At 35.7% G+C, this 115,343-nt stretch carries 107 protein-coding genes and 2 tRNA genes (1 of these 109 running past the window's edge); 71 read left to right on the forward strand and 38 right to left on the reverse strand.

The window, feature by feature from the left end; all coding sequences use genetic code 11:
• Positions 1-120: 120 nt before the first annotated feature.
• The 23 genes from ACY2RS_RS10890 to ACY2RS_RS11000 all read left to right on the forward strand — a co-directional run bounded on the left by ACY2RS_RS10890 (position 121) and on the right by ACY2RS_RS11000 (position 23,737).
• Positions 121-537, forward strand: a complete 417-nt coding sequence (locus ACY2RS_RS10890; RefSeq protein WP_490098685.1) for a VOC family protein — start codon at positions 121-123, stop codon at positions 535-537.
• Between the two features lie 70 nt (positions 538-607).
• The gene (locus ACY2RS_RS10895; RefSeq protein ID WP_490098686.1) at positions 608-1,117 is read left to right on the forward strand and encodes a GNAT family N-acetyltransferase; all 510 of its coding nucleotides are present in this window, start codon (positions 608-610) and stop codon (positions 1,115-1,117) included.
• Between the two features lie 285 nt (positions 1,118-1,402).
• Positions 1,403-2,089 (forward strand): DUF6624 domain-containing protein, encoded by a 687-nt coding sequence (locus ACY2RS_RS10900; RefSeq protein ID WP_490098687.1) that lies wholly within the window; start codon positions 1,403-1,405, stop codon positions 2,087-2,089.
• A 179-nt stretch (positions 2,090-2,268) separates the two neighbouring features.
• Positions 2,269-3,366 carry a ligand-binding sensor domain-containing protein gene (locus ACY2RS_RS10905; protein ID WP_490098688.1) on the forward strand — a complete coding sequence of 366 codons (1,098 nt, stop codon included), beginning with the start codon at positions 2,269-2,271 and terminating at the stop codon, positions 3,364-3,366.
• Between the two features lie 191 nt (positions 3,367-3,557).
• Entirely contained in the window at positions 3,558-4,571 is a 1,014-nt protein-coding gene (locus ACY2RS_RS10910) for a helix-turn-helix domain-containing protein (RefSeq protein ID WP_490098689.1), read from the forward strand.
• Between the two features lie 95 nt (positions 4,572-4,666).
• Entirely contained in the window at positions 4,667-6,352 is a 1,686-nt protein-coding gene (locus ACY2RS_RS10915) for a S41 family peptidase (RefSeq protein WP_490098690.1), read from the forward strand.
• A 175-nt stretch (positions 6,353-6,527) separates the two neighbouring features.
• Positions 6,528-8,009 (forward strand): alpha-L-fucosidase, encoded by a 1,482-nt coding sequence (locus ACY2RS_RS10920; RefSeq protein ID WP_490098691.1) that lies wholly within the window; start codon positions 6,528-6,530, stop codon positions 8,007-8,009.
• Between the two features lie 4 nt (positions 8,010-8,013).
• Positions 8,014-10,692, forward strand: a complete 2,679-nt coding sequence (locus ACY2RS_RS10925) for a glycoside hydrolase family 3 C-terminal domain-containing protein (protein WP_490098692.1) — start codon at positions 8,014-8,016, stop codon at positions 10,690-10,692.
• Between the two features lie 217 nt (positions 10,693-10,909).
• On the forward strand, positions 10,910-11,947 hold the full coding sequence (locus ACY2RS_RS10930) for a helix-turn-helix domain-containing protein (protein WP_490098693.1): 1,038 nt from the start codon (positions 10,910-10,912) through the stop codon (positions 11,945-11,947).
• 87 nt (positions 11,948-12,034) lie between these two features.
• A complete protein-coding gene (locus ACY2RS_RS10935; RefSeq protein WP_490098694.1) occupies positions 12,035-12,457 on the forward strand; it encodes a nuclear transport factor 2 family protein in 423 nt (140 codons plus the stop codon).
• Positions 12,458-12,486: 29 nt separating this feature from the next.
• On the forward strand, positions 12,487-14,001 hold the full coding sequence (locus ACY2RS_RS10940; RefSeq protein ID WP_490098695.1) for a serine hydrolase: 1,515 nt from the start codon (positions 12,487-12,489) through the stop codon (positions 13,999-14,001).
• A 2-nt stretch (positions 14,002-14,003) separates the two neighbouring features.
• Positions 14,004-15,392, forward strand: coding sequence for a serine hydrolase domain-containing protein (locus tag ACY2RS_RS10945; protein WP_490098696.1), 1,389 nt, complete (start codon positions 14,004-14,006; stop codon positions 15,390-15,392).
• A gap of 200 nt (positions 15,393-15,592) precedes the next feature.
• The gene (locus ACY2RS_RS10950; protein WP_490098697.1) at positions 15,593-16,564 is read left to right on the forward strand and encodes an MBL fold metallo-hydrolase; all 972 of its coding nucleotides are present in this window, start codon (positions 15,593-15,595) and stop codon (positions 16,562-16,564) included.
• Positions 16,565-16,656: 92 nt separating this feature from the next.
• Complete coding sequence (locus ACY2RS_RS10955) at positions 16,657-17,175, forward strand: Crp/Fnr family transcriptional regulator (RefSeq protein ID WP_490098698.1); 519 nt, start codon at positions 16,657-16,659, stop codon at positions 17,173-17,175.
• An 85-nt stretch (positions 17,176-17,260) separates the two neighbouring features.
• Positions 17,261-17,668: a DoxX family protein gene (locus ACY2RS_RS10960; RefSeq protein WP_490098699.1), complete on the forward strand. Its 408-nt coding sequence runs from the start codon at positions 17,261-17,263 to the stop codon at positions 17,666-17,668.
• Between the two features lie 12 nt (positions 17,669-17,680).
• Entirely contained in the window at positions 17,681-18,283 is a 603-nt protein-coding gene (locus tag ACY2RS_RS10965; protein WP_490098700.1) for a protein-methionine-sulfoxide reductase heme-binding subunit MsrQ, read from the forward strand.
• Between the two features lies 1 nt (position 18,284).
• Positions 18,285-18,722, forward strand: coding sequence for a thioredoxin family protein (locus ACY2RS_RS10970; RefSeq protein ID WP_490098701.1), 438 nt, complete (start codon positions 18,285-18,287; stop codon positions 18,720-18,722).
• A gap of 1 nt (position 18,723) precedes the next feature.
• Positions 18,724-19,704, forward strand: coding sequence for an FAD:protein FMN transferase (locus tag ACY2RS_RS10975; protein WP_490098702.1), 981 nt, complete (start codon positions 18,724-18,726; stop codon positions 19,702-19,704).
• Positions 19,701-19,913 (forward strand): DUF4266 domain-containing protein, encoded by a 213-nt coding sequence (locus ACY2RS_RS10980; RefSeq protein ID WP_490098703.1) that lies wholly within the window; start codon positions 19,701-19,703, stop codon positions 19,911-19,913. The genes ACY2RS_RS10975 and ACY2RS_RS10980 overlap by 4 nt, the downstream gene beginning before the upstream one ends.
• An 11-nt stretch (positions 19,914-19,924) precedes the next feature.
• Positions 19,925-21,232 (forward strand): DUF3570 domain-containing protein, encoded by a 1,308-nt coding sequence (locus ACY2RS_RS10985; protein ID WP_490098704.1) that lies wholly within the window; start codon positions 19,925-19,927, stop codon positions 21,230-21,232.
• A gap of 14 nt (positions 21,233-21,246) precedes the next feature.
• On the forward strand, positions 21,247-22,218 hold the full coding sequence (locus ACY2RS_RS10990; RefSeq protein WP_490098705.1) for a VOC family protein: 972 nt from the start codon (positions 21,247-21,249) through the stop codon (positions 22,216-22,218).
• Positions 22,219-22,358: 140 nt separating this feature from the next.
• Entirely contained in the window at positions 22,359-22,754 is a 396-nt protein-coding gene (locus tag ACY2RS_RS10995; RefSeq protein WP_490098706.1) for a toxin-antitoxin system YwqK family antitoxin, read from the forward strand.
• 188 nt (positions 22,755-22,942) lie between these two features.
• On the forward strand, positions 22,943-23,737 hold the full coding sequence (locus tag ACY2RS_RS11000) for a cation efflux transmembrane domain-containing protein (RefSeq protein ID WP_490098707.1): 795 nt from the start codon (positions 22,943-22,945) through the stop codon (positions 23,735-23,737).
• A 77-nt stretch (positions 23,738-23,814) separates the two neighbouring features.
• On the opposite strand, the gene ACY2RS_RS11005 is transcribed toward ACY2RS_RS11000, so the two are convergent.
• From ACY2RS_RS11005 to ACY2RS_RS11015, 3 genes are read right to left on the reverse strand one after another with little or no spacing between them, the layout of a single operon-like run.
• Complete coding sequence (locus ACY2RS_RS11005; protein WP_490098708.1) at positions 23,815-24,570, reverse strand: acyl-CoA desaturase; 756 nt, start codon at positions 24,568-24,570, stop codon at positions 23,815-23,817.
• A 57-nt stretch (positions 24,571-24,627) separates the two neighbouring features.
• The gene (locus ACY2RS_RS11010; RefSeq protein WP_490098709.1) at positions 24,628-25,200 is read right to left on the reverse strand and encodes a Crp/Fnr family transcriptional regulator; all 573 of its coding nucleotides are present in this window, start codon (positions 25,198-25,200) and stop codon (positions 24,628-24,630) included.
• A 12-nt stretch (positions 25,201-25,212) separates the two neighbouring features.
• On the reverse strand, positions 25,213-26,052 hold the full coding sequence (locus ACY2RS_RS11015) for a 1,4-dihydroxy-2-naphthoyl-CoA synthase (protein ID WP_490098801.1): 840 nt from the start codon (positions 26,050-26,052) through the stop codon (positions 25,213-25,215).
• A gap of 143 nt (positions 26,053-26,195) precedes the next feature.
• Here ACY2RS_RS11015 and ACY2RS_RS11020 point away from each other — a divergent pair, with 143 nt between their 5' ends.
• Complete coding sequence (locus ACY2RS_RS11020; RefSeq protein WP_490098710.1) at positions 26,196-27,317, forward strand: C1 family peptidase; 1,122 nt, start codon at positions 26,196-26,198, stop codon at positions 27,315-27,317.
• Positions 27,318-27,376: 59 nt separating this feature from the next.
• Positions 27,377-27,883, forward strand: coding sequence for a hypothetical protein (locus ACY2RS_RS11025; protein ID WP_490098711.1), 507 nt, complete (start codon positions 27,377-27,379; stop codon positions 27,881-27,883).
• Positions 27,884-27,887: 4 nt separating this feature from the next.
• Here ACY2RS_RS11025 and ACY2RS_RS11030 read toward each other — a convergent pair whose 3' ends face one another.
• Positions 27,888-28,730 (reverse strand): CvfB family protein, encoded by an 843-nt coding sequence (locus ACY2RS_RS11030; RefSeq protein ID WP_490098712.1) that lies wholly within the window; start codon positions 28,728-28,730, stop codon positions 27,888-27,890.
• A gap of 84 nt (positions 28,731-28,814) precedes the next feature.
• On the opposite strand from ACY2RS_RS11030, the gene ACY2RS_RS11035 reads away from it, so the two are divergent.
• Positions 28,815-29,225 carry a hypothetical protein gene (locus ACY2RS_RS11035; RefSeq protein ID WP_490098713.1) on the forward strand — a complete coding sequence of 137 codons (411 nt, stop codon included), beginning with the start codon at positions 28,815-28,817 and terminating at the stop codon, positions 29,223-29,225.
• A 1-nt stretch (position 29,226) separates the two neighbouring features.
• Here the strand turns inward: ACY2RS_RS11035 and menD are convergent, their stop codons facing one another.
• Genes menD through ACY2RS_RS11050 form a run of 3 tightly spaced genes read right to left on the reverse strand, consistent with a single transcriptional unit; the run spans position 29,227 to position 32,419 of the window.
• Complete coding sequence (gene menD / locus ACY2RS_RS11040; RefSeq protein WP_490098714.1) at positions 29,227-30,894, reverse strand: 2-succinyl-5-enolpyruvyl-6-hydroxy-3-cyclohexene-1-carboxylic-acid synthase; 1,668 nt, start codon at positions 30,892-30,894, stop codon at positions 29,227-29,229.
• Between the two features lie 28 nt (positions 30,895-30,922).
• Positions 30,923-31,996, reverse strand: coding sequence for an isochorismate synthase (locus ACY2RS_RS11045; protein WP_490098715.1), 1,074 nt, complete (start codon positions 31,994-31,996; stop codon positions 30,923-30,925).
• A 3-nt stretch (positions 31,997-31,999) separates the two neighbouring features.
• Positions 32,000-32,419 (reverse strand): PaaI family thioesterase, encoded by a 420-nt coding sequence (locus tag ACY2RS_RS11050; protein WP_490098716.1) that lies wholly within the window; start codon positions 32,417-32,419, stop codon positions 32,000-32,002.
• A 47-nt stretch (positions 32,420-32,466) separates the two neighbouring features.
• Between ACY2RS_RS11050 and ACY2RS_RS11055 the strand changes: the two genes are divergently transcribed.
• Positions 32,467-33,102 carry an alpha/beta hydrolase gene (locus ACY2RS_RS11055; protein ID WP_490098717.1) on the forward strand — a complete coding sequence of 212 codons (636 nt, stop codon included), beginning with the start codon at positions 32,467-32,469 and terminating at the stop codon, positions 33,100-33,102.
• Between the two features lie 95 nt (positions 33,103-33,197).
• The gene (locus ACY2RS_RS11060; protein ID WP_490098718.1) at positions 33,198-33,905 is read left to right on the forward strand and encodes a leucine-rich repeat domain-containing protein; all 708 of its coding nucleotides are present in this window, start codon (positions 33,198-33,200) and stop codon (positions 33,903-33,905) included.
• Between the two features lie 80 nt (positions 33,906-33,985).
• Here ACY2RS_RS11060 and ACY2RS_RS11065 read toward each other — a convergent pair whose 3' ends face one another.
• The 4 genes from ACY2RS_RS11065 to ACY2RS_RS11080 all read right to left on the reverse strand — a co-directional run bounded on the left by ACY2RS_RS11065 (position 33,986) and on the right by ACY2RS_RS11080 (position 38,935).
• A complete protein-coding gene (locus ACY2RS_RS11065) occupies positions 33,986-34,612 on the reverse strand; it encodes a M35 family metallo-endopeptidase (protein ID WP_490098719.1) in 627 nt (208 codons plus the stop codon).
• A 477-nt stretch (positions 34,613-35,089) separates the two neighbouring features.
• Entirely contained in the window at positions 35,090-36,994 is a 1,905-nt protein-coding gene (gene dnaK / locus ACY2RS_RS11070; RefSeq protein WP_490098720.1) for a molecular chaperone DnaK, read from the reverse strand.
• 304 nt (positions 36,995-37,298) lie between these two features.
• The gene (locus ACY2RS_RS11075; protein ID WP_490098721.1) at positions 37,299-38,570 is read right to left on the reverse strand and encodes a Y-family DNA polymerase; all 1,272 of its coding nucleotides are present in this window, start codon (positions 38,568-38,570) and stop codon (positions 37,299-37,301) included.
• Positions 38,567-38,935, reverse strand: a complete 369-nt coding sequence (locus tag ACY2RS_RS11080) for a S24 family peptidase (protein WP_490098722.1) — start codon at positions 38,933-38,935, stop codon at positions 38,567-38,569. Before ACY2RS_RS11080 ends, ACY2RS_RS11075 begins: the two co-directional genes overlap by 4 nt.
• Positions 38,936-39,049: 114 nt before the next feature.
• Between ACY2RS_RS11080 and ACY2RS_RS11085 the strand changes: the two genes are divergently transcribed.
• The 8 genes from ACY2RS_RS11085 (at position 39,050) to ACY2RS_RS11120 (ending at position 47,070) form a co-directional block, all read left to right on the forward strand.
• A complete protein-coding gene (locus ACY2RS_RS11085; RefSeq protein WP_490098723.1) occupies positions 39,050-40,474 on the forward strand; it encodes an L-serine ammonia-lyase in 1,425 nt (474 codons plus the stop codon).
• A 10-nt stretch (positions 40,475-40,484) separates the two neighbouring features.
• Positions 40,485-41,393 carry a geranylgeranylglycerol-phosphate geranylgeranyltransferase gene (locus tag ACY2RS_RS11090; protein ID WP_490098724.1) on the forward strand — a complete coding sequence of 303 codons (909 nt, stop codon included), beginning with the start codon at positions 40,485-40,487 and terminating at the stop codon, positions 41,391-41,393.
• A 70-nt stretch (positions 41,394-41,463) separates the two neighbouring features.
• Positions 41,464-43,086 carry an ABC transporter substrate-binding protein gene (locus ACY2RS_RS11095; RefSeq protein WP_490098725.1) on the forward strand — a complete coding sequence of 541 codons (1,623 nt, stop codon included), beginning with the start codon at positions 41,464-41,466 and terminating at the stop codon, positions 43,084-43,086.
• Positions 43,086-43,535 (forward strand): tRNA (cytidine(34)-2'-O)-methyltransferase, encoded by a 450-nt coding sequence (locus tag ACY2RS_RS11100; protein WP_490098726.1) that lies wholly within the window; start codon positions 43,086-43,088, stop codon positions 43,533-43,535. The genes ACY2RS_RS11095 and ACY2RS_RS11100 overlap by 1 nt, the downstream gene beginning before the upstream one ends.
• Positions 43,536-43,599: 64 nt before the next feature.
• Positions 43,600-45,177, forward strand: a complete 1,578-nt coding sequence (locus tag ACY2RS_RS11105; RefSeq protein WP_490098727.1) for a T9SS type A sorting domain-containing protein — start codon at positions 43,600-43,602, stop codon at positions 45,175-45,177.
• A complete protein-coding gene (locus ACY2RS_RS11110; RefSeq protein ID WP_490098728.1) occupies positions 45,177-45,758 on the forward strand; it encodes a MiaE family protein in 582 nt (193 codons plus the stop codon). The genes ACY2RS_RS11105 and ACY2RS_RS11110 overlap by 1 nt, the downstream gene beginning before the upstream one ends.
• A 65-nt stretch (positions 45,759-45,823) precedes the next feature.
• Positions 45,824-46,297 (forward strand): hypothetical protein, encoded by a 474-nt coding sequence (locus ACY2RS_RS11115; RefSeq protein ID WP_490098729.1) that lies wholly within the window; start codon positions 45,824-45,826, stop codon positions 46,295-46,297.
• A gap of 41 nt (positions 46,298-46,338) precedes the next feature.
• Positions 46,339-47,070 (forward strand): SIMPL domain-containing protein, encoded by a 732-nt coding sequence (locus tag ACY2RS_RS11120; protein WP_490098730.1) that lies wholly within the window; start codon positions 46,339-46,341, stop codon positions 47,068-47,070.
• On the opposite strand, the gene ACY2RS_RS11125 is transcribed toward ACY2RS_RS11120, so the two are convergent.
• Positions 47,067-47,207 (reverse strand): hypothetical protein, encoded by a 141-nt coding sequence (locus ACY2RS_RS11125; protein ID WP_490098731.1) that lies wholly within the window; start codon positions 47,205-47,207, stop codon positions 47,067-47,069. The two genes, ACY2RS_RS11120 and ACY2RS_RS11125, sit on opposite strands and share 4 nt — an antisense overlap.
• A 74-nt stretch (positions 47,208-47,281) precedes the next feature.
• On the opposite strand from ACY2RS_RS11125, the gene arsC reads away from it, so the two are divergent.
• On the forward strand, positions 47,282-47,626 hold the full coding sequence (gene arsC / locus ACY2RS_RS11130; RefSeq protein ID WP_490098732.1) for an arsenate reductase (glutaredoxin): 345 nt from the start codon (positions 47,282-47,284) through the stop codon (positions 47,624-47,626).
• A 46-nt stretch (positions 47,627-47,672) separates the two neighbouring features.
• On the opposite strand, the gene ACY2RS_RS11135 is transcribed toward arsC, so the two are convergent.
• Positions 47,673-47,840 (reverse strand): hypothetical protein, encoded by a 168-nt coding sequence (locus ACY2RS_RS11135; protein ID WP_490098733.1) that lies wholly within the window; start codon positions 47,838-47,840, stop codon positions 47,673-47,675.
• Positions 47,841-48,011: 171 nt separating this feature from the next.
• On the opposite strand from ACY2RS_RS11135, the gene fumC reads away from it, so the two are divergent.
• Positions 48,012-49,406 (forward strand): class II fumarate hydratase, encoded by a 1,395-nt coding sequence (gene fumC / locus ACY2RS_RS11140; protein ID WP_490098734.1) that lies wholly within the window; start codon positions 48,012-48,014, stop codon positions 49,404-49,406.
• A gap of 144 nt (positions 49,407-49,550) precedes the next feature.
• A complete protein-coding gene (locus ACY2RS_RS11145; RefSeq protein ID WP_490098735.1) occupies positions 49,551-50,726 on the forward strand; it encodes a 7TM-DISM domain-containing protein in 1,176 nt (391 codons plus the stop codon).
• A gap of 53 nt (positions 50,727-50,779) precedes the next feature.
• Here the strand turns inward: ACY2RS_RS11145 and ACY2RS_RS11150 are convergent, their stop codons facing one another.
• Positions 50,780-53,947, reverse strand: a complete 3,168-nt coding sequence (locus tag ACY2RS_RS11150; RefSeq protein ID WP_490098736.1) for a cytochrome c biogenesis protein — start codon at positions 53,945-53,947, stop codon at positions 50,780-50,782.
• A 100-nt stretch (positions 53,948-54,047) separates the two neighbouring features.
• Here ACY2RS_RS11150 and ACY2RS_RS11155 point away from each other — a divergent pair, with 100 nt between their 5' ends.
• The 3 genes from ACY2RS_RS11155 to ACY2RS_RS11165 all read left to right on the forward strand — a co-directional run bounded on the left by ACY2RS_RS11155 (position 54,048) and on the right by ACY2RS_RS11165 (position 56,159).
• Positions 54,048-54,845 carry a Rossmann-like and DUF2520 domain-containing protein gene (locus ACY2RS_RS11155; protein WP_490098737.1) on the forward strand — a complete coding sequence of 266 codons (798 nt, stop codon included), beginning with the start codon at positions 54,048-54,050 and terminating at the stop codon, positions 54,843-54,845.
• Entirely contained in the window at positions 54,838-55,371 is a 534-nt protein-coding gene (locus tag ACY2RS_RS11160) for a KdsC family phosphatase (protein ID WP_490098738.1), read from the forward strand. Before ACY2RS_RS11155 ends, ACY2RS_RS11160 begins: the two co-directional genes overlap by 8 nt.
• Before the next feature lie 272 nt (positions 55,372-55,643).
• A complete protein-coding gene (locus ACY2RS_RS11165; RefSeq protein WP_490098739.1) occupies positions 55,644-56,159 on the forward strand; it encodes a hypothetical protein in 516 nt (171 codons plus the stop codon).
• 250 nt (positions 56,160-56,409) lie between these two features.
• Here the strand turns inward: ACY2RS_RS11165 and ACY2RS_RS11170 are convergent, their stop codons facing one another.
• Positions 56,410-56,868, reverse strand: a complete 459-nt coding sequence (locus tag ACY2RS_RS11170; protein WP_490098740.1) for a nuclear transport factor 2 family protein — start codon at positions 56,866-56,868, stop codon at positions 56,410-56,412.
• A gap of 60 nt (positions 56,869-56,928) precedes the next feature.
• On the opposite strand from ACY2RS_RS11170, the gene panB reads away from it, so the two are divergent.
• Both panB and ACY2RS_RS11180 read left to right on the forward strand, forming a co-directional pair.
• Positions 56,929-57,747: a 3-methyl-2-oxobutanoate hydroxymethyltransferase gene (gene panB, locus ACY2RS_RS11175; RefSeq protein WP_490098741.1), complete on the forward strand. Its 819-nt coding sequence runs from the start codon at positions 56,929-56,931 to the stop codon at positions 57,745-57,747.
• Between the two features lie 35 nt (positions 57,748-57,782).
• Complete coding sequence (locus tag ACY2RS_RS11180; RefSeq protein ID WP_490098802.1) at positions 57,783-58,487, forward strand: RluA family pseudouridine synthase; 705 nt, start codon at positions 57,783-57,785, stop codon at positions 58,485-58,487.
• Positions 58,488-58,585: 98 nt separating this feature from the next.
• Here the strand turns inward: ACY2RS_RS11180 and ACY2RS_RS11185 are convergent, their stop codons facing one another.
• The 10 genes from ACY2RS_RS11185 to ACY2RS_RS11230 form a co-directional block, all read right to left on the reverse strand.
• Complete coding sequence (locus ACY2RS_RS11185; RefSeq protein WP_490098742.1) at positions 58,586-59,239, reverse strand: response regulator; 654 nt, start codon at positions 59,237-59,239, stop codon at positions 58,586-58,588.
• Positions 59,220-60,011, reverse strand: a complete 792-nt coding sequence (locus tag ACY2RS_RS11190; protein ID WP_490098743.1) for a sensor histidine kinase — start codon at positions 60,009-60,011, stop codon at positions 59,220-59,222. Before ACY2RS_RS11190 ends, ACY2RS_RS11185 begins: the two co-directional genes overlap by 20 nt.
• Positions 59,984-60,697 carry a hypothetical protein gene (locus tag ACY2RS_RS11195; RefSeq protein WP_490098744.1) on the reverse strand — a complete coding sequence of 238 codons (714 nt, stop codon included), beginning with the start codon at positions 60,695-60,697 and terminating at the stop codon, positions 59,984-59,986. Before ACY2RS_RS11195 ends, ACY2RS_RS11190 begins: the two co-directional genes overlap by 28 nt.
• Before the next feature lie 2 nt (positions 60,698-60,699).
• The gene (locus ACY2RS_RS11200) at positions 60,700-61,029 is read right to left on the reverse strand and encodes a hypothetical protein (protein ID WP_490098745.1); all 330 of its coding nucleotides are present in this window, start codon (positions 61,027-61,029) and stop codon (positions 60,700-60,702) included.
• Between the two features lie 133 nt (positions 61,030-61,162).
• Positions 61,163-62,005: a 5-oxoprolinase subunit C family protein gene (locus ACY2RS_RS11205; protein WP_490098746.1), complete on the reverse strand. Its 843-nt coding sequence runs from the start codon at positions 62,003-62,005 to the stop codon at positions 61,163-61,165.
• A complete protein-coding gene (gene pxpB / locus ACY2RS_RS11210) occupies positions 62,002-62,712 on the reverse strand; it encodes a 5-oxoprolinase subunit PxpB (RefSeq protein ID WP_490098747.1) in 711 nt (236 codons plus the stop codon). The genes ACY2RS_RS11205 and pxpB overlap by 4 nt, the downstream gene beginning before the upstream one ends.
• Positions 62,709-63,446 carry a 5-oxoprolinase subunit PxpA gene (pxpA, locus tag ACY2RS_RS11215; protein ID WP_490098748.1) on the reverse strand — a complete coding sequence of 246 codons (738 nt, stop codon included), beginning with the start codon at positions 63,444-63,446 and terminating at the stop codon, positions 62,709-62,711. The genes pxpB and pxpA overlap by 4 nt, the downstream gene beginning before the upstream one ends.
• Complete coding sequence (locus ACY2RS_RS11220) at positions 63,446-64,669, reverse strand: Nramp family divalent metal transporter (RefSeq protein WP_490098749.1); 1,224 nt, start codon at positions 64,667-64,669, stop codon at positions 63,446-63,448. The genes pxpA and ACY2RS_RS11220 overlap by 1 nt, the downstream gene beginning before the upstream one ends.
• Before the next feature lie 2 nt (positions 64,670-64,671).
• Positions 64,672-65,829, reverse strand: a complete 1,158-nt coding sequence (locus ACY2RS_RS11225; RefSeq protein ID WP_490098750.1) for a DUF2891 domain-containing protein — start codon at positions 65,827-65,829, stop codon at positions 64,672-64,674.
• 271 nt (positions 65,830-66,100) lie between these two features.
• Positions 66,101-68,929: a M16 family metallopeptidase gene (locus ACY2RS_RS11230; protein WP_490098803.1), complete on the reverse strand. Its 2,829-nt coding sequence runs from the start codon at positions 68,927-68,929 to the stop codon at positions 66,101-66,103.
• A gap of 231 nt (positions 68,930-69,160) precedes the next feature.
• Between ACY2RS_RS11230 and ACY2RS_RS11235 the strand changes: the two genes are divergently transcribed.
• The gene (locus ACY2RS_RS11235) at positions 69,161-69,973 is read left to right on the forward strand and encodes a class I SAM-dependent methyltransferase (RefSeq protein WP_490098751.1); all 813 of its coding nucleotides are present in this window, start codon (positions 69,161-69,163) and stop codon (positions 69,971-69,973) included.
• Positions 69,974-70,044: 71 nt separating this feature from the next.
• Here the strand turns inward: ACY2RS_RS11235 and tssO are convergent, their stop codons facing one another.
• Genes tssO through ACY2RS_RS11260 form a run of 5 tightly spaced genes read right to left on the reverse strand, consistent with a single transcriptional unit; the run spans position 70,045 to position 75,058 of the window.
• Positions 70,045-70,539: a type VI secretion system TssO gene (tssO, locus tag ACY2RS_RS11240; RefSeq protein ID WP_490098752.1), complete on the reverse strand. Its 495-nt coding sequence runs from the start codon at positions 70,537-70,539 to the stop codon at positions 70,045-70,047.
• Positions 70,540-70,587: 48 nt separating this feature from the next.
• Positions 70,588-71,742, reverse strand: a complete 1,155-nt coding sequence (locus ACY2RS_RS11245; RefSeq protein ID WP_490098753.1) for a hypothetical protein — start codon at positions 71,740-71,742, stop codon at positions 70,588-70,590.
• 15 nt (positions 71,743-71,757) lie between these two features.
• Positions 71,758-72,765 (reverse strand): PKD domain-containing protein, encoded by a 1,008-nt coding sequence (locus ACY2RS_RS11250; protein WP_490098754.1) that lies wholly within the window; start codon positions 72,763-72,765, stop codon positions 71,758-71,760.
• Between the two features lie 20 nt (positions 72,766-72,785).
• Positions 72,786-74,621 (reverse strand): type VI secretion system baseplate subunit TssF, encoded by a 1,836-nt coding sequence (locus tag ACY2RS_RS11255; RefSeq protein ID WP_490098755.1) that lies wholly within the window; start codon positions 74,619-74,621, stop codon positions 72,786-72,788.
• Between the two features lie 2 nt (positions 74,622-74,623).
• The gene (locus ACY2RS_RS11260; RefSeq protein ID WP_490098756.1) at positions 74,624-75,058 is read right to left on the reverse strand and encodes a GPW/gp25 family protein; all 435 of its coding nucleotides are present in this window, start codon (positions 75,056-75,058) and stop codon (positions 74,624-74,626) included.
• Positions 75,059-75,295: 237 nt separating this feature from the next.
• Between ACY2RS_RS11260 and ACY2RS_RS11265 the strand changes: the two genes are divergently transcribed.
• From ACY2RS_RS11265 to ACY2RS_RS11310, 10 genes are all read left to right on the forward strand, one after another.
• The gene (locus tag ACY2RS_RS11265) at positions 75,296-76,327 is read left to right on the forward strand and encodes an NlpC/P60 family protein (protein WP_490098757.1); all 1,032 of its coding nucleotides are present in this window, start codon (positions 75,296-75,298) and stop codon (positions 76,325-76,327) included.
• Between the two features lie 6 nt (positions 76,328-76,333).
• The gene (locus tag ACY2RS_RS11270) at positions 76,334-77,251 is read left to right on the forward strand and encodes a hypothetical protein (RefSeq protein WP_490098758.1); all 918 of its coding nucleotides are present in this window, start codon (positions 76,334-76,336) and stop codon (positions 77,249-77,251) included.
• A 6-nt stretch (positions 77,252-77,257) separates the two neighbouring features.
• Entirely contained in the window at positions 77,258-78,136 is an 879-nt protein-coding gene (locus ACY2RS_RS11275; RefSeq protein WP_490098759.1) for a TssN family type VI secretion system protein, read from the forward strand.
• A gap of 438 nt (positions 78,137-78,574) precedes the next feature.
• Positions 78,575-78,961, forward strand: a complete 387-nt coding sequence (gene tssD, locus ACY2RS_RS11280) for a type VI secretion system tube protein TssD (protein WP_435679630.1) — start codon at positions 78,575-78,577, stop codon at positions 78,959-78,961.
• Between the two features lie 96 nt (positions 78,962-79,057).
• Complete coding sequence (tssD, locus tag ACY2RS_RS11285) at positions 79,058-79,459, forward strand: type VI secretion system tube protein TssD (protein WP_490098760.1); 402 nt, start codon at positions 79,058-79,060, stop codon at positions 79,457-79,459.
• Between the two features lie 10 nt (positions 79,460-79,469).
• Entirely contained in the window at positions 79,470-81,230 is a 1,761-nt protein-coding gene (locus tag ACY2RS_RS11290; RefSeq protein WP_490098761.1) for a type VI secretion system Vgr family protein, read from the forward strand.
• An 8-nt stretch (positions 81,231-81,238) separates the two neighbouring features.
• Positions 81,239-82,600 (forward strand): hypothetical protein, encoded by a 1,362-nt coding sequence (locus ACY2RS_RS11295; RefSeq protein ID WP_490098762.1) that lies wholly within the window; start codon positions 81,239-81,241, stop codon positions 82,598-82,600.
• Between the two features lie 3 nt (positions 82,601-82,603).
• A complete protein-coding gene (locus tag ACY2RS_RS11300) occupies positions 82,604-86,815 on the forward strand; it encodes a DUF6531 domain-containing protein (protein ID WP_490098763.1) in 4,212 nt (1,403 codons plus the stop codon).
• Between the two features lie 7 nt (positions 86,816-86,822).
• Positions 86,823-87,797, forward strand: a complete 975-nt coding sequence (locus ACY2RS_RS11305) for a hypothetical protein (RefSeq protein WP_490098764.1) — start codon at positions 86,823-86,825, stop codon at positions 87,795-87,797.
• 102 nt (positions 87,798-87,899) lie between these two features.
• Positions 87,900-88,220 carry a hypothetical protein gene (locus tag ACY2RS_RS11310; protein ID WP_490098765.1) on the forward strand — a complete coding sequence of 107 codons (321 nt, stop codon included), beginning with the start codon at positions 87,900-87,902 and terminating at the stop codon, positions 88,218-88,220.
• Positions 88,221-88,279: 59 nt separating this feature from the next.
• Here the strand turns inward: ACY2RS_RS11310 and ACY2RS_RS11315 are convergent, their stop codons facing one another.
• From ACY2RS_RS11315 to ACY2RS_RS11325, 3 genes are read right to left on the reverse strand one after another with little or no spacing between them, the layout of a single operon-like run.
• Complete coding sequence (locus ACY2RS_RS11315) at positions 88,280-89,626, reverse strand: DUF5458 family protein (RefSeq protein ID WP_490098766.1); 1,347 nt, start codon at positions 89,624-89,626, stop codon at positions 88,280-88,282.
• Between the two features lies 1 nt (position 89,627).
• Positions 89,628-90,077 (reverse strand): hypothetical protein, encoded by a 450-nt coding sequence (locus ACY2RS_RS11320; RefSeq protein WP_490098767.1) that lies wholly within the window; start codon positions 90,075-90,077, stop codon positions 89,628-89,630.
• A gap of 42 nt (positions 90,078-90,119) precedes the next feature.
• Positions 90,120-92,597 (reverse strand): ATP-dependent Clp protease ATP-binding subunit, encoded by a 2,478-nt coding sequence (locus ACY2RS_RS11325; RefSeq protein WP_490098768.1) that lies wholly within the window; start codon positions 92,595-92,597, stop codon positions 90,120-90,122.
• A 659-nt stretch (positions 92,598-93,256) separates the two neighbouring features.
• Between ACY2RS_RS11325 and ACY2RS_RS11330 the strand changes: the two genes are divergently transcribed.
• Positions 93,257-93,613, forward strand: a complete 357-nt coding sequence (locus ACY2RS_RS11330; RefSeq protein ID WP_490098769.1) for a hypothetical protein — start codon at positions 93,257-93,259, stop codon at positions 93,611-93,613.
• 82 nt (positions 93,614-93,695) lie between these two features.
• Here the strand turns inward: ACY2RS_RS11330 and katG are convergent, their stop codons facing one another.
• Positions 93,696-95,885 (reverse strand): catalase/peroxidase HPI, encoded by a 2,190-nt coding sequence (gene katG, locus ACY2RS_RS11335; RefSeq protein ID WP_490098770.1) that lies wholly within the window; start codon positions 95,883-95,885, stop codon positions 93,696-93,698.
• Positions 95,886-96,086: 201 nt separating this feature from the next.
• On the opposite strand from katG, the gene ACY2RS_RS11340 reads away from it, so the two are divergent.
• The gene (locus ACY2RS_RS11340) at positions 96,087-96,632 is read left to right on the forward strand and encodes a hypothetical protein (protein WP_490098771.1); all 546 of its coding nucleotides are present in this window, start codon (positions 96,087-96,089) and stop codon (positions 96,630-96,632) included.
• On the opposite strand, the gene ACY2RS_RS11345 is transcribed toward ACY2RS_RS11340, so the two are convergent.
• Entirely contained in the window at positions 96,622-96,972 is a 351-nt protein-coding gene (locus tag ACY2RS_RS11345) for a hypothetical protein (protein ID WP_490098772.1), read from the reverse strand. The genes ACY2RS_RS11340 and ACY2RS_RS11345 overlap by 11 nt on opposite strands.
• Before the next feature lie 268 nt (positions 96,973-97,240).
• On the opposite strand from ACY2RS_RS11345, the gene ACY2RS_RS11350 reads away from it, so the two are divergent.
• Both ACY2RS_RS11350 and ACY2RS_RS11355 read left to right on the forward strand, forming a co-directional pair.
• Positions 97,241-97,831 carry a Maf family nucleotide pyrophosphatase gene (locus tag ACY2RS_RS11350; RefSeq protein ID WP_490098773.1) on the forward strand — a complete coding sequence of 197 codons (591 nt, stop codon included), beginning with the start codon at positions 97,241-97,243 and terminating at the stop codon, positions 97,829-97,831.
• 28 nt (positions 97,832-97,859) lie between these two features.
• On the forward strand, positions 97,860-98,777 hold the full coding sequence (locus ACY2RS_RS11355; RefSeq protein ID WP_490098774.1) for a septum formation inhibitor Maf: 918 nt from the start codon (positions 97,860-97,862) through the stop codon (positions 98,775-98,777).
• Between the two features lie 37 nt (positions 98,778-98,814).
• On the opposite strand, the gene ACY2RS_RS11360 is transcribed toward ACY2RS_RS11355, so the two are convergent.
• The gene (locus tag ACY2RS_RS11360; RefSeq protein ID WP_490098775.1) at positions 98,815-99,396 is read right to left on the reverse strand and encodes a fasciclin domain-containing protein; all 582 of its coding nucleotides are present in this window, start codon (positions 99,394-99,396) and stop codon (positions 98,815-98,817) included.
• Positions 99,397-99,537: 141 nt separating this feature from the next.
• Here ACY2RS_RS11360 and ACY2RS_RS11365 point away from each other — a divergent pair, with 141 nt between their 5' ends.
• The 4 genes from ACY2RS_RS11365 to ACY2RS_RS11380 are packed head-to-tail and all read left to right on the forward strand — an operon-like array spanning position 99,538 to position 103,566.
• Entirely contained in the window at positions 99,538-100,254 is a 717-nt protein-coding gene (locus ACY2RS_RS11365) for a hypothetical protein (protein WP_490098776.1), read from the forward strand.
• 4 nt (positions 100,255-100,258) lie between these two features.
• Complete coding sequence (locus ACY2RS_RS11370; protein ID WP_490098777.1) at positions 100,259-100,507, forward strand: hypothetical protein; 249 nt, start codon at positions 100,259-100,261, stop codon at positions 100,505-100,507.
• Between the two features lie 12 nt (positions 100,508-100,519).
• Complete coding sequence (locus ACY2RS_RS11375; protein WP_490098778.1) at positions 100,520-100,975, forward strand: GNAT family N-acetyltransferase; 456 nt, start codon at positions 100,520-100,522, stop codon at positions 100,973-100,975.
• Positions 100,976-101,034: 59 nt separating this feature from the next.
• Positions 101,035-103,566: a T9SS type A sorting domain-containing protein gene (locus ACY2RS_RS11380; protein WP_490098779.1), complete on the forward strand. Its 2,532-nt coding sequence runs from the start codon at positions 101,035-101,037 to the stop codon at positions 103,564-103,566.
• Positions 103,567-103,671: 105 nt separating this feature from the next.
• On the opposite strand, the gene ACY2RS_RS11385 is transcribed toward ACY2RS_RS11380, so the two are convergent.
• Positions 103,672-108,252 carry a M36 family metallopeptidase gene (locus ACY2RS_RS11385; protein WP_490098780.1) on the reverse strand — a complete coding sequence of 1,527 codons (4,581 nt, stop codon included), beginning with the start codon at positions 108,250-108,252 and terminating at the stop codon, positions 103,672-103,674.
• A 267-nt stretch (positions 108,253-108,519) separates the two neighbouring features.
• Here ACY2RS_RS11385 and ACY2RS_RS11390 point away from each other — a divergent pair, with 267 nt between their 5' ends.
• The gene (locus ACY2RS_RS11390) at positions 108,520-109,938 is read left to right on the forward strand and encodes an exonuclease domain-containing protein (protein ID WP_490098781.1); all 1,419 of its coding nucleotides are present in this window, start codon (positions 108,520-108,522) and stop codon (positions 109,936-109,938) included.
• A 9-nt stretch (positions 109,939-109,947) separates the two neighbouring features.
• On the opposite strand, the gene ACY2RS_RS11395 is transcribed toward ACY2RS_RS11390, so the two are convergent.
• Positions 109,948-110,022, reverse strand: a tRNA-Pro gene (locus ACY2RS_RS11395).
• A 159-nt stretch (positions 110,023-110,181) separates the two neighbouring features.
• Here ACY2RS_RS11395 and ACY2RS_RS11400 point away from each other — a divergent pair.
• The 7 genes from ACY2RS_RS11400 to scpA form a co-directional block, all read left to right on the forward strand.
• A tRNA-Pro gene (locus ACY2RS_RS11400) sits at positions 110,182-110,256 on the forward strand.
• A 267-nt stretch (positions 110,257-110,523) separates the two neighbouring features.
• Positions 110,524-111,648, forward strand: a complete 1,125-nt coding sequence (locus ACY2RS_RS11405) for a PQQ-dependent sugar dehydrogenase (protein WP_490098782.1) — start codon at positions 110,524-110,526, stop codon at positions 111,646-111,648.
• A 1-nt stretch (position 111,649) separates the two neighbouring features.
• Positions 111,650-112,099, forward strand: a complete 450-nt coding sequence (locus ACY2RS_RS11410; protein WP_490098783.1) for a c-type cytochrome — start codon at positions 111,650-111,652, stop codon at positions 112,097-112,099.
• Positions 112,100-112,157: 58 nt separating this feature from the next.
• Positions 112,158-112,763: a uridine kinase gene (gene udk / locus ACY2RS_RS11415; protein WP_490098784.1), complete on the forward strand. Its 606-nt coding sequence runs from the start codon at positions 112,158-112,160 to the stop codon at positions 112,761-112,763.
• A 3-nt stretch (positions 112,764-112,766) separates the two neighbouring features.
• Positions 112,767-113,087, forward strand: coding sequence for an FtsB family cell division protein (locus ACY2RS_RS11420; protein WP_490098785.1), 321 nt, complete (start codon positions 112,767-112,769; stop codon positions 113,085-113,087).
• Positions 113,088-113,110: 23 nt separating this feature from the next.
• The gene (locus ACY2RS_RS11425; protein WP_490098786.1) at positions 113,111-114,454 is read left to right on the forward strand and encodes a methylmalonyl-CoA mutase subunit beta; all 1,344 of its coding nucleotides are present in this window, start codon (positions 113,111-113,113) and stop codon (positions 114,452-114,454) included.
• Positions 114,447-115,343 carry the 5' portion of a methylmalonyl-CoA mutase gene (scpA, locus tag ACY2RS_RS11430; RefSeq protein WP_490098787.1) on the forward strand. Its footprint extends 1,242 nt past the window's final position, so 897 of the gene's 2,139 nt are visible here — the first part of the coding sequence; the start codon lies at positions 114,447-114,449; its stop codon lies off the right edge, out of view. Before ACY2RS_RS11425 ends, scpA begins: the two co-directional genes overlap by 8 nt.

Genomic DNA, 115,343 nt, shown 5'->3' on the forward strand with positions numbered 1-115,343 from the left:
AAAACACCAAATATGGTATATAAATTAACAGCGTAAAATCAATTTTAACCTGTAGCCATATTTCAGGACAAGACATTTGCGCATTGATAAAAAATCAAATAATAATCTAAAATAAGCTCTATGGCAAGAATGAATCCCTACCTTTATTTTAATGGTAATTGTGAAGAAGCCTTCAATTTTTATGAAGGAGTTTTTGGAAAAAAGGTCTCATACATTGGACGCTATAAAGATGTTCCAAAACAAGATAGACACATTTTCCAAGAAACTGACGAAAATAAAATAATGCACGTCACTTTGGATATTAGTGAAGAAACAAGTTTGAATGGAGCGGACTATACTGAAGGATATGAAAAGTCAAAAGGGTATAGCAACTTTGGTCTTATAATTCATACAGATAGTAAAAATGAAGCTGACAAGCTATATAACGAACTTTCAAAAGGTGGACAAAAAACCTTACCTATGCACGTTACATTCTGGGAATCTTATTATGGTAATTGCATTGACAAATTTGGCATTATGTGGAAAGTTACTACGTAATTAATAGAATAAATCAATTCTCATCGGACTGTATTTAGCAGGTAAATGTATGCAATTAAAAAAACTATAAGTGAAACAAAAAATCAAAATAAGGCCTCTCGAATTATCAGAAAAAACTGAATTGGCAAAACTTGCAAATAATAAAAAGATTTGGAACAATTTGAGAGATTACATACCTTTTCCATATACGGAAAGTGATGCTGATTTTTTTATAAACTTAACGAAAAAAGAGAATCCTAAACAGACATTTGGAATAGAATACGAAGGAAAACTATCTGGTATAATAGGATTAGTAATCCAAAAGGATGTATATAAAAAATCGGCTGAAATTGGATATTGGATTGGAGAACCTTTTTGGGGAAATGGAATTGCAACAAAAGCTGTTGAATTAATTACGGAATATGGATTTGACAAACTTGACCTAAATCGGATTTATACAGGCGTATTCGAATATAATACAGCATCAATGAAAGTTCTTGAAAAAAATGGATATGAAAAGGAAGGAATATTCAAAAATGCGATTTTAAAAAATGATAAAATCTGTGACGAACATAGATTTTTCAAAATCAATAAAAAGTAAAAAAACGACGCACAACACTAAATAAGGACAAAGTAACCTCAAGAGAATACTTGGAAAAGGCAGAATTTCTTTTAAAAACTGTCGAAAACGACTGGGAGGGGAAACGTGAAATTATTGAAGAAATTAAAGCTGAAAAAATGAAAAACGGCTGGTAACAATGTATATAAAAAATAGGCGGAATAGTAGTGAAATCAAGGTTTCTGGCTCGTATCAAGCTTTGTGCTTTGTAATCGCCTACTTTTCATATACTAACCGTTACCCACAAGCTGAAAAAAACATTCTGCGATGAACAAAATAATCGGAATATTCATAATTAGTTTCACTCTATTTAGTTGCAAACAAAAGGCTACGGACGAAAATATAGCAGAAGAGAAAATAGAGTTTAATCAAGAATTAGCCGATGAACTGGGCAAAATGGTGGATACAGACCAAATTGCTGCGTCTAATGCTTTTCCAACTGAACAATATTCTCAACTGACACAAGAACAATGGGAAGTATTTAAAGACAGCGTTTATCTTCAAAATCAAAAGCGAGCCCAAGAAACTTTTGATGAATATGGGTTTGTAGGTTTTGATTTAGCTGGAGAAAATGGTTCAAGAAACTTTTGGCTGATTGTTCAACATTCTGACCATAATCCTGAATTCCAGAAAGAAGTTTTAGCGGAAATGAAGAAAGAGGTTGACAAACAAAATGCAAATTCAACAAACTACGGACTTTTAGTAGACCGAGTAAATTTGAATACTGGAAAAGCCCAAATATATGGTACACAAGTAACTTATAATTTCAACAATGCCCAGGCATATCCGAAAAAATTAGAGGATAGTATAAATGTCAATAACCGAAGAAAATCAATTGGACTTGAACCACTAGAAGAATATCTAAATGGAATGACGGAAATGCACTTTGAGATGAATAAAGAAATGTACTTGAAAAAAGGAATAACTGAACCAACACTTTACGTAACGAATTAAAGCGTAAAAGCCTTTGGGTAACAACGGCTATAGTTCATTACGGCTGAAATTCCTATCGGAATTTAGGTTGCTTCTTAACAATGGGTTTCTGTTTATTTGCTAACTTAGTGCAAACGCAACGAAACCATACACGAACACGTTGTAAGCAAGCTAAAAATCGAGAACAAACAAAAAATAGAATGGGTTTAAAAATGATAACTATTAAAGTTGTTCTAATCTTTGGAATTTTAACAACATTTTTTAAATGCAACAGTCAAAATAAATCTAAAAACTCAGATACACCTGAAAAAGTTATTGCTCTGGGTGAGACTGTTTCCAGGCTTGACCAAAAAATATTACAGATATTCCAAGACTCTAATAATAACCTTTGGTTTGGAGGCAATGACAAAGGAGCTTATAAATATGATGGTAAAAATCTAGTTCTTTATACTGATAAAGATGGACTTATTGAAAGCAATATTTGGGGAATACAAGAAGATAGATTTGGAAACATTTACTTCGACACAACAAAAGGAGTGAGCAAATTTGATGGGCAAAAATTTACAACTTTAGAGATAGTAGAAAATAGTTCTGTCAAAAATGAATGGAAATCAGAACCGAACGATTTATGGTTTAGAATGGGATGGAATAATAACGGACCTTATCGATTTGATGGGATACATTTATACCATTTACAATTTCCGAAAAATGAATTGGAGAACGAATTCAATTCTATTAACCCAAATGCTAGTTACAATCCTTATGGAGTTTATTATATCTATAAAGACTCAAAAGGTAATATTTGGTTTGGTACGTCCAATTTAGGAGTATATAAATATGATGGGGATGAGGTTAGTTGGATGTATGAAAAACATTTAACAGAAACACCTGAAGGTGGTTCTTTCGGCATTCGTTCAATTATTGAAGATAAAGATGGATATATCTGGATTTGTAATACGAAATATAAATATAAAATATTGTCAGATAACACAAAGTCTAATGAGCTCAAACCAATAAAGTATCAACGAGATTTTGGAGTAAAAAGTAAAGAATTAGAAAGTTTATATTTTATGTCCATGACTATGGACAATAACGGAGACTTGTGGATGGTAACTTACGATAATGGTGTATGGAGAAGTAATGGAACTGAACTAATTCATTATCCAATTAAAGATGGTGAAACTGATGTTTTACTGTTTTCTATATATAAAGACAACAAAGGTGTTCTATGGCTCGGAACACATAACGCTGGAGTTTATAAATATAATGGGAAATCATTTGAGAAATTTGAATTGTAAAAAGTCAGCTTACAACAAAGTAAAGCTTCAAATGCTTAGTTTATTTACTATTCTGAAAAAATAAGCATTACTCTTATTCGAGAAATTTAAAGTAATTTAGCGAACGCTTTCCAGCATCGGATTGCGTTACAAAACCGTTGGCAGTAATTTGAGTTCACTCTACTCTAAAAGAAAATGATAAATTTGAATTAATGAATTATTTATCTCAAATATTATTTTTCTTTGGAGCTATTGGAGCATTTAATAGCCTTATATTAGCACTCTATTTATCGTTAAGTAAATCTTATTCTAAGTTAGAACATAGACTTTTCGGATACTTCCTATTGATATTAAGCTTTAGAGTTTTAAAATCTTTATTTTATGCATTCTCTACTGAAGAGCCTATCTGGTTTTTGCAATCAGGACCATCTTTTTTTTTTCTAATAGGTCCGTTGTTTTTTAATTATACATTAAGTATCCTTAAACCCAAATCATTTTGGATAAAACATTGGAAATTTCATATTGCATTGTGGGTTTGTTTAGCTGTTGTTTTTATGTTTTTTATTCCTTTTAAAAACCACAACGAACTTTACAAAACGATTATACTTCCAATCATAAGTATTCAGTGGCTTGTTTATATATTAGTTTCCAGTGTTTTCATTAAAACTAACTATAAAAATTTCCCACGAATCAAATGGCTTTCAGCTCTTTCAACTGCTATACTAATTATATGGACATTCTTCACATTCGCATCCTTTGAGTACTTTATAGGAGGTTCAATATTTTTTTCGATACTTTTTTATGCATTCTTTCTGTTTATTCTTTTTAACAAGAAAATAGCTTCAAAAATTTTTGAAAAAAGAAAAAAGAAAAAAGACATAACACATTCTGATACCAATAAAGTTCATATTAAAAAATTAGATACTATTTTGACTGATAGAAAATTATTTACAAATCCAAATTTGAAAATTTCAGACGTGGCTAAAAAATTAGGTGTTTCTAATCATGAATTATCTAAATTGATTAATGATGAATTAGACAAAAATTTTAATGAATTGATTAATGAATATAGAATTGAAGAAGCGAAACAATTAATAAAAAGCAATTCTTTGTTCACAATAGAAGCAATAGGAAATCAAAGTGGATTTAATTCTAAATCAGCTTTTTACAAGGCTTTCAAAAAGGCAACAAATACTACACCTGCAAAATTTAAATCTCAACAATAAGTACTTTTTTATAAATCAGTACTTCTTACCGTAGCAACATTAACTCTTACTCTTTTAGATTTATATTAATTTGCAGCAACCATAATTAAATCAAAATGAAAATCAACAAATTTATTCTTTTATTACTAACTATCTTTGTTTTTAGTAGTTGTCAATCACAATCCCAAAAATCTATTAGATCAGCTTTAGTTGAAACTTCTTACAATAATATTGATGCTGCAATTGTATATTACAATAAGCTAAAAAAAGAAAAACCCAAAATATACAATTTTAATGACAAAAACGAACTTAATAATTTAGGCTATCAATTAATTAATGATAACAGAATTGAAGATGCCATAAAAATATTTGAACTACTAGTTACTGAATTTCCAAACTGGTTTAATTCTTATGATAGTTTAGGCGAAGCATATCTTTTAAGCGGAAACACAAAATTAGCTATAAAAAATTATAAAAAATCTCTAGAACTGAATTCTAAAAACGAGAATGCCGAAATAGCAATAATTAACATTCAATATAGAAATAGAGATACAAATAAATTTGATAAAATATACGAGAAACAACAGTATTTAGATGATCTGGATGAATTAGCAAAGTCGCTTACCGAAACCAATCCGCATCCATATAAATTTATGCCAAAACAGGATTTTTGGAGAGTGGTCGAAGAAAAGAAAAACTTAATAACAGATAAAACCACATACAGCGAATTTATCTGGCATTGTAGCGAAATTGTCGCTAACATAAATTGCGGACATAGTAGTCTTCCAATGTATTTCGGACAAGAAAGTGAGATGCTTCCAGACAGTTTACGTTTTCCGATGGAATTGTTCAATGTTGAAAACAAACTCTATGTTGTAAATCCGTTAATCAATAACGACAAAGTTAAACCAGGAGCAGAAATTAAAACCATAAATGGTAAAACCAGTGCAGAAATTATAACAGACATCAATAAGCATATTAAGTCACAAGGAAAAGTAGGAAATCCCGCTAAAAGACATTTATATAACTGGCAATCGACGGCACTTATACCTTATTCTTTTGGATTTCCAACGAGTTATGAAATAGTAATTAACGATAACAAAGAACTTATTGAGCTAGAAATGTTAGACACTTATAAATTAGAACTCAGAAGTCTAAGAACTTGTGATGAAACGCTATGTCTTGATTTTGTAGATAATACTGAACTTACAGCCATAATGACAATAAATCATTGGGATTTTTACGGTAGTAAGTTTTCTGTTTTAAGGAATTTTATTGATGATAGTTTTAAAAAGATTAACAACAAGAATAGTAAAAGTTTAATTATTGATGTTAGAGGAAATGGTGGAGGAAATTCTTGGGGTGCTTCGCATTTGCTACAATATTTAGCGAAAGAACCCTTTACTTATTTTAAAGTAGCACCAGATAATAGTCCAAAACTCAAACCCTTAAATCCATTTAAAAATAGATTTAAGGGAAATGTCTACTTCTTAACAGACGGTCGAGCAGGCTCTACCACTGGTCAGCTCCTTGCCCTATCAAAGCATAATAACATAGGTGTAACTGTTGGTGAGGAATCAAACGGAGGTATTTTTTATACTGGTGGACAACGAATATTTCGTCTAACAAATACAGGCGTTTTTTATTTAGTAGGTAGATTTACACATGTTACCAATGCTGATTCCATTTCAGATGAATCAGGCGTATTACCACATCATAATAGCGTACTTACTGTTGAAGATTATCTGAATAATCTAGATACTGCATTGGAATATACAATGGAACTAATCCAAAAAAAATAAAAACTACTGCCAACAAAGTAAACCTTCCATTGCTTAGCATTTTCCTTTTCGGAAAATACTCGCATTATTGAAATTTGATATAAATCAAGTAACTTAGCGAAAGTATTCCAGCATCGGAACATTTTACAAAACCGTTGTGATTAATGCAATCTCCTGAAATTCAAAAAAATAAAGAATGAGAAAATATATAATACTTCTCTTACTGTTTATAGCTAATTATTCTTACTCTCAAGCTATTCTAGAAGATGAACGCTACGTGCCAGAAACAGACCCTTTAGTACTTGATAAATTAGACCAATGGCAAGATATTAAATTCGGATTATTAATGCATTGGGGAGCATATAGCCAATGGAGCATTGTAGAATCTTGGTCTATTTGTCCAGAAGATTATGGCTGGTGTGAACGTAAAAAAGGAAGTAATCCAGACAATTACTATGAATACGTTAAAGAATACGAAGGACTAAAAAAAACATTCAACCCTGTAAGATTTAATCCCGAAAAATGGTCTAAAGCAGCTAAAGCCGCGGGAATGCGTTACATGATTTTTACTACCAAACACCATGATGGTTTTTCAATGTTCGATTCTAAATACACAGATTACAAAGTAACAGATCCTGAATGTGCTTTTAGTTCAAATCCAAAGGCAAATATTACCAAAGAGCTTTTTAATGCCTTTAGAGGAGAAGAAATGTGGGTGGGTACCTATTTCTCAAAACCAGACTGGAACCATAAAAGTTATTGGGATCCCTATTGGCCTGCTTTTGATAGAAATGTGAACTATGATCCTGCCTTGTATCCTGAAAAATGGGAGAATTTTGTTCAATTTACACACAATCAATTGTTAGAATTAGCAACAGATTATGGAGATATTGATATTGTGTGGCTAGATGGTGGTTGGGTAAAAAAACGCGACCAACTCAACCTTGACGAAAACTACGCTGAGAAATTCGCAGAAAATAAAGCCGCCAATGGTTTTATCAAACACAGGATGGTATCTCAAGACATTAGAATGGATGAACTTGTAGATACCTTAAGGACTAAACAACCTGGACTTATTGTTGTTGATAGAGCTGTACATGGCAAAAATCAAAACTACTTGACACCAGAAAACAGAGTGCCAGAAAAAGAACTTCCCTACCCCTGGGAATCGTGTATCATCTCTGGCGGTGGTTGGGCATACACTCATGATGCTGTATATATGTCTGGACATAAAGGAGTGCAAATGCTTGTTGATATTGTAGCCAAAGGTGGAAATCTACTCTTGAATATTGCTCCTACACCCGATGGTGAATGGCAAGACGGCGCTTATAGATTATTAAAAGATTACGAAAATTGGATGACTATAAACAGCGAAGCAATCTATAATAGCACTACCCTAGCGCCTTATAAGGAAAATAATATCTGCATGACCCAACAAAAAAATGGGAATGCCTATTTCTTTTATATGGCTGCAGAGAATGAAACAAAAATACCTGCAACCATTACTATAAATGCTCACCAACCTATAAAAGGTGGCACTGTAAAACTTTTAGGACATAACAAACCCCTTAAATGGGTTCCAAATAAGAAAGGCTTTACGGTTTCCATTCCCAAAAAACTTCGAAATAATCCGCCGAGTGAGTTTGTATGGACATTTAAAGTTTCAAAATTAAAATAAACAAATGAAGCTAGTTCCTCGTTCACTGTTTGTTGTTTTAGTATTGCTAATTAGTAGTTCTTGTGAGCAGAAAGATCAACTCGTGTATAAAAATCCAGATGCGTCTATCGACAATCGTGTTGATGACTTGCTGGAAAGAATGACGCTTGAAGAGAAGTTCTGGCAACTTTTTATGATTCCTGGTAATATTTCCGAAGGAAAAGAAAAATACAAACATGGCATTTTTGGATTTCAAGTGGCAACAAAAAGTGCTTCTGGCAATAATACAGAGCAGGCTTTAGCATATGCTGAAGGTGGAACAGCAAAACAAACTGCATTGCAGATTAACGAAATGCAGAAATACTTTTTGGAAGAAACACGCCTTGGCATTCCTATTATTCCTTTTGATGAAGCCTTACATGGTTTGATTAGAAAAGATGCAACAGTTTTTCCGCAAGCTATTGGACTAGCAGCTTCCTTCAACACAAAGCTTATGGATACCGTGGCTGCTGCTATTGCTAAGGAAGTTAGGGCAAGAGGAATTCGACAAAATTTATCACCCGTAATAAATATAGCCCGCGATGTACGCTGGGGACGCGTAGAAGAAACCTATGGTGAAGATCCATTTTTAACTTCAAAAATGGCCGTGGCTTATATCAAGGCTTTTGAAAAACGAGGCGTTATCACCACACCAAAACACTTTGTGGCTAATGTTGGTAATGGCGGACGTGATTCTTACCCTATTCATTTCAACGACCGCATTTTAGAAGAAGTCTACTACCCTGCTTTCAAAGCAAGTATTCAAGAAGGAAAAGCTATGTCTATAATGACGTCTTATAATTCTATCGACGGAACACAAGCTTCTGCCAGCACAAAACTATTAAACGAAACATTAAAAAAGGATTGGGGCTTTGATGGTTTTGTGATTTCTGATGCAGGTGCTGTTGGAGGTGCAAATGTGCTACACTTTACAGCTAAAGATTATGCCGCCTCAACAAAACAGGCTCTAGAAGGTGGTTTAGATGTGATTTTTCAAACGTCTTATGATCACTATCCATTGTTTTTTGAAGCCTTTGAGAAAGGAATGATTGATGAAAAAGCAATCAATGATTCTGTTCGTCGTGTTTTATATGCAAAATTTAAACTAGGTTTATTTGAAAACCCCTATGTAAATGTTGAGGATCTAGAAAATCACAATAGTGTTGCAAATAACAAAGCATTGGCAAAAAAAGCGGCTTTAGAATCAATAGTTCTTCTTAAAAATGAAGCAGAAACACTTCCCATTAAAGAATCTGTAAAATCGATTGCCGTGATAGGCCCAGATGCAGATGAAGCAAGATTAGGAGGTTATTCTGGTCCGGGCAATACCCCAGTGAGCATTTTAGAAGGTATAAAAAACAAAGTTGGAGCTATTGCTAAGGTAACATATGCAGAAGGTTCAAAAAGAACAACAGAAGGTTTTATTGCTATTTCAAAAGACCACTTTTTTCATCTAGCAAATGGTAAAAAGCAAGCTGGACTACAGGCGAAATATTATAACAACATCAACCTTGAAGGTGAACCAGCCTTGACGAGGATTGACGAAAATATTGATTTTAGATGGACCCTTTTTTCTCCAGATCAAAACAACATAAATTATGATTATTATTCGGCACAATGGACAGGAAAATTAATTGCTCCACAAAGTGGCCCTATAGATATTGGAATAAAAGGAGACGATGGCTATCGCTTATACATTAATAACAAATTAGTGATTGACAACTGGAAAAAACAAACGGTACAGCAAATTACCAAACCATTCACATTTCAGAAAGAAAAAACATACGATATCAAAGTAGAATTTTACGAAACAACTGGAAATGTTTGGTTTAAACTCATCTGGAATGCTGGTATCCAAAACAATTGGCAAAAAGAAATTGCAAATGCTGTAACTGTTGCAAAAAATTCGGAAGTTGCTATTGTTTGTGTAGGGATTGAAGAAGGAGAATTTAGAGATAGAGCCTATTTAACGTTGCCTGGACACCAAGAAGAACTCATTAAAGCAGTTGCACAAACCGGAACTCCTAGTATTGTAGTATTAACAGGAGGTAGTGCCATAACCATGAAAAATTGGATTGAAAATATCCCAGCGATTTTGGATGTTTGGTATGCAGGTGATGAAGGTGGAACAGCAATTGCCGATGTACTTTTTGGAGATTATAATCCTGCGGGGAGATTACCTATTACATTTCCTATAGATGTAGCTCAGGTACCATTATTTTATAACCATAAGCCTACTGGACGTGGTGATGACTACATTAATTTATCTGGAAAGCCCTTATTCCCGTTTGGTTTTGGTTTGAGTTATACCCAATTTGAATTTAGTGATATAAAACTTGACAAAAGCACAATAAACACCTCAGAAAGTACAATTGTAAGCTGCACAATTACCAATACGGGAAACTATAATGGTGATGAAGTAGTTCAACTTTATATCAAAGATGAATTGGCAAGTGTTGCCAGACCAGTAATGCAGTTAAAAGGCTTTCAACGCATTCATCTCAAAAAAGGAGAATCTAAAAACGTATTATTTGAGATTACACCAGAAATGTTATCCATGTTAAATAAAGAGCTAGAGGCAATTGTAGAACCTGGTGATTTTAGAATTATGTTAGGATCGTCTTCTAATGATATAAGGCTTCGAGAAATTTTAACAGTTAGGTGAGCAAATGAGGAAAAAATACTCCTAAGATTTTATTAAACTGAGCTATAAATAAGAATGTAAAACCTGAATTTCTTAGTGTAATTTAAGTTCTGAAATGTTATATAATTAATATTACGTTATTTTAAAGTAACTTAGCTAACAAATTTATATGTTTTTAAAAGCCTTATCCTCAATTTCAATATAACAAACATTTGACATCATAAACTTATAGCCTAGTATGAATATTGAGAGTCAACTTATTTTCTTTTTTAGCGCCCTGGGTGCTTTTAATGGTTTTATTTTAAGTTTTTACTTTGGGTTTAAAGCAACAAAAACTAAAATCGCCTCAAATTACTTTTTAGCACTATTACTATTTGTGCTAAGCATTCGTATTATAAAATCTGTTTTCTTTTATTTTGTTCCAGATTTATCTACAACATTTCTTCAAATTGGCCTTTCTGCTTGCTTATTAATTGGGCCATTCCTGTATTTATATCTTCGGTATCAAAGTAAAGAATTTGAGAAATACAAGTGGTTACTACACATCGTTCCTATTTTATTACTAATCACTGTTATAGGGATTTTATACCCATACCAAGAACATCGAGGATTATGGGTCAATTATTTTGTTAGAATCATCTATTATCAATGGCTTGCTTATATCATTTTTTCTGGATTTATAGTATGGCCTATACTTAAAAAGTTTTTTAATAATAATGAAAAATTTAGTGATAAAGATCTTTGGCTAAGCAGCATCTTTTTTGGCACCACTTTTATATGGATAGGCTATTTTGTAGGTTCATTTACATCCTATATTGTAGGTGCCCTATCATTTTCTTTTATTTTATATTTAGTTGTATTAGTGTTCATTTTCAGAAGAAAAAAAGGAACCTTATTCTTTGATGAAAAAATACGTTATAAAAACAAAGAAATTGACACCAAAGTCGCAGATGGAATATCTACCAAACTCCATCTCATTGAGGATGACAAGTTATTTAAAAATGCTAATTTAAAAATGGCAGATGTAGCAACAGCATTTAAAATTTCGCCCCATACCCTATCGCAATATTTAAATGACAATTTAGGCAAATCATTTTCCCAATTTATTAATGAATATAGAATAGAAGAAGCGAAAAAATTATTAGTTTCAAATAAGAACTACACCATAGAAGCCATTGGTTATGAAAGTGGTTTTAATTCAAAATCAACATTCTTTACTACCTTTAAAAACCTAGTTGGAATCACACCTTCAGCCTTTAGAAAGCAGGGGAATTAATTCGGTTTTATAAATCCGAACTTCTATATTATAATAAGAAACCTCTAGTAAAAACTATTTTTTGATCTTGCACAAAAACTAATAATTATGTGCAAAATAAATCTATTACTAGCAACACTGTTTTTTACCATCACAGTGTATTCACAAACTGAAAATGAGCAAATTACAACAGTACTCAATCATTATATTGAAGGTACTGCAAATGGCGAACCCGAACGTTTAAAAAAGGCTTTTCATGAAGACTTTAACCTCTATTTTGTTAAAAATAGTGAATTAGAAATCTGGTCTGGAAAGCATTACATAAGCAATATAAAATCGGGTGTAAAAAACGATAGACAAGGGAAAATAATTTCAATAGATCAAGAAGGTGACGCAGCTATGGCAAAAATTGAAATTAAAATGCCTAGTAGAGGCTTAACTTTTATCGATTATTTAATGCTGCTGAAATTGGAAAACAAATGGAAAATCATTCATAAAAGTTTCACCAAAAGAGAAAGTCAAACTAACTAAGCTACCAATCAATTATAAAACCAATTATTATGAAAACAATTGTAAACATAGTATTTTTTATAGCACTGTTATTTTGTATAAGCGCCTGTGCTCAAGAAAAACAAAACACAGAAAATAACCTTCTTGGTTTAGATTCAGAAATTGAAAATTTAATTGCAGAACACCATGCTGCTGGAGTAGCAGTTGCTGTTGTGAAAGATGGAAAAACTATATATTCTAAAGGCTATGGATATCGTGATTATGAAAACAAACTTCCTGTAAACGAACATACGGTTTTTGGTATTGGATCATGCACCAAAGCATTTACAGCAAGTGTATTAGGAACATTACAAGATGATGGTAAACTAAAATTTTCAGACAAACCCGCTACATATTTACCAAACCTTGAATTTTTTAATCAAGGAATGAATGATTCTATTCAGATCAAGAATCTGTTAACACATAGTACTGGAGTAAATAGTTGGCCATCAGAGTCGACCGCTATTTTATTTATTACACCAGACAAATACGAGTTAATTCCTAGAATAAAATATATTAAACCAACAACAGGTGTGGGTAAAAGCTGGATTTACAATAATTTAATGTACTCGGTAGCCGGAATGGTTGCAGAAAAAGCTTCTGGTAAAAGTCTGGAAGACAACTGGCAACAAAAAATATTTAATCCCTTAGGAATGACTAATAGTTATCCAAATTGGAAACAAGCTTCTACAAACAAAAATTTCTCACACGGTTATGCAGTAGATAGCATTACGCCAAGCAAAGTATTACAGGAAGACATGTCTACAAGAGGTGCTGGGGGATCTATTTATAGCTCTGTTCATGATATGTCAAAATGGATGCAATTATGGCTTGATGAAGGGGCTTTTGAAAACAAACAAGTACTTTCAAAAAAATATGTGAAATCTGCAACAGGCTTTTTAAACAAATTACCTGATAATCCAGGAGATAGCCTTAATCCAGTAGCGAGATATTACGGGTATGGTTGGGGAAACTGGATGCACAAAGGTTATAAGCGTGTTGAACATTCTGGTGGCACCTCTGGTTATGTATCAAATGTTGTTTTATATCCTGAAGAAAAATTAGGTATTGTTGTTTTATCAAATCAAACTACAACGTCATTGGCTGCTAAAATCACCAATAGAATTGTAGAACGTTTGTATCCAGAACTTAAAGAAAATGAACTAGAAACCAGATTTGGCCAAGCATTCACCATAGCGCCAATAGACACTCCTACAATACAGGATCCAAAAAATAAACCAACCTATAATTTGTCAAAATATACGGGTACTTATGAGCATCCAGGGTTTGGAGAAATTAAAATTACTTTAAAAAATGAAACGCTTTATGCAGATTTTCCACTTACAAAATTTAGATTAGAATATACAGAAAACAATAGATTTATTGATCACCACACAACACAAATACCACTCACCTATTGGAATTTCATGAATTTTGATTTTCAAGATAGTGAAGATAAATCTATAAATAGTATAGCCATCAACTTAGATCAAGATCCTGTGCTATTCACTAAACAAAACAACTAGCCATGAAAACTAAAAAAACACTTTCACTATTTCTATGTACAATGGTACTAATCCTTGTTACTTGTTTGACATGCAATACAGCTAAAGCTCAAAATATAGCAAAAGAAATTAAAACGTTTGAGAATAACCTCTTACCGCCTGTTTTAATAGCTAATGAGCCTATAAATACCTTTAACCTAATAGAACGAATGAACCATCACAATATTCCCGGGGTAAGTATAGCTGTTGTAAAAAACGGTAAACTTCATTGGTCCAAAGGGTATGGAAAACGAAATGCAGAAAGAGATGATTTGGTAAATGAGGAAACTTTATTCCAAATTGCTTCAGTTACAAAACCATTTACAGCATTAGGTATTTTAAAATTGGTAGAAAACAAATCTATCGAGCTAGATGTTCATGTAAATAATTACTTAAAAGATTGGAAAATTTCAGAAAATGAATTTACAAAAAATGAAAAGGTAACGGTAAGAAGATTATTAAACCACACTGCTGGTTTAAATGGGCATGGGTTTGACGGCTATTCTCAGGATGAAGCAATGCCAACAACCATAGAAGTTCTTAATGGTGAAGGAAATTCAAGAATTATTGCTGTAGAAAATATTCCTGGAGAAACTTGGAGGTATTCTGGAGGTGGTTATGTAATTCTGCAAAAACTTATTGAAGATGTTACTGGTGTATCGTTTGAGGACTATATGACTAAAGAGATTTTACTGCCATTAAAGATGACAAACATTACTTTTCAACAACCCTTAGATAGCTCGAAATACAAAAATGTGAGTGCTGCACATCAAAATAACGGAGATGTGGTAGCGGGAGGTTGGCACAATTACCCCGAAAAAGCTGCAGGTGGTTTGTGGTCTACTGCAGAAGATGTTGCTAAATACTGTATCGAAATTCAAAATAGTATTGCAGGAAAAAAGAATGCATTTTTAAAAAAAGAAACCATTGATTTAATGTTTGCAAAAGGAAAAAACAATTGGGGCTTAGGAATTAGAATTGATGGAGAAGGAGATACATTAAGATTTGCACATGATGGTAAAAATGAAGGTTTTTTTGCAGACTTTGTAGCTTTTACAAATTCTGGTGATGCCGTTGTGATACTCACCAATGGAAACACAGCACCTTTAGTACAAGAAATCTTAAAATCAATTTCTTATACCTACAACTGGAATACACATACACAAAGAACTATTAATACCTTTGATATTTCTTCTGAAATGTTAAAGGAATATACTGGGCAATATCTTTGGACAGATAGACCTAGCTCTAATTGGATCATTAATATTGTTTTAAGAGATGGAAAATTAAATTTTATTGCTTCTGGTTTTCCTAACAGTATTTTGACTCCTTATGAAAAGCATACATTTATTGACTTAACTTCTGAAGTATAAGTACAATTTAAAACTTCCAAAAGTAAAAAGATCAATGGATTGGTATGGCGTGGGCAATTAAATTTTGAGAAAATTAATTAAGTATTTTTGCAAACGTATTTTGATTGTTTATCTAAGCAATGATTCTTGAATTTTAATTAAGAAATTTTGACTACATTAGAGTGCACATTTCAGTATTAAAAACTATTGCTTGTGATCAAATGAAAATATACTACATACTCTTTTTTACATTTTCTATTTTTTCTTGTTCTGAAATAAAAACTTCCACTAAAATTTCCGAAGTACCAACAAAAACAAAGCATAATGGAAACACAGCTATTGTAATTCTTGGAACACTACAAGATGCTGGATCACCACAAATAGCCTGTGTTAAAGAATGTTGTGCTAGCCTTTTTGAGAATCCAGATAAAAAAAGAAAGGTGATTTCTTTAGGCCTTTTTGATGCCGAAAATCAAAAATCATATTTATTTGAAGCAACTCCAGATTTGGGTTCGCAAATGAAAAAAATGACAGATTTTAATGCAAAAAATGACAGCCAAGTAGTTGATGGTATTTTTTTAACACATGCGCATATTGGTCATTATACAGGACTTATGTTTCTAGGAAAAGAAGCCATGGATGCTAAAAAAATGCCGGTATACGTTATGCCTAAAATGAAAAATTTTCTATCTACAAATGGTCCTTGGAATCAACTAGTTGTTAGAGAAAACATAGTATTTCAGGAGTTGGAAAATGAAAAAGTTGTTCAATTAGCAACCTCACTCAAGGTAACGCCTTTTTTAGTGCCGCATCGAGATGAATATTCTGAAACCGTAGGCTACAAAATTGAAGGGCCAACTAAAAGTGCTTTATTTATTCCTGATATTGATAAATGGGAAAAATGGGACAAAGATATTATTGATGAAATCAAAGATGTTGATTATGCATTTTTGGATGCCACTTTTTATAGTGGACAAGAATTAAACAATAGAGATATAAGCCAAATACCACATCCTTTTATTATTGAAAGTTTAGATGTATTTTCAAGCCTGAGTAAAGAAGAAAAAAACAAAGTGATTTTTATTCATTTTAATCATACAAATCCTGTTGTAAACCCTTCCAGTATTGAAAGTAAGATACTGATAGATAAAGGATTTAGGATTGGAAAATATGAAGATGTATTTGAATTATAGGCTTGTTTTAAAGATGAGTGAAATTAGCAAGTTCATTCATGAATGGATTATTAGAAAAACCCTTTTTAAAAGATATAAAATCTAGTTTTTAAATGAATATTTTACCCACAAGAAAAACAATAAAAGTCCCTAAAGGAAACATCCTTCTTAGACAAGGTCAAATAACCAAACAAGGGTATTTAGTAAAAACAGGGTGTCTAAAAAGTTATACAATAGATGCAAATGGTAAGGAGCATATTTTACAATTTGCGCCTGAAAACTGGATGATTTCAGATTTGGATAGTTTCACCAATCAAGTGCCTTCCATCATTTTTATTGAAGCAATAGAAGATAGTGAAGTTACATTAATTTCTAAATCTGACATCGACGATATCTCAGAACTAGAAAAACCTGAACTTATACAAATAGCAACAAAATTTAGAAATAATTTAATTGCAACAAATAAACGCATCATAAGTTTATTAAGTGCCACAGCAGAACAACGTTATTCAGATTTCACATTGATGTACCCCACTCTAGTACAACGTTTACCCCTAAAATTGATTGCGTCCTACATAGGTGTTACACCAGAATACTTGAGCGATATTAGACGTAAAATATCAAAAAAATAAGCTACAACTCATTTCTTAAGGTATCTTATTTTTATTCTATTTACGATAGTCCAACTTTGCAGTTATAATTTTTAATTTAAAAAAAATGACTCAGCAAAAAACAAACAAAGGATTAAACATTGGACTTTGGATAGCACAAGCATTAGTTGCTTTAATGCTACTTTGGGGTGCCTATGCAAAACTAGCAACCCCTTTAGAAGAACTTTCTCAAATGATGCCTTGGGCATCCGAAAACCCATCATTACTAACATTTACAGGTATTGTTGATCTATTAGGTGGTTTAGGATTGTTAGTACCTGCATTGCTTAGAATTAAACCACAACTTACAGTTTATGCAGCCTATGGTACAGCAGCACTTATGGTAGCAGCCGCAATTTTTCACATTACAAGAGGTGAATATGAATCTGTTGGCATGAATGTGGTGCTGCTTCTTATTGCCTTATTTATTGCTTGGGGAAGAAGTAAAAAAGAGCCCATTTTACCTAAAAGATAAATATTAAGATTAATGCTTACCATCAAAACATTTTTTACATCTAAGTATATTTTATGGTTAATTTTAGCCATCCCTGGAACATTACTTACTGTAAACTATTATCGTGATCAAGTAAGCTATGATATGATTATGCATATCACAGGAGAATTTGCCGGTCGGATGTTAATTATTAGTCTTATTGCAACTCCTATTAATCTTCTTTTTCCTAAAGGAAAAATAGCAAAATGGTTAATACGAAACCGTCGCTTTTTTGGAGTGGCGGCTTTCTCTTATACCTTTTTACATAGCGTTTTTTACGTATTAGAATACCCTTTTAAAACATTAATTAATGAGTTCACAGATGTTGCCATTTTTACGGGATGGATTGCGTTTTTTATTTTCATTCCACTAGCAATAACAAGTACGAATACTGCCGTAAGAAAAATGGGGAAATCTTGGAAAAAATTACAGCGTTGGGTATATGTAGCTGCTATTCTAGCTTTTATTCATTGGGCTCTTTTAGGCCTGCAAGGAACAGAAAAAAGTGCAGCGGCAGCTATAGTTCATTTTATTCCAGTTATAGGGTTACAAATCTATCGTGTTAGGAAACAGCAAATTAAAAAAAAACATCTTTAAAATGAGAAAAGCACTTTTATTTCTAATATTCATTTTTAGTATCACAAGTATTCAAGCCCAAAATTGGATAACAGATTTTACAACTGCAAAAGAAGAAGCTGTAAAAAACAATAGACCAATTATTCTAGTTTTTCAAGGTTCAGATTGGTGTGCGCCTTGTATAAAATTAGATCGTGAAATATGGAGTACAGAAATCTTTAAAAACTACTCTAAAGAGCATTACCTATTGCTAAAAGCAGATTTTCCTAGAAAAAAGAAAAATAAACTTTCAGATAAACAAACTGAAGGCAACAAACAACTTGCAGAAACATATAATAAACAAGGCATTTTTCCATTTGTAGTCGTACTGGATTATGAAGGCAATATTTTAGGTCAAACCAGTTATAAAAAAACTACACCAGAAAATTTTATTAAAAAACTAAATAGCTTTATTAAATAAAATGAAAAATCTCATTTACATCATCATCCTTAGTATTTCTATGTCTTCTATGGCTCAAAATCCATATAAAAGCACTCTTAAACTAATGGGAAGTCGGTTTGATATTACAGTAGTTGCAAACGATTCTATTACGGCTCATAAATATATAGATACTGCTGTTGAAGAAATTACTAGAATAGAAAAGCTAATTTCATCTTGGGATACTGCATCACAAACTTCTGCTATTAATAAAAATGCAGGAATTGCACCAGTAAAAGTTGATACTGAATTATTTAAATTAATACAACGTGCTATTGGCATTTCAAAGCTAACAGATGGAGCTTTTGATATTAGTTATGCTTCTATGGACAGAATATGGAAGTTTGATGGTAGCATGAAACAGATGCCAACTAATGAAGATGTTAAAGCATCAATATTAAAAGTGGGGTATCAAAATATAATCCTTGATTCAGAAAAAAATACAGTTTTCTTAAAATTAAAAGGAATGAAAATTGGCTTTGGTGCTATTGGTAAAGGGTATGCTGCAGATAAAGCTAAAAACCTACTCATTTCAAAAGGAGTCACTTCAGGTATTATAAACGCTTCTGGAGATATGAATACTTGGGGGAAACAACCAAATGGGGAAGATTGGAAAATTGCGATAACCAACCCACTAAACAAAGACAAAGTCTTTGCAGTACTTCCTATAAACAATAGTTCAGTAGTAACGTCTGGCAACTATGAAAAGTTTGTGAAATTTAATGACAAGCGCTATTCACATATTATTGATCCAAGAACTGGCTACCCATCAAGTGGAATTATTAGTACAACTGTATTTGCTCCCCAAGCAGAATTAGCAGATGCTCTAGCAACTTCAGTATTTGTAATGGGAAAAGAGGCAGGACTAGATAGAATAAATCAACTTCCAAATATAGAATGCATTATCATTGATGAAATGGGAAATATTTCTACTTCAACAAATATTAAAATAGATAAATTATGATAAAGAAAATAATTTTACTTATTACTATTACTACTCTTTTTAGCAGTTGTGTAGTTGTAAAAGAATATGAAAAAGTAAATATCAATGACCCAGATATGGTACTTGCCGATAAAAAATGTGATAAAAATGTAACTACTATGCATTCTTATAGAGAAGCAGCTGCAGGCGCAAATGGTGGGAAAACTGGAGGAGGTTGTGGATGCAATTAAAAAATGAAAAAATGAAAAAAATTGTCTTTATTATAGTATTGTTCTCTTTCTCAAAAGCATACTCGCAACAAGATTCTATTCGTGTCTACAAAAAACGAATACTAGAAACGACCGAAATTGATTTCTTAACAAGTTATTACTCCCAGAGTGGAGATAATGCAGCTGTGAGTGGAGGTTTAGGAACAGAAGAATTAACAGATATTACAGGTACTTTTATAATCTCAATACCATTGAATGATGATGATGTATTGACAATAGATGCCGGAATTTCTGCATACACTTCAGCCTCATCAAGTAATGTTGGAGCATTTGATGATGGACCAGCAGATCCTTTCCAGGCATCATCTGGTGCATCTAGTGGTGATGTATGGTCTAGCATCTCTGGAAACTACACTCACAGTTCAGATGATCGAAATAATATCTGGTCTGCAAATCTATCAATAGCAAACGAGTATGATTACTTCTCATTTGGTTTTGGTGGTAGCTTCACAAAACTTTTCAATGAGAAAAACACAGAATTAAGTATTTCAGCAAATGTATTTCTTGATTCTTGGACTGCAATTTACCCGACAGAGTTAAGACCTTTTGGCAATGGAGGTCTTGGTCTTAATGATCCCTTATTTACACAGAACACCATCACTGGAAATAGTAACTACACACCTATTTTTAATGAATTTACAGATACTGGAAGGAGCTCTTATTCTGTAGGCCTAGGATTTTCACAAATACTTACTAAAAATATTCAAGGGTCACTATCGCTTGATATCATACAGCAAGAAGGACTGTTATCTACACCATTTCAAAGAGTTTATTTTGCAGACATAGCCGACTCTTTTATAGATAATTTTCAACTAGCAGACGCCATTGAACAATTGCCAGATACAAGATTTAAAGTAGCTTTAGGCGGCAGACTAAATTGGTATTTGAATGAAAAAGTTACCATACGTAGCTTTTACCGCTATTATTTTGATGATTGGGGAATTACATCACATACTGCAAGTCTAGAAATTCCTTTCAAAATTTCAAGCAAATTTACCATATATCCATCGTATCGATTTTACAATCAAACCGCTGCAGATTATTTTAGACCATACCAAACAGCAATATCATCTGAAATCTTTTACACCTCAGATTACGACTTATCAGAATACAGTGCAAATCAGTTTGGAATAGGAGTTTCTTACACAGATATTTTTGCAAATGCGCATCTATGGAACTATGGACTAAAAAGCATAGACCTTCGATTTTTTCAATATGACAGGAATACTACTTTTAGTTCTACTATCATAACAGCCGGTATTAAATTTGTGCATGATTAATAGATAAAATAACTATGAAACGAAAGAAATTTATACAAACAATAGTAGGTGCATCTGCACTTATAGGTATGGATTATTTTTCTAATATTGCTTTTGCATTTTCACCTATGACAAATAAACTTAAAGATCAAGAGAAATTTGCTTCGTTTGGAGCCATTCATTTAAACAATACTAGTCTTAAAAAGTCTTCAGAATTTTGGACTAAAATTGTAGGCTTAAAACTTAGAAAAAGTGATGCTTTAAAAGCTGAGTTTGGCACAGAAAAACAGACCCTAGTGGTTGTTCATGAAAGTGCCAAAACTGGATTTATGAAGGGCTATAGCGGCCTGTATCATTTTGCAATACATGCGCCAAGTCATGCTGCATTTTCAAACATGTTACAACGTTTACGAGTAAACAATTACCCCTATTCACCTGTAGATCATACCATGTCTAAATCTTTATACCTAGATGACCCTGACGGTATTAATGTAGAATTTACACTAGAAACTCCAGAGCGCTTTGTTCGTGTTGTAACAGATAGAGGTATTGGCATGGAGGATAGTGATGGAAACATAAAAAGTGCTTCAGCGCGTCTTGATGTGCAAACTATCTTAAAAGATGTAACAGATACTGAAGCAAACTTACCCATAGATAAAGACACATATATAGGGCACTTACACTTGTATGCTAATAATGTTGGACATTCAAATACATTTTATCAAAAAATTGGATTCCTACCCTTTAACAATTTACCACAATTTATGTATGCAGATTTAGGTTGCGGTGGTGCCTATAAACACAGAATTGCTTTAAATTCTTGGCATGGTATCAATAAACCTTTAGCTCCAGAAGGAACAGCTGGAATGCGCCATTTTCAAATTCAATTTAACAATGAAAAAAGATTGCATAATGCATTAAAAAATCTTGATTTTTATGAAGAAAATGAGAATGGATATTGGTGCAAAGATGCAACAGGAAATATCATCGTATTAAACAAAGTGTAACTAAATATTGCAGCTATTGCCTAGTTGAAATACTTATAAAATATCTAACTACCCTTTTAGTAAGGAAAATTTATTTTACAACCTTTGAAATTTCAACCTTCACGTGTATCTTTATTGTTGTAAGCAAATAAATCAAAACAATGAAAGACATTCCTGGAATCGATGAAAATGGGAATCCAAAAAATGGTCCCTTTACAATGTACTTTAAAAACGGGCTTGTTTCTTGCCAAGGTGAATTTAACAATGGTGAAAAATCAGGAAATTGGACCTACTTTCTTACCAATGGCCAAATGCAATCTACAGGCAAATTCAAGCAAGGAAATATTGTGGGTCAGTGGAAATGGTTTTTCAAGACTGGAGAGCTAAGAGCAACTGGAGGATTTGATGATGATGGGCAAAAGCACGGAGCTTGGAAACGTTACCATGCAAATGGCCAACTCTGGGATGAAGGTGTTTTTGAACACGGCAAAAAGAAAGGGATTTGGAACGTTTATGATGAATCTGGGAATCTTCAAAAAACACAAACCTACAAATAGTACATCTTAGATTCCTACTAATGTAAAAATTACCTAAAACCATATATTTAATACCCCAGCTTTATTCCTATTTTTTCTAAAAAATTGCAGTAGGATATTTTCTGAAATACTACACATCACCCTAATTGGTTAAAAAAAGGTACTTTAGTAAGAAATTAATAGTATCGCTAGTTTTAAAACTCTTGCAATTGAAAAAGACACTGTTTGAAATCACAAAAATGGACTGTCCTTCAGAAGAAAATCTGATACGCATGAAATTAAATGGTATTCCTAGCATTGCACATTTGGACTTTGATATTCCAAACCGACAACTGACTGTTTTTCATACTGGAAAAATGGCCCCAATTGAAAAGTCAATACACGAACTCAATTTAGGCGGAAAGCAAATAGCAAGCGAAGAGACCGATCAAACAGTATTTAAAGAAGATACAAACCAAAAAAAACTACTTTGGTCTGTACTTTTAATCAATTTCATCTTCTTTATTTTAGAAATGACGACGGGTATCATCTCTAAATCTATGGGACTTGTTGCCGATAGTCTAGACATGCTAGCCGATAGCTTTGTGTATGGAATTAGCCTATTTGCTGTTGGTGGTACCGTACTTAAGAAAAAGAAAATAGCCAAACTCGCTGGTTATTTTCAAATAATACTTGCCGTTATTGGATTTGTAGAAGTGCTTAGACGGTTTTTTGGAGGTGAGCAACTTCCAGATTTCTCGACAATGATTGTCATTTCCATTTTTGCACTTATTGCTAACGGAATCTGTCTTTATATCCTTCAAAAATCAAAGAGCAAAGATGAGGCACATATGAAAGCTAGTATGATATTCACTTCAAATGACATCATTATCAATTTGGGGGTGATCATCGCGGGAATTCTAGTACATGTATTGAGTTCTAACAAACCCGATTTACTCATAGGTACTATTGTTTTTGTCTTGGTAATTCAAGGTGCGTTTCGGATATTGAAATTGAGCACATAACCTAACGCTAATAAATAAAGTATCCATGCTCTGTTTTCCTAACGCAGTATCGAGTGCCCAAATTTCCGAAGTAAAAATTATACTTCTCTTTTCACAAGCAAGGAATTTGGCTTTAGGTGTATCACACCTATAAAATGCAAACATTGCATGATCTTATAAGTAACATCTAATTCATGCCACCGTACTCCTCCAAAATTAGCTCTAGTGCTATGTTTGTGGTGATTGTTATGGTAGCCCTCGCCCATCATTAAAAAATCAAACTTAAAAAGGTTCTTTGAAGTATCTTTAGATTTAAAATTTACATAGCCGTAAATATGTCCATACCAGTTAATAATGACACCGTGAATAGGAGCCATGAACAAAGCTACTGGAAATAAGAACCATTGCCACCATGAAGTAGTAAAGGCTACAAAAAAAGAAAAATAAGCTACACCCCAAGAGATGCGAGAAAACCAAGAGCTTGCAAAATCATCAAATGATTTCCATTGTGGGACGTTTTTGGTGAACTTGGGTTCCACAGGAATCTTTTGTTTGTTAATATCATTGTAAATGTTCTTGGTACGCCACATCATAGAAAAAACACTGGGGTCATATTTTGGAGAATGTGGATCCTTCTCGGTGTCTGCATAGGCATGATGCATTCTATGCATCACTCCATAGCCATAAGCGCTTAGATAATTTGATCCCTGAAAAAACCATGTCAAAATAAATGTAATACGTTCTGTTACTTTAGGCATCGTATAGGTTTGATGGGCTGCGTATCTATGTAAAAAAAAGGTTTGAAAAAAGAGTCCGCCGTACCAAAGCACGATGATAAAAATAAGAATTGTCATAGCGTGTAATAAGCCACAAAATTAACTCTACTAGCCTTTGCAGACAATGAACCTAAATCAAGTAATGCGTTTTCTAATTCTACTTAATGCTTGTGGAGTTACGCCGATATAGGAACTTACATATTTAAGCGGAATGATTTTAAGTAACTCGGGGCGTTCTTTAAAAAGGCGGATATATCGTTGCTCTGCGGTATCATTTAATAGCGATTGTTCTCGCTTAGATTTCAATAACAACAGGCGTTCTGCGGTAAGTCTTCCTATTAAATTTCCAAACTGAGTGTTTTTATATACATCCTGAAGATCTGAATACGAAATGCTAAACAATATAGTGTCGGAAAGGGTTTCTAACTCATACAAAGAAGGTGTTCGTGTTAAGAAAGAATCGTACGCGCTTATAAATTGATTCTGAAAACTAAAACCAAAAGTCACTTCTTTTTCTTTGTCTTCTTTGGGCAGATACTGACGCACAACACCACTAGCAATAAAAGAAATAAAATTTTCGACCACACCATTTTTTAAGAAGATTGTACGTTTTTTTATATTCCGTTCTACCAATCTCGATGAAAAATAATGCCAATCTGAGTCAGATATTTCAGAAATAGCTTCAATATGTTTTCTAATAAACTCCATATTCAGCTATGGTTATGGTAACCATTTCTTATCAAAATTTGGAGCTCGCTTCTCTAGAAAAGCATCTCTTCCTTCTTTGGCTTCCTCTGTCATATAAGCCAATCGGGTTGCTTCTCCAGCGAACACTTGTTGTCCTACCATGCCATCGTCTGTTAAATTCATTGCGAATTTTAGCATTTTTATAGACGTAGGTGATTTTCCTAAAACTTCTTGTGCCCAATCAAAAGCGGTTTGTTCTAGTTCATCGTGTGGTATTACGGCATTTACCATTCCCATTTCATAGGCTTCTTGCGCCGAATAGTTTCTACCCAAGAAAAAGATTTCACGGGCTTTTTTTTGTCCGACCATTTTGGCTAAATATGCACTTCCGTAACCGCCATCAAAACTGGTCACATCGGCATCGGTTTGTTTAAAGATGGCATGCTCCTTACTTGCAAGTGTTATATCGCAGACCACATGTAAGCTATGACCACCTCCAACAGCCCAACCTGGCACGACACAGATGACAGCTTTTGGCATAAAACGAATCATACGTTGCGCATCTAATATATTTAAGCGATGGTATCCATCCTCTCCAACATAGCCTTGGTGTCCTCTCGCCTTTTGATCGCCCCCGCTACAAAAACTCCAAATACCATCTTTACTTGATGGTCCTTCTGCCGATAACAAGACCACTCCAATACTCGTGTCTTCTTGCGCATCGTGCAGCGCATCTAACAATTCTGAAGTTGTTTTAGGCCTAAAGGCATTGCGTACATCGGGTCTATTGAAAGCAATTCTTGCAACATTATGCGATTTCTTATAGGTAATATCTGTGTATTCTTTTACGGTTTTCCAATCGGGTGTCATTATCGTGTTAGATTTAGTAGTGGAAGATGAAATCCCTTGCATTTCTTCATTAGAAACACAATTAGTATGCGGGCATTTCAATCATGATTTGTATTTTAGCCAAAGATAACAATTCATGGTATCACTAATATCATTCAATTCAAATTATGAGAACCTTACTTACATTTTTTACCCTTTGCTTTCTATTTAATTTTACAAGCGCTCAAGAGGCGTATACATTTAGTACAGAAATTGATTTAGAAACCACCCCAGTAATTAGCCAAGGACGCACTGGTACTTGCTGGAGTTTTTCTAGTACTTCTTTCTTAGAATCTGAAGTTATTCGTCTTACCGGTAAACAAGTTGACTTAAGTGAAATGTATAATGTTAGAAATACCTACCCTAAAAAGTTAGAGAACTTTGTGATGCGTCAAGGAAAATCACAATTTAGTGAAGGAGGTTTGGCACATGATGTGATGAATTCTGTTGCAAACTATGGGTTGGTTCCTAATAGTGTGTATAGTGGTTTGTTTGCTTCGGAAACATCCCACAACCACGCCGAGTTAGTTGCCGTATTAAAAGCAATGGGAGAAACATATATTTCAAACCCTGCAAAAAAATTAAGTAAAAAATGGAAACCAGCTACCGAAGCTGTACTAGATATATACCTTGGTGAGAACGTTAGCAATTTTACATACGAAGGAAAGAGTTACACCCCAGAAAGTTTCAGAAAAACATTAAAAATTGAACCTCAAGACTATGTAACAATCACTTCATTTACCCATGCTCCTTTTTATAGTTCTTTTGTTTTAAACATCCCTGATAACTGGAGCTATGGTAGTTTTTATAATGTCCCACTAGATGAAATGATGCAAGCTGTTGATTACGCCTTAGAAAAAGGATTTACGGTAGCATTAGATTGTGATGTAAGCGAGCGTACTTTTTCATCAAAAAATGGTGTAGCCGTTATTCCAGCAAACTCGGTCAACAATAAAGAGGCCCTTACGGCCATCTATCCAGAGCGTGCAATTAATCAAGAATACCGACAAGATGAGTTTGAGAATTTCACGACCACAGATGATCACTTGATGCATATCACTGGTAGATTAAAAGATCAAAACGGAAACACTTACTACAAAGTAAAAAACAGCTGGGGAAGTGATGCTTCACGAAATGCCAATGGTGGTTATGTCTATTTTAGTGAAGCCTACATGCGCTTAAAAACCATTAGCATTACCTTACACAAAGATGGAGTTCCAAGAGCTACCGCAAAAAAGCTTTCTCTTTAATGCTGGGGGGCGTTTTGTAAAAACCCTATTTTGGCTTAAATTTTGATATCTTTGTCTCGATGAAAATTCTATTATACATATGCATCTGTATTCCCTTAGTATCGTTGGGTCAAAACGATTTTGAAACGCGCTATTTTACCATAGATGCAGCTTCATTACCAGACATCCCAAGCATACCATCTATTCTAGATACAATGCCAGAAGCTCCTAAGGGTTCTTTTACACTTGGGGAAGCACCTAGTTATCGAGATACCAGAAATGCAAATACTATTAATACAGATAATTACTGGCAACCCGTAGACATTGCTTCTGCGATGGCGAGTAATACCATTCCTGTAAATAATAGTCAATTTAGCACCTCTAGGCTTCAGGAAAAACAATTTGGTTTTTCAATTTCTGGAAACGGTGGGACTACAAATTTCGAATTTAGTGATGGTGAGACAAGAGTAAGAAATGATGTGTATCAAGAACAACGTTCTCCATTCTTATTGGACCCCTCTAGACCCTACTACAGCAGAAACCCATACTGGGTTCGAAGAAATACGATTACAATTGGGGATAATTAAAATACTAGACCATTTCGTCGATTAGCTCAATACCATCTGGTTTGATGGTAATTTGTTTGTCTTTGTAGAGTGTTCCTATCGCTTTCTTGAAACTCTTTTTACTCATCCCAAGTTCATTTTTAATAATCTCTGGATCACTTTTATCATGTAATGCAATAAATCCGCCTGCAGCTTTTAGTTCATCTAAAATAAAATTTGCATTTGGTTCTATACTTCTATAACCAGGAGCTTGTAATACCACATCTATTTTATTGTCTTCACGAACACGCTTAATAAAGGCACTCATGGTGTCTCCCGTTCGAATATCTTCAAAGATATCATCTCTAAATATGAGTCCTTTGTGTTGGCCATTGATAATGACATTGGCACCTAAATCGGTAATATGTGTGACCATGATGGCCACTTCATCAAACTTTTGAAGTGTTACTGCATCGTTACTTAAATACTTGTTGGTTTTACTAGACCCCACTAATCTATTAGTTTGGGCATCTAGATACAAATACACTATATACCAATTGCCAACTTTCATGGGTCTTGCTTGTTCTTTAAAAGGAACAAACAATTGTTTCTGAAGTCCCCAATCCATAAAGGCACCAAACTCATTTACATCACTACAATGCAGGTATCCAAATTCATTAAGATGTACATGAGGTGTTAATGTGGTTGCCACTGGACGCTCATCATAATCTAGATACACAAATACTTCGAGCATGTCTCCAATACTAAACGTTTCAGGTTTATATCGATGAGGAAGTAATACTACATTCTCTTCTGTATCACCTAGATATAGCCCAGGGTCTGTCTCTCTTAAAATTTCTAATGTATTATATTCTCCAATTCGTATCATAGCACAAAGGTACACTATTCATACAGCAAAAAAATACTGAATCAAAGCAAAAAAATTAAGAAGAAATTGCTAGATTGTTGGTTTATGAAACTCCCTAAACATCATCAACTAGATCCAGCTCTAGAACTCACTCATATTGTTGAGAGAGAGGTGGCTACTGTATATTTCTACAAAAACATTGTGGTGGTAGAGGCTAACGAAGGTGTTAATGTTTCTTACAAAACTGCTTTTTCTTTGCTTCTTAAAGGACTTTCAATTTTAAAAAACAAGCCGTGGGTATATATTTCAAATAGAAAAAACGCATATTCGGTAACACCCACAGATTATAAATACTTAAAAAGAGTATCAACACTTAAGGCCATGGCTATCGTTTCTGAAACGCAAACAGGAAAAGTAAATGCAAAAATAGAGGCCACTTTTTTTGATCGGCCTTTTAAGATTTTTGATTCTATCAATGAAGCTGTACAATGGGCTTCGGAAATTTTAGAAAACTAGCTTACTTTATGTAATCAAAATACGCTAAGAGAATCTGGTCATTAAGATCTGAAGGAGTAAAAATTTCTAATAATTGTGGTTGGCTCGAGTTTCCGAAGAAAGCATCCAAATGTTTACTAACCATTTCTTTAGAACTTGCTGTATGATATGCAAATCCATGCATATCGCATAATTGTTTGGCTGTAAGAGTATGTTCTGTTTCAAAAAAAGTATTGAAATTTTCGACCTCTTTAGCTCCTGGCAGAATTCTGAAAATCCCTCCCCCACTATTATTAACGACAACTATTTTAAAATTAGGCGGTATGTAATTATTCCAAAGTGCATTGCTATCGTAAAAGAAACTTAAATCACCTGTGATGAATACCGTTGGTTTTTTTGAAGCATAGGCAGCGCCAATAGCTGTCGTGGTACTTCCATCGATACCACTTGTCCCCCTATTACAAAAAATATCATGAGTGGTATTCATTTCAAATAATTGTGCATAGCGTATCGTGGTACTATTACTCAACTGTAGTTGAATTTGATTTGGTAAAGCATCAAAAAGCTGGGCAAAAACCCAAAAATCTGAATAAGGAATTTCATTGCAATAACTCGCATGCTTTTGTATTCTATGCTTCTTTATAGCTAGCCAATGGTTTCGATACTTACTATCAACCTGTTGGACTTGGGGTAAAAAAGTGTTGAAAAACTCCTGTGGTATATATTGTATATGCTTTGTTAAGCAGAAGAAAGTATCATAGGCTTTTTTACTATCCACATGGTAATGCACCTTGGGTGGATACGTTCTTAAAAAGGCTTTTATTTTTTTAGAAACTACCATGCCACCAAACGTTATCAATACTTCTGGTTGTAGTGCTTCCAGCTCTTTTTCTTCTAATGGAGCTATAAGCTGATCAATTGCTGGAAAAAATAAAGGATGTTGTAGGTTTGATGTCGTTTCCGTAAGTACTACTAAACTTCCGTCATTTGCCAATTGTGTTATGGTAGTATCGTCTAGCGTATTCGGATCTAAAACACCTGTAAGTAGCATCTTTTTGGTAGCCGTATTCCAATGCGCTAACATTTCAGAAATACTAGATATGCTTATGCTTTCTTTTTTTATAGTAACAGGAGTACTTCTTGGAACTACTGTTGGAGTATCAATAATAGTATACAAAGGCTCAGAAAAAGGAAGGTTAATGTGCACTGGGCCTTGCTTTTGTATGGCTATAGTAAGGGCTTTGTTTATCTCAAATTCATTATGCTCTTGATGGGATTTTCCTTCATTACAATTTCCACTGTAGAGGATATGATTTGCATACACATTTTCTTGCTTGATGGTTTGTCCGTCACCAATTTCAACCAAATGTTCTGGTCTATCTGCAGACAATACCACCAATGGAATATCGCTGTAATAGGCTTCTGCTATGGCTGGATAATAATTTAACAGTGCAGATCCCGAAGTGCACACCAAAGCAACCGGTTTTTTTAATTGTTGCGCCATACCGAGCGCAAAAAAAGCGGCGCAGCGTTCGTCAACGATAGAAAAATTTGTGAAAGCAGGATTCCCTGTAAATCCAATTGTTAAGGATGCATTGCGAGATCCAGGAGAAATTACAATATGATCAACACCTTTGTCTAAACAGAGTTGTGTAACCGTTTGGGATAGGATTTTGCTTGAAAATTGCATCTATACAAAGATAGCGATACCGTTGTAATTATGATAGCATTGGCGCAAGTACTCTAAGCATTGTTGCTGTTTTATGTTGAGTTTCTAACCATTCAGCTTCAGGCACAGAATCTAAGGTAATCCCTCCTCCAACATAAATTGTTGCCTTTGTGGGAGTTATCTTCATACAACGCAAGTTTACAAACAACTGGGCCGCATCTTTTTCTTGATGAATGGGTCCCAAAAAACCTGTGTAGTATTCTCGATCGTACCCCTCTAGGTCATTGATGATTTTAAACGCTTCTTTTCTTGGTGCTCCACAAACTGCCGGAGTTGGATGTAATACAGATGCAATTTTTGGTAAGGTAGTACGTCCGTTTTTAAGAACTCCTTGAATATTCGTTTTTATGTGATACAGGGATCCTGCTCGATGTGTTTTTGGTTTTGATGTTTTGATAACAGCGGTAATGCGTTGCAAATTATTTGTGATAGCTTCGGTTACCAATTGTTGTTCAAAATACTCTTTAGCGCCCCAAATTGGTGGGACATCACCATTTACCTTTTGCGTTCCTGCCAAAGCCATAGTAGAAAATGAAGCTCCGTCACTTAAGAATAATACTTCTGGAGTAGCTCCACACCAAAGTCCGGTTTTAGGATGATACCAAACATATCTAAATGCAGAAAGATCTAAAGCAATGATTCTAGATATGAGTGTATTAAAATCAAAATTTTGTATGGCTACTTCTTTTTTTCTAGTCGCAACAACTTTGGTGACTTTTCTAGTTTGTATTTTATTTAAAATTTCAGAAACATATCCTTCATGCGCTTCTTTTTCAGAATCATCATCTGGATATAAAGGTGTTGAAATATTTGTAATTGTTGGAAACATTCCTTGTAAAGAAATCTTTTCTGAAACTGCCTCGGGTATGCATAATGAAACATTATTATACTTAAAAGGTGCAAATAAAAAAGAGGGGGTATCAAACTCAGATGTGGTATGCAACGTATCATCTGGCTGTAACAAAACGTTTAGTGTGTTCTCATCGGGTAATGCATACAAGACGAAAGGGAGTTCTTGTTGCCAGTGGGAATGGATTTTGTTAATTAGGCCTGTAAGTTTCATGGGCTATACTCGAAGTGTTAAGGTGGTTAGTTTAACAAGAGAAATTAACTCTTTGGCTTCATTTTCAATACGGATATGCCAGAGTTGGGTAGTTCTTCCTTTGTGCAAAATCTTTGCATGGGCATATACAAAACCTTCGCGAATACTTTTTACATGGTTTGCGGCTATTTCTATACCGCGTATATTGACATTCTTTTCATTCAAGAAAATAAAAGCTCCGGCACTTCCTACACTTTCTGCTAGGGCAACAGAAGCGCCTCCATGCAATACTCCATCGGGTTGATGCACGCGAGGATTTACAGGCATTTTTGCCGTGACAGTATCCTCTGTAACATCAATAAATTCGATAGCTAAGGTTTCCATCAACGTGTTCTTACACATTGCTGCACATTTTGATAAAATTTCTTCCTTAGAAAGTTCCATATGGTTCGTTTACATTTGTAAAGTTACAAAACAGCTAGTAAAAAAAAATGGAAAAACAAGTTTCTTATAAAACAACCAACACATATGTTACACAAAATCAATACACTTCTAAGACAAGAAATGTATGGTTGGTCTTTCATGGCTTAGGCTTTTTAAGCAGGTATTTCTTGCGCCATTTTGAAACTTTAGATGCCCAGGAAAATTATATTATTTGTCCGCAAGCCCCTTCTAAATTTTATCTCGGTAACAAATACAAACATGTAGGTGCTTGCTGGCTTACCAAAGAAAATACAGTATTAGAAACTCGCAATGTATTAGCGTATATCGATGAAGTTTTTACTGCTGAAAACATAGGGCCAAAAACCAACCTTATCGTTCTAGGGTATTCACAAGGGGTTTCTATAGCTACACGCTGGTTAGCCTCCAGAAAAATACAGTGTCAAAAATTAATACTACACAGTGGCGGTATTCCAGTAGAACTAACATCAGAAGATTTTGAATATTTAGCTCCAGATACGCAAGTAACATACTTGTACGGCGATAAAGACGAATATATCACAGAAGCCAAAAAAACAGCCGAAACACTAAAAAGCAGTACCCTTTTTGGAAAAAGACTTACTACCCAAGTATTTGAAGGAATTCATGAAGTACATGTGCCTTCCCTTCTAAAATTCTCAAAATAGCATTCATTATTTTATGCACTTTATCGAATAATTTTGTAGAACAGCTTTAAAATATGTTCTTTTACATAAGAATGTAAGAAATAAACTACTAAATTATGAAGAAATTACTCTTAATTTTAGCACTTATTATAAGCACTGGAGTTGTATTTGCAGATGTTTCTCAGGCAGAGAAGGATGCCCTTACAGATTTATACGTTACCACTAACGGAGAGCAGTGGATTAATACATGGGATTTAAATACTCCTGTAAACACTTGGCATGGTGTCACTGTGAAAAACAACAGTGTTGTTGCTATTCGTCTTCTTTTTAATAACCTAGATGGATTATTACCAGATTCTTTAGAGGATTTAAAAAATCTTGAAAAATTAGAATTATCTTTTAATAAGTTGAGTGGTAAAATTCCAGCAACCATAGGATCATTAAAAAACCTAAAGGTTTTTGCTATTAATGGTAATAACCTAACAGGAACAATTCCTGCAACCATTGGAAGTTTACAAAACATAAAAGAAATACATTTAAGTAGTAATAAACTGGAAGGAACGATTCCTACAAGTATTGGTAATCTTGGTACATTAGAGATTTTAAACCTATTTGACAATAACTTAGGAGGTACAATCCCTTATAAATTAGCAGATAGTAAAAACTTAAAAAAACTTGTTATTGCAGAAAATTACATTACCACTAGTGAAGCATTTGCTGGGGTACTTTTATTTGAAGGTGAAAATGAAACCTTCAAAAATCCAGATGTACTCATTCCTGCAAAAACTGTAATCGCAACAGAAACAAACGACGACGACAATTAATATCGTTTAATTTTGATATTTAAAGGCTTCTAGTTATAATCTAGAAGCCTTTTTAATTTTGAGTAATGTGTTTTTAAAAACTATGCCCTCCAAAGATCTAAACAATATTGTTCATAATTTTCTGCACTCCTTCTTGCCTTTCCAGGATCATACTTAGCTAAATCTTCTGCTCTTTCTGCGCCATATGTTTTTTTATCTCCCAAGCGTTGATCTTTAAACCAAGTATGCATTAATTCATGTATTAAGACAGCTGCAATAGCATCTCTACCCTCACCTGGTTCATTATCTTTTGCGATAAGGTTTGGAAAAACCTTAAACCTTCTAGGTTCGAAAAATGTACCATTATTTTGAGCATTATGCGTTCGTTCCTTTTGTGGTCTTAACCTTATAGAAATGCCCTTATTCATTCTATCACAAATAGAATCCATACGCCTTTCAACATCTCTAACATGGTTTTTTCGTGATACTTCGCCAAACCATTTCTTAAGTTTTCTATTACTATTAAATGTATCCTCCCATTCTTTGTTATCAAGTCGAATAATTGCACTTAATTCTCTATATGCTTTACCCATCATTCGTTCAGCTAGGTTAAGAGCATCTATTAGTAAGTCTTCAGTTTCTCCAATCGTTAAATCTAGTGCTTCTAAATCTTCGGCCAAATCTCTTCTTTTCTTTTTTAATTTAGGTGATTTTACTTTGTGTGACATAATTTGTTTTTTAAAAGGTTAATTTGACCTAATATAAGTACACACAAAGCGCTGTGAGTCAAAAACTTAGTTAACAAACGATTTATTTAGTAAACAAAAAAATCCCACAACTGAAACGGTTGTGGGATTTTTAATACTTATCGAGTGACTCGATGAAGATCCCGAAGCGTCAGGACGGGATAAGCGATTCACTCAGTATCGCTTGCAGCTATGTTGCTTGCAAAAAAAGAACTCCAGAACTTAAACAGTCATGGAGTTCTAAAATTAAAATTGTGATAGGTGTGGATCCCGAAGCAAGTTCGGGATGAATAAAACTACGATCCTTGCTGCGCATTTGCTTGCAAAAAAAGAACTCCACAACTGAAACAGTTATGGAGTTATAAATTCAATATCGATAAATCGATGAAGATCCCGAAACAAGTTCGGGATGAATAAAACTACGATCCTTGCTGCGCATTTGCTTGCAAGTATCTTGTTTTATTTCACTTCCTCAAAATCTACGTCTTCTACGTCTGCACTTTCGTCACTAGCTCCTGCATCACCTGCTGGCTCTCCAGTTGGAGCTCCTTGCTGTGCTTCTGCTTGTGCTTTGTACATTTCTTCACTAGCAACTTTCCAAGCTTCGTTAATTTTGTCTAACGCTGGCTGAATGGTTCCTAGATCTTTTGTTTCGTATGCTTTCTTTAATTCTTCTAGAGCCGCTTCGATAGGTGCCTTTTTATCATCAGATAATTTGTCACCAAATTCAGTTAGTTGCTTTTCTGTTTGAAAAATCATAGCATCTGCTTCGTTGATTTTATCTGCTGCTTCTTTAGCTGCTTTATCTGCATCTGCATTGGCTTCTGCCTCTTGCTTCATTTTCTCGATTTCCTCATCAGTTAATCCAGAAGAAGCTTCGATACGGATATCTTGTTTCTTCCCTGTGGCTTTATCTTCGGCACTTACCTTGATAATACCATTGGCATCGATATCGAAGGTTACTTCAATTTGAGGAACTCCTCTTTGTGCTGGTGGAATATCACTTAAGTGGAAACGACCAATTGTCTTGTTATCGTTTGCCATTGGGCGCTCTCCTTGCAAAACATGAATCTCTACAGAAGGTTGATTATCTGCCGCTGTTGAGAATACCTGACTCTTCTTTGTTGGAATGGTCGTATTTGCCTCAATTAGCTTTGTCATTACACTTCCCATAGTTTCAATACCAAGAGATAATGGTGTTACGTCTAATAACAATACATCTTTTACATCTCCAGTTAAAACACCACCTTGAATGGCAGCACCTACAGCTACAACCTCATCTGGATTTACTCCTTTTGAAGGTGCTTTTCCGAAGAACTTCTCTACAGCTTCTTGTACTGCAGGGATACGTGTAGAACCTCCTACTAAAATTACCTCATCAATATCGCTATTGCTTAATCCAGCAGCTTTCATTGCTGTTTGGCAAGGCTCAATGGTTCTTTTTACTAGGTCGTCGATTAATTGCTCGAACTTAGCACGAGACAATGTTTTTACCAAGTGTTTTGGTCCGCTAGCAGTAGCCGTAACATACGGTAAGTTTATTTCTGTTTGCGCAGAAGAAGACAATTCAATCTTCGCTTTCTCTGCCGCTTCTTTTAAACGTTGTAATGCCATTGGGTCTTTTCTAAGATCCATAGACTCTGCAGCTTCAAACTCGTCTGCTAACCAGTTAATGATTTTTTGATCTACATCATCACCACCTAAGTGTGTATCACCATCTGTTGCTAATACTTCAAATACACCATCTCCTAATTCAAGGATAGATACATCATGCGTACCACCACCAAAATCGAATACTACAATTTTCTGGTCTGTACTTTTCTTGTCAAGTCCGTATGCCAATGCAGCCGCTGTAGGCTCATTAATAATACGTTCTACTTTTAATCCTGCGATCTCACCCGCTTCTTTCGTAGCTTGACGCTGACTATCATTAAAGTAAGCAGGTACTGTAATTACAGCACGAGTTACATCTTGACCTAAGTAATCTTCGGCCGTTTTTTTCATTTTCTGCAATACCATTGCGCTTAATTCTTGAGGTGTGTACAAACGACCATCAATATCTACACGCGGTGTGTCATTATCTCCTTTTTTTACGGTGTATGCAGCACGTTCTGCCTCTTTAGAAGACTCACTGTACTTGTTCCCCATAAAACGTTTTATAGAAGATATGGTTTTCGTAGGGTTTGTTACTGCCTGTCTTTTGGCAGGATCTCCTACTTTAATTTCTCCACCTTCTACAAATGCAATCACAGAGGGTGTTGTTCTTTTTCCTTCGGCATTTGGGATTACCGTTGGCTCGCTACCTTCCATTACGGCTACGCACGAGTTGGTTGTCCCTAAGTCGATTCCAATTATTTTACTCATAGTGTTATAAATATGTATTTTAAAAATTCAGTTTACAATGTCTTAGGAAATTTTAAATCACCTAAGACACTTTCTTTTAGTCAATGATTGTGCCATCTAAAACAGACTGACATGCTGGCAGAAACAATACGCTAGCTATTACTATATATAGGTTTTTAAAGATCTTCAAGCCTATAAAATTTCAGAAAGTAAAAACCTAATATCTATATGATACTATTAAAAATTGAAATTTGAGAGAACTCAAAAGAGCTCATCACACCAAAGCAACTGAAATTTTAGAAGCATTAGACTAAAGGTTCACTATTTACATTTTAGTTGTTAATGTGAGTAACTCATCCCACTGTGTTGTGTAACGTTTGCTGCGTTCTTTCTTTATCAACTCCCACTCTTCTACGCGAGTGCCTATCATGGCAGATGTTACCGTAGCTTTTCCAAATTTGTTATTTAACAAGTCTACGGTTTTCATAAGCCTTTTATTATGTAAGGTATTCGATAAAAATAAATTTCCTTGTACGTATTCTTGTGGGATAATCCCAGTAAGGTTTACTCCTACTTTCTTATACCTATATCCGGGTTTATAAATGGTTTTTAATGCTTTTCTCGCCTCTGTTATCAAGGCAAAAGTATTGTTGGTAGGGATTGTTAGGGTCACCGTCTTACTATTACGGTATTGCTTATCTACATCACTAAAATAATTGGTCATCAAAAAAACATGCACATAGGTCGCACATGATTTTTGAGCTCGTAGCACCTCAGCCACCTCACTAATGTAGTAGGCACAGGCTTCCTCTATACGTTCGAGGTCTTCCAATTTCTTTCCAAACGATTTGGCCGTACCAATCGCTTTTTTGGTTTTAGGCATGGTTCTAAACTCAATGCAAGATTCCCCATGCAGCTCTTTCCATAACCGCTCTCCTACTACGGTCATTTCTTTTCGTACCCAGGATATGGGCAATTGGGTAAACTCATAGGCCGTAAATACACCAATGTTCTTAAGACGCTCTTGGTGCTTTCTACCCAATCCCCATACATCCTTGGTTTGTGCCCATTTTAAAGCCTTCATACGCTTTTCTTCTGTATCAATGACACATACATGCTCAAATGCGGGTACTTTTTTAGACATTTTATTCGCTAATTTGGCGAGTACTTTGGTGGGTGCAATACCAACGCCTACGGGCAATCCAGTTTCTTTTACAATGGTGTCCTTAATAACAACGCCATAGTCTTCTAATGACGTATGAGTAAATCCATGCACATCGATAAATGCTTCATCGATACTATACACTTCTACATGAGGTGAAAATCGCCCAAGAATATTCATGACACGTTGTGACATTTCTCCATACAAAGTGTAATTAGAAGAAAAAAAAACAACCTTGTTTTGGACAAGCTGATCCTTAATCTTAAATACAGGCTCAAACATGGGGATATGTGCCATTACTTTTGCTTCTTTATTTGCAGCAATCACACATCCATCGTTGTTACTTAATACAACTACCGGTTTCCCCCATAAATCTGGGCGAAACACCTGCTCACAAGAAGCATAAAAACTATTACAATCAATCATAGCTATCATGACACACGATGTATGATGTAGGTGATTGTTCCCCAAACCACAAAAGAATCTGTAGCCCGCTGTCTAGGAATATGCAGTACTTTAAAAGCTCCCTCTTCTACCACAAGTGCTAAGTCACCAATACCAGGAGTACGTGCTCTATCAATGAGCAACACATCACTATCTCTTATAGCGTACTGCGCCCATGCGTCGCCAGACACGCGTACATAAAAAGTAGCATCTGGATGGGTAATAAGCTCTTTGTTTAAATCTATTGAAGGCTCTAAATAATGCGTAGCAGGACTAGGAAATCCAGTTTGTTTAGAAACTTCTGCTTCATGCCGTGCCTCTTGCTTTTGTATTTTTCCTGTTTCTAAATATTCCACAACACAAAATTATGGAATAATTCCAATAAAAAGGATTAATTCCTAGTTAAGATATTAACAAAAAAGAAGGCACATAACAATAAATTATGTAGGTTTGAACTACAAAAAATTGATATGGAAAGTATTAGTGTTTTTGACATGCTTAAAATTGGGGTTGGCCCCTCAAGTTCGCATACCTTAGGACCATGGCGTGCAGCAGGACGCTGGATTACTAGTTTAAAGCAAAGCGGAAATTTTAAAAACGTGACCCATGTTGCTGTTGACCTATACGGATCATTGTCCTTAACTGGAAAAGGGCATGCCACCGACATTGCTTCCATATTGGGCTTATGCGGTTTCGACCCTGTAACATTTCCGATAGAAAACATTCAACCCACCATAGATGCCATTCTAGAAACAAAAACGCTCCCATTAAACAATGAACTTGACATTGTATTTAACAAAGAAGAGCACATCACATTTCATCGTAAATTCCTACCCTTCCACCCTAACGGAATTACCTTTACCGCTACACTTGCTAATGGCACGAATATTTCAGAAACCTACTACTCTATTGGTGGAGGATTTGTAGTGCAAGAAGAACGCAAAAGAGCACAAAAGAAAAAGGAAAATTTTTCACAATTTCCGTTTCCAACTCAAGAAGGGGTAGATATCATCGCCCATTGCAAAGCTCAAAACAAAACAATTAGTGAGATTGTATATCAAAACGAATTATCACTCCGCAACGCCAAAGAAATAGACGAAGGCATAAGAGCCATTTGGGATGTGATGCTAGATTCTATGTATGTGGGCTGCCATACGGTGGGTACCTTGCCGGGCGGACTCAATGTACGTCGTAGAGCCTTTAGTACACACAAAGATTTAATAGGCGAAAAACCCTATAAAGATGCTTACCAATGGATTGAAACCATTCGTGGGACCGAGGTGAAATTTCGACAAATTTTAAAATGGGTAAGCTGTTTCGCTTTGGCAGTAAATGAAGTGAATGCATCACTAGGACGCGTAGTTACAGCACCTACTAATGGAAGTGCTGGGGTTATTCCTGCCGTACTTATGTACTATATTGTGATAGAAAATCATGATGCCGATTTTGAAGACATCAAAAAGTTCTTACTCGTTGCAAGTGAAATAGGAAGTCTCTTTAAAAAAGGAGCAACGATTAGCGCAGCTATGGGTGGCTGTCAAGCAGAAATTGGCGTTTCTTCGGCTATGGCTGCAGGCGCCCTCACTGAACTTATGGGCGGTTCTCCAGAACAGTGTTTAATTGCCGCTGAGATTGCAATGGAACATCACTTAGGACTTACTTGCGATCCTATTGGTGGCCTTGTACAAATACCTTGTATAGAGCGTAATGCCATGGGAGCGATAAAAGGAATCAATGCTTGTGAAATGGCACTCGATGCAGATCCATCTCAAACCAAAGTACCTATAGACAAGGTAATTGCTACCATGTGGGAAACTGCCCAAGATATGGCAAATAAATACAAAGAAACAAGCGAAGGTGGTCTAGCAGTACATGTAAACATGAGCGATTGTTAATAGAGTAGCTATGCATTATTTAAAACTTATTCGACCGATCAATTTAGTGCTCATCGCGGTGCTCATGTGCGTCATCAAATATGCCTTTCTTGAGGTCATTGGGGTAGCAACGGCCCTATCTGAATTACCATTTTTGTTATTGGTGGTGGCTGTAACTAGTATTGCCGCTGGCGGAAATGTGATTAACGATATCTATGATCGATCTACAGACCGTATTAACAAACCCAATAAAGTTATTGTGGGCACTCATATTTCAGAAAAAAATGCAACAACCTTTTACATGGTACTTACCATTGTTGGCGTTATTACTGGGTTTATAGTGAGTAATGCAATAGACAAACCCAATCTTGCTGCTGTTTTTGTAATTGTTGCGGCACTTTTATATGGCTACGCTACGAGTATCAAAAACGCAATACTACTAAACAACATCTTAATTGCTGGGCTTACCGCTTTTGTGCTCATCACAACGGTATTGTTCGATGTATACCCCAATATTACCAATGGTGTTACTGGAATCACATTAAAAGCAACGCAAATTATAATGCATTATACCCTTTTTGCCTTTGGTATTAATTTGCTTCGCGAACTTGTAAAAGACATTCACGATAGCGACGGAGATAAAAATGCAGGAAGAAATACCATACCTATTGCATTAGGAAGACAACGAAGTATCTATCTAGCATTTGGGATAAGCTGCATGTTCCTGATAGCCACCATTTATTATTTGTATACCTATTTCTATACCGACAAACTCCTGATGCTGTATTTTCTAATCTGTGTCATAGGCCCATTACTCTTATTGATTACAAAATTATGGTCGGCTAGCGCTCAAAAAGACTTAAAAACGATAAGTACTTTATTGAAACTAATTATGCTCTTTGGTGTATGCTCTTTAGGTTTGTATTACAGATTATTTTAAAGCGCGGTAAAGTAGATTCGCATACCTAGAATATAATATCTTTGTGACTAGAAGACCCAAAACAAACAATATGTACATACACCTATGGCCCTCTCTTATAAAAAGCACCTTGATGGTCTTGGTAGGTATCTTAGTCTACAGTTGTACTTCTAAACAAAATCAAGATAAAGATCATCTCGTATTTCGGTATAATGAGCATAGCAACATTGCTACGCTAGATCCTGCCTTTGCAAGAAATCCGCAAACCATTTGGCCCAGCAATCAATTATTTAATGGCTTGGTGCAGTTGGATGACCAACTCAACATACAACCCGATATTGCCAAATCATGGCACATAAACGACACAACTCTTACCTACACCTTTACGCTAAGAGACGATGTCTATTTTCATAAAAATAAAGTATTTCATGAGGACAGCACGAGGACTGTGGTGGCGCAAGATTTTGTCTATAGTTTTGACAGACTCTTATCTCCAAAATTAGCATCACCAGGAAGTTGGGTATTAAAAGCAGTACAAAGCTACCGCGCCGAAAACGACACGACCTTTGTGATACAACTCAAAAAACCATTTCCAGCTTTTTTAGGGCTGTTATCTATGCGTTATTGCTCAGTGGTACCTAAAGAAGCTATAGACTTTTATGGAAATGACTTTAGAAGCAATCCGGTAGGTACGGGTCCCTTTCAATTTAAGTTTTGGGAAGAAAATGTAAAACTCATTTTTAGAAAAAATCCTTTGTATTTTGAGAAGGATGCAACAGGAACACAACTCCCCTACTTAGAGGCTGTTGCGATTACATTTTTACCCGATAAGCAAAGTGAGTTTTTACAGTTCGCGCAAGGAAACATCGATTTTATGTCTGGATTAGATAACTCGTATAAGGATGAAATTATTACCACCAAAGGATCTTTGCAACCTGCATATCAAGAAAGCGTGTCACTCTTAACCACTCCCTATTTAAACACAGAATACCTTGGCTTTTTCATGGGAGCGCCCACTCAAGAAACGGCTTCACATTTAATACGAAAAGCGATCAATTACGGGTTTGACAGAGAAAAAATGGTGACCTATTTACGAAACGGAATGGGTATCCCAGCCACACACGGATTTATCCCAAAAGGATTGGCAGGTTTTGATTTTATTGAAGGATACACCTACGATCCTGAAAAAGCCAGAAGTCTTATTGAGGCATACAAAGTCGAAACTGGTGATTCCAAACCCCAAGTTACCATCGGTACCAACAGTCAATACCTAGATGTTTGCGAATATATTCAAAGAGAGTTAGAGAAGTTAGGTGTTGCTATTAAAATAGATGTCATGCCTGCTGCTACCCTTCGGCAGATGAAAAGTAGCGGAGAACTCGATATTTTTAGAGCTAGCTGGGTGGCAGACTACCCAGATGCAGAGAATTACTTATCCCTATTTTATAGTCCAAACTTTACACCTAACGGTCCGAATTACACCCATTACAAAAATGTGGTATTTGATAGCCTATATGTGGAAGCACAGAAAATTTCAGAAATAAAAGAAAGAAAAAAACTATACACCAAAATGGACAGCATTGTTATTGCAGATGCACCCATTGTACCACTATACTATGATATGGCGGTTCGTTTTGTTTCCAAAAAAATCTCAGGACTAGGGATCAACCCTCAAAATTTCTTAGTCCTTAAACATGTAAAAAAGACAAAATAATGGGTTACAACATTGTTTTAATAGAACCCGAAATACCCAACAATACGGGGAACATTGGAAGGATTGCATTAGGTAGCGGATCTCATTTACACTTGGTAAAGCCCTTTGGTTTTGAGTTGAGCGATAGCAGATTAAAACGAGCGGGGCTCGATTATTGGCAGCATATCGAAGTAACCATTTACGAAAGTGTTACCGATTTTTTTAAGCAACATAGCGACAAAAACATGGCATTTTTATCGAGTCGAGCCACAAAGAGTTATTTAGAAATACCTTACGAAGATGATTTGTTCTTGATCTTTGGAAAAGAATCTGTCGGACTTTCTTCGGAAATATTAGACAAACACCCAGAGCAACAATACACCATTCCTTTGCACAGCAAACATATTAGGAGTCTTAATCTTGCCAATGCAGTGAGTATTGTGGTGTATGAAGGCTTACGAAATTTGTAAGAACTCTTTTAAAACTTTTTTAAACCTTTTCTATGATTTTTTGTCATAAACTAAAACATCATCTATGAAGCAGTATTTATTTTTGTTGTATTTCATTGCTGTTCTTGGAATAGCGCAAAACGAAACCATCTCTACAGGCTCAGTATTTGACGGAGAGCCTTATTTAGCTATCAATCCACAAGACAGCAATCATTTAATAATAGCTTGGATGGGGTTTACAAATGCCACCCAACGCATACAAATTAAAACCCGAAGCAGTTTTGATGGCGGTGACACTTGGCAACCTATTGTAGCTATACCTCATGTTGTAAGTGGTTATACCTCCGCAGATCCATCAATAGCCTTTGATGAAAACGGAACCATTTTTATTGCATTTATTGATTCTACAGGAACGGATTCAGATCCAATTATAGGTGGTATTCAAATTTCAAAGTCTACAGATAATGGAGCCTCTTTTTCAGCTCCAGTAGAAGTACTAAACATTGCCACACTTCCAGAACAAAAAATTGTAGACAGACCTTGGCTTGTTATAGATACTTCATCTGGACCTAATCAAGGAACAATATATGTAACAAGCATGAATATTAGAGAGGCAGCACCTCCATATAGACCTTATGTATCTGTATCTACAGATCAAGGAAATACCTTTGATTTAAAAACAATTGACACAACTGGTTGGCTTTCTGGGGATAACATTGAACAGCCAATGCCAACTCCAACTATTTCAAACAATGGTGTTTTCTATGCGGTGTACCCTTCATTTGTTGCTAGTCAAAATGTGCTGCCTCAATATGTAATTGCATCTAGTATTAATGCAGGGCAAGACTTCTCTTATAACACCGTGCTAGCATCTATTAATACAGTAGCCTCTCCAGATCCATTACCAAAAAAAGGATATTTATTACTTAATAATCCTGAAAATGAAGCGCATTTAGGCTTTGTTTTTCTTAGCAATCAAAACGATGATTTAGATGTGTTTTTTACTGAAACATTAAATGCTGGAACCTCTTGGTCTGCACCAATTAGAATTAATGACGACCCTATAGCAAATGGCAAGATGCAAGATTTAGTATGGGGAGATTTTAATAGTGAAGGAGATCTTATTATTAGCTGGCGTGATAGAAGAAATGCTCCAGAAAGTGGTTATGAAACAGACACCGAAATATGGGCAGCCTATAGAGCTAATGGAGCTACTACTTTTGAACCCAACTTCCAAATAACAGATCAATCTATACCCTATAATGACATCTTAGCAAGTGCAGGGAATGACTTTATGAATGTACAACTAGAAGCTAATATAGTACATACAACTTGGGGAGATCCTAGAACAAATCTCCTAAAAATTTGGTATCAAAAAACCAACACAGACGGATCGCCTCTTGGAGTTTCAGAAATAACCTCGGAAGTAAAACCGCCCTTTTATATCTATCCCAACCCTGCAAATGAGTTTGTTACTATTGAAAGTGACACTTGGAACGAAGTCTTTGTCTATTCTCAAGATGGAAGAAAAATATTCTCAGAAACAAACACAAGCAATAAAAATAAACTCACCATAAATACTTCAAAATATACAGCAGGTTTGTATTTTGTAGTCATAAAAAAAGACCAATCCACATACACACATCAAATTATTAAACACTAATGCTCAACCTGAAACTAGAAACAGACCCAAGATGGGTGACTATTGTAGAAAACAATCTGGAAGAAATACTTACCGATCACGCTTGGTGTGAACAAAAGGCGGCAACCAATGCCATTACCATTATTACTTTGAATAATGAGCATGTAGAACTAGTAACTGAACTTTTAAAGCTAGCCCAAGAAGAACTCGAGCATTTTGAAATGGTGCACGAAATCATCAAAGAACGTGGGTATACTTTAGGGCGAGAACGAAAAGATCATTATGTCAATCAGTTGTTTAAGTTCATGAATACTGGGGGCAGCAGACAGCAAGCCATGGTAGATCGTTTGTTGTTTTCGGCAATGATAGAAGCGCGTAGTTGTGAGCGTTTTAAATTATTGAGTGAACGCATTAATGATGAAAAGCTAGCGAAATTCTACAGAGAACTTATGATTAGCGAAGCAGGACATTATACCACCTTCTTAGGCTTTGCTAGAAAATATGGCGAAGGCATTGATGTAGAAAAGCGCTGGCAAGAACTCATCGACTTTGAAGGAGAAATCATAAAAAGTTATGGTAAAAAGGAAACCATTCACGGATAAGTTCACTGAAATTCTATAAAACTACAAGTCATTAGTTAACTCAAATTTAATAAAACGCTTTCCTTTTGAAACCTGCTAGCCTCGCCCAAATAAAACAAGAACTTAAACAACGCTCCCCCGAAGACATCGAGCAACTATGCCTGCGTTTGGCTAGATTTAAAAAAGAAAATAAGGAACTCCTCACCTATTTGCTTTTTGAAGCAGATGATGAAGAAGGATACATTACCCACATCAAAGAAACCATTGATGATGAATTTAATGCCATTACCAATACCAACTTCTACTACTTAAAAAAAAGTGTTCGAAAAATCTTACGAAACGTAAAAAAATACATTCGTTATTCTGGTAACAAAGAGACAGAAGTTGCCATCTTGTTACATTTCTGTGAACGACTCATTACATTTAAGCCTTCCATTACAAGAAACGTAACGCTACATAATTTATACGACCGTCAAATACAACTCATCGACAAAAAGATAGAAGGACTCCACGAAGATTTACAATTTGATTACAAAGAGGACTTAGAAGCACTAGGTTAACAGTTGGTATTTTAATACCTTTATACAGAAATTTTAGTTCCATGAAAAACAATCTTACAGCCATTATTTTTGGCCTTGCCATTGTCGTTGCAGCAGCATTGCTAGGTAACGCTTACATGAACAGAAACAAATCGCAGCGCACCATAGCCGTAACTGGCCTTGGTAAAAGTGATTTTACCAGTGATCTTATTGTTTGGGAAGCACGTTTTACACGCAACAACACAAATTTGCAACAAGCCTATAAAGACTTGGCTAACGATAAAAGTATTGTGACGAGCTACTTGACTTCTAAAGGAGTGGATGTTGCCAATATTGTTTTTAGTGCTGTGAATACTTCAGAAAACAACGAGCCAAATTACGGTCCTAACGGCAATTATATAGGTACCACCTTTACAGGGTACAACCTTTCTCAAAGGGTAGAAATAAAATCAACGAAAGTAGAAAACACCGAGAAAATTTCAAGAGAAATTACCGAACTACTCAACAGAGGTGTTCAACTATACTCAGAAGCGCCACGCTATTATTATACAAAAATAGAAGACTTAAAAGTAGAGATGATTTCTCGTGCTACGGAGAATGCAAGACTTCGTGCCGAAAAGATTGCAGAGAATTCTGGCTCAAAACTAGGAGAATTAGTCACCGCTAGAATGGGGATTTTTCAAATTACCGGACAAAACTCTGGAGAAGATTATTCTTGGGGTGGCGCTTATAATACCTCTTCAAAAGAGAAAACAACTTCTATTACGATGAAATTAACGTATACGGTTGATTAGTTGTAGGTGTAGGCTGTAGGCTGTAGGCTGTAGGCTGTAGGCTGTAGGCTGTAGGCTGTAGGCTGTAGGCTGTAGGCTGTAGGCAAAATTAAAAATTGAGGATGGAATATGGAGTATGGACAGGAAAATAAATGCATAATACTCTTTTTTTAGATTTCGATTTTAAAACTTATAAACTCTTAAACACATCAACTCATAAACTTCTTCAACAATGACCACCCTATACCATAACCCTAGATGCAGTAAATCTAGACAAGCCTTAAAAATCCTTGAAGATGCAAAAGAACCTGTAAACTTGGTCTTATATCTTAATGATATTCCAAGTGAAGCCGACATAAAAAAAATACTGCAACAACTTGATATTTCAGCACTTTCCTTAATACGTAAAGGAGAAGCAGTATGGAAAGAAAACTATAGAGGAAAAGAACTTACAGAAGCGCAGCTTATAAAAGCCATGCACCAACACCCCAAATTAATAGAACGTCCCATTGCCATTAAAAATGGAAAAGCGGCAATAGGAAGACCGCCAAAGGATGTGTTAAAAATATTAAACTAAAAAAGGAAGCCAAATGGCTTCCTTTTGCTATATATGCTACAAGTAATTACTTGGTTTCATTCTTTTTAGCTTCACGCTTTAGTTTCATGTTTTCAATTAATTGTCCACCAATCCAGTAAGGAATAATAGATACTAAGAAAATCATTAACCAAAATCCAATTGTTAAGATGGTTAAAAATGCAAGAAATCCTAGGTATTGATCAAAATCGAACATAATAGTGTGTTTAGTTTCTGCAAAGATAAACTGATTTTTTTATTTCTGAAAGATTAAGGCCTCCAAAAATAAAAAAAATGAACAGGTTGTCAACAGACAAAATATTAGTCGGTTTCTGTACAAACAAAAGCCCATAAACTACTATTTTTGCAATCTAAACCAAATAATGTTATGGAACATTTCAGAATAGAAAAAGACACCATGGGCGAGGTAAAAGTGCCTGCCAATGTATTATGGGGGGCTCAAACAGAGCGCTCTAGAAATAATTTTAAAATTGGAAGCCCTGCTTCTATGCCTCTAGAAATTGTATATGGTTTTGCGTATTTAAAGAAAGCTGCTGCCTATACAAATTGTGAATTAGGTGTGTTACCTGAAGCAAAAAGAGATTTGATTGCAAAGGTGTGTGACGAAATTTTAACGGGACAACACAATGATCAATTTCCTTTGGTGGTTTGGCAAACAGGTAGTGGTACGCAAAGTAACATGAATGTGAATGAAGTAATTGCTAACCGCGCGCACCAATTGGCAGGAAATACCATTGGTGAAGGAGAAAAAACGTTACAACCTAATGATGATGTAAATAAATCGCAATCCTCTAACGATACCTTTCCAACGGGAATGCATATTGCTGCTTATAAGAAACTCATCGATGTTACCATTCCTGGTGTTGAACAACTGCACAAAACCTTAGTTGCTAAAACAAAGGAGTTTGAAAATGTCGTGAAAATTGGACGAACGCACTTAATGGATGCTACACCTTTAACACTCGGACAAGAGTTTAGCGGTTACGCCTCTCAGTTAGAGCATGGATTAGCGGCGTTAAAAAATACACTTCCTCATTTATCGCAATTAGCATTAGGAGGTACTGCAGTAGGAACAGGTATTAATACACCAAAAGGATATCCAGAAAGTGTCGCAGGATATATTGCTAAGTTTACAGAACTACCTTTTATTACTGCAAAAAATAAATTTGAAGCGTTGGCAGCACATGATGCCATTGTAGAATCTCACGGAGCACTAAAACAAATAGCAGTCTCTCTAAATAAAATAGCAAACGACATTCGCATGTTGGCAAGTGGACCAAGAAGCGGTATTGGAGAAATTACCATTCCAGCTAACGAGCCAGGATCTTCTATCATGCCAGGAAAAGTGAATCCTACGCAATGTGAAGCACTTACCATGGTTTGTGCGCAAGTAATAGGAAATGATATGGCGATTGCAGTTGGAGGAATGCAAGGACACTATGAACTCAATGTATTTAAACCCATGATGGCAGCAAACATTTTACAATCTGCTCAACTTATTGGAGATGCATGTGTTTCATTTGATCTGCATTGCGCAAGTGGGATTCAAGCCAATACAGAGGTTATTAATAAACAATTAAACAACTCACTAATGCTTGTTACAGCCCTCAATACTAAAATTGGGTACTACAAAGCTGCAGAAATTGCAAATACAGCTCATAAAAATGGAACTACCTTAAAAGAAGAAGCCGTTGCTTTAGGCTATCTTACTGAAGATGAGTTTGATGCTTGGGTAAAACCTGAAGATATGGTGGGGCATTAATTGCTGAAATTTTCAATTCAAAAAGAGTTCTATACGTATATAGGACTCTTTTTTTTGTGCATTTCATCGATTAAATGCAATTTTATTAGATAAAGTGTGTTTATTTTGTATCTTGCCAGTCCCAGATTAATAAAACCTATTTATATGAGACAGCAAATGTATGCCCCTGCACTTTGTATATTTTTTCTCTTAAGCATTTTTAACTGTAGTATTCTTGCTGCTAAGGTAGAATACCCAATTAAAAAAACTTCGGTGACCTCATTAACGGCGAGCACGAATAGTTTTGCAGCTGTTAAGAATGAAACCATGCTAACTAGCAAGGATAACACAGCCCAAGAGGCAGATACAACAATAGCAGCCGCTACAAAAAACTCACTTTTTGTGAAAGGTCTTTTCTATGGCTCTTTAACAATCATGTTACTTATCAGTTTTGCATGCTTTTTATTGTTTGAAGAAAAGGTATTCGGTTTTTTTGGATTAGCGTTATCGGCGTCCTTAGCTTTATTTTTTAGTGAGGATAATATTTCTTCTTTGTTCTTCGGAAATATTATAGAAAACACCACTGCGTTACACACAACACTATCATGTATAGCCGCAGGTTTAATAGCCTTATTCTCTTCGAAATACTTAACCTTAAAAGAGTACTACCCAAAACTTAAAACATTTACCCTACCGCTTTTTGTATTTGCAGCAGGACTAACATTAGCATCTTGGTTTGTAGAAGGAGAAATGCTTGCTACAGCCGCTAACATTATTTCTTTCACGGTTATATTTTGTTATTACGGAGCTGGAGTTTCTTTATTTAGCAAAAACAATTACTCAAAATTTTATGTAATTGGTTTTTCAATTCCGTTGCTATTCTCTTTGGATTATTTTTTACTACAAGGAATGGAGATTAATTTTTTAAATACAGAATTACACCATGTTAAAGCAGCATACTTCATCAATATCTTATTAATGACGTATGCCATTGTATTTAGAATGAATGCTATTAAAGAAGAAACCGTACTTAGAAAAACAGAAATGCAAATCTTTTTAAAACGACAAGAAATGATGAATAGAGATAATATTGCCAAAATGGTTGAAGATGTATACTTAGAAAACCTAATCATGCACTACGATCTTGATGGTCTTGAAATAAAACTATTACAATACATCAGCGAAGGAAAAGAAAACAAAAAAATTGCTAGAAAACTAAATACTACAGAAGTTGATGTAGAAGAGATGACCAGAGATCTATACTACAAACTACAAATTAATGAAGCAATTCAAGAAGATGTAAATCTCCTTGATGCACAACCAGATTATATATATAATTAGTAGTATTAGAAAAAGAAAAATTGCTCCCTAGTAAAAAAAGATAGACTTAAAGTCTATCTTTTTTTTATGTAATACTTTTTATAAGAGAAAAAAGAAGCAACTGCCAACAACACAATAAAAACAACAATGTAATATACAAAAGTTGGTGTTACAGGCACATCACCACTTGCATACGAGTGCAATCCTGTAAGGTAGAAGTTTACTCCAAAATAGGTCATCATTATAGATCCGTATGCAGCAATAGAAGCCACAGTATAAATCCACTTACCTCTTAGACCTGGAACCAATCGCATATGAATTACAAATGCGTAAATCATAATACTAATAAGCGCCCATGTTTCTTTTGGATCCCATCCCCAGTAACGTCCCCAACTTTCATTGGCCCATTGTCCTCCTAAGAAGTTACCTATGGTAAGCATTACCAAACCAACCGTTAATGCCATTTCATTTATAGTAGTAAGCTCTTTGATGTTTAAATCCATGATGGCTTTGTTCTTACTGTTGGTTAACAGCATTAAAATAAGCACCGTGACCCCAAGGATCATCCCCAAGGTAAATGGGCCATAACTAGCCACAATAACAGCCACGTGGATCATCAACCAATAACTATCTAAAACTGGAACTAATGTCGAAATAGCTGGATCTAACCAACTCTGATTAGCCACCCATAAAATGATAGCAGCTACAAAAGCTGTAGATGCAACCGTAAGATCACTTTTTCTTCCAAAGGCAATTCCAAAAAACACTGTGGCCCAAGCTACATATATAATAGACTCATAGGCATCTGTCCAAGGAGCATGTCCAGAGACGTACCAACGCCCTATTAAACCAAGTGTCATAAGCGCAAACATAATCCAAATGGCAACTTTACAGATGGTAACAATCGTATTCACAACCTTCCCTTCATTAAAAATTTGAAAAATAATACCAATAAACATTAAGACACCAAACATGGCGAAATAGTGAAAAAGCCTATTAAAGATATCCACTTTATTGTACATAATTTCAGCACTTATCTTTGCATCACTTGGTAATACTGCACTACCGTGTTTTTTCTGAAACTCTTTAATGAGATTTAAAATTTCAGCAGGCTTCGAATAATCATTCGTCTTTCTAGCTTCACTCAAACTCTCAAAATATAAAGGCAAGGCCGTTTTTGCAAACATAGAATCTTGCGCTTTTATATTGCTGTCGTTCAACTCTGGGTAGGAAACCCATTTATTACCTTCGTCTCCAGGCACTGGAAAAATCTTTAAAATACTTCCACTGAGTGCTTGATTAAAAACATAGTAACTTTCGTAGGCTCTCACAAAATCCTTTTGAAACTGATTAGGCGTATTTGTACTCGTAGCAGCCTCTAGATATGGATCTAATTTAAACTTTACATCTTTATCAAACAAATCAATTAAAGCAATATGTTTGGTCCCTTTTGGTACGCCTACAATTTCACGAATACTATCGTTTCCACGCTTTAATTTAATTACAGGAGCCTGTGACCACAATCTAGGAAACTGAGTGACTGACATAAATACCTGGTTTGCATCTAATCCTTCGTAAGAATCACTTCCACTTACTTTACGTATTAGCTCACTAGCAAAGGTACTAATAGGCTTCATACGCCCATTGTCTTGTATCACTAGACGTGCAAATTCTGCCGCGTGTTCTTTAGACACCGCATTGGCCATGATAATAGAATCTACCTGATGTTTTGCACTAGCAACATGATCGTGTGTATCTTGGGCGAAACCTGTAGTGCTAAACAAAACCAAAGCAATCGTCATTAACTTTGCCTTTTTAGTCTTGATTTTTTCTAAGTATTTTTTAAGATCACCAAACCTAGAATTTCTATCAAATAAAATGGCCATCAAACCAAAATACAATAAGAAATATCCAATATAGGTAATCCAGGTCCCCCACTGATCATGGTTTACTGAAAGAATCGTCCCTTTTTCACTTGGATCAAATCCAGACTGAAAAAAACGATAGCCTCCTTTATCAAGGACATTATTCATAAAAATTTCTTCTTCTTGAAAAGTACCATCTGCATTATTAACTGTTACTTTACTTTTAAAGGATTTGTAACTCTTTTCGGTACCAGGATATTTTTCAGCTATAAAATCGTTTAACGTAATGCTAAAAGGAAGTTCAATTTCTTTACTTCCATAGGTAGCATAGACCTCTAAGCCATTTACATCCACTTTAACAGGATTTGGAGTGCTTCCCTTCCCTCCTAGTAACTCTAATGTTTTTGTTTCTCCACCAGAGCTAACATCCAATAACAAGGCATTGGTGCCCACTGGAGCATCTTTAGGAGCTTTCATGATCCCCATACGACCTTTAACCACTGGATCTGGAATTACAAAAGCCATTCCTGCCATTTGATATAAAGAACGTAACTGTAGATCTTGAACACTATCTTTTACAACCATCCCTTTTTGCTGATCTGCCATACGCATGTACTCTCCAGAAAATGCTGGCTCTATTTGGTAGTACTCTTTGGATTCATCATACAAAATATTGATAGCCCCCTTAGTTGGATTATTAATCGCGAATAAGATATTATGAATGTTGGTTACCTCTCCTACTTTCACGAAGTGATCATGGCGGTTTCCATCTCCTGCTTCTACTATTTTTAAGTAGCCCTCTCCATTTTCATCAGGAATCATTCCCTTAGTAGCTCCTTTTATAAAATCTTTGTAGGTAACAGTTACCGGAGTTCCATTGTAACTTTTAGTCATAGAAAACTGATTGCTCAATCGCTCTGACAAATCCATCTTCTTTGGAGCCAATCTAAGTCGTTGTTGTTGTCCATCTACCACATAATCACCATCTATAAATACCTTAAGATAAGCATGTTCAGATAACATTTTGTTAGAGGTATCGCCTTCTGCTATTTCCATAACACCTTCATAACCAATGTAACGAGTTACAAACGCACCCACTAAAATGAGAATAAACGAAAGGTGTAAAATAAGGGTCGTCAATTTTTCTTTTCGAAGTAACCGAAACCTAAATATGTTCCCTAAGAAGTTAATTACAAACAATCCCATGATGGCTTCAAACCACCAAGCATTGTAAATCAAGGCTCTAGAATAAGGTGTTGGAGAGGTTTCTGATGAAGCATCTACCAAAGTACCTATAGCCATGGCTACGGCAAAAACAATAAATAAAATGGCGGTTAAACGAGTAGAAAACAGAATGGAAGCTAATTTCTTTTGCATCGAAATATTTTTTTGCAAAAATACTACAAAATGGACTTTCAGTATGCCTATTAGTTCTGAAATTTGAGGGCATTAACATACTTTAAGAAGCATTCCACAAATGAACGATACGGGACATAGAAAATTCCCGTATTTTTACAGCATGGTTAAAGTAGTTATTATAGGTTTTGGGAATGTTGGGTCGCACCTATACCAAATCTGTGAAGCCACAAAAGATATAGAAGTACTGCAGGTATATGCTCGAAGTAAACCAAATACTTTAGGCGATACTATGGTAACTACAGATCTAAAAAAAATAACCCACAACGCAGCTATTTATATTGCTGCTATTCCAGATGATGAGATTTATAACATCACATCTAAACTTCCCTTTTCAAATAAATTAGTAGTCCATACCTCTGGAGCGGCTGGTATAGAAAGCATTCATAAAAAGAATAGACAAGGTGTCTTTTATCCTTTGCAAACTTTTTCAAAAAACAAAGCAGTAGATTTTAAGACGATTCCCATATGTATTGAAGCTACTCACATTGAAGATCGCACCTTACTTTTAGAAATGGGGCATAAAATTTCAGAAAAAGTACAACTCATAAGCTCTGATGAAAGAGCAAAATTGCATGTTGCAGCAGTATTTGTCAATAACTTCGTAAACGAATTGTATCATATTTCCGAAGATATTTTAAAAGAACACCAACTCGATCTTACACTATTGCAACCACTTATCAAAGAAACTGCACAAAAAGTAGCATCTTTATCGCCGGCTATGGCTCAGACTGGGCCTGCCAAAAGAGGAGATCAAAAAACAATAGACAAACATCAAGAAATACTTAATACACAACAAAAAGAAGTATACAAGGTACTTACCAATAGTATTCAACAAAGAACCATAAAAGATGAGTAAAAGCTATAAAGAATATTTACACCAAATAACCACACTTGTATTTGATGTGGACGGCGTTCTTACCGACGGAACCATCACCATTACAACCGATGGAGAAATGTACCGTACCATGCATACAAAAGATGGATTTGCGCTAAAGGAGGCCTTATTACAAGGACTTAACGTATGTATTATTTCTGGAGGCACCAATGAAGGAGTTCGCAAACGCTTGGCTGGATTAGGAATTACCGATATTCACTTAGGAGCCCATCACAAAACTGAAACACTACACACCTACTTAAAAGAAAATAATATTAGCCCAGAACAGGTGTTATATATGGGTGATGACTTACCAGATTATCAAGTCATGCAAGAAATAATGATGCCAACGTGTCCGCAAGATGCAGTCCCCGAAATTAAAGCCCTAAGCAAATATATATCTCACAAAAATGGTGGAAAAGGCTGTGTGCGAGATGTTATAGAGCAAGTATTAAAAGTACAGGGCAAATGGAACTACAAAACAAATATTAGCGCCAAATACGACTAAACCCCTAAAATCTTACACTTTTTAAAAGAAACATGACAATTCCGCAATAATACGGAACAATATTTGTTATGTTTTTATATGAATTACGACTACAAACATGTAATTCGCAAAAACCCTTTTTTAATCTTTTTAACATAATCAATTAATAATCATATATGTAGGATTTTACTCTAACGCTAATATTTTAACAATTCAACTACAACGAATCACACTTAATCGTGTTAAATTGTATTTAATCGACTGTTGGAGGTTAGCCCTAAAACCCTATGGATATGAAAAACCTACTCTTCTCTTTGCTATTTTTAGCATTAGTATTCTCCACTACTGCGCAAGAAGTTTCTATTGACGGTAGACTCAAACCACTTCTTGACGATTTCTTCGCACTCTGTGACGAATACCAAATAGACTATCACGATAAATTATTTAATCTTAAAAAAATCGCTGTGGTTGAAGATCTAAAAACTTCACCAGAAGGTTCTGTGCTTGGTATGGTGCAACGTAACGATGAAGGAGTCATAGAAAACATTGTTGTAAATTGGGTAGCAATGCTTGACGAACAAATCTTTAGAATAGTAGCGTTTCATGAGTTTGGACATTATTTCTTAGACTACCATGAGCACGTATGCGATGATTGTGGAATCATTATGGCTCGTGTAAACTCGAGCTATTTTGATATTGCTAATGACTGGGACAACCAAGTAAAGAAGTTATTCCTAGATTCGCCAGCCTATAAAAAGAACCTACAAATTCAAAACTCAATTGCTACGATGTATCGGGAACACAGGTGAGGGATTAGGCTGTAGGTTGTAGGTTGTAGGTTGTAGGCTGAAAATAAAATTAAAAAAGAGTATGGACATCGTCTTAATTAAAAAACATCTACTATTTCGATTATCATGATTCCCCCTTTGAAGGGGGCTAGGGGGATGTTTTTTTAAATAATTACAATACAAAAGAACATGGACTATGGACAGAAAAAAAATATTAAATGTTCGGATACGATTTCTCCCGAAGCTTCGGGATCGATTTCAAATAAAACTCCTACTCACACCCTTCTCGCTTCCGAGAATCTATCAGGTATCTTATTTTCCAACCATCATTGGTTGCTACTAGGGTGAAATTATTTGCGCCACAATGACTAAAATTTCCGTTGACACTAAAAGAATAAGGTGTCCACACATTCGCCAAGGTGTGGTCTACTTCTATTTTGTAATCTAGTAATTCTTCTTTCCAAACTTGCATATCAGGCCTGTCTGCAATAGCCGTTAGCAAACCATCTACTGCACCTTCATCCAGCATATAACCCCTCGTTTTCGACTTAAAAGCAGTATTTAATTGCATCTCTGGATGCATGACAGAACGCATCAATAAGGTATCTCCTTTATGGAAACCTTCAAAAAAAGTGTCCACGGTTTTCTTTGCTGTTGCAGCTGTTAACACTACTTGTGCTTTCGCTGTGTAACAAAAAACAATGACCATACTTAGTACTAGATTTCTCATTTCTGAAATGTTATAGGTTGCACACAAAATTAGTACATTTACACTTTATAAAAACACTTTATGTCAGTAGCAAAAAAAGAATACAAAAGAATCACTACCAAAACCTTGGTAGATATGAAAAATCGTGGGGAAAAAATATCTATGCTTACTGCATATGATTATACCATGGCCAAAATAGTAGATGGCGCTGGCATCGATGTTATTCTCGTTGGGGATTCTGCCTCTAATGTGATGGCGGGACACGAAACCACACTTCCCATTACTTTAGATCAAATGATTTATCATGCAGCTTCTGTCATAAGAGGTGTAGAGAGAAGCTTAGTTGTGGTAGACATCCCTTTTGGGAGCTATCAAAGTGACCCTAAAGAAGCACTACGATCTGCTATACGAATTATGAAAGAAAGTGGCGGACATGCAGTAAAAGTGGAAGGTGGAAAAGAAATAAAAGAATCAGTAAAGCGTATTTTAAACGCTGGTATTCCTGTGATGGGACACCTAGGACTCACACCACAATCTATCTATAAATTTGGAACCTACACCGTAAGAGCTAAAGAAGAAGAGGAAGCCGAAAAACTGAAACAAGACGCCCTGCTTCTTGAAAAAGCAGGTTGTTTTGCTATTGTGTTAGAAAAAGTACCTGCAAAACTTGCCGAAGAAGTAGCCAAAAGCCTTACCATTCCTATTATTGGTATTGGTGCAGGTAATGGCGTTGACGGTCAAGTACTAGTAACCCACGATATGCTAGGGATGACGCATGAATTTAACCCTCGTTTCTTAAGAAGGTATCTTGATATGTATTCAGAAATGACAAACGCCTTCAAAAACTACAGTAAAGATGTGAAGAGCGGAGACTTCCCTAATGAAGGAGAGCAATACTAGGGGTTTCTAACATTTCTGCACTAAAAAACAACATTATAAAATCGCAAGCCGTTCATAGTACTCCCGAGAATCTTCAAGTTATCTATGAGGACAACCACATTATTGTTGTAAACAAGCGATCTGGGGATATTGTACAAGGCGACAAGACTGGGGATATTCCACTTTCGGAGGTAATCAAAACTTATCTTGCGAAGAAATACAACAAACCTGGCGCAGTCTATTTAGGAGTTGTGCACAGACTCGACAGACCCACTAGCGGCATTATTGTATTTGCAAGAACATCAAAGGCACTTCCTAGGCTAAACAAATCGTTTGCCAATAAGGAAACAAAAAAAACCTATTGGGCCGTTGTAAAAAACAATCCACCAAAAGAAAAAGACACCCTAGTCCATTTCTTAAAAAGAAACCCAAAGCAAAATAAAAGCTACGCACATATCAAAGAAGTTCCGGAAAGTAAAAAAGCAATTTTGCATTATAGCATCCTTAAAAAATTGGATCGATATGTAGGTTTAGAAATTGAGTTAGAAACAGGAAGACACCATCAAATTAGGAGTCAGTTAGCGAGCATAAATTGTCCTATAAAAGGCGATCTAAAATACGGTTTTGATCGAAGTAACAAAGATGGAAGTATTCATTTACATGCACGAAAATTAACGTTTATACACCCTGTAAAAAAAGAAGAAATGACGCTTATTGCAGCACCACCACAAGATATATTATGGAAAAGTATTATTTCCTAAACACCTAAACAAAGAGTCTACTTAATACAATCTAATTATTTGAAAACAATATAGTTATGATTTGTTTTTAGGCTAGACTAAAAGTGATATTTCAAGCTTTATACTTGAAAAATCTTATGTTTCATTGCAAATAACACGAGTCCGACCCTATTTTTTAAATCGAATTTTGAGAAGACAGAATCGCGATATCCATCTACTGTTTTTGGGCTCACTCCCATCGTGTCTGCAATTTCTTTGTAGGTCATTTCACTACAGCTAAATTTCACAAATTCAAGCTCTCTATCGGTAAGTGATGTAGGTGATTTTAAATGCTTTCCTTGCACAGATTTCAACAAAACTTTTGATACATCTTGTGTGTAAAAATACCCTTCGGTAATTACCTCTTCGATAGCTTGTTCTAATAAATCGGGTTGGATATCTTTTAGCAAATATCCTTTTGCCCCAAGACGCAGCATTTTTAAGATGGTACTTTCACCATCATCCATAGATAAAGCCAACACATTTATTGCAGGATGATTAGATTGCAACCACTGCAATGTTTCTGGTCCGTTTAGAATAGGCATATTAATATCAAGCAAAACAACATCTGGATGCATTTCTTGCGTTTGTAGCTGTTCTTTGAAGTCTTCACCGTTACAAGCTATAAATTGTACCTCACAAGCACTAAAGGTATTAACAAGACTCGCTAATGAATTAGCAAACAAACTGTGATCATCTACAATAGCAATTTTCTTAGAGAGGGAGTTTTGCATCTAGTATTGGATATTTAATGTATAAAGTCGTTCCTTTATCTGGTTTTGATGTAATGGTATAGGTTGCTCCTACTAACGCCGCTCTAACACGCATGGTTTCCATACCACTATTAAACGACTCTTTACCTGCATCAAAACCTACCCCATCGTCTGTAGCCGTAAAAATCAATGTGTTATTTTCAAAAGCTAAGATAACATCAAAATTCTTAGCCCGCGCATGTTTCAAGACATTAGTAGTGAATTCTTGAAAGATTCGAAACAAAATAATCTCGTGCTCTGGGATAATGTTTAATGGCTCTCCAGTAACTGTATAGCTTGTATCTAAGAATTTTAGACGCTTAAAACGCTCCAGGTCATTTTGAATGGATTGTAGCAACCCATTTTTAGAAATAACATCATTATTAAGTGTTTTAGACAGCAAACGAACTTCCCCCACAATGTCTTTAATACTTGCCGATGTCTCTTTTAATGGGTCTACCAGAGCATCTGAAGCCTTTGCAATGACCAAATTAAGCTGCATATTAGCAACACTAAGCAACTGTCCTATGTTGTCATGTAATTCCCAAGCAACATTTTTTAAGGTCTGCTCTTGGATTTCTATACGAGTTTCTTCTAGCTCTTTTGCAAAGCGTTTTTCTGCCTCAAATTGCGCTTTTAAGAGTTTGTTTTTTCTTTTTGTAAAGGAGATAAAGAATAACACTACAAAACCTACCAATACCGCTATCACAATAATAGAGTACAGTATCAATAAGATTTCTTCTTTTTGTAGCATAGTAGAAAGCCAAATATAAAACAAGAATACATAAATATGTTAGAATACAACATGATATGCATTTGCAAGGTAATAAAAAGATCACTTCCATCACTCCTACTAAAATGCTTAGAGAATATTGATAAAGGTGTTGTACACAACCAAAACACCAAAGCACCAACAGCAAGGTAAAAAGGGAGGTATTCTTTTAAAACCAACACCAAATCTGTACTAGAAAGTTTTATAAAAAAGATAGAGATTGTAACCAATATGAGTATTGAGCCAGAAATCTCTATTTGTGGTAAATGTGCATACAAAATAGCATCTGTAAAAATATAAGCGTACAATTCTACCAAAAAATGAAGGATTGCAAAAATCAAAAAATAAATTTTATGACTTTTAAAAAATGAAGAAAAATACATAACAGTAAAAGGTACTGCAAACAAGCTATAAATATTCTGTAACCAAAAAGCTTTCCTAAACAATGTGTCTTTAATAAAAGAGAAATAGGTATAATCAGAGAAATAACCAATTATGGCATAAGATGATAAAAATTCTATGATAAAAGTAAACCACAAAAAAGCAACAAAAGCTTTGGTCTTAAAACTAACTTCAGGCACCTTTTTAATGTAAAAAGTGCCCAAAATAGCTGCCACCAATTCAATTATTGTAATTGGTAAACCAAAAACAAAATACTCTTGTAACATATTTAGTATATAAACGGAGGCCATCCAGTATTCCCTTTATTCAAAGGATCTACAGAATAATCATTTTTTGAATTAGCCGTATTGTCATCACTTGCCGATAAAAATACAGTACAATTTTCTTTAGCGACTTTGTCATAGGATGCAAAATACACACGAATACCTGGATTTGCTGCTTCAGAAGTTTCTTTTACATAGTTAATATACTCCTGTAACTGATCAATATCAAAAGTTACACAATAGGGCACATCCTTAGCAGTTCCATGAACATCTGTCCAATTCTTTTGATACGCTTGCGCTTCGCTTACTGTAATACAATCTTTAGGTCTTCCCATAGGTTTTAAAATTTTAGTTGTTAAGTTAATTTGAAATTTAGGAAAAATTCTTACAACTTTTTTAAAATTTCTCGAAAAAGGGTGTTTTTCTTTCGTTCAACAGGGTGATTTTCCCCGTGATATCATTCTAAACTCAATGCTGCAGTCTAAATGTAACGACACTCCCAGCTCTTTTCTGGCTTAGCATTGCTATAGCATACTCCGAAAACTGCAATACACGTGCATAGCCACCCGTAGTTTGCCCATCTCTCATAAGCACAGCGCAAACCCCAGAAGGCATTAATTGTACCGTTCCTGGTTGCACGGGTCCAGTAATTATTTCAGAAACAGTAACCCCTTCCAACCCTTCTAATTTGTAGGCCATCCTATTACTGTCATTAGCAACTGTAAACCTAGTGCATAAAAGTTTCTCCTGCTCGGTTCTAGATAAGCTCATAAACTCCGGACCCGGATACACGTCTAATGGATTCTCTGTAAACAAAGTACTATCTACAACTACTGTTTCTATACTAGTCACCTCAGCATTTAAACCACACTGCAATACAGCACCCTTTAACAAGCGTTCTTCTTTTGTGATATATTTACACATGCTAGCGCTTCCAAGCACCTTAGAAGTCACGAATCCCCCTGCAACAGCCAAATAGCCGCGCACACCATAGTTAGCATTTCCAAAACGCAACGTACTTCCTTTTTTAACCGCTATCGATACGTTCATGGCAATAGGAACGGTATCTAGCGCTAGACTAAAACCTGCACCAGTAATTGAAATTATAGCATCTACTTCAAAAAATAACACGGGTCCTTGCAATGTAATTTCAAGCACAGCAGCTTCGGGTTCATTACCAACCAAAGCATTAGCAGCTCTTGCACTTATAAGATCCATAGCGCCACTCACAGGCACACCACTAGCCCTATGTCCAAACCTACCAAGATCCTGTACAGAGGTGTACAAACCACTAGATTTTAATATCATCATGAGGTGCTAATTTTTAAAACGTACTCTTTTTTTTGAATCGCTTCGGAAATTTCCTGAAACGCATCCATGGAGATAGCCTCAAATTTGATCTTATCTCCCGCTTTTAAAACACTTTGCTGGTTCTGAAACAATGCAATGGGTGTCTTGCCAATGATCTGCCAACCTCCAGGAGAATCTTGAGGATAGACCCCCGTTTGTTTTCCGCCAATCCCAACAGAGCCAGCTTCTAAATGAGGTCTAGCGGTTTCTTTTCTAGGAGTTTGTAGCGCTTTCGGAAGTCCGCCCAAATAAGGAAACCCAGGTAAAAATCCAATGAAATATACGGTATAAAGAGGCTCACAGTGCTTGCTAATAATTTCAGTAGGAGCTAATTGTGTATGTAATGAAACATCTTTTATATCTAGGGCAAATGGAGCTTCATAACATACAGGAATGGTCACTAATTTACTTTGATGTTCTAACATTTCAGAAGGTACAAAAACCATTTCCCTTAACATGGTAATAAATGCTTCTGCTGTGATGGATGGTTTTAAATAAATAGCTACCGACTGATATGCAGGTACTGTTTCCAATACATGAGTTACATATTTCTTTCTTATCAATTGATCAAATTGTACTACTTCTTTGTGTATTGCTTCAGAAATGATATCCTCCCAAGAAACCAGTACCGCATGAGGTCCAAAAGATGTAAAACGAGGTGTACTCATGATTTTAAAGCCATTCCGCAGTGAGACATTTCGTTGATGATGTACGTTAAGATGGCTACAGCATTTGCATGATCTCCATGAATGCAAAATGTTTGCGCATTGAGTGTTTTCCAACCCGCTACTGTTCTTACTTTTTGATGTACTACCAATTGTTTTAATTGTTCGAAAGCCGCTTCAGCATCTTCGACAAGAGCTCCTTTTAAAGTGCGAGACATCAAAGATAGATCTAGATTATAGTTGCGATCTATAAAAGCTTCATTGTGTATCGTAAACCTATCTTTTGCAAGCTTAGCTATGACACTATTTGGCGGAGCGTATAAAGCCACCTTCAAGTTTGTTTCCTCCATAGCATCGAGTACTGTCTTGGCAACTGCCGCATCTTTTGCTGCTACATTGTATAATGCACCATGGGGTTTCACGTGGTGAATTGCTACATTTTCTGAAATACAAACGCCTTCAAAAGCTTTTAGTTGCTCTATGATACTTACCTTCAACGCAGTTGGAGAGATATCCATCACCTTCCTTCCAAAATTTTCGACATCTGGAAATGACGGATGTGCCCCAACAGCTACGCCATGTTTTTTCGCCAACCTAATAGCAGTGGTCATGGTACTAACATTTCCGAAGTGACCTCCACAAGCAATAGAACAAGTAGACAACATAGGCATAAGTAAAGCATCATTGCCTGTCCCCTCGCCTAAATCTGCGTTTATGTCAATGACAATAGGTTTCATTATAAATATCCAAAAACTTTTAAGAGTGTTCTTGTGCCAAGGATAATGGTCGTGATTAAAATAAGCGCCCCAAGCACATTTTGAGTTTTGGTATTGATGTAGGCACCTAGCACTACTTTTCTATTTACTACCCACAATAAAAATCCTGCGATGATAGGCAATAACAATCCATTAGCCACTTGCGCAAAACGTATAATCTCTATCGAACTAAAACCTATCGATGAAAAAACAACACCTAATATCAAAATCAACATCCAAACCGCTCTGAATTTGGCATCTTTTAAGCCTATGTCCCAATTAAAACATCCTTTAGCAACATACGCTGCAGCCAAGGGTGCGGTAATGGCAGATGTAATTCCAGCTGCAAAAAGTCCCAAACTCAATAAATATTTTGCGTAGCTGCCAAATAAGGGTTCTAAACCTAGGGCAAGATCTGCGGCGTTTTTAATTTCGGTTTGCTGTACTGCAGCTGCACAAATAATGATTGCCATAGATACCAATCCTCCTAAGATTATTGATATATATAAATCTTTTCTTGCGGTTTTTAAATGTGATTCACCGTTCCATTTTTCTTGAACAAGAGATGCATGTAGAAACAAGTTATAGGGCACTACCGTTGTTCCTACTAATGCTATGATAGTAAGTATACTTTCCTCTGGCATGCTAGGCACAAACATTCCTTTAAGCACTTCAAGTAGGTTTGGCGCTGTTACAACTGCAGCAACTATAAAAGAAACACTCATTAACAAAACCAAGGCAACTAATGCTTTTTCTATGATTTTATAATTTCCGAGGTACAACAAAACAAATGCAATAGCACCAATCAAGACACTCCACAGATTAATTGCACCACTACTTCTGTCTATGCTAAGTTTATAAAACAAGGTTTCAAGACCAAGGACACCACCGCTTATATTACCAGCTTCATAAGCTGCATTACCAATTAATATAGCCGAAAGCATTAAAACAATCGCCCCTGTTCTAAGTATCGGGTTCTTAATTTGTTCTTTTACTACAGCTGCCAGACCGTTACCAGAAACCAAACCTAACCTAGCTGCCATTTCTTGTAAAACAATCGTTGCCACAATAGAAAGTGCCATTGCCCACAACAAGGTAAAACTGTATTGCACTCCAGCTAGTGTACAAACGGTAACGGTTCCAGGGCCAATAAAGGCTGCTGCAACGAGAGTACCAGGACCGATATTCTTCAATGGATTTTTCAAGGCTATTGGTATTGTGTTAGTGCGTAAATAGCAAAACTTCCTAACCAATGGCCGCCTTCATAACTATCGCCTACTAAATTAGGATACGAATACGCCACGTGCTCATGTGCCACGTTTTTTAAGTGGGCGTAATTGGGATATTGATTTGCCAACCCATACAAGACCCAGGCACGGCTAAAATTGAGTCCGTCGAGGTGCACAAGTTTTCCATCGGTTCTATCACTTACCTTTCCAACCGCTAAAGAGTAGTTGTTGTTTTTAAGTTCTGGCATAAATTGCATGACCCAAGCATCAAACTCTTGTTCGGTTAAGACGCGACGCATCATATCAAGCTCTTCTAGACAAGGCGACAAGAAATCATATCCGCTTGGCTCCCAGGATATAGGACACCCAGCATCCTTTTGATAAAATGCTATTGTTTTTTCTTTGATAAGGGTCGCAAGTGCAGTATTATCTGTAGTAACGGCATAATCATAAGCAAAAGATAAACCGAATGCCGTGTTAGTATGTTCTCCTACTCTTATAGGATATACCAATTTAGGTAAGAAGGCCGTATAGTTTTCTACAATTTTATTGGTAAGCGGTGCTAAGGTTTTAACATATCGCGCTGCATCAGGATGGTCCCATGTATGCAAAGCCGCTGCCAATTTTAAAAGCCACGCCCAACCATAGGTGCGCTCATACGACTTATTGATGGGTTTATTAAAATATTCAAGCTCTATTGCCACCTTTTCTGGGGTGATGTTACGGTCTAAAATAGCCAATGCTTCTTGGGCTTTCTCCATTTCGGGAAACCGATCTAGAAGAGTTACCATTGACCAATACCCATGTACCGCACTGTGCCAATCAAAACAACCATAAAAAATAGGATGCAATGTAGCTGGTTCTTGTAAATCTCCTTTCCCTGCAATGGTTTGCCCTAATTTGTTAGGGTATTCTGTTTCTGCACAATGCAAGGGTAATTCTAGCAATGCGTTTGCTTCTTTAATAGTAAAAGAAGGCGCTTTAAACGTTGTTGTGGCTATTTTTTCTTGTGCCTCCGCTAAAGCTTCAGGCGACACGTGGTCGGAAATGTTAGTGGTCGAGGCTTCTTTTGTTGTTTTTTGATTGCAGCCTATTAACGTTGTTAATGCGAATAAAAAGAGTGGGAATCGTTTCATTGAGAATGTTTGCTTTAAAAATAGTGATAATATCTAGAATAATTTACTGCTATTTATACTCGGGCTGAACATTCCTCTAAATCTCCCTTGCGCCACCGCTATAGCTTTAGCGCACGCGGTCAAAGGGAGACTTAAAAGTGGAATTACGATTTTTTAAAAGCTGCCTTTTTCGAAATAAAAAGAATACCTCTTTCTACCCTATAAAATTTCAGAATAAAAAAAGAGCCTTGAAATAATCAAGACTCTTTTACTATTTTATAATAGAAGGAAACTACTGCTTCACCTCTTCAAGTTTCACTTCTTCTCCTTCTTTGTCTAGTAATAGTACCTCATCGAAGCCCATGTCTTTAAACTGTGTGTACTGACTCTCTGCATCACCTACAACCAAATACGCCATCTTTGATGGATCAAGATATTTGTTTGCCAATTCTTTGTGGCGTTCTAAGGTCATATTACGAACAATAGCCTCTTCTCCTTCAATATAGTTGGGATCTAAACCATAAGTACTCATTTCTTGTAACATCCCTAGTAAAGCAAACTGCGTTTCAAAACGACGCGCATTCGATTTTATCAAGGCATTTTTAGTGAAGTCTAGGTCTTCTTGTGAAATACCTTCTTTGTACTTGTTAATTTCATCTCTAAAAATTTCAACAGACTCACCTGTGGTATTAGTTCTTACACTAGAAGAAGCTCTAAAAGTTCCTGGTATTTTACTACCTCCAAAACTCGTACGTGCTCCGTAAGTGTATCCTTTTTCTTCACGTAAAATTCTGTTTACAACACCATTAAAAGCACCTCCCAAGGCGTAGTTCATTACCTCTGCTGGATAGAAATCCTTATCACTTCTAGCCATTGCAATGTTACCTATTTGAATTACAGATTGCTTTGCTCCAGGAATGTCTACAAAATATACAGAAGACTTATCTCGTGCATCTGCTATTGGGTATTCTGGAATACGCACCTCTTTTGCAGCCCAATTAGCCTCAAGACTTTTTAAACCTGCCAATGCTTTGCTTTGATCTATCTTACCTACGATGTGGAATCTTGAGATAGATGGAGAAAAGTTCTTTGCATAAAATGCTTTGATATCTTCCATGCTAATCGCTTCTATAGACTCTACAGTTCCTGATGTTGGGTATGCGAAGATATGATCTTCTCCGTACATCAGTTTATTAAAGACACGTCCCGCAACTGCATTTGGATTCGCTGCAGATCTTTTTACTTGATTTATAGTTGCCGTTTTAATACGTCCAAACTCTTCTAGATCCCAACGTGGTTGTGTAAGTACCTCTTCTACTAGAGCTAAAGTTGCTTCGTAGTTACGCACTAAAGTGTTTACCTGAATTACAATAGATTCTCTAGTAGTGTACATGTTAATGTTAGCTCCTAACATTTCAATTTCTTCTTCAAGCTCTTGTGGTGTCTTGTTAGCGGTACCTTCCATCATGATGTCTGTCATTAGGTTGGCAACACCATTTTTATCCATACTATCTAGCAAGTGTCCTCCTTCAATAACAATATTGAAGTTTACAGTTGGAATTTCATTTTGCTCAATACCATATACTTTCATTCCATTTGCCAACTCGCTTGTCCAACTTTCTGGCACCTTAAGTGCAGGCGCTTCCCCTTGACCCGGTTCTATAGAACGATCAAACACTGAAGGTGTCTTTGCAACTTCTTCGTTACTTTCCTCTATAGTTTCTTTTTGAACATTCTCCACAATCTTCTCTTCTACTACTTCTGCTTTGATACAGTTCTCTGCAAGCAATTCTGTTTTTCCTTTAGGTACAAAGCTTGTCAAAACAAATGGCTTGTCTTTGATGTATTTGTTGTACACACGCATTACATCTTCTTTGGTAACCTTTTGAATGTTTTCTATGTCGGTCTCAATAAAACTTGGAGTACCCGCAAATACGTTATAACTTGCTAATTGGAATGCTTTTCCTTGCACACTACTAATGCCATTGTAAAAACCAGTTTCTAATCCTGCTTTTACTCTAGCGATATCTCTATCGGTAATGCCTTCTTTTTCGAACAATGCAAAGGCCTCATTAACTCCAGCCTCCACATCTTTCAAACTTTTTCCATCGTTTGCTGTTACAGAAACTCTAAATACTCCTGCTAATTCTGCAGAACCATTATATGAATAGTAGCTAGATGACAATTCTTTTTCTTTTTCTAACACTCTGTATAATGGTGCATTCTTTCCACGAGAAAATAGTTCTCCAAGAAAGTTTAGAGCGTACGCATCATCTGTATATTGCTCTACTGTAGGCCAAACCATATTTAATTGTGCAGTTGTTGCAAAATTATCTTCATGGTACAATCTTTTTGTTTCAGCTAAAGTAACTGGCTGAGGTTTTAGCTTAGGAACCTCTTGCCCTCTTTTTACTTCACCAAAATACTTTTCGATCATGGCTTTTGCTTCCTCAGTCTCAAAATCTCCAACCAATACTAGGGTTGCATTATTTGGGCCATAAAATTTTTCGTAAAACTCACGTACATCTGCTACGGTAGCATTTTGTAAATCAACTAGCTCTCCGATAACTTGCCAGTTGTATGGGTGTCCCTCTGGGTAGATAGCTTTATCAATTACCCAACTTGTATGTCCGTAAGGATTGTTGTCTACACGTTGGCGCTTTTCATTTTGCACTACTTCTTGTTGGTTTGCAAAAGCAGATTCTGTTACGGTATTGATAAACCATCCCATACGATCACTTTCTAACCACATCATCATCTCCATAGCATTGTTAGGAACCGTCTCATAATAGATGGTACCATCTTTCCAGGTTCCACCATTTAAAGTTCCTCCTGCATCTTGAATCTTTTTAAAGAATTGATCTTGTGGCACATTTTCAGACTCTTGAAATAACATGTGCTCGAACAAGTGAGCAAATCCAGTACGGCCAGTTTTTTCTCTGTTAGAACCAACACCATATTGTACTGCTAAAGAGACAATAGGATCACTTTTATCCTGATGCAAAATCACATCAAGGCCATTGGCAAGTTCATACTTTTCAAATTCTACAGAAAGCTTTGCGCTATCTGTAGATGATGGATTCCCGTCATTACAAGACGCTACTAAAACAAATACAGCCATTACCGCAAGTAAAGGCGCTCTTAAAATTCTTTTTTTCATGGGTTGATTTTTTTTAAATCTAAGCGTTAAAAGTACTTTTTACCGTCTATGAATGCTCATAAAATCTTGTTAAAAGATGCTTTGGAAATATCCTAAACCTACAATCTTTCTATTAAAATGCACTACGTTATTTTCTCGACAGGATTGTTTTATCATTTTTAACTAATTTTAAGGCTACTGAAATCGAATCAAATGAAAGAAGACAATGCATACATCCTGGGCACAGACACACAAGAGTTACATCGTTTGGGTGTACAACATCAAGTTTGGGCTTCAGAAGCCCAACAGGGATGGAACCTTGCCAACTTTAGAGCAGGACAAACAATACTTGATTTAGGCAGCGGACCAGGTTTTTGTAGTCAGGAACTAGCGTATATAGTAGGCGATACAGGAAAGGTTATCAGCGTTGATTTATCTGAAGCCTACATTGCGCACCTTCAAAAAGTAACCGAGTTACATCAACTCCCTATCAAAGGCATTGTTGCAAATTTTAATGATATGGAATTAGTCCCTAATAGTCTAGATGGTATGTATTGTCGTTGGGCGTTGGCATGGCTTCCCAATCCAAAAGAAATTTTACAGAAAGTATATCAAGCACTAAAGCCAGGTGGCAAAATGGTCATTCATGAATATTACGATTGGACCACACATCAAACACAGCCACACAAACCTAAATTAGATGTCGCTATAAAAGCAGCTTTCAAGAGCTTTGAAGATTCACAAGGAGACATTAATATTGGAAGTGAGCTTCCAAAACTCTATCAAGAATTGGGAATGAAAGTTACGCACACTAGACCCATGTTAAAAATGGCCACAGCAGACCAACTTTCCTGGCAATGGCCTAAAACCTTTTATTATAGTTATTTTCCTAGATTAGTAACCACAGGTTATCTTACCGAACTGGAAGTAACCGAAGCCTTACAAGAATTCACTGCATTAGAAAACACTCCAGGCGCAACACTTTGTTGCCCTTTGATGATAGAAGTGATAGCTGAGAAACAATAACAAAAAAAAGTCGAGATAGTATCTCGACTTTTTACTTGTTGCTTTCTAATACATACTAGAAAATACATTCATTATTTAATACGCAATTCGCGCTCAGCTTGTTTTAAATAAGTATTACAATCCTTTAGAGCTGTTTTGTATTCTTCAATAGTACCTTCTGCGTCGCTTAAAGAGCGTAGTTTTTGTTTATTATCCATTAACTCCACATAGGTTTCTACAATAGACATATGCATATCATACAAATAGGTAGAATCTTTTGTTGGTAATGATTTTTGCATCTCTACCAATTTACTACTAATCAAATTAGATTCATAGTCTATTTGAGCACCAGGAACATCTAGTGAATCAATCATGGATTTTACTTTTTGCATATCAGTGAAGAAGTTACTTTGAAACGCCATTTCTTCTTCAACCACTTTTGTTTGTTGACGTAATAAGTCATTTTCTTTGGCTGGCACCTTAAAATTAAAGTATACTGCTGCTACGATCATTCCTGCAGTTAGGATAAATAGCCCTAAAAATTTTAAGAAACTAGACTGTCTATCTTTACTATTCTTTGGTTTCATAATTTGGTGGTATTAATTTAAATTATTGTGAGTTTTAAAATTTCAGAATTAATCAAGTAAAAAGCTTCGTCTGCTTTTCACTTCGGTATTATCTACTACTTCTTCCTTAACAAAAATACCAGACTCTGCTTTTTTACCTATAAAGTCTAGCTCATTCAATTTCTTAAATAAAGAGAGCATCAATTTTGTAAAAGAAGATGTTTGCAACAGTGCGGCATTGATATCTGTATGGGTATATTCCATTTCGATGGTTGCTACCAATACATTTTCGAAGGCACCTTGATTGAGGTCACACCAATCTGTTAGGTAGTTTAGAAAATCTTCTTTCCCTGTCCCAGCATATACATCTAGACTGCTTTTTACGACGCGACCTAAATTTACGACTCTTGAAATCATTTTTACAGGAGGTGCATAGCGATCAATGTATCTAAAATCTGTGATGACACCATTTAAATGACGCTGTGTTTGCTCAGCCAAATGCAAGGCCATTACGGCAAGTTCATTGGTTTGCTTTTTTTGATGTATTTTTTGAATGATGTGCATGGCATATGCTTCCATCTGGTTTAGAAAAGTACCAATACCATTGTATGTGAATTTCAAGTCTGGATGGCTTTGCACCGATCTAGAGGGAGGAATAAAATCTGGATCTATGGTTGGTTTTCCATCTTCCAAAATAATTTTTCCAACACTAATGTGATGACGTCCCATTTCGTGAGAAGACGTTTCACTTTTGGGCAATACATCAAGTTTATATTCGGGTAACACATAAGGATGTCTTGGTGGCTCTTCTTCAGGGTTTGCATCTCCTACAGGAATCCTAACATAAGGATTCACAGTGAGCACAACATGCCACTCTTGATCTTCTTTATCGATAGCGTATTCTTGTTTTAGAATATACCCCGAATGTTCCAAAAGCGCTTTTGTCTTTTCATTAATATCAATTTGATACCCTCCTAGCGTAATCGCTCTGCATCTATTTAAGACCACAGAAACAGTATCTTGACCATCTACCGACATGGTGATATCTATAGAACTTCCTTGTTCTGTATAATCGGGTAGCAGACCAAAGTTGTTTGGAGAAATATCTTTTTGTTCACTCTGATTTACATGAGATACCAGTGCATGCTCCATCTCGATGAAATGATCTTTGTTGATCTTCATTCCATCTATCCAATTCACTCTATGCTTATTATTCAAATCCATAGTATATTGTTTCTATTAAAACCAACCCGATTTTTTATAATCAACGGTTACATTCTTAATACAGTTAGAACCTTTATCTCTAAAGAGATTTAGTTCTTTCAATTTTATCTTTTTTCCTTCAATTTTTTCACAAAAAACTAAGAATGTGGTATTCTTACCATTCACGACAATATTCTTGTTTATGTCGCCACAGAAAAACTCAGTAAAAGCTTTAGCGTTTAATTTTTCGTTAGACACCAATAAGATCTTACGAGAAAATTCCTTTTCACTAATATAAGGTACCGACTTAGGTTTTATGTTAGAACCTTGACTAGCACTTTTAGGAGCATCACTAATGGTTGGTGCATCTTTAATATTCCAGCTTTTCTCTCTCTTAGGTTGCTCTATAGCAATAATTTCTTGTTTGTCTTCTGGTCTTGGAGTTACTTCTATCTTCTTTTTGGTTACATAGGTGACATCTCCATTAACAACCAAAGAAACAGTTTTAAGACCTGCCTCTTCAAAAACATATTCTGCTCTTTTGGTATCAGCATCTATCTTTGAGGTTTCCCCAAAGCGCCATTCCCAGGTGGAAGCATTGTCTGTTTCATCTTTCACGCGAAGTACTTGTCCGACACGTATCTTATTAGGAAGTTCGAAGATGGGAAATTTGGTAGAGTCTACTAGTTTAAGTTTCTCTTTAATAATCACTGTCTCAATGCGCTCACAAGCGTTGTTTATTTTTAGTTTCACTTTATATTCCCCTTCCTTGTCAAAAATGTGTAATGGATTTTTAACGACAGCTATTTCTGTACTATCACCAAACTCCCATTCCCATGTTTCGGCACTCGGGCTATCGTCTTTAAATTTTATCATTTCTCCTACACGATACTCTTTAGCATCCATAGAAAAAAGCACTTCGTTACATGGAATTTGATTGATATATTGATAAGTGACCGTTCCTGCAGAAACTAAAAAGAATGCAAGAAACAGCAATACTACAGATCTGTCAAGATGATTCGAAAAATTTTTATTTGCACTCATAGCGAGGGTTTTACGGAAGTTTAAATTACTATTTTTATTTTATAAGGGAACACATTTGTCGAATTTTTTTTGAGATACAAAAGCAAATTATTATTTAAAGATTCCCATTCTTCAGTTTTTGTTTCCATAGCTGTGTTTGGAAACAAGTCTATGTGTATACATTGTACAATTCCTTCATGGACCCCAATACCAGAACTAAAGCCTTTTTTTACATCAACACGAGATATTTTTTCACCATACATTTCTTTACACAACGAAATCACATCTTGTTTGGTCACCACTCGATCTCTTGACAAAAGCGACCTTCGATACGAACCAAGGCGTTCTTTCATGCTTAAATCATTTTTACCACCATGGGTAGTTGTAATGAGATAATTACCCGAAGATGCAATTCCAATTCCTTTGTAACAAGAAAGCATACTCCCCATTTTAATGTTGTTTGCTATATCACCATGGGTGGTCCAATATTCTAATACAATATTCTCTTTAGGTGTGTAAGGAGCTAAGAACACATAATTTGTTTGTGTTGTATCCTGTTTGCTTTCTGACACTTTCTTTTCAAGCATTGCCAATAATTGGTTTAAGCCTTTGAGATTTGAGTTTAAGAAATCGTTATTCAAAAAAGAAAACGAAGCACTTTCGTCTTTTAATAACTCTATTAAATGAATGACATATTCTCGAGCTTTTCTTTGGTCTAGCTTTCCTACATTATCATTTCTTAACACAAAGGTTCCTTTGTCTAAATTTGAATTGTCTTTACTCCTTGCATGGTATTCCTTACCATTCGTATTGCTTATAGATTGAATATCAAAAAACAACTCCTCTGTTTTTATCGGCAAAATGTTGATATACTCTTTCATCGCATACGACGATGTATGCAATTCTCTATTAATTACTGGGAAAGAATTTAAAGAGACATAACATTTTTGAAGAATATTGTTAGGTAAAATTCTAGGAAACTCAATTTTAATCCAACGCACATCGGCCCCTACTTTTATTTTGTTTGAACTAATAAAATCGTTTAATTCTCCAAAAGATGAAGCTACTAGAGCTTGTTTTTTTGAAGGGGTTAATGTAATAAAATGTTTCCTGTAATTATTAATCACTTCTTGACTTGTAATGGTAGCTTTATTAGAAACAGTTTTAAAAATACGATTCATATTGGTTGTATTTTCATCTTCACTATTAAAATAGCCCGCAATACTAGTAATTTTTTGACCCTCAAAACTCCATGTTGCATTTCGTAAATGGTGGTAAAAAAGTTCTTTATTATCGATATCAAGTAGTTCAAAATATACTGAAATATCCTTTAACGAAAGCTCTTTCTGAGCACTTGAAATACCTAAATAGACTGTAGAGGAAGGAAGTACACTTTCATTTTTATGTTCAAAAAGCAGCTCTTTTTGTTTGATTTCATCAAAGCCATAGATACTATTTCCACAAGCGACATGAACAATCTCAGCTTCAATTAATTTTGCCTCTTGCGCAGCTGAGAAATACACATCCTTGTATTTTACAGAAGTTTTATCATTTGCTACTGTTTTTCTAAACAAGAACATAAATTCTTCTTTCAATCTAGCAGTGTCATCTGTTGGGAAAGCTTTTAAAATTCCATGAGCGGGTTTTGGCCCTGTAACCGTTTCAGGAGTCATCAACTGAATTAACTTTTCAGTAATTCGTGTTTGGGATTGATGTATCTCATTAGAGATTTTTTCCATTTCAGAAGCACAAGCAGCAATTAATAGTGCTACTACAGGATCAAATGACATTTCAATTTCATTGGCAGGCACTCCCCACATGGAAGCTGCCTTTTTGATCATCCTATTTTTAATTTGCTCTTTAGTGTCTGCTCTCATTCTTAATACGATAATGGTCCTATATAGAAATACTCTACATAATTAAAAGCTTCGTTAGTTTTCTTTACAATTGCTTTTACTGAAATATCAACTTTTTTCTTTATTCGGTTTGAACTTTCCATTCCAAAAAGCTCTTCTTGTTTTACTTTTACTTCTACCCTTATATTAGTCAGGCGCTTTTCAATTCGCTGCAGGGATTCTTCTAGACTTTCTACGATAAAACCTTTTAATCTATTGGTACTTTTTAAATTATCAAAATCGATAATCCAAATAGAACATCCGAAGTCTTCATCGAACGTACATTCACCAAAATAAGAGGTATTAACGAGGTGAATGTGATGCGCAATAGATTCATTAATAGTACAGGTTTCATGTGCTCTTCCCGAGACCAAATTTTTTGCCTGTAATGGAAGTGTATAATACTTATTATCTTTCATGAATAAATGTGCTACAATGGTATCAATACCGGTATAAGAAATTTCTTACGTATTGTTTTTCAAGTGTTTTAACCTTATCAAATATAGTAATATTAACCATTAAACATAATTATTTACCTCTTGCCTAATATTTGTTGATTTCATCGAGTTCTGAGCCGCTACTTTTTCTAAATTACTATCTTTATGTTCCAATACTTTAAAACACAAAGAATTATAATACCTATTAATGTTTTCGTTATGAAAAATATCCTATACATACTTAGCATACTTCTTCTTCCCGCTTTCGGAATTTCTCAGACTTTTGAGGGCACCATCATTGATGAAGAATCTAAAGACAAAATGAGCAATGCTATTGTTACGATAGATGGCACAAAATTGTTTCAAACCTCTGACGAAGAAGGGAAGTTTACCTTTGTAAAAAAGCTTCCCAAAGGAGAACAAGTTGTTATCATTACCAAGAAAGGATACGAAGACAAATATTTCTTAATTGACGTAACTGATGGACAAAAAGTAACTGTAGACAACGTTGGTTTGGAAATGACGAAGGATGAAAAAAAACGAAGAAAAAAATTAAGAAAAGCCAGAGAAAAAGAAGCTAAAGAAAAAGAAGAAGCTGAGGAGGACAGACTTAAAGAAGCTAGAAAAAAGAGAGAGAAAGAAGAAAAAAGAATCGCCAAGGAAAAAAAGAGAGCCCGCAAGAACAGTAAGGATATTGATGTGAGTTATGACGAAACAGAAACAACTGAAGTTGCTACTGAAACACCTGTAAATTTAACCGTTGAAACACCACAAGTAGACGAAGTATTACCGATTCAAATTAAATATGCTGCCCTCATTGGTGTAACTCCTGAAGAAATAACCAATATTCCTCTATACCAATTTATTGATGAATGGATGGGAACCACCTACAAAATGGGAGGCGCAAACAAAGAAGGAATCGATTGTTCTTCTTTTGCGCAACGTCTATTTACCTCTGTATACGGAATGTACATAGAACGTACTGCAGAAAAACAATTCATGTCTAAGTACACAGACAAGTTTAAAGGAAAAGAATTTTTACAAGAAGGAGACTTACTATTCTTCAAAAGCGTTACCGATGGTTTTGAAAAAATTGGGCATGTTGGTATTTACCTTGGAAACAACATGTTTATAAATGCTACTTCTCGAAGAGGAACTAGCGGAGTTTCTGGAGTGAAAATCAGTAATCTATCTGAAGGGTTTTGGACAAGCAGATTTGTTTCTGCAGGAAGAAGAATTAATAACAATTAAGAATCCTTGGAAGCACAAATTTTTGAATCCTTATTACAAGAACTAGATGCCTTATATGACAATATAAAGGCTGAAGTTGTCATTTCAGAAATACAACAACGTGCCGATGTCACTGAAAAGGATTTTATTATACAAAATAACAGTACTTTTTCCAGACCCTACAGAAGAGATATTTTAGAGGTGGATGGGCTCGTTAATGAAAATAAAATTACCATTAACCTTTCTAGAAATGGAATCTATGACACCTTACCAGAAGGTGTTTTTCATATTCCTAAAGCAAATGAAAATGCAGATGCCTATCTTTCTAGAAGAAAGAAATTTCAAGAAGAAGAAAAAGATGCAAGAGCGTTTTTTGCTCCTGTAGAAAATGAATTTTTTTACCAACGAGTACAAATAGAAAAAAACGAACGAAATTTATTAGATGATTTCTATGCCCTCAATGATTCTTTTTTAGAAGAATTTTGGGATATTGAGAAAAAAATACCTGAAGATTTTAAAGTTAAATTAATTAAACTTCTCCCCTATAGTTATAAAATTTCTGGTGACTTTGAGTTAACTAGAAGATGCTTAGAAGAAATTATCCAGGTTCCAGTTCAATTTACTGAGACCTATGATAATAAGCAACTCATAGCCACAAACAAAGATAAGAGTATTGAAAATACACTAGGTGTAGATATGATTTTAGAAAGTAAACACAACACTATTTACTATCCTAAACTACATGTATCTATTGGCCCTATTTCTAAGCATGAAATTGACAATTATTTAAAAAAAGATGGGGTGCAAAAATTTATTACAGTTTTTTATGAGTATTTTGTACCTCTTGAAATTGATGTAATTACTACATTTATAGTAACTAACGAAGAAGGATTTCTATTGGACAAAGAATATGCGCCAATTATGGGAATTTCTACACAAATTTAATACCTAATGGGATCTATAGGCAATATTGCAAATGGAGAGGTTTTTAAAATAAGTATCGGCTTACTTATAGTGAGCTCTATACTCATGGCTCTTGTTACCAAATTGCGTAAACTTTTAAAGAAAAACAAAAAGAAGGCAATTATCTATGCCCTTTTTGTATTGGCTACCTTTGCCGGAACTGCATTATTAAGTTCAAGTAAAGTTCTTAATGACACGCCTATCAATAGCTTCTACGGATTTCAAGCATTGTTCTTCTTATTAGGAATACTACACCTATATATCTTAAGAAAATATTTCCCTTCCTTATCTGATGAACCCTCAGATTTCTTTTCAGAATTTCTCTTTACCATAGCGTATTGTGTTTTAGGCCTTATCGCTTTCACTAATGTGGTGAACCAATTCAAGTCACCTTTCAGTTACATTTTTATGGGATCGGTGCTTTGGTTTATTATTCCAACTGTATTCTACAAGCTATATGAGTTTGCCATGCAAATTCCTGTAAAAATATTTGAAACTTGGCACTTCCCTATTGGCAAAGACATTAAGGACCCTACCAAAGATGAGTTGGCGAACCCAAAAGTAATCAGTTTCGAGTTTCAGAAAAAAGAAGAGCAAAGCGATATCACCAATTTCAAGATAAAGGCACCTCAGTCTATGGAATTTGGCAAGCTATTTTACTTCTTTATACTAGATTATAATGATAGGCATCCCGAAGGAGAAATCGAAATTGTAGATGCCCAAACACAGCAACCATCAGGCTGGGTGTTTCATGTAAAACCAAAATGGTACCAAGGCATTAAACATATCAACTTTTCGCACACAGTAGCAGCAAATGCCATTAAAGAAGACGACGTTATTATATGCAGACGTGTGGTGAATTCCTAACATACCTATATAGGTATCATCGTTCTCTAAGCCCTACACTTTTTTAATCTTACAAGTGACTCCTTAACTTTTGTTATGGATAACATATGCAGCGTTTTTCTTGCTTCGGAAATTTTAAAACATCCTATACTTGCGAATCAAAAAAAATATTGAAAACCAGACAATTAGCGTTTTCTGCCTGAAAAAAGCTTTAAATGCAATTGATTTCAGTTGTTTTTCGTAAAAAATCACTACTTATTTTGTAAAAAACAACTTACACTCACTTCTAAAAATCTAGTTTTCATACACACTTCACCTATCAAAAAAGCAGTTAATCCATTCATTATAAATTAATTACAAGATTCCTTTTTTAGTAAATTTTGCTTCATTACATTTAGTACTTATATATATATCTTTTTATTTAAATATCTTTTTATTACTAATTAAAACTAAATTATTATGTCTTTTAAAGCAAAATTAAAAGTAAGCGGAAACGAATACAATGTATTGAGCTGCTATTACGAATTACATCAAGAAACTGATGCAACAGGAAGACCATCTTCTATCACAAGAGGTGGGAAAATTAAATTAGTTGTAGAATCTACAGCAGACACAAGTCTGTCAGACTGGATGTTCAACAACTTCGAACGTAGAGATGGTTCTATCGTATTTCTAAAAAGAGATACAGACGCAACTTCTAAAGAACTTAAATTTACAGAAGGTTACATGGTGAAATACCAAGAAGGGTTTGATTCTACAGGACAAAACCCTATGAATGAATCTTTTGTAATATCTGCAAAATCTATAGGAATAGGTAACGGAGAACACGTGAATGACTGGGTATAACTCCCAATTCATCTAACATAATTCATGCAGTTAAGGGGGCGATTCTATCGTTCCCTTGATTGGCTTGAAGTAGTTTTAACTTCATACCTAAATACTATGTCTTTTTTAGCAAAATTACAGATCGAAGACGATGAATTTAATGTACTCTTCTGTACGTACGAATTCTCGCAAAAAGTAGACTATAGTGGTCGTGCCATAGAAAATCCGCGTAGCGGACTTATTAACGTAATGGTAGAGTCTACGAACAACACCAACCTTGTACATTGGATGCTAAATCCACATGAATTTAAAAAAGGGAAAATTGTGTTCTATAAAAGAGATGTTATGTCTAGTAACAAAACACTTCTTTTTGATGATGCCGTATGTGTAGAATATAAAGAAACTTTTGATGCAGAAAATGATATCGCAATGAAAACTCAAATATCAATATCTGCCAGAGTCATCGAATTGAATGACGCCTCACATACAGAAATGTGGGTCTCAAAACAGTTCCAATAAAATGTAAGTCATGGCCATACTCACTCAAACAACCATACTCATAGATGGTAAAGAAGTTGAAGGGTTTTTACACCTAAAACTCACGCAAAGCATTCATACCCACAATGTACTTGAAGTACATTTTCCTATGGCAATATTTGAAGGACCTGAACCCATAGATGAACCTGGAAAATTTAGTCAAAGTTATTTAGGCTCAAAAATTTCTATTGAAATAGTTACTTCTGTTCGAGGAAAAGAAGCAGAAGAATTAAAATTCTCTGGGATTATTACAGAATACGCTATTGTAAGAGGTGAAAATACAGAAATTGGAAACAATATTGTTTTTACAGCAAAAAGTAGTGAAGTGGTTACAAATGATGGACCAGATTATCGAAGTTTTACTGACAAGACTTTACAAGATATTGTAAGAAATACAATTTTTGGTCCTGGTCTAAAAACTAACATAAGCCCGAACTTTAAAGAAAAGTTAGAATATGTAGTACAGCATAATGAGAGCTCATACGAGTTTGTGCAAAGATTAGCTGCCCAATATGGAGAATGGCTATACTTTAATGAGGATACTTTATATTTTGGAAAACCAGGTACTAATGAAGTTGATTTAGTTTTCAATTTTGACTTAATTGACTATAAAGTAAATTTTATTCCAAATACAAAAAACTTCAATTACTTTAATAACAACTATTTAGAAGATGAAATAGAAGAAACACAAAAAGTTAAAATTACGAAGTTAAAAGGAAAAGGTTTAAAAACTGATAAAGCAGGAGACGATATTTTCTCTAACGAGAATAATGTATGGATAAATAGCAATCAAATTAAAAACACAAAAAAGATCATAGATTCTTTGGCAAAAGCCCAAAACGAGGCTATTACTGTTAATCAAGTTCAAATAGAAGCATTAGCTACAAATGCAAGTGCTACCATTGGAACTATAGCTGTTATTGAGGGTGAAAAATATAGAATTACTGAAGCCATACATACAGTATCATATTCTGGAGGATATGTCAACCGCTTTAAAGGTATATCGGGAGATATAGACCGATATCCTTTGACTAACATAAACGCTTTTCCTTTATCAAATAGTCAAATAGCCATTGTAACAGATAATCATGATCCAAAAGGTTTAGGTCGTTTAAAAGTTCAGTTTGCATGGCAGAAAAAAAATAATGATGTAACCCCATGGATACGCCTTTTAGTACCACATGCAGGTAGCGATCAAGGAATTCAATTCTTCCCCGAAATAGAGGACCAAGTCCTCGTAGATTTTGAAGGCGGGAATGCAGAATGCCCTTATGTTATAGGTTCCTTATATCATAAAAATCAAAAACCCTCTGCTGGAGCTAAAGACAATTACATTAAAACAATTAAAACAAAAGGCGGTAGTGTTATTGAATTTAATGATGAAGGAGGGAGTGAAAGTATTACTATAAAAGATAAAGAAGGAAATTCTATTCTTATCAACACAGAAGATAAAGACATAACGATCACTGCTGGAAATAACATTTCACTTTCTGCAGGAGCTGATATAGAAATAAATGCTGGAGGTAATTTAAAACTAAGTGCTGGTTCTAATATGGAGTCTAATGCTGGACAAAAACTAGAAAATACTTCTGGGACAGATTACAAAATAACAGCTGGCACCAATGCTGCGATAAGTGCAAAAATTGGTGTGGATATAAAGGGAACAGCAAAGGCTAGTTTAGAAGCACCCATGGTAGATATTAATGGTACAGGTATGACCAATGTTAAAGGTGGTATTGTAAACCTAAATTAGAACGTGTAATGAGTAATGAACACAATCCCATTGCGCAACTTGTAACACAAATCCAACACAAATGGAATACAGAGGTTACCCCCTACCCAAATCTCAAACTAGCACGATGGCTTATTATTCCAGAACAAGCCAGACTCTATGAAGGGTTTTTACGATTAGAATCTACAGAACACGGGAGTCTTCCAGACATGGTGCTTGTGTTATTGACACCCTTTACATCCAAAAAAAATCATAGCAAGGCACTCATCGAAAATTGGATAGCCACCTATAAAAAAGACACACAATCTGTAGAAGCTTATCAAGAAGCGCATCCAAATTTTACATGGGATGCAGATGGCTATGCTACTAAAATTTCCGAAGACACCCATCAAAATAATACCTTACTCATAGAAATGCTACAAACATTTCAGCAACAATTACCAGAAAAGGATCGTGTGTTAACATTAACATTGTTTCCGTATAGTGTTGAAGATCCTAAAGACTATGGTATTTGGCTAGAAACAATGATAGGGTTAGGATTATCAGAACATGTACGTTTTATGGTATTCGACTTTGCAGATGAACGCTACTTAGACCAAAGTATGAAAAAAATAGATGCAGCTGGCAAATCATTATCTGTACCCTTAGATTTAGATGGAGCCGTTTCTAAAATTGCGACTGCTGGAGATCCTAATAAGCCTGAAGTTCAGTTTAGAAAATGTGTGGCCAAAATGTCTAAAGCTGTTTCAAACAATAGTAGAGACAACTTACACCTTTGGGGTAAAAAAGCAATCGAAGCAGCACAGCGTTCTGGACTCAAAAGTTTCTTTGCAACAGCACATGTGGTATATGCAGGAATGCTTTTTGAATTTAAAGAATATGAAATCATACAAGAATTACTACAAAAAGCACTTGCCCTTGCCAAACAAGGATTGAAAGCAGGAGACGATACCTGCAAAGCCATACTCATTCAAATTTATGGCTTTCAAGCCAGTGCAAAACAACTGGAGAAAAAACTAGAAGATGCAGCTAAGTTGTTTTGTAAACAAGCCGACACAGCTTTAGAGCATGGATATCCGCAACAACCGCTAATGGCCTGGTGGCTTGCCTATAATGCCATTAAAAAGAAAGACAAAGAACAATACAACACTATTGTAGAAAAAGCATATCAATATGGAAGCGAGCAAGAAATTGAAACCTTAAAAGCTACCTGTATGACTTTTATTGCTGCCGATTATTATAACATTTTAGATAAAAATGATCGAACAGAAGATTGTAAAAAAGTTGATGAATTTATGATCACTGTCGATGGTGAGCATTGGAGAGCCGATGTAGAAACCAAAAGAAAAGAAATGGAAAAACGTAAACTATCCTTATTTAATTGGTTTTAAGCTATGATGCCTGCTAACAAACATATGGACCCTGTTGTTGGAGTAGACATCCACATTGTGATGATACCATCACCTGCTGGACCTATTCCTACGCCTATCCCCCATCCTTTTGTAGGGATGATTATGGATCCTATGGACTATGTTCCAATGATTGGAGCCAAGGTGATGGTAAATAAAACACCTAGAGGAAATAGTACAACTTCTGGAATGTTGGGTACCAAAGTTCATATCCCAATGGGAGGCCCGTTTATGATGTCGGCGACCATTGGACATGACTCTAATAATTTCTTTGGAAGTCCTAGAGTAACGGCAGATGGATCTTATTTTAGTGCTTCAGGTTTTATGGTGATGACCTGTAATGACGTAGGAATGCCATTAACAGCTAGTCCTGGTAAAAAAATGAAGCCCAAATTAGGTTTGTACCTACCGAGTTCTTCTACCATTCCTATTCCTAAGGGACCTCCAGTAATGGTTGGCGGACCTTATGTACCAGATATTGTAGGTGCGCTAGTAGGCCTAGCCATGTCGTATGGTATGGGATCACTTATGAAAGCCGCCGGTAATGGACTTAAAAAATTAAACCATGCGGTGCTTAAGAAATTTCCTGCTACCCAAGGATTGAGTAAGAAACTCTGTAAAATGGGCTTTGAACCTGTAGATCTTATTACGGGTAGAATGGTGTATGAAGGAGAAGATTTTTACATCCCAGGTGTACTGCCAATATCATGGGAACGCAACTGGTATTCAGACTCTGAATACAAAGGATTGATGGGGAATGGGGTACATTGTAATTATGACACCAAGTTACATCTAGAAGAACAAGATCAAGCCATTGTATTACGATTGCCAGATGGACGTGTTACCAGCTTTCAATATATCATCGCAGAGAACGAATCATTTTTTCTACGCCAAGAGAAACTTACACTCACCTGTATGGATCGAAACACCTATGAGGTAAAAGATCATAGTTCGAATTTAATACATGTTTTTTCAAAAGGAAGTGGTTCGAGTTTTAATCTTTCAGCAATTAAAAATCAAGATGGTCTTGCCAATACTTTTTATTATGACGCTTCAAATATCCTAGAACAAATTGTTGATACCGCTGGAAGACGCATTAATATTACAACAGACACCGAGGGTAGAATCACCCATATAAAGGCGACTCATAATGGAGATCACAAAGAGCTTATTAGTTATAATTATAACAAAGAGGGTGATTTAATAGGTATTACCGATGCCATGGGTAAAACCACACATATGGAATATGAAAACCATCTTATGGTAAAAAAGACAGACCGTAACGGACAGTCTTTTTACTGGGAATATGATGGTAAAAAAACAGGCGCAAAATGTATCAAGACTTGGGGTGATGGTGGTATTCTTTCGGGAACAATTCAATATGGAAAAGGTAAAAATATTATCACCAACTCCTTAGGACATGAAAGCATCTATTATTTTGATAGTACTAATTTATGTACTCAAATAACAGATCCAGAAGGCGGACATGTATTTTATGAATACACCGATTTTATGGAGCTCTATCGTACTATTGATGAGGAAGCCAACATTACAGGCTACACCTATGATAATAGAGGTAATCTTACCAGTATTGTACAACCAGATGCAACAGCTTTTATGTTTATACACGATGAGGAAGATAGACTTATAATGACAAGTTCTCCTGAAGGTGCTACTAGTTCAAACGTGTATAAAGATGATAAGTTATATGCCATTAGCAATTCAAATGGGAATACGAGTACCTACTCTTACAATCCACTAGGCCTTCTAGAAAAAATTATAGATACCAAAGGAAATATTACAAAACTAAACTACAATGAAGATCACATTGTTTCTAGTATCATATTTCCAAATAAAGGAGTATCTAAATGGAGATACGATTCGTGGGGGAACTGCATAGAAACTTCTAATGCAGAAGGATCTTCTCAATACTTTAAATATGATACTTTAAATCGTGTTAATAAAATTGTTTTTTCGGATAATAAAACCGTGTCATTAAATTATAATGCTTACGATGAAGTAATTAAAAGTATAGATTCACAAAAAAATGAAGTGTTTTTTGAATATACACCGCTAGGAAATTTAAAAACACGTATTGAAAATGACGCGAAAATTCAATTCAATTATAATACTGAAGAACAACTTGTAGCTATAAAGAACGAGCGCAAAGAACGCTATGTTTTTGGAAGAAATAAAAAAGGTGACATTATAAATGAAACTGGCTTTGACGGATTACGTAGAGAATATCAGCGTGACAATGCCGGTAAAATTTTAAAAACCAAACTTCCTAATGAACTTTACAGTACATATGAATACAATAACAATGGAAAAATAACTAGAACCGAACATAGTGATGGCACATGGGAAACATACAGTTATGATGCCGACGGACAACTTATTGAGGCTAACAATCAGTTTACCAATGTAAGCCTTCAAAGAGACCAATCTGGTAAAGTAATACTAGAACAACAAGATGAATATATCATAAATAAATCTTATGATGACTTCGGAAATATTATAGAAACATCCAGTAATTTAGGTGCTCTTATTTCTGTTAATAGAGATGCTTATGGTCTCATTTCAGAAACAAGTGCATCGGTAGATAAACAAACAAATGTTTGGTCTGCTAAAATAAAATATAATAGTGTTGGAAACGAAATAGAAAGAATACTTCCTGGAGGAATTCGAAATACATTTGAATATGATCTAGCAGGTAGACCTATTCATCATATCGTAAAAAGTGCAAATAAAGAAAGAAGAAATAGAACCTATAGTTGGAATGTAAATGAGCAATTGCGACAAATAACGAATGAACTTACCAAAGGAAAAGTTAGTTTTTCACACAATAGCTTTGGTTCCTTAATTAGTGCAAGATATGAAGACAATCAATTTGACTATAAACTACCTGATGAAGTAGGGAACATCTTTAAGGATAAAAATAAAAGTGACAGAAAATACGGTCCCGGAGGAAAATTACTTGAAAACCAAGGAACAGTATTCAAGTATGATGTTTTAGGTAATCTAACAAAAAAAATAACCCCTCATGGTGATTGGGATTATCAATGGTATGGGAGTGGTATGTTAAAAGAAGTACTCAAACCAGACGGTAAGAAAATTACTTTTGAATATGATGCATTAGGAAGACGAACAGCTAAAATTGTTTCCCCAAAAATGCCGCACAAAGACACTATTATAACAAGATGGGTATGGAATGGAAATGTACCGCTGCATGAATGGAGTTATAATATAAAAGATAGGCCTGTTTGGTCTGTAGATGAATTAGGTGATCTTTCAAAAAACCGAATAGAACCCCTAGGCTTCGAAGAACAGTCTATCCTTGAAGATTTAGAAATTGACGATCAAGAAGACAACGCTGAGTTACAAATTCCAAAAAAAGGATTTATTACTTGGGTTTTTGATGAAGGTTCTTATAAACCATCGGCAAAAATAGTAGATGGAGAGCATTTCTCAATTATTACAGATTATCTTGGGTCTCCTGTAGAGATGTATAATGAAAAGGGAGAAAAAACTTGGGGAGTAGAATACGATATAAATGGTAAAATACGTACCTTAGTTACAGGAAATATAGCCGATTGTCCTTTTAGATATCAAGGCCAATACGAGGATATAGAGACTGGTTTATACTATAATCGATATCGATACTATAGTCCAGATAATGGGGTGTATATTTCTCAAGATCCAATAGGGATTTTTGGTGGAATTAAGTTTTATAAATATGTTGAAGATGTAAATAACACCCTCGATGTATTAGGGTTAATGCCTTTAAGTAATCCTGTAAATCAAGGTCACCATATGGTGCCCCACTCTGCAGCTACAGACCTAGGTATTGAGCCATTTAATAGTCAAACAGGTGTTCCAAGCCTGTATTTTGACGATGCAACTTTTGACACACAACATAGTGCAATGCATGGATATAATGGTATTGGTAAAGAAACAAAACCATTAGTGAAATCTAGTCAAATAAATACCGCTGGTATGTCTAATGATGATTGGATAAAAAGTTTAGATGATCATTACAACAACCCAGCATTAAAAGATGTTAGAGGCGATTTACACTTAATTGATTCTAGCGGAAAAAAAGGAAAACTAATAAAAGCAAATGTCACAGCAGCAGAAGCTTGGGAAGAAACTAAAAAATGGGCAAAAGAAAAAGGACATCCAATAAATTGCGCTTAACTAACTAATGAAAAACATTCAAACAATTTCTCTAAGGGGCGGATCAAACATTCTTAATTCTTTACAATTAATAATTGATGACTCCCATATCAGTATTCCTTTTCAAAACAAAACTAATAAACAGTTCAATATAAGATGTGTTCTAGAAATTGCTTCAGAAACTTTAACATACCCCAGCAATTTGTTTGGCGAAGAAGTATACTCACAAACTATTGAAACTACAGACATACATAATGAAAGCACTCTTGTATTACAAAATGAACATTGTGACTTAAACCAGCAAATAAACTTAGATTTTGAAAAAGGATCCTACACTATAGGCGCGAAAGTATTCATAGATAGACCTATTCACTCTTATAAATCCCTAGAGACATTACCAATACCAACAAATTTAATTACAATCTATGTTTATTTTTATGACTCAGCATCAAAAATTAGTCATTCAGAAGATGCTACCATCCAAAAGATTTTTGATGGATATAGTCATTTAGGATTCTTTCTAGCAGACCTTCCAAAAATGAAGCAGATCATCCATGAAGCTTATGGAAGTAAAGAGCTTGATCTTGTTGATGAATTTTCAAATACTGAAATAATTGATACCCTCTTTGAAAAAAAGGTAATTATGATTGCCTGGGGAATTAACCCTTATACATATCCAATAGTATCTTCAGAAAACATTGAAAAATTAAGACCTATACTTGGTAAAGAATTTAGTCAAGAAGGAATATACAATATTGATGAAAGTATCAATGAATTAAGCTTAGTCCCTGGACATGAATTAAGAAATTGGCCTCATTTTCTAGAAACAGATTGGCCTAAAGTAAAATTATTTGGTTCTGGAACAAAAACATATTTAAAACCTTTCTATTTTGAAGATCAAGAACATGAAACTACTTTCTCTTCTTTTTTAATCTATAGAGCCCCTGGAAAAGCTAAAGAAGCAGCTCCACTCATGAACATTGACCTTTTATATTCTAATTAACATATAGAACATAAAAGCCTTAGTTTTTAACTCAAGAATAAGATGAATCAACCGAATATCTTAAGCATCTTCCTCTTTGTTTTTCTAACAGGAGTTTATAGTATGAAGGCACAAGAAACCATTAAAAGAGACGCCACAATAACCACCATAGAAACTAAAATCTCTGGCAGAAACACCTATGATGTTGCTCAAGTTGAATTTACTACTGAAGCTGGAGATACCATTGCTAGTGAAGTAAGATTATATGGATTTCCCTTTTTAGGATCTTTTAAAAAAGTGGGTGACACTGTTGAAATTACCTATCAAAAAGATAATCCCTACTTGGTACAAACAGTAAGCAGAGGTTTTTTACAACAATATGCATGGCATATACTAATTGCTATTGTCGTTTTATTTTTAGCGTATCGATTTATTAAAAAATAAAAGGCAGCCTATGTAGACTGCCTTTTGGTTTTGGCTGGTGACTAATCAACTTAATTTGGTTATTGTTGTTCGTAGTCTGAATCCCATTGCGTTCCATCATCTCCTTTTTGTCCGTCCATTTTAATCATGAAATTTTTAGCAGGGAAATAGGGTGTCATGTGGATATCAAGATGTATTCTATCTTTTTGATTTGGATCTTGTTCAAAACGTTTGATAGAAAAATCTTCAATTAATTTATCGGGTCCTGTAATACCATCTAAGAATTTTACAATTTGTCCCATTAATTCTTTACGCGTTCTTGCATTGAAATTCTCGAAAGCACGACGATTTAAGAAATCCATCAATACTTTGGTTACATAATCAAATACACGTACTACAGAATAGGTTTGTAATCCTAGGTTATCACCATTAAATAAAGTTTTAGCAGAGAATGCCATTACTTTACCATATTCGTTTACCATAGGTACCAGCCCCATTTTTTCTAGCTGAGCGATATCACTTTTCTTTAAATCGAAACGTACACCATCTACTTCATTTAAACCACCAAATTTCTTACCAGCAGTTACTTGAGACATTAATGTGCTATAGACTTTTCCAGCTAATGCAGCAGAAGGTGGAACATAAAGATCCTCCTCTTCCCCTACTTCATCATGCTTTCCTCTACCTACAAGCCAATTACAAGCCATCATTACATTAGAACGATACTTATCACCTCCTGTAAGATTAGCAGCCTCAAACATCTCCATAACATCATCTGGTTCATCTAAGTGCTCAAAGTCTGTTACTAACATTACTTTGTTGTCATGTGCTATCTTTGCCCATTTCTCCACCACTTTATTAGAACCTAAATAACCAGGGATCACAAGAAGTCCATAGTTGTCTCTTAAATCTAATCTGTCGTAAGCTCCTGTAAGCTCTTCAGAAATAGCATCTATAAAACGCGTATTATCTAAATCTTTCATTTGATCTAACTCTGCGTTTACAATTGAGATGTTTTTAAGCTTGTCAGATTCCGAGTTTTTATAAAACAAGGCTACAGATCGATACGACCTTTCTAAATCTCTTGTCGCATCAATAGCGATACCTAAATTTTTATTGAGTGACTCATGGGCATCTTGTGCTGCCTTTTCTGAACCTTCTACCATTTCAGAAATCTCATCACTTCCAGACAAAACATTTGACCAAATTTCTAAGGTTTTCTTTAAGGTTTCACGTTCTTCCTTCTTAGCCATTTCCGTTAAGAAAATTCGTTTCCTTGCTTTACGTTCAGGATTCATGTTTTGAACGCCTTCAATACAGGCTTCCAAAAGATCAAAACCACCAAACTTAACAAGCTTATCACTACTTTCTTTTAAAAATTGTGCTGGATTTTCTACTGGAGAAAATTGTTGTTGTTCTGCTCCCATATTATTTGTTTTCTTCAATTTCAGTTAATAATGCTCGTATTGAGTCTAGTAAAGCTTGTTTAGAATCTGCATCAGCTAATGCTGTTTTCAGGATTTTATTTGTTTTCAGTTGCTTTACGACCTTGATGTATTGGTCTTTTTCTGTATCCAAGTCTTTTAAGAAACTACTTTGTCTCGTAATTCCTTTAGCTCCATAATCGCCAAGGTTAGAGAAGTGTAGCATTTCTTTTTTGCCTACACCATCTTTATCTTCAAACTCTACTTCTACTTCGGGCTTAAAGTGATCAAAAACTTCATCGATGGTTTTAAGTCCTTTCTGCACCACAGGTTTAATGGCTGGATCATTGGTAAGTTTTTCAACCAACAATGTTTTATTTTGAGGTATCTCGGCAAACGCTTCATTCGCGTCTGTTTTTACTTCCGTTCCACCAATTCCATATGTATCACTCATAATATATGTAGATTTAGTTAATTAATTATTTTCTTATTTATGTTATGTTATGTCCCAGGTTAACTCCCCATTTTTATCTAGGTCTAGTTTTATCTTGGCTCCTTTTTCTATTTTTCCAGAAATAATCATTTTTGATAATGGTGATCTTAGGTCACTACGAATAACACCTCGTAAAGGCCTAGCTCCATATTTAGGTGTAAATCCTTTCATAGCTAAATACGCAGACACTTCATCTGTCATCTCTAAGCTTATCTCTTGTTTTGCAAGGGCTTTGTGTAAATCTTTTAATTGTATCTTAAAGATCTTCTCTATGTTTCCTTCCGTTATAGGTGAAAATGGAATGATTTCGGTAAGCCTTCCTAGAAATTCTGGTCTAAAATGATTTCCCATAATTTCTAACAAATCACTCGATTTGGGAATTTCGCCTTTAGCAAACGTATCAACCACATGTTGGCTCCCAATATTAGAAGTAAACAAAATCACGGCATTACTAAAATCCCCTTCCTTTCCTAATCTATCGTGTAACTTTCCTTCATCTAAAATTTGAAGAAAAATATCAAATACCGAAGGATGCGCCTTTTCTATTTCATCAAATAAGACAATAGAATAAGGTTTCTGTCTAATTTTATTGACCAAGAGTCCGCCTTCTTCATAACCCACATATCCCGGTGGTGCTCCATATAATAAGGCTGCAGAATGTTCCTCTTTAAACTCAGACATGTCAAAGCGTATAATCGAGGTTTCATCCTGAAATAAGAACTCCGCCAATGCTTTTGCTAATTCTGTTTTACCAGTTCCTGTTGGACCTGAAAAGAAAAACGAACCAATAGGCAAGCCTGGTTTACTCAATCCAGATCGTGATTCTAGCACAGCTTCAGTAATGGTTTTACAAGCGTGATCTTGACCAATCACCCTTTTTTGCAATACCTCTTCCATATTGAGCAAGCGCTCTTTTTCATCAGATTGGAGCTTCCCAGTAGGAATTCCTGTCTTATTTGCTATGGTGGATGCAATATCATTTTTATTAATGCTTTTCTTTTCTCGCTTGGCAATGTCTTTTAGGTTTCCTAAAATAGTATCTAATGTAGCAAATCCTGTTTTTGAAGAATCAATCTTTTCAAAGGTATCGTCATCTCCTAACTCGTCAAATAACAAATAGCTTAGCTTATCTTTCATCTGCGTATACATCCAAGATTGCTCTGCCAATACTTTTGCTTCTTCTAATTTTTCATCTTTTAAATCGTTTAGCCTAGATGCTAGCTTTTCTATTTCGGGTACAGAAGTCTCCACCATATATTTAGCAGCAGACATGGTTCTATCTATTAAATCCAAAGCAGAATCTGGAAGACTGCGTTCTTTAATGTAACGCTTCGCCAAACGAATGGCTTCTGATACAGAATCACTATCAATATCTAAATCATGATGCTCTGTATAGTATGACATCGAGTTTTCAATCATACGCTGCGCTTCTTTTTCACTAGGTTCAAGAATACGCACGGTTTCAAATTGTCTTGCAAGACCTTCGTCTACTTCAATATGTTTTCTAAAAGCATCGTTTGTTGCTGTAGCAATCACAGTTACCTCACCTTTCTTTAATTCTGACTTTAATATATTCACCAAGCCTTGATTTCCTGAATTTTTGTCTGTGAGATTTTTCAACTCATCTATTAACAAAATTGGCTTCGGAAACTTTTTAAGTTCATTAAATACCTTTTGCAAACGATCTTCAATTTCACCTTTATAGCCTGCTCCAGAGACAAGGTTTATAAAATCCAATTCAAATACTTTGGTGTCCTGCAAGTGTCCTGGCATGGCATCGCTAATGGTTGCATACGATAAACCGTTCATCATAACAGTTTTACCAACCCCAGGATCTCCTAGTATTAATACATTAGGTTTTGAACGGCGCCCTAATATTTCAGTAATCATTTTTATCTCAGCATCGCGACCAGAAATATCTTCAATCGTTTCATTTTGAGCGGCTAGGGTTTTATCAATACAGTATTTTTTTAAAGTTTCACCAGTAGTCACACCACTGCTAGAAATAGGCCCGTTTGTAGCAACACTTGTAGTTGATGCAGAAGCACTAGTACCAGATCCCAAATGTTCTAGAATTTCTTTGGCAGTAAGTGGAAAGGTTTTTAATTGATCATATGAAAAACCGACACCAGGTGTACACAAGGCAACTAATACACAGTGTTCGGTAACATCATCTAATCCAAGTTTTAATTTAATGTTATCTGCTTCATACAAAACAGCTTCTACAGAGGCATCTCCCGCAGGACTTTCTGGAACTTTTGCCGTTTTTGGCATGGTTTCTAAACGCACTTCTGCCCATTCCTCTACATAATATGCATCTTGACCAATGCCATCAATAAATTTCATCATCCCTACCTCTTTGTGCAACAATGCTTTAAGCAAATGCGCTGCACTGTATTTTTCATGAGCATATTCTCTAGCAATTGCCTGGCTAATATGCAAGGCTTGCTTCATAGAATCGATAAGTTGATAGTCTGCCATAGTATGGTTGTTAGTCTTTTGAAAACGCTGTAATTACTGAGATACAATAGTTTACGTTTATTGAAATAACAACATAAATGCTTAGCATCAAAATCTATTCGTTGATATGCCTATAAATTTGGTTGAAAAACGTAAAATTTAGAAATCACTACGTAAATACAAACATGAAAAGTTATCAAAAACATAAGCACCTGACTATCAATTTGTAGGAAAATACATTCATGGTAAATTCCAATTTCATAGCAGCTTTCTATATTCTTGATTACTTTCTTCGGAAATTTTAGAAATTGATACTTCTGGTTTTTACCAAGCAACCTTTTTTGATTTTCTAACGTCTTTTAAAGTAGTAGTATTTCCAAAGTACACAAAAGCGATGTAACTATTAGTCTCATCGCTCGTTTTATGTTCATACTACCAAAATTAGAAATAATGACAGCCAATCATATATATGGTAGCGTAAGGATGGACTTATTTTATACGCATTACAAGATCTCATTGGAGAAGACAAATTAAACAGTGCTTTCAAAAAGTATATGACCGATGCGTCATTTAGGCCCGAAGCTCCTTTTACAACTACTACAGAATGGTATGACTGCATGAAAGAAGTAACACCAGACTCTTTACAATACTACTAAAAAGATAGTTTTAAGAACATCACATTGTATTCTAACAAAGTTAAAGAAGTAAGGTATACAAAACGTGATGATGGAACCTATGAAGTAACAATTGACATTGAAAGTGGCAAGAGTTATTTTGATGCAAATGGTAAGTTACTTGGAGCCCCCAAAGACACTAATTATCTTGATGTAGCCGTGTTTGGAGAAGACACCACAGATGAAGATGGCATTACTTCTAAAACGCCTATGTTTATAGAAAAACGTTGGATTACTCCTGGAGCATCATCCATTAAAATGATTGTAAACGAAGCACCCGTAAAAGCAGGAATTGATCCTTACAATAAAATGATAGATCGTCCTGATGATAATTTGATTACTGTAGAGGAAGCGGGAGAATGATGTAACATTTAAGAACTAAATAAAAAAAGGTGATTCGTTATGAATCACCTTTTCTATTTGTAGTAGTATTACTTCGGAAATATTATGCTAGATCAAAACGGTCTAGGTTCATTACTTTGCTCCAAGCGGCTACAAAATCTGCAACAAACTTATCTTTTGCATCATCTGAAGCATATACTTCGGCAATTGCTCTTAACTCTGTATTAGAACCAAAAATCAAATCGGCTCTTGTTCCTGTGTATTTTACACGTCCCGATCTACGGTCTGTTCCTTCAAACAAGCTATCGTCTGCATTCGTTGCTTTCCAAGTAGTTGCAAAATCTAGAATGTTTGTAAAGAAATCGTTACTTAGAGTTCCAACATTCTCTGTAAACACACCATGATTAGATCCATCATAGTTAGTCCCCAACACACGTAAACCACCAACAAGCACTGTCATTTCTGGTACTGTAAGTGTTAACAAATTGGCTCTATCTATTAATAATTCTTCGGCAGCCATTTTTAGGCCTGGCTTCAGGTAGTTTCTAAATCCGTCAGATAATGGCTCTAGATATCCAAAAGAGACAAGATCTGTTTGTTCTTGAGAAGCATCTCCCCTACCGCTTGTAAATGGTACGGTTACAGCATGCCCTGCATTTTTAGCTGCATGCTCTACACCAATATTTCCTCCAAGTACGATTAGATCTGCCATAGAAACTGTACCGCTAAAGCTACTTTGAATTCCTTCATATACAGAAAGTACAGAAGCCAAAGCCGCTGGGTTATTTACTTCCCAGTCTTTTTGTGGTGCTAGGCGAATACGCCCTCCATTAGCACCACCTCGCATATCAGATCCTCTGTATGTTGACGCCGAAGCCCAAGCTGTTGAAACTAATTGAGAAACACTCAGTCCAGATTCGCTAATTGCTTTTTTCAAAGTAGCAACATCTGCATCAGACAATGCAGTTCCTGCTGGAATTGGATCTTGCCAAATTAATTCTTCTTGAGGCACTTCTGGACCTAAATATCTATTTGATGGTCCCATGTCTCTGTGCGTAAGCTTGTACCAAGCCCTTGCAAAAGCATCTTCAAAAGCTTTGTGGTCTTTATGGAAACGCTTAGAAATTTCTAAGTAGGCTGGATCCATTTTTAGGGCCATATCTGCTGTGGTCATCATCAATGCTTGTGTTCCAGATGCATCGCCAGCCTTAGGTGCCATTCTTGCATTAGAAGCAGCTGTTGGCGTCCATTGGTGGGCTCCTGCTGGACTTTTTGTCAATTCCCAATCGTAGTTTAATAACACATCAAAATAATCGTGATCCCACTGTATAGGATTTGGTGTCCAAGCGCCTTCAATACCACTTGTAATGGTATCATCCAGTACTCCGGTTCCAAATGTATTTTTCCAACCTGTACTCATTTCCTCGATGGTAGCTCCTGCTGGTTCTGGTCCTACATATTTGTGAGGGTCTGCAGCACCATGTGCTTTACCAAAGGTATGTCCTCCTGCTACTAGCGCAACAGTTTCTTCATCATTCATGGCCATACGTCCAAACGTTTCTCTAATATCAACTCCAGAGGCAACAGGATCTGGATTTCCGTTAGGACCTTCTGGGTTTACGTATATAAGTCCCATGTGTACCGCTCCTAAATGTCCTTCCAGTGCTCCTTCGGCATAACGTTCTTCGTTTCCTAACCATTGGGTTTCAGATCCCCAGTAGATATCCTGTTCTGGTTCCCATACATCTTCTCTTCCACCTGAAAAACCAAAGGTTTCAAATCCCATAGATTCTAAGGCACAGTTTCCCGCTAGAATCATTAAATCTGCCCAAGAAATTTTGTTTCCGTACTTCTTTTTTACAGGCCATAATAATAAACGAGCCTTGTCTAAGTTTCCATTGTCTGGCCAGCTATTTAAAGGAGCAAATCGTTGTGTTCCAGAATTAGCGCCACCTCGTCCATCTCCAACTCTATAGGTTCCCGCACTGTGCCAAGCCATACGAATCATAAAAGGTCCGTAGTGCCCATAGTCTGCAGGCCACCAGTCTTGTGAATCTGTCATTGCATCAATAACATCTTGTTTTAAAGCAGCGTAATCTAAACTCTTAAAGGCAGCAGCATAGTCAAAATCATCTCCCATAGGATTTGATTTTTTAGCATTTTGACGTAGAATATTTAGTTTTAATTCGTTGGGCCACCAGTCTCTATTTCTTGTACCTGTACCGGCAGCATTTTTTTGTGTTCCTCCCATAAATGGGCATTGGCTTATATCGCCTCCTTTGTGATTATCCATTGTATATTTTTTTAAGTACGAGTTGTACCCAAAGTTAGAGAATTATATCGGCTACTTCTATTGGTTTATTATATAATATAACAACCCTAGTATCAAAAATATTTATACCAAAGCAATAGTGTCTGTATTTCTAATATTTCAGAAAAAAACTAGGCAACCTTTTTTAAAATAAAAGCGTCTTAGAAGTAAAACAACCTTTTTATGAAATTTCCGTGTACTCAAAAATCGAAAGTAATTATTACAGGTGGTATTACATTATTATTAGTGTTGCATCTTAGTTGGGATTACTTTCATGAAGGCATTCCAACACATTACATATTGCATGATGGTGATTTGCCTGGGTTTTCAAATCTGCTAGGACTTATTGTGCTTCCATTATTTTCATGGGTAGTACTTTCTAGGATTTGCAGAAGATTACAACAACTCACCAAAGAAAACAAGCAACACACTTTTAAAAATATAATCCTGCGCTTTTGTAGTGCTATTACATTAGGCATTCTTTTATCAGCTTTATACCTAATCTACCCAGACGGTACATTTTATCTTATGCTATCTTTATTTGCGATAGCATTCTTTAAAAAACTCTATTGGAGTGAATACCTTTTGGGTTTTATAATAGGTTCGGCATTTACTTTTGGTGTAATGATTCCTAGTATTGCTGGAACAATACTAATAGGCATTTATGCTTTATTGTACAATGTCCCTAGGTATGTAGTGAGTTTTTTAACTAAAAAAATTAAGGTATAAGATGTGCCTTTTCACGAGCATCACGCCTTGCTTTTCTCCGTGCTCTGCGGGCTGCTTTTCTTTCTGAATTAGGAATAAACAATGAAATGACCCAAGTAGTGCCATTTACTAAGGCAATCATAAAATAATGAGGGACTGCAAAAAAACCTTCAAATACATTTCCGAAGGTGTTTCCGTATTGTTCAGTGCAAGCGCGACCAATATACGATTTACGCCACCAATGTCGGGTAGCTTTTCCTTGCAAACCATCTTCTATCACCTCGACACCAGTGATGTACACACACTGTAAATGATCTATTGGTGTGCATTTATTTACAAGTTTAGCACCTCTAGTAAACATAGAAACCTCAGTACTATCATTAAGCTGTATCCTAGACTCTTGCTGTGCAAAAGCAGTAGCAAAAAAAAAACAATACCATAAATAATGTACTATAAAACTGTTTCATATACCCTTTATTTTGATAAGATACCATAACATTTAGTAGCTTTAAATACAATTCCTTACAAAATAAAAAAGTCTGATATCAAAACACCATTGTAAACCCTATAAAATTTCAGAAAAGAACAACATACATTTTCTATCTTTGAAGAACCAACACAAAGCAATTATGTTACGAGAACACCTTAGTGATTTTGAAATTATTTTAGCCTCTGGATCACCAAGAAGGCATCACTTTTTTAAAGAACTTGATATCTATTTTACTATCGATGTGAGAGAAATTGAAGAAATTTTTCCAACTCATTTAAAAGCATATGAGATTACCAACTACCTGGCGGAGTTAAAAGCAACAGCATTTCAAGACATCCAGGAAAAGCAAATCATAATTACCAGTGATACTATTGTTTGGAAAGATGACGAAGCTATTGGAAAACCAAAAGATCATGAGCATGCGGTGGCCATGTTAAAAAACTTAAGTGGTTCGGTACATGAAGTATATACCTCTGTGTGTTTTACTTCAAAAGAATATCAAAAAACGGTGTATGATTGCACGAAAGTGTATTTTAAAGAGATCACTATTGCTCAAATTGAATACTACTTAGAAACCTATAAACCCTACGACAAAGCTGGCAGTTATGGTATACAAGACTGGTTAGGCTATGTTGGTATTGAGAAAATTGAAGGATGTTTTTTTAATGTTATGGGCCTCCCTACCCGACTTGTTTACAAAACGTTAATGGAGCTATCAAGTTTAAAATAGTCTCGTATATTTACCTAAACTTTTTGCTATGAAACAATGTCTATTGGCTATTCTTCTAGCCTTACTATTAAGTAGTTGTACTCAAAATAAGAGCAATGATGTTGCTGCACTTTCTTCGGAAATGTTAGCAACTCACACTGCTTTAGAAAATGAAACCCCTAGAACCATTTCTGAAGCTTTTAAAAAATATTGGTATCAAGGTACTGCCGAAATAACTAGCTATAAACTCACACAATCTCGTTATGGAGAACTTAGAGAAGGAACTGCCGTTACTGTGTTTGTCACTGAAGACTTTGTTCCTAAAAAACAAGTGAAAGCAGATAGGCAAAATGCCAATAACATCCCAGTGCTTAAGCTCAATAAAACTAAAAAGTTTAACACGGGTATTTATCCGTATAGTATTATGACTAGTGTATTTAATCCTGTTCAAACGCAAGAACATGCTTTAAAAGTGAGCAATTCTGTGCAAGAATGGTGTGGTCAAACCTATATGCAGTTAAATAATAGAAAAAAGTTTGAAATTACAGGACACTCCTATTTTGAAAGCGAAGGTGATATTGAAATAAGCTTGAAAAAAACTTGGTTAGAAGACGAGTTATTTAATCTAATACGTTTACAGCCAGATGCACTGCCAACGGGTGACATTACCTTAGTTCCTGCCTTTGAAACAGTACGATTGGCTCATAAAGAAATAAAACCTTATAAAGCCATTGCAAGTTTAGAGAAAGGAAATAACCAAACCACTTATATTATTAGTTATCTCGATTTAAAAAGAAAACTTGAAATTCATTTTGACAACAATGTTCCTTACACTATAGAAAAATGGGAAGAAACGCATGCTAATGGTCAGGTTACAAAAGCAGTCAAAATGAAACGCATACAATCTGCTTATTGGGGGCAAAATAGCAATGCCTATCTATCGCTAAGAGATTCTTTAGGGTTGTAACTTCTGAAATATTAGTTGAATAGCTTATTGATAGAAATTACTCCTTAGGAATCGCAGTATCAAAAGCAAAGCCTTCTACTATGTGAAAGAACCCATTTTTATGGTAAAAATTGGTCTCTTTTAAAACTGCCGAATTTCCTTTATCGTCTGAAATAGAAATCTCTCCTCCGTTTTGTGTAGCCGATAACTTTGCGCCGTCTAAAGTGAAGAAATAAGCTGTACCTCCATTAAAGGAAATTGCCTTTTCTATGGAATTTTTATCCAACCTTCCTGGCACTGTATGAAATTTAACCATGTTTGCCACACGATTTGGATCGCCTAACAAAGCCTCACGAGCATCTTTATCTAAGGCAGAAAAAGAAGCATCGTTGGCTACAAAAACTGTAACCATTTCTTCTTTAGCAAGTGCAGTAGCAAGTGCTTCGTTTTTTAAAATTTCAGAAAGAAAAGAAAAAGAAGGGCTCTGTACTAAATTTTCTTGTAAGGTTTTTGTGGATGTAAAGGTAAGGCCTTGCCAGTTTTTGGTAACTTCTGTAGTGGAGAGGCTTTTATATTTTTGAGCAGATACTAAGGTGCTGCATACTACAAATGCAATGCATAAAATATGTCTTACTTTCATGGTGTATTTTTTTTAAAGATACATATAACAAACTATGTACCACAACGCAAAAAAATAGAGAATATTAATTTTACACGTTAAAAAATAGTAAAGCATTGCTTTTTTGGACTTTAGGTCGTATTTTTATGTAAAAATTGATAGATGTTACAAAAAACAAATATTGAAGAGGTTTTACAAAGGGTAAAGCAAAAGAGAACAACTACAGAAAGCATTTTGGCAGAGGTTCAAAAAATCTTTCAGGAAAACGAGATACAGAGAAATAGCATTCAAGAAACACTAGAAAATGGTGTGCCTGCAAGTGAAAATGTATTTAAGCTCGATGCATTAAACACAGCACAGATATATCACATTTCAGATATAAAAAAATTGTGTATTGATTACAGGCTACGCTTTTTAGATGCCAAGTATTTTAAGGGACCCTTTCCAGATGAAGCTATTTCAAAAATTAGACAGCTTGAACAAGAGCACGATACCACGTTAAAAGGATTTAAAATCGTAGCGCCTTCTAAGTTAATGAAACTAGAAAATGCAGACGACCCTTTGTTATTTGCTCCTATGGGCAACGATTATTATTACCTCATCCACAAATGGGGCAATGATTTACATCCCCTAAGAAAAGCATTGATGTGGCCTTACAAGTCTTTTGAAAATTTAGTATTCACCATACTTTTGCTTAGTATTTGCTTAACAGCTATTACGCCTTTGCATTTATTTTCTGCTGGAAATCCGAACCAAGAATATTTCTTATATTTCTTGTTTGTGTTTAAAGGAGTCGCTGGAATTGTTTTATATTACGGGTTCTCTAAAGGAAAAAATTTTAACAAAGCAATTTGGAGAAGTAAATATTATAACGCATAATATTATGGATAAAGATCAAGAAACGGTCCGTATATTTACAGGACCAGCCATGATTGGAAACGGATTGGTAGCAAGACTCAATGAAATAGGAATCTCCCCTATTGTAAGAGACGATCATCAAAGTGGTATTACGGGTGGTTTTTCTACTGGGGTTCCTAATCAGGTAAGATTATTTATTAGAAATGAAGAACTTGCAAAATCAAAAGATATGATTAATGAATACCTACAAGAAGTAGGCGAACCATTATTGTAAATTTCTTTTCCATTGAAAATTGTATCCTTTCACCAAGACTATGCCAACGCCTTTTATGAACTCAATATAGAATGGCTAGAAACTTATTTTTATGTAGAACCTTACGATAGGGAAGTCTTAAGTAAGCCTCAAGAATATATCATTACTCCCGGCGGACATATTTTCTTCGCCATAGAAAACAACACTGTGCTAGGTACTGTTGCATTACTTAAAAGAGGAGATGCGAAATTTGAACTCACTAAAATGGCAGTAGATACGCAACAACGTGGCAAAAAAATTGGGCAACAACTTATGCAACACTGCATTGATTTTGCCAAAGACCATCACTTTGAAGAGCTCTACCTCTATTCGAATACGATCTTAGAAAATGCCATTTATATCTACCGTAAATTTGGTTTTCAAGAAGTGCCAATCCCTAAGGACAATCCCTACAACCGCACGAATATTAGAATGGTGTATCCTTTATAACAGGTGCAATCATATACAGCCTTGTAATACAGGTAAATAAGCTGTATTTTTACCTTGCTATGAAAAAAATATATCTATCCGTACTTACTATGGTGATGGTACTACTTTCCTGTACTACAACACCAACAACAAAATCGAATGATAAAGAAGGTAACAAAGAGTACCCCGAAGAATGGATGTACTCACAAAGAGCCTATCCAGATAATATCATTAACACACAAGCCATTGCGCAAGGGCTAATTCAAACAAGAGCTATTCAACAAGCAAGAAGCAATGAAAGTGGTGGCGATTGGCAATTGGTGGGTCCGTTAAACACTGGTGGGCGTGTTACAGACATTGCACTAGACCCAACAAATGATGATACTTTCTTTGTAGGTACCTCTGTGGGTGGTGTCTTTAGAACCCAAGATGGTGGTGCTACCTGGAACCCAGTTTTTGATGTAGTAGGGCGTCCTTCTATTGGAAATATAGCCATTGCGCCTTCAGATCCTCAACGTATCTATGTTGGAACCGGAGAAGCCAACGGAAGTGCTACTTCAGGAGCCTTTTTTGGAGATGGCATGTACCGCTCTAATGATGGCGGCGACACCTGGCAACACATAGGTTTGCCAGAGAGTCAACATATTGGACGTATTGTTGTAGACCCCAATAACCCAGATCGTGTCTTTGTAGCTGCTACAGGAATACTATATGGTACCAACCAAGAAAGAGGTATCTATAGAACACTGGATGGTGGTGCTTCTTGGGAACGTGTTTTGTTTCTTACTGAAAGTACCGCAGCGATTGACCTTGTTATAAACCCAGAAAATCCAGAGGTCTTACATGCAGCACTTTGGGAACGTACCAGAGAGCCTTGGCAACGTGATTATGGCGGACTTACCTCTACCATTCATAGAACGACAAATGGCGGAGATACCTGGCAGCAATTAGGCGCTGCGAATGGACTTCCCGCGCCAGACGAACAAACAGGTCGTATTGGATTAGCTATTTCTGACTCCGATCCAAATACCCTGTACGCTCGATACACTACCAACGAAATTACAAACGAATTTAATGGTCTGTATAGATCTGTAGATAACGGCCTCAACTGGGGCTTGGTTACCTTAGAACCATTGCTTGAAGTAGACTCTAGGTTTGGTTGGTTCTTCGGAAATATTAGAGTACACCCAACAAATCCGAATGAAGTCTATGTTTTAGGCCAACGCTTATTTAAAACTGAAACAAGTGGAATTGGTTGGGAAGAAATTTTTGGAATGCATGTAGACTATCACGCTATGGAATTTTCAAAAAATAATAGCGATTTTATATTGGTAGGGAGCGATGGCGGACTCTATGCATCAAACAATAATGGAGCTTCCTGGGAAAAATTCAATAACCTTCCCATAACTCAGTTTTACAATATAGAAGTAGACCAACAAAACCCTGAGCGTTTGTATGGAGGAACCCAAGATAACAACACGATAAGGACACTAGACGCAGGAACAAATAGCTGGGAATCTATTTGGGGAGGCGATGGTTTTCATGTCAATGTAGATCCTGTAGACAATAATTTTATCTACGTAGAATTCCAATTTGGTGGCTTAGGGCGCTCTATTGATGGTGGCGAAACCTTTGAAAGCGCAAGAGAAGGAATTGATACTGAAGATAGAAGAAATTGGAACTCTCCTGTTATTATATCACCGTTCAATTCTCAAAAAGTGTATTATGGATCCAATAAACTCTATATTTCAGATCGCTCAGAGTTTTGGACTCCTATTAGTCCAGATTTAACAGGTGGGCAACACCCAAGTGGCTCTTTTTCTTACGGAACACTAACTGCCATTGCTCCATCGCATAATAACTTAAATACAATTTATACAGGGAGTGATGATGGATTTGTACAGGTTACTTTTGATGCTGGTGAAACATGGACCAACATTAGCGATGGATTACCAAATAGATATGTTACTTCCATTGCCATATCACCAAGTGATGATCAAGTGGCCTATGTTACTTTTTCTGGATTTACAGCTTCAGATTTTACACCGCATGTATTTAAAACAGAAAATGGCGGACAAACTTGGACAGACATTTCAGCAAACTTGCCTAGCATTCCTGTAAATGATATTATCATAAATAGTAACGAGAGAATACTATTTTTGGCCACAGACATGGGCGTATGGTATAGCATCACCGATGGGGATACATGGGAATTGCTAGGAAACAACCTACCCATAACCATTGTACGTGATCTAAAACTTCACGAACCAACGAGTACCTTATTTGCGGGAACATTTGGTCGTTCTATGCACAGTATTGATATTAGCGGTATTGAAAGTTTAGGTGTAAGCACAAATGAACTTGACATCCTATCATGGAAGGTATTTCCTAATCCTGCTTCAACGGTTTTCACTTTATCACATTCGTATTTTGGTCAGGGTGAGATTACTCTGTACGATGCGCTAGGAAAAAAAGTAAAAACAATCTACACTGGTACACTAGAAAACTCTCAAAACAAAACATTCAATATAAGCGACATTGCAAGTGGTCTTTATTTTATAGGTATTTCTCAATCTGGAATAACAAGCAACAAACGTATCATTGTTCAGTAATTCTGAAATTTTAAACACCTAAATAATAGTAGCTTTTTTACATTTCAGTAAGCACCACAAAAAAAGCCCTTCCGTATAGAAGGGCTCTTTAGATATAAAATTGTATTATTCTTTAATAAGTTGCTTCACTAAAGTACCATTAGCGGTTTTAATTTGGATCATGTATGTAGCGTTTTGAAATGTTGAAATATCAACTATTACATTATTACTACTGTTGTTTTGTACGAGTATTGTACGTCCTAAAACATCGCTAATTACAATACTTTCTAACACTGTATTTGGTGATACAACAGTAAAGCTTGTGCTTACAGGGTTAGGGAACAAACGCACATTGTCTAAAGCTACATCATTGGTGTTCAACTCAACTTCATTTTCAAACAGAAGCGTGAATCTTGCATCGAAGGTTCCTTTATTACTTGTAAATGTGTAGTCTGTCTCTGAAAGATTGGTTACAACACCTGTATAATTATCTTTTAAATACACAGTAGCAGCTTCTAACTGTAATCCTTGAAGATTTGCTATAGAAATAGTGTAAGGCGCATCAGCCTTATCTATTTGCGTTGAGAAACCAAGTAATACTTCAATATCTGTTTCAAATACCTCACGTCCTTGAATGGCCAAAGCTTCACTTCCATCAATTAAATGAGAATAGATAGAAACGGGTACTCCTACTCTTCTACTATCGTATTTTGCATCAAAATCACGAGTAGCATCTGCTGTAAAACCAACCAATGTAGTACTCTGTAATTCATAGTCGTTACTAGCAATTGCTAACCAAATACGATCTATAGTTTCTGGACTACGTAATGTATTGTTGTTACCTGTTATACGCATTGCGTTATTGAAGGTCGCAGTAAATGCACTACCATTAGACTTTACACCAAAACCTTGACCCGTCGAAATTGAAAAGTCACCAGGTCCTGCAGCTGTAGCACTTCCGGTTGATGCAGGATTAAAGCCTAAGCTATTAAAAATTGAGATATCTGCCATGGTAAAGTTAGCACTATTAGCACCTGGGAATGTACTATTTGGCAATGTATTATGCTCCCAGAAATATAACTCGTCAATAGCTCCATTTGCAGCATCGTTTATAAACGCATTGGCAGAGATAGCCGATGCATACGGATTAGAAATAAAACTCGGGCTTGCATTTTTGTTTTCTGAAGCAGTTCCTGTTCCTGTTCCTGTTGTATTATAATTAAGGGCATATGTTACAACACCACTATTTAAAGTTCCATCTTCATAACGAATGTTATAGGTCTGATTTCCATCTAGTAATGAAGCTTGTGGCCAAACTAAATATCCCTCTCCAGGCGTAAAAGTTCCTGAGAAATTTGCAAAATCATTGTTGTCTTCATCTACAAAGTTACTTCCACCTGGAAATTCTAACTGCACATCTGGGTGTGGTCGGAAACTAGTGGTAGTATGTGCTAATGTTCTAAAAATTGGGTTATCAAGACCCTCAGGTGTGTCTGTCGTCATTGGGTTTCCTAGCACCATAAAGTCTCTTGGCTTCAATGTTGGTGTTGTTACATGAACCTGAATAGTTCCATTATTTGTTGTAATAGCATCTTCAGCTACTTGCACAACGCTACCTTGATGTTCAACGATTAAAGTGCCATCTACTGTAATATTTCCGTCGATATTCATAAACTCACCAGCTCCAACAGTCACTATGCTCGTACTACTAACCTCACAAGAACAAGCATCTATATTTGCAGTCGAAGTATTATAATTTGATGTAAATATTGCTTTTTTACCCATATCTGGTATCCCATTCGACCAAGAACCATTGTATGTTGTAGTCTCTCCTACTACGTTAACTATAGCGCTACAAGAAGATACGCCACCATTTCCATCATCTAGTGTAATGGTCACTTCATTTTCTCCTATATCCCTGCAGGTAAAGTTTGATTTACTAAAGGAAGCAGTAACCGTATTTCCACAATTTTCACTTAAATTATTTGTTCTTTCTGGTATAAAGGCAACATAATCATTGGTAATATTAAAATTAACACCGTTTCTACCTGGCACAGTCACTGCAGCAGTACCTGTAGCGTTTTCAATCCCCTGTGTAGAACCTGTTGTACCTGTCATTTCTGTGGTATGTATTTCTATTTTATTCGAATTTTCAAATAACTGAACTTGAACTGTAGCACGGTTTGCTGAAGGGTTTCCTGCATCTCCAAAATTATACAAAGGAACATCTATCATATTTACCACCAACTTCCTATTAGGAGCAGTGCCTACGGTTTCATAATTTACAGTTCCAGCTAATTGCGGGCTGTAATCATTCCATAAAAAAGAGATTTGATTATTTGGTGCTCCTGATGCTGGAAGTGCAACTGGTGTCCAAGAAGCTGACCCAGTAGTTCCACTATTATCAAATGATAAAAAGCCATTTGATTGTAATCTAAAATTAGAAAACGTATTTCCATAAAAATCAAAATCAAATCCAATTGGAAGTGATGTTGACGGACCATCTTCGACCAATGTAATAGCAGTAGCTCCTGTGAGAATCTCTGGAGCAAATGTACCACTTTGGTCTAATGTATAAGTTGTAGAATCTACAAGAACATTTTCAATCAAATCCATATTTTGGATGCTTGCATTTCCTGTACCATCTAGCGTTACAGTAACATCTTGACAAAATAATACTGGCATTCCCGTTTTTACTTCAACTTCTTGGGTATACATGCTGTCTCCTCCACAAATATCACTCACAGTATAGGTAATGGATGCAACTCCTGTTCCTGCTGCTGCTGGATCAAAATCAAATGATCCACCGTTATCAGTAACTCCAGGGCCAGAATATGTTCCTCCTGCTGGAGATCCGCCTGTCAAACCTGTAAGCACTCCTTCTGAAATACAAGACTCTGCAATACTTGCAGTAAAAGAACCTGTTCCTGGGGGCATATCAAATGCTTCAACACCATCTGTTGCACTTGTTGTACTACCTTGAGAAGCACTAAATCCTAATCCTCTTCTTGCAAAAGATTCCCATATTAAACAAAAATTTGCGCCACCATACATAGCTTGATCTGCTGCAAGTATAGCATCACGGCCATCTACAAAACCTGGACTACAAGGCTGTAACTTCATTCCTTCAGTAACTAATGCAAATGCAATGTTATTTCCACCTGTACCCGTATAAAAATCTGGATCAAAACCATAGGCATCAACAAGATCTATTGTCAAATCGTAAATCATAGTAGCCCAAATAGACCCTAATGCATGTGGACTTCCTGTGGAAGCAGTAGCTGGAACATCACCATATGTTTGTGGGTTTACAGCCATGTCGTGAGAATAAGGAAAAGCTCTAATTCCAGGTCCATTTGCGCCATTTCCTACTAAATAATTACCAATACCTCTTGGAGTATTTAAATTTTCAGCAGTCATTGTAAACAAGAATCCATAAATATCTCCCCAGCCTTCGCCCATTTGCTCACCATTAAACAAACAGTTGGTGTTTCCGCCACCTCCAGTGAGTCTGTTAGAAATACCATGTCCAAATTCATGTGCTATCACACCATTATCATAATCACCATCCCTATTGCCACAAGTAAACATTTGCATGGTAGGGTTAAAACCATCTGGAGGAGTTCCAAAGTTGGCGTTACAAGTTCCAGAACCATCCTGTGCTTCAGAAAAAACCTCATCTCCGCCAGAACCGCCATTGCCATAATTGTTTACCTGAAAATTACCAGAAGCCTCATCAAAACCGTATACATATAAAACATCATGTAAAATATTGGTCCAATAAAATAAGTTTGTCACCGCAGCATCCTCAGACTGGTCTGTTGCACTATAGACTGGGTTAAAAGGGAAATCAAAATTTAAAGCAGTTCCTCCATCTGCATAGGCAGCGTTGTTAGAAGCACTATTGGTATTGTTACTATCATCATAAGCACTTACATTATTTCCTCTAGTTGTGGTAAATTCAGCTCCAGCAACACCGTTGGTATCATGCCATCCAAAAGGAGATGCTGTTGCATTTGCAGGGTTAGTTACAATTGCTCTATTACCATGTATTGGAGATTCTATTGGCATAGGAAAAACGTTATACGTTCCATCCATCATTGTCTCCTCTAAAGGACCATAAAAATTAGCTGCCGTATTATCAGCTGTGTCGGTATGCGCTGTATCATGAGCGTGTTCCTCATGATTGCCTTCAAAACTGCATGAAGTCATCCAATCTATTTTCTTGACAATTGCACCCGTAGATGCGTTTACAAAGAAATTATAAATATGATCTCCTGAATGTTCCCATATTGCAAACTCCCAAATAGGAATCAGCCTTGTATCTTTACTAAAGTAATATGCTTTTTTAATTGCAATATCTCTTTTTGAAACAGAAGGAGATGCAAAGGTTCTAGTATTTGATTTGGTATCATTAGAAACTTCAGAAAGATTCGATACACTACCGTATTGCATTTGCTGCGCTACTTCCGAAATTGCCTGAGCATCAGAAATAGTATGACTTTGCGACATTGCATACGAAGCAATATTTGGCACAAAATTATCATGCGCTGTTAGAAGCTCTCCAGTCGCTGTAGTATGTGTACTAGACTCTGTTCCTAGTACCTCCAAGCCATTGAATACCTGTCTTGTATAGGTGTGCTTTATACCACTAATAGAACTCACATGAGATGCAGTGATTACAAAATTTTCAGATGAAGAACTCATATTCTTCTGTTGGGAAAAACCAATAGAAGTAGACGCTAAAAAAGTTAAAAGCGCGATTCTTTTTTTAAGAGTAGTATTAGGGAAAATCATACGTTTGTTATTACAATTAATTACAAAAAGCCCAAATATAACATTTAAACTGATTTTATCTACGTTTTATCGATAGATAAATACATAATGTTATCAACATTTTTTTTAAGTGTCAGGACAAATTCCTTTTCTTCGGAAATATTCCAAAACGAAAAATATTTATGTATTTTTACCAGTATGGATATCGCTATAGAAAACAAAACATTTGCCATCATTGATGTTGAAACTACCGGAGGGGTTTCTAATGGGCGTATGACTGAAGTATGCATCATACTCATCAAAAATGGAGAAACCATTGGGAAATACACTTCTCTTGTTAACCCGCAATGCTTTATTCCACAGCAAATTACTGCATTAACAGGTATTGATAATGAACTTGTAGCTACAGCTCCAACCTTTGCTGATATAGCACAAGAAATCGATATGTTTACTAAAGACTGCATTTTTGTAGCCCACAATGTAAACTTCGATTTTGGTTTCTTTAAAAAAGAGTTTGCTGCCCTTGGTATTTCGTATTCAAGAAAAAAGTTGTGCACCGTGAGGCTTTCTAGAAAATTGTTACCCGGTCTTCCCTCCTATAGTCTTGGTAGATTAACAAGAGCTGTAGGTATAGAACTCAAAGGAGCGCACAGAGCCGAAGCTGATACCGTTGCTACGGCTAGCCTTTTTAAAATGTTATTAAAAAAAGATGCCGTTTCTGGGTATGAAACTATATTAAAGTCCTTACATGGAGCTTCAAAAGAAGGAACACTGCCACCTCACTTACCGGCTAGTCATGTGTTTGGGTTACCAGAAACTCCAGGTATTTATTTATTTAAAAATCAAGCGCAAAAAGTAATTTATGCTGGAAAAGCTAAAAACATAAAATCGAGAGTGCTATCGCATCTGTATTCTAAAGTTTCCAAAGAAATTGCACTCGCACAAGAAACCTATCACATCGATTTTGAAGAAACTGGTAACGAACTAACAGCACTCTTGTTAGAATCGCATTACATTCAAGCACACTACCCCAAGTTTAATAAGGCGCAAAAAAGACCTACTACATCCTATCAAATTATTCAATACACCAATAGAAAAGGAATCATTCAACTTGCCATTGGAAAAACCAAAGCAACTACAAATACAATAGCAACGCTTTACAGCAATGCCCTTGCCATTGATAAACTAACTCAATTATGTGCAGAGTTTGAACTCTGTCCAAAATTTTGCTCCTTACAAACAAATGTAATTACCTGCTCTCATTATAAAATTCAATATTGCAAAGGCATTTGCAGTGACAACGAATCTATTGAAGACTATAATGCCAGAGTAACAAAAGCCATCAAAGCATTTGAAAATGAACGAGAAAGCTATATTATTAAGGGAAAAGGAAGAACCCAAGAGGAAAACACCATTGTCCTAGTTGAAAATGGAAGCTACCAAGGTTTTGGATTTATAGATAGCTCAGAAACCGTCTGTACTTTCGAAGATTTTTCAAATCATATCAAACGTTATAAGAGCACGTTTCATACTACCAAAATTTTACAAGCATATCATAAAAAGCAAGGCACAAAAGGTATAATTGCTGTAAAAGAAAAAAAGCTTAGTGTACACTAAGCTTTTTTGTCGGGGTGGCAGGATTCGAACCTGCGGCCTCCACGTCCCAAACGTGGCGCGATAACCGGGCTACGCTACACCCCGAAACTATTTTTCTGAAACCTATAATTTCGGATTGCAAAACTAATACTTTATATAGGTTATGCAACGCTATTTTTAATTTTTTTTATCTTATCAATACTAAGATTTTATTATTTTCGCTTTTCCAAAAAGAACGCATCTTTTTAAGATGCATTACTATATCGGGATGTGGCGCAGTCCGGTTAGCGTACATGGCTGGGGGTCATGTGGTCGCAGGTTCAAATCCTGTCATCCCGACAAAAGTCAATCTCATTTTGAGATTGACTTTTTTTATGGAATAACATTGCATTCTATCGAAAATATCATGTTCCTGAGCGAAAACCTATGTTTCAAAAAGTCTCACTTGGCTTTATATTACAAAAAACTATATAGCTTTATAGTAGGTCAGAGACCCTAATATCCCCCGCGATATACGTGGGTAGACTTTACTTATGTATATAGCCTTGATGCCTAGCATTGAGGCTTTTTTATTTTATGCTTGGTTTTGTATCTTTAAAAGAAAAAATGATGCGTCTTTTTATTATCTCATTCCTCTTTCTTCTCAATGCATCCTGCAAGAATGAACAACCCAAAGAAACCATAGCCATCAACACCGAAACCACTAGAAATTACAAAACAGTGCGCGTGGTTGATAATTTGAGTAATCCCTGGGGTATGACATGGCTTCCAAATGGGGCAATTCTCATTACTGAAAAAAGTGGAACCCTGCTACACATTTACAATAACACAAAAACCGAAATTAAAAATGTGCCCGAGGTCTATAATAGAGGGCAAGGTGGATTGCTAGATATTACATTACATCCTAATTATTCAAAAAATGGTTGGATCTATATCACCTACTCAAGTACCGAAGGAGAAGGCAAAGGTGGCAATACCAAACTCATTCGTTGTAAACTTAATGATGCATTAGAACTTACCAACATAGAACCTCTCTACAAAGCAGGTCCAAACACAACCAAAGGGCAACATTTTGGATCTAGAATTGCTTTTGATGCGCAAAACCATATCTATTTCTCTGTAGGAGATCGCGGCAATCGTGATGAAAATCCACAAGATATTACTCGAGATGGTGGTAAAATTTACAGACTAAACGATAACGGTAGCATTCCTGAAGACAATCCTTTTGTTGGCATTTCAAATGCGAAAGAAGCTATTTTTACCTTCGGAAATAGGAACCCTCAAGGTATGGCTATCCATCCCACTACTGGCGAAGTCTGGATACATGAACACGGCCCCAAAGGCGGTGATGAAATTAACATTGTAAAAAAAGGAATGAATTATGGTTGGCCAGTGATAAGCTATGGTGTTAATTACAGCGGTTCAAAATTTACAGAAATTACCGAAAAAGAAGGCATGGAACAACCCATCCATTATTGGACTCCCTCCATAGCTCCCTGCGGAATGGACTTTATAAAAGGCGATACATACCCAGATTGGAAAGGACAACTGCTTGTAGGTTCGTTAAAATTTAACTATGTTGAACTTCTAAAATTTCAGAATAACAAACTCGTGAAAAGAGAAAAAATTGCCGAAGATATTGGTCGCGTTCGTAATATAAAACAAGGACCCGATGGCTATATCTATATTGCCGTTGAAGGCGATGGAATTTATAAAATCATACCCGAATAACATGATAAAAACAATATATACCATAGCATTGGCTATGCTAGTACTTGCCTGCAACAATAAAGAGAGAAAAAAGGATGTCACAGAACCCATTGGCGCCAAAAAAGAGCTCACTCAAACACCCTTAGCGTTAAGTATAGAACGAGGCGCGGAGGTCTACGAAAATTTTTGTCTACAATGCCACAGAGCCAACGGAAAAGGAGTGGCAAAAAACTTCCCTCCTCTTGCAGGCTCCAATTGGCTTACAGAAAAAAGAACCGAAAGTATTCATTCTGTAAAATATGGCCTAAAAGGAGAAATCACTGTAAATGGCGAAGTGTATAATAACGTAATGACACCGCTAGGTTTGAGTAATGAAGAAATAGCAGATGTGATGAACTACACCATGAATTCTTGGGGAAACACCCAAAAAGAAATGATTACCGAAGAAGAAGTAGCAAGTGTTAAAAAGTAATACAGTAGAGCCACTAATAGCTTCACAAAAAATGTACTTTTGTAAAAAGAAATAATCTATGCTTATAATTGGTATTGCAGGCGGAACGGGGTGCGGAAAAACAACGGTAGTAGCACAAATCATTGCCCAACTTCCCGCAGATGAAGTATGTGTGATTTCACAAGATTCTTATTATAAAGACACCAGTCACTTACGTTATGATGAACGTGTAGCAATTAACTTTGACCATCCAAATTCTATCGATTTTGAATTGTTATTAGAACACTTAACTGCATTAAGAAATGGAGATGCGTTTGAACAACCTGTATATTCTTTTGTTGAACATAACCGAACTGGCGAAACCATTACAACACATCCAAAAAAAGTAGTGATTGTAGAGGGTATTTTAATTCTTACACAACCCGAAATTAGAGACATGTTTGATGTGAAAGTCTTTGTACATGCGGATAGTGATGAGCGCTTAATACGCAGGTTAAAACGTGATATTGCAGAGCGTGGAAGAGATATAGACGAGGTATTATCTCGATATCAAACCACCTTAAAACCGATGCATCAACAATTTATAGAACCCACCAAAGAATTTGCAGATATCATTATACCTACCAACAAATACAACACGGTTGCCGTAGATTTAATTAGAACCATTATCGCCGAACGATTATAACATATGTCTAAAATTTCAGAAATAAAACAACGCAAATGGTTTAAGTGGCTGGGTAATAAATATGTATTTATTATCGTGCTCTTTTTGGCGTGGATGTTTTTTTTTGATGCCAACAACTATTTCTTTCACAAAGAACTTAGTGATGATATAGATGCGCTGGAAGAAAACAAAGAATTTTACAAAGGAGAGATAGAAAAAGATCGTGCTTTTATTGAAAAAATGAAAGACAGCACAGAAATGGAGCGTTTTGCAAGAGAGAAATACTATCTCAAAAAAGAAAACGAAGACATTTATATCATCGAAAACCAAGACAGTTTAAAATAGTTTTATTCTAGAGAACACAACCTATGAAAAAACAGTTGTTGACAGATTTTGATCCTGTTTCTGCAAAAGCGTGGAAGCAAAAAATACAGGCAGATCTCAAAGGTGCCGACTATAACGAAACACTCGTTAGCAAAACACTAGAAGGTATTCATATCAAGCCTTTTTATCATAGTGACGATGCTATTCCTAGCCCAATAATCCCAGGAAATCCGTCACATTGGAATATCACGCAAGCTATATTTATAGATGATGCTTCTATAGCAAACAACATTGCCATTGATGCTTTATCACGAGGTGCTGAGGCTATTTTGTTTACTTCGGAAACTTCCTTTGATACAACTATTGTGTTTAAAGATTTCCCTTTCGAACAAGCCGATATTTATTTTGAATTTTCCTTTTTAGACTTAGATTTTTTCTACAAGCTTTCAACATACCTGAAACAACAAAAAGTAAGGTTCTATCTCAATGTAGATCCTATTGGTCATGTTGGAAAAACAGGAAATTGGTTTCAAAACCAACAAGAAGATTTAAAAGCGATTCAAACTTTTAACGATGCTCCAAACACCATAGCAGTAGACACCAGTAACTATCAAAATGCAGGAGCAACTATGGTGCAGCAATTGGCCTATGCCCTAGCCCACGCCAATGAATATTTGAATCAGCAACCCATAGAAAATATAACTTTTAAAGTAGCCGTTGGTACGCATTACTTTTTTGAAATTGCCAAGCAAAGAGCACTAAGATTGCTCTATGCCTCTTTAGCCAAAGAATACGGCTATAAAGAAGAGTGTCATATAATAGCGCAACCGTCAACCAGAAATAAAACACTATACGATTACAATATAAACATGCTTAGAAGCACTACCGAAGCGATGTCGGCTGTACTAGGAGGTGCCAATGCAGTATGCAATTTACCTTATGACGCCTTGTACCATAAGAGCAATGAATTTGGAGAACGTATTTCTAGAAACCAATTGCTGGTGTTAAAAGCAGAAAGCTATTTTGATGTGGTGTCTAATCCTGCAGATGGAACCTATTATATAGAGAGCATCACACAAGAATTAGCCGAAAAAGCCTTAGCCCTATTCAAACAAATTGAAGCAGGTGGCGGATTTATAAAACAATTGCAAGAAGGAACTATTCAAAAGAAAATAAAAGAAAGTGCAGCCAAAGAACAAGCCCTTTTTGATGATGGTAGCATTACATTGCTTGGAACAAATAAACATCCAAATGAAAATGATAGGATGAAAGATACTTTAGAATTGTTTCCATTTGTAAAACATAAGCCAAGAAAAACAATCATGCAGCCCATAATAGCAAAAAGATTGGCAGAAGCAATAGAACAAGAAAGATTGAGTCATGAGTAGAAAAGATATATCAAACATATCCTTGCACAATGACGAGGAAATTTCAGAAGTCAACAAGAAAGCTACGAGCTATCGTACTGCCGAAGATATTGATGTAAAGAACCGGTATTCGAAAGAGGATATTTCAAACCTACAACATCTAGACTTTGTAGCGGGCATTGCTCCAAATTTAAGAGGTCCATACTCAACTATGTATGTTAGAAGGCCTTGGACGATACGCCAATACGCAGGCTTTTCTACTGCCGAAGAGAGCAACGCTTTTTACCGTAGAAACCTTGCAGCGGGTCAAAAAGGACTTTCGGTTGCTTTTGATTTAGCAACCCATAGAGGGTATGACAGCGATCATGAACGTGTGGTAGGTGATGTTGGAAAAGCTGGTGTAGCCATAGACAGTGTAGAGGACATGAAAATTTTGTTTGACCAAATACCCTTGGACAAAATGAGTGTTTCTATGACAATGAACGGTGCGGTATTACCCATTATGGCATTTTACATTGTCGCTGCCGAAGAACAAGGCGTGGCACCGGCAGATCTTGCCGGAACCATCCAAAACGATATTTTAAAGGAGTTCATGGTGCGTAATACTTACATTTACCCTCCTACACCTTCTATGAAAATTATCAGCGATATTTTTCAATATACATCGCAGCACATGCCTAAATTTAATAGTATTTCTATTTCTGGGTATCATATGCAAGAAGCGGGTGCAACCTGTGATATCGAGCTAGCATACACCTTAGCCGATGGGTTAGAATACATTAGAAAAGGATTGGCAGCAGGTATGGACATCGACACCTTTGCGCCGCGTCTTTCTTTCTTTTGGGCAATTGGGATGAATCATTTCATGGAGATTGCCAAAATGAGAGCCGCCAGAATGCTATGGGCAAAA

Source organism: Patiriisocius sp. 208BN25-11 (assembly GCF_058147145.1).

Coding starts and splice junctions, on each gene's coding strand:
- ACY2RS_RS11100 (WP_490098726.1), top strand. CDS start 43,086: ATGGGTTACAACATTGTTTTAATAGAACCCGAAATACCCAACAATACG.
- ACY2RS_RS11235 (WP_490098751.1), top strand. CDS start 69,161: ATGAAAGAAGACAATGCATACATCCTGGGCACAGACACACAAGAGTTA.
- fumC (WP_490098734.1), top strand. CDS start 48,012: ATGGAACATTTCAGAATAGAAAAAGACACCATGGGCGAGGTAAAAGTG.
- ACY2RS_RS10950 (WP_490098697.1), top strand. CDS start 15,593: ATGAAAATATACTACATACTCTTTTTTACATTTTCTATTTTTTCTTGT.
- ACY2RS_RS11105 (WP_490098727.1), top strand. CDS start 43,600: ATGAAGCAGTATTTATTTTTGTTGTATTTCATTGCTGTTCTTGGAATA.
- ACY2RS_RS11045 (WP_490098715.1), bottom strand. CDS start 31,996: ATGAAACTTACAGGCCTAATTAACAAAATCCATTCCCACTGGCAACAA.
- ACY2RS_RS11420 (WP_490098785.1), top strand. CDS start 112,767: ATGTCTAAAATTTCAGAAATAAAACAACGCAAATGGTTTAAGTGGCTG.
- ACY2RS_RS10910 (WP_490098689.1), top strand. CDS start 3,558: ATGAATTATTTATCTCAAATATTATTTTTCTTTGGAGCTATTGGAGCA.
- ACY2RS_RS11250 (WP_490098754.1), bottom strand. CDS start 72,765: ATGAGTGCAAATAAAAATTTTTCGAATCATCTTGACAGATCTGTAGTA.
- ACY2RS_RS11350 (WP_490098773.1), top strand. CDS start 97,241: ATGTTACGAGAACACCTTAGTGATTTTGAAATTATTTTAGCCTCTGGA.
- ACY2RS_RS11135 (WP_490098733.1), bottom strand. CDS start 47,840: ATGTTCGATTTTGATCAATACCTAGGATTTCTTGCATTTTTAACCATC.
- ACY2RS_RS11390 (WP_490098781.1), top strand. CDS start 108,520: ATGGATATCGCTATAGAAAACAAAACATTTGCCATCATTGATGTTGAA.
- ACY2RS_RS10930 (WP_490098693.1), top strand. CDS start 10,910: ATGAATATTGAGAGTCAACTTATTTTCTTTTTTAGCGCCCTGGGTGCT.
- panB (WP_490098741.1), top strand. CDS start 56,929: ATGTCAGTAGCAAAAAAAGAATACAAAAGAATCACTACCAAAACCTTG.
- ACY2RS_RS11405 (WP_490098782.1), top strand. CDS start 110,524: ATGATGCGTCTTTTTATTATCTCATTCCTCTTTCTTCTCAATGCATCC.
- ACY2RS_RS11200 (WP_490098745.1), bottom strand. CDS start 61,029: ATGGGAAGACCTAAAGATTGTATTACAGTAAGCGAAGCGCAAGCGTAT.
- ACY2RS_RS11320 (WP_490098767.1), bottom strand. CDS start 90,077: ATGAGTGATACATATGGAATTGGTGGAACGGAAGTAAAAACAGACGCG.
- ACY2RS_RS11090 (WP_490098724.1), top strand. CDS start 40,485: ATGCATTATTTAAAACTTATTCGACCGATCAATTTAGTGCTCATCGCG.
- ACY2RS_RS11095 (WP_490098725.1), top strand. CDS start 41,464: ATGTACATACACCTATGGCCCTCTCTTATAAAAAGCACCTTGATGGTC.
- ACY2RS_RS11225 (WP_490098750.1), bottom strand. CDS start 65,829: ATGAAACGATTCCCACTCTTTTTATTCGCATTAACAACGTTAATAGGC.
- ACY2RS_RS11340 (WP_490098771.1), top strand. CDS start 96,087: ATGAAATTTCCGTGTACTCAAAAATCGAAAGTAATTATTACAGGTGGT.
- ACY2RS_RS11365 (WP_490098776.1), top strand. CDS start 99,538: ATGTTACAAAAAACAAATATTGAAGAGGTTTTACAAAGGGTAAAGCAA.
- ACY2RS_RS10940 (WP_490098695.1), top strand. CDS start 12,487: ATGAAAACAATTGTAAACATAGTATTTTTTATAGCACTGTTATTTTGT.
- ACY2RS_RS11230 (WP_490098803.1), bottom strand. CDS start 68,929: ATGGCTGTATTTGTTTTAGTAGCGTCTTGTAATGACGGGAATCCATCA.
- udk (WP_490098784.1), top strand. CDS start 112,158: ATGCTTATAATTGGTATTGCAGGCGGAACGGGGTGCGGAAAAACAACG.
- ACY2RS_RS11275 (WP_490098759.1), top strand. CDS start 77,258: ATGGGATCTATAGGCAATATTGCAAATGGAGAGGTTTTTAAAATAAGT.
- ACY2RS_RS11380 (WP_490098779.1), top strand. CDS start 101,035: ATGAAAAAAATATATCTATCCGTACTTACTATGGTGATGGTACTACTT.
- pxpA (WP_490098748.1), bottom strand. CDS start 63,446: ATGAAACCTATTGTCATTGACATAAACGCAGATTTAGGCGAGGGGACA.
- tssO (WP_490098752.1), bottom strand. CDS start 70,539: ATGAAACCAAAGAATAGTAAAGATAGACAGTCTAGTTTCTTAAAATTT.
- ACY2RS_RS11060 (WP_490098718.1), top strand. CDS start 33,198: ATGAAGAAATTACTCTTAATTTTAGCACTTATTATAAGCACTGGAGTT.
- tssD (WP_490098760.1), top strand. CDS start 79,058: ATGTCTTTTTTAGCAAAATTACAGATCGAAGACGATGAATTTAATGTA.
- ACY2RS_RS11075 (WP_490098721.1), bottom strand. CDS start 38,570: ATGATAGCTATGATTGATTGTAATAGTTTTTATGCTTCTTGTGAGCAG.
- ACY2RS_RS11295 (WP_490098762.1), top strand. CDS start 81,239: ATGAGTAATGAACACAATCCCATTGCGCAACTTGTAACACAAATCCAA.
- ACY2RS_RS10975 (WP_490098702.1), top strand. CDS start 18,724: ATGAAAAATCTCATTTACATCATCATCCTTAGTATTTCTATGTCTTCT.
- ACY2RS_RS10925 (WP_490098692.1), top strand. CDS start 8,014: ATGAAGCTAGTTCCTCGTTCACTGTTTGTTGTTTTAGTATTGCTAATT.
- ACY2RS_RS11155 (WP_490098737.1), top strand. CDS start 54,048: ATGAACGATACGGGACATAGAAAATTCCCGTATTTTTACAGCATGGTT.
- ACY2RS_RS10980 (WP_490098703.1), top strand. CDS start 19,701: ATGATAAAGAAAATAATTTTACTTATTACTATTACTACTCTTTTTAGC.
- ACY2RS_RS11410 (WP_490098783.1), top strand. CDS start 111,650: ATGATAAAAACAATATATACCATAGCATTGGCTATGCTAGTACTTGCC.
- ACY2RS_RS11065 (WP_490098719.1), bottom strand. CDS start 34,612: ATGTCACACAAAGTAAAATCACCTAAATTAAAAAAGAAAAGAAGAGAT.
- katG (WP_490098770.1), bottom strand. CDS start 95,885: ATGGATAATCACAAAGGAGGCGATATAAGCCAATGCCCATTTATGGGA.
- ACY2RS_RS11370 (WP_490098777.1), top strand. CDS start 100,259: ATGGATAAAGATCAAGAAACGGTCCGTATATTTACAGGACCAGCCATG.
- ACY2RS_RS11085 (WP_490098723.1), top strand. CDS start 39,050: ATGGAAAGTATTAGTGTTTTTGACATGCTTAAAATTGGGGTTGGCCCC.
- ACY2RS_RS11190 (WP_490098743.1), bottom strand. CDS start 60,011: ATGCTACAAAAAGAAGAAATCTTATTGATACTGTACTCTATTATTGTG.
- pxpB (WP_490098747.1), bottom strand. CDS start 62,712: ATGAGTACACCTCGTTTTACATCTTTTGGACCTCATGCGGTACTGGTT.
- ACY2RS_RS11265 (WP_490098757.1), top strand. CDS start 75,296: ATGAAAAATATCCTATACATACTTAGCATACTTCTTCTTCCCGCTTTC.
- ACY2RS_RS10995 (WP_490098706.1), top strand. CDS start 22,359: ATGAAAGACATTCCTGGAATCGATGAAAATGGGAATCCAAAAAATGGT.
- arsC (WP_490098732.1), top strand. CDS start 47,282: ATGACCACCCTATACCATAACCCTAGATGCAGTAAATCTAGACAAGCC.
- ACY2RS_RS10990 (WP_490098705.1), top strand. CDS start 21,247: ATGAAACGAAAGAAATTTATACAAACAATAGTAGGTGCATCTGCACTT.
- ACY2RS_RS11195 (WP_490098744.1), bottom strand. CDS start 60,697: ATGTTACAAGAGTATTTTGTTTTTGGTTTACCAATTACAATAATTGAA.
- ACY2RS_RS11035 (WP_490098713.1), top strand. CDS start 28,815: ATGAAACTCCCTAAACATCATCAACTAGATCCAGCTCTAGAACTCACT.
- ACY2RS_RS10900 (WP_490098687.1), top strand. CDS start 1,403: ATGAACAAAATAATCGGAATATTCATAATTAGTTTCACTCTATTTAGT.
- ACY2RS_RS10905 (WP_490098688.1), top strand. CDS start 2,269: ATGGGTTTAAAAATGATAACTATTAAAGTTGTTCTAATCTTTGGAATT.
- ACY2RS_RS11260 (WP_490098756.1), bottom strand. CDS start 75,058: ATGAAAGATAATAAGTATTATACACTTCCATTACAGGCAAAAAATTTG.
- ACY2RS_RS11170 (WP_490098740.1), bottom strand. CDS start 56,868: ATGAGAAATCTAGTACTAAGTATGGTCATTGTTTTTTGTTACACAGCG.
- ACY2RS_RS10915 (WP_490098690.1), top strand. CDS start 4,667: ATGAAAATCAACAAATTTATTCTTTTATTACTAACTATCTTTGTTTTT.
- menD (WP_490098714.1), bottom strand. CDS start 30,894: ATGCAATTTTCAAGCAAAATCCTATCCCAAACGGTTACACAACTCTGT.
- ACY2RS_RS11145 (WP_490098735.1), top strand. CDS start 49,551: ATGAGACAGCAAATGTATGCCCCTGCACTTTGTATATTTTTTCTCTTA.
- ACY2RS_RS10970 (WP_490098701.1), top strand. CDS start 18,285: ATGAGAAAAGCACTTTTATTTCTAATATTCATTTTTAGTATCACAAGT.
- ACY2RS_RS11325 (WP_490098768.1), bottom strand. CDS start 92,597: ATGGCAGACTATCAACTTATCGATTCTATGAAGCAAGCCTTGCATATT.
- ACY2RS_RS11290 (WP_490098761.1), top strand. CDS start 79,470: ATGGCCATACTCACTCAAACAACCATACTCATAGATGGTAAAGAAGTT.
- ACY2RS_RS10920 (WP_490098691.1), top strand. CDS start 6,528: ATGAGAAAATATATAATACTTCTCTTACTGTTTATAGCTAATTATTCT.
- tssD (WP_435679630.1), top strand. CDS start 78,575: ATGTCTTTTAAAGCAAAATTAAAAGTAAGCGGAAACGAATACAATGTA.
- ACY2RS_RS11150 (WP_490098736.1), bottom strand. CDS start 53,947: ATGCAAAAGAAATTAGCTTCCATTCTGTTTTCTACTCGTTTAACCGCC.
- ACY2RS_RS11315 (WP_490098766.1), bottom strand. CDS start 89,626: ATGGGAGCAGAACAACAACAATTTTCTCCAGTAGAAAATCCAGCACAA.
- ACY2RS_RS11010 (WP_490098709.1), bottom strand. CDS start 25,200: ATGGAGTTTATTAGAAAACATATTGAAGCTATTTCTGAAATATCTGAC.
- ACY2RS_RS11305 (WP_490098764.1), top strand. CDS start 86,823: ATGAAAAACATTCAAACAATTTCTCTAAGGGGCGGATCAAACATTCTT.
- ACY2RS_RS11005 (WP_490098708.1), bottom strand. CDS start 24,570: ATGACAATTCTTATTTTTATCATCGTGCTTTGGTACGGCGGACTCTTT.
- ACY2RS_RS11110 (WP_490098728.1), top strand. CDS start 45,177: ATGCTCAACCTGAAACTAGAAACAGACCCAAGATGGGTGACTATTGTA.
- ACY2RS_RS11245 (WP_490098753.1), bottom strand. CDS start 71,742: ATGGATTTGAATAATAAGCATAGAGTGAATTGGATAGATGGAATGAAG.
- ACY2RS_RS10960 (WP_490098699.1), top strand. CDS start 17,261: ATGACTCAGCAAAAAACAAACAAAGGATTAAACATTGGACTTTGGATA.
- ACY2RS_RS11055 (WP_490098717.1), top strand. CDS start 32,467: ATGGAAAAACAAGTTTCTTATAAAACAACCAACACATATGTTACACAA.
- ACY2RS_RS10890 (WP_490098685.1), top strand. CDS start 121: ATGGCAAGAATGAATCCCTACCTTTATTTTAATGGTAATTGTGAAGAA.
- ACY2RS_RS11345 (WP_490098772.1), bottom strand. CDS start 96,972: ATGTTTACTAGAGGTGCTAAACTTGTAAATAAATGCACACCAATAGAT.
- ACY2RS_RS11425 (WP_490098786.1), top strand. CDS start 113,111: ATGAAAAAACAGTTGTTGACAGATTTTGATCCTGTTTCTGCAAAAGCG.
- ACY2RS_RS11360 (WP_490098775.1), bottom strand. CDS start 99,396: ATGAAAGTAAGACATATTTTATGCATTGCATTTGTAGTATGCAGCACC.
- ACY2RS_RS11385 (WP_490098780.1), bottom strand. CDS start 108,252: ATGAGTTCTTCATCTGAAAATTTTGTAATCACTGCATCTCATGTGAGT.
- ACY2RS_RS11165 (WP_490098739.1), top strand. CDS start 55,644: ATGAAAAACCTACTCTTCTCTTTGCTATTTTTAGCATTAGTATTCTCC.
- ACY2RS_RS11160 (WP_490098738.1), top strand. CDS start 54,838: ATGAGTAAAAGCTATAAAGAATATTTACACCAAATAACCACACTTGTA.
- ACY2RS_RS11185 (WP_490098742.1), bottom strand. CDS start 59,239: ATGCAAAACTCCCTCTCTAAGAAAATTGCTATTGTAGATGATCACAGT.
- ACY2RS_RS11300 (WP_490098763.1), top strand. CDS start 82,604: ATGATGCCTGCTAACAAACATATGGACCCTGTTGTTGGAGTAGACATC.
- ACY2RS_RS11125 (WP_490098731.1), bottom strand. CDS start 47,207: ATGCATTTATTTTCCTGTCCATACTCCATATTCCATCCTCAATTTTTA.
- ACY2RS_RS11020 (WP_490098710.1), top strand. CDS start 26,196: ATGAGAACCTTACTTACATTTTTTACCCTTTGCTTTCTATTTAATTTT.
- ACY2RS_RS10935 (WP_490098694.1), top strand. CDS start 12,035: ATGTGCAAAATAAATCTATTACTAGCAACACTGTTTTTTACCATCACA.
- ACY2RS_RS10985 (WP_490098704.1), top strand. CDS start 19,925: ATGAAAAAAATTGTCTTTATTATAGTATTGTTCTCTTTCTCAAAAGCA.
- ACY2RS_RS11050 (WP_490098716.1), bottom strand. CDS start 32,419: ATGGAACTTTCTAAGGAAGAAATTTTATCAAAATGTGCAGCAATGTGT.
- dnaK (WP_490098720.1), bottom strand. CDS start 36,994: ATGAGTAAAATAATTGGAATCGACTTAGGGACAACCAACTCGTGCGTA.
- ACY2RS_RS11120 (WP_490098730.1), top strand. CDS start 46,339: ATGAAAAACAATCTTACAGCCATTATTTTTGGCCTTGCCATTGTCGTT.
- ACY2RS_RS10945 (WP_490098696.1), top strand. CDS start 14,004: ATGAAAACTAAAAAAACACTTTCACTATTTCTATGTACAATGGTACTA.
- ACY2RS_RS11025 (WP_490098711.1), top strand. CDS start 27,377: ATGAAAATTCTATTATACATATGCATCTGTATTCCCTTAGTATCGTTG.
- ACY2RS_RS10955 (WP_490098698.1), top strand. CDS start 16,657: ATGAATATTTTACCCACAAGAAAAACAATAAAAGTCCCTAAAGGAAAC.
- ACY2RS_RS11030 (WP_490098712.1), bottom strand. CDS start 28,730: ATGATACGAATTGGAGAATATAATACATTAGAAATTTTAAGAGAGACA.
- ACY2RS_RS11310 (WP_490098765.1), top strand. CDS start 87,900: ATGAAGGCACAAGAAACCATTAAAAGAGACGCCACAATAACCACCATA.
- ACY2RS_RS11355 (WP_490098774.1), top strand. CDS start 97,860: ATGAAACAATGTCTATTGGCTATTCTTCTAGCCTTACTATTAAGTAGT.
- ACY2RS_RS11205 (WP_490098746.1), bottom strand. CDS start 62,005: ATGATGATATTAAAATCTAGTGGTTTGTACACCTCTGTACAGGATCTT.
- ACY2RS_RS10965 (WP_490098700.1), top strand. CDS start 17,681: ATGCTTACCATCAAAACATTTTTTACATCTAAGTATATTTTATGGTTA.
- ACY2RS_RS11255 (WP_490098755.1), bottom strand. CDS start 74,621: ATGAGAGCAGACACTAAAGAGCAAATTAAAAATAGGATGATCAAAAAG.